Raw genomic sequence first — 115,343 nt, 5'->3', positions numbered from 1 at the left:
ATTTTGCTGCTTGAAAAATATCCTGATAAGCAGTGCTTGGATCAGCAAACCAGCCGGCAACTCGATCGGCTTTTGTCTGATCCTCTGAACCTTGAAGGAGCTGTTGGGTTACATGCTCGGGCATTGGCATTGTCATCGCGTTTGTCCATTCTGTCACTTGCTTGACAAATGGTTTCGTTCTCTTCCAATATGACTCCCCTAGCTGTGCATTCCAAGGATCATTTTTGAATTCAATCAATGTCTCATAGATTTTTTCAGCGCAATAAGAAGAAAGATTGCAGCCTTGTCCTGTAATTGGATCATTCAGAAACACGCTGTCTCCGCACCCAACTGCCAATTTATTTTTTATTAGGGTATAAGGCTTTCGAATAACGGGTGTGATCGCCGTTTGAAGGTACCCTTTTTCGTCATTCAATGCAAAGTTTGCCTTGTCCATACGGCTTGCAATTTCCGGGAAAAAGTCTTCTAAAACCGCCATCATTTTTAGAGTGAATTCATCTGATGATCGGATTGCTCTAAAAACATCTAATTTCCTGTCTTGAATGGCCATAACAAACAAGATTGTTATTGGCCCATGATTTGTTAATGCAGGTATTTCAAACATTTCGCCTTCCCCAGGCAGAATGGCTACATTTATTCCTTGAGGTGTAAGCGGCTCTATGCCTTTAAAGTATCCAACGATGCATTTTCTATGAGGTATATGAAAGGGTGATAACTCTCTTTCAACAGGAAAGGGGAAAAGGGGACCATTTTTACCAGTACAGTCAATAACCAAGTCAAACTCTTCAATTAATTCATGGATATTCTCATCATTAATTTTTTTAAATAGAATATTAACCTTACTTGATTCTAGTTCCTCCATGCAATGGGAAAAATAGAAGCGCTGATCAACAGAAAGTGCAGGTTCAGTAAGCATTCCAGCAAACAGCTTTTGCTGCCCGACGGTTATATGGATGCTTTCAATAATTGTTTGTGTACTCCATTTTGGCATGGAAAATCGACTTTCTCTTTCAAGTGTGGACCCAAAATGCACTTGTGTAGACTGAATTCTGCCATTTCTGATCTGTTCGGCTGTGCGATGAGAAATCACTGTCACATCAAAATCTTTTTTAAGAGCATAAGCCAGATGAAGACCTGCTGTACCGCTGCCAACTATACAAATCCGCCTATTCATGCCTCTCACTCCTCAAATTCACGGTTAGTATATATAGTGAATTTTACCATTTGAACAACTTTGTCACATTCTACTATAGTCGGATTTTGTACAGGGATTATTGGCTGGAGAAAAAACTGCGTACATCTATTTATCTACTAAATACAGTTCGATTATTCCATGTAAGCGCATAAAAAATGATTTACAAAAATTTCAAATCATTCTATAATTTTATAGTTAAATAGAGACTCTGATTCTGAAAGGGGGAATTAAACGGTGATTGAAGTGAGAGATTTAAAGAAGGAATATAAGCTGGTGAAACGGGATCCGGGTCTTAGAGGCGCGATGAAATCCCTTTTCAAACGGACGTATGTGACGAAGACAGCGGTAAAAGGAGTCAATTTTAAAATTGAAAAAGGGGAAATGATTGGCTATATCGGCGCTAATGGAGCAGGAAAGTCGACAACGATAAAAATGCTGACAGGCATTCTGACGCCTTCTTCCGGTGAAGTAAAGGTAGGAGGAATTGTTCCCTATAAAAACAGAAAACAAAATGCAAAGCAGATTGGCGCCGTTTTTGGCCAGAGGACCCAGCTGTTTTGGGATATTCCAGTTTCTGAGTCGTTTGATTTGCTGAAGCACATTTATGAGGTTCCGGAAGAGCAGTACCAGGAGACACTGGGGCTATTCACAGAGGTGCTTCAGCTAGAACCGCTGCTGTCCATTCCCGTGAGACAGCTGTCATTGGGGCAAAAAATGAGATGTGAGCTTGCAGCTGCATTTTTGCACAGACCTGATGTCGTTTATTTGGATGAGCCGACCATTGGTCTTGATGTTGCAGTAAAGGTGAGAATCCGCAAATTTATAAAAGAAATGAATGCGCGATTTGGAACGACTGTTCTGCTTACCACACATGACATGCAGGACATTGAAGAAATCTGCAATCGAATCATTATTATCGATAATGGTGCGATTTTATATGATGGGGATTTGCATGCCATTAAAGACAAGTTTGCAGCGAAGAGAGAAATCCATTTTGAAGTAAAAAATGTGCAATCGTTTTCATATCCCCAGTCTATAAAAGAACGGGTGGAAATGAGCATGATTGATGAAGAACAGCAGCAGAAGGTGATACTTGCTTTTTCACAAAAGCAAATCTCTGCATCAGAAGTGATTTCAGCCGTTTTTGCTGAAAATGAAATTATCGATCTTTCATTAAATGATCCAAAAATAGAGACGATTGTGGAAGAAATATATAATCGCGGACTTTAGGGGGTGTGAGAGTTGACAAAATACTTAATGTTCGCCAAATCCCAAATGCAGATCAATACAGCTTATTCTGCATGGTATTGGGCCGGAACAATCTCATCTGTCATGCGCCTGATGATTATGTTTTATTTCTGGCATGCCGTATATGCGGGCAAGGACACGATACAAAATTTGACGCTTCAGGATATGCTGACCTACATCGTTGTTGCGATGTTCATTCAAGGCTATGTATCAGGTGCAGGCAATGAGCTTGCACAAGAAATTAGACATGGAAACATTGCCATTGAACTAATGCGGCCTTATGATGTGATTTTTAAACTGATTTTTATGGACTTTGGAGGGAAAATCACTCACTTATTCAGAGAAACCCTTCCGCTGATGGTCATCGCATTTATCTTTATACATATTACAATGCCTGCTTCGCCTGAAGCTGCGATTTTATTTGTAATCAGTGCCGGTCTTGGCATTTGGATTGGAACATTTTTTGATTTGATGATCGGGATTGTCGCATTTTGGACAGTAAACGTATGGGGTCTTCGGGTTTTGAAAGAAGGGGTTATTACATTTTTCTCAGGAGCGCTCGTTCCGATTACTCTTTTTCCAGGATGGCTTGAGACAATCAGTTCTTACTTGCCGTTTCAGGCGATGGTATTCACGCCTGTATCAATATATACAGGGATTATTGATGGGCAAAATGCATATCTGGCCGTACTGATCCAGCTTGGATGGTGCCTGGGGATGTTCCTTTTCATGAAGATGATTTGGGCTCAGGCAATTAAAAAAGTAACGATTTTTGGCGGGTAAAGGGGGGCGGATTTATGCTGAAACGATACGCAAAGCTATATTATATTTTTGCTAAAAATCATATAAAAGTAATGATGGAGTACAGAGTGGATTTTTTTATCGGTGTGATCAGCGTGATGCTGCAGCAGTTTGCAAGCATCTTCTTTGTAAAAGTTGTTTTCGACCATATTGAGCAAATCAATGGCTGGACGTTTTATGAAATCTTATTTATCTATGGCATCGCAGCTGCGGGAAGATCACTTCATCATATTTTCTTTGACAATTTGTGGACCCTTGGCTGGCAGTATGTCCGCCCGGGGCAAATGGACCGTCTCCTGATCAGACCGATTAATCCGCTGTTCCATGTATGTGCTGACAGACTGCAGCAGGATGGCCTCGGGCAGCTTGCGATCGGAATCATTATCTTGGCAACTGCTTTTCCGCATTTGGACCTTGCATTCGGGGCGATGGACTGGGTCATGCTTGTTGTAATGATTATCTCAAGCGGTCTGATCTACGTCGCCATTAACTTATTCTTTGCCACGTTTTCGTTTTGGATGGTTGATAGTCTTCCTGTTGTCTATGCGGTTTTTAATTTAAGTGAATTTGCGAAATACCCGCTTACCATATATAACAAAACCATTCGCGTATTTCTGACATGGATCATTCCTTATGGTTTTACCGCCTTTTATCCGGCAGCTTGGTTTTTGGACCGAAATGGATACACATTTGTCGGTGCACTCTCTCCTCTGGTGGGAGTAGGGAGCATCGCACTTGCATATGTATTCTGGCTTTACGGTCTTCGGGCATATGCGAGTACAGGAACGTAATAGAGGATTCTGAGCTGACTTTGGGTCAGCTCTTTTTTTGCGCTGCTTTTCAGCATAGACTATTGGCTATTGCCGCAAACTAATGAGAAAAACGGAGTGGCATGAATGAACGAATACTTTCAGCACGACCCTAGGCTTGAAGATTTCCGTTTGTTTTCAGCGGAACATATATGGACATTGGCTATCATCCTTTTTTTGACTGTGCTTCTAGTTGTTTTTAAGGAAAGGGTAAAATTAATAAGAGGCCCCGTCCGTATTGCATTAGCAGTTCTTCTTTTTCTTTCCATGTTTGTGCAGCAGCTGTGGCTGATAAGCGAAAGGGCATGGACACTCAAATCTTCACTTCCGCTTCAGCTCAGTGATCTTGCTGTTCTCCTGGCCATCATTATGCTGATGGCGAAAAGCTTCAGAATGTTTCAGTTTCTGTATTTCGCGGGAATCGCAAGCTCGATTCAGGCCATCCTTACACCGGACCTTGGGCCGTTTTCTTTTCCGCATTTTCAGTATGTCGTTTTCTTTTTGTCACACGGAGGAGTGATCCTCGCATGCGTGTTTATGATAGTGGCCTATCACTTTCTTCCATCCTGGCGCTCTTTGTGGATTTCGGTGCTGATTGTCAATGCATACGCCGGCTGTATTTATCTTTTTAATAAGATTATCGGCTCAAATTATTTATATATCATGAAAAAACCTGAGAATGCCTCTCTTTTAGATTTCCTTGGGAATTGGCCGTGGTATTTGCTGTGGATGGAGGCTATTATGATTGCGAGTTTTCTCATCCTATTTAGTTTTATAAAGCTCAAAAAATCACCTTCAGTTAATTGAAGGTGATTTTTTGGGATCCTTATCTGTCTGTCGGAGCTACACAGGCGATTCCGCTTTTCGTATTACTTATTCGTCTTATTAGGCTTTTTCTTTCCCGGGTTTCCTTTGCCCTGGTGCTGTCTGTTTTGTTCGTCTTTTTGCTGTTTTTCGTGTAAGTCTTGAACGAAATCAGTTGTGTTTTCCATAATTAATTGACCTCCCTTGAATGCTTGCTTATTTTTACTGTCTCCAACTGTCGTGAAAAAATGAGTCACCCTGAGTTGAAATTGGATATTATTTTAGAAAATCCTTTGTTGATTTGCCTATTACGCATTGGTGTTGAGCGGCATATACTATTCTAACTTTTATGAATCGCGGCAGAGGAGGATCTTTTAGTGAACAAAAAAATTCCGAAGTATAAAGTCGGTGATATTGTCGTGATTGTTATGTATAGTACGGTCGGAACGGTCACAAACGTTCATCAAATCGATCAGCATTATCTATATGAAGTGAATCACAGCGAGATTTTATACTTTGAAAACGCGATCCAGCTTTACTCAGAATACAACGGAAAAGTCATTGATTCCGAAAAAATAGAAATTGAATTTCAATATCATATTGGAGATATTGTACAAGTAAAGGGCTATGATGAAGAATTGTTCAAGGTCGTCGGATTTCGGACAGAAATCTGGAGATATACAGAGGATGGCTGGGAAGATATTATCTATGAGCTCATGCGCATCAACGACGGGGAATGGCTTGAAGCATCAGAGGAAGAGCTTGTGTTCGTTATGGGGAAAAAACAGGCAGGAACATTTGTGCAGCAGCTGAGCCTGATGCATATTGTTTCTCCTGAAAGCAAAGCGATGGAACAGCTCCTTGCCAAAGAAAAGCTGCCAAAGCAAGAACCGGCGGCTCGCAAAGCAAAACGAAGCAAAAGAGATATTGTTGATGAACTTCTTGATATATATAACGATTATTTATCATTGTACGAAATATTTGGCGATGCTGAGTATAAAGAAATGATGGATTTTATCATCGATAGTTTAAATAAATATACAAAGGATCACTAAGAAAGCAAGGAAATCAGCAAATAAATAAAAAACGGCACACACCCGAAGATCATGGCCCCCTGCAGGAATTTAATCGTTTGCTCAAGCAAATGATCAAATCCTTCACCGTCTAAAAATTGAAGGAAGCTGTTTTCATTTTCTTTTTTTGAAACCGCTTGTACGTTTTTCATTTCATTCATCTCCTTTTTGGCTTGTCCATTTACTTTCATGGTATGCAGGAAGGGACAGATTATGAACAAGAAAATTTATCGAAAGCTTAGTCATTCCAGACATAGTTTTGAAAAATGGGACATATAAACAATTACTAAGGGGGCGATGTTGTGAAAGAAATTGAAGTTATTATTGATACAGAAGAAATGGCAGAATTCTTTTACAATGAGCTGACGAAAAGGGGATTCATTCCCTCAGAACTAGAACTGGATACAATAGCAGATATCGCATTCGATTATTTACTCGAAAAATGCATAATTGATGAAGATTTGGAAGACATAGAATAAACGACGAGAGTTCTCGTCGTTTTTTAAGTTTCAAGCAGGCATAACAGTTCTGTGCTTTGATGTCTGGCGCAAGCGCAGGCGATACCGCTTTTCTAATTAACAATTCATAAAATTTTTTTCGTAATCAATTGGAGTGAGCTCAGTTTAAGCAAATCCATTTTTACATTCTTTGTCATGTCCTTATAAGTGCCTGTTTGCTGAAATGCGTCAAAATCTGAGATCTGCTTTGTATTTAGCAGCCAATCGCTGTATCTTTGAAAAGAATGTGGAACATCTTCCCACGCTTCCTGCAGTTTTGGGCTCTGAATTTTAAGCTTCTCTTTATTTGGAGTGAAGAGGTGAGGCCAGTAGTCGCTTCTGGATCCTGTATGTGGCGTATGTTTTGAAAAAAACAAGGCCTCCTTAAAGACGGCTTGATGGAAGAGTGTTTGATAAAGCGTCTTGCCTATTTTGATTCTTGCTTCAGGCTTAAGAAAGTTTTCTACTTCCGTGCCTGCAAGCGAATATTTAGGATCATAAAAATGTTTTTTGTAAGGGAAGACAACCTTTGTAAGTCCGCATTTTTCCTGCACGGCATAGGGGAATGTTTTCAAGATGGAGGAGTTTGACACCAGCTGTTTCTCCACATAATTTTGTTCGTTTGTAATTAAGGCAAGGGTAAGAACGTCAGATTGTCTCTTTTTAAAAAACAGCTCCCACATTGGTTTCATAAACCGCGAAACATTTAATGCCTGCAATAAATGAAAAAGAGGCCGCCCCGATAAAAGGCTTTTTTCGTATAACAGCAGCTGTGGATAGGCATCATGGAAAATGAGGGCGTTAGCAGTTTCAAGAAATTGAAAAAGAGCGGCTATTTCTTTTTCAGGCAAAAACTGCCCGACGATGCCATTTTTCAAATCGGTCATGCTGTAGCCCCCGTTTCTTGACACCATATGTGCAAGAAATGCCCAATGAATTTCAGGGTGTTTGATATAAAAATCTAAATAAGCTTTCGTTCTTGTCACGTTGTTCCTGTTCAGCGCGGCAGTCTGTGCTTTAATCTCCTGAACAGCAAGTCTTTCCTCACCATATAGTACAAGGGGACTTTTCATTTTTAAAGACTCTGACAGAGTTTTTTCCAGGTTTACTTTTTCTGCATTGGGTAAAAGGACAGGTAATGCTTTTTTCTTAAATAGCGGGAGGATATTCATAATAGCCAGCTCCTATATCCGTGCCTCCTACTTACATATGAAAAAGCTGAAACTTTTGTTCTTATGAAACGTAGTAAATAAGGAAAGAGGGATCAATATGTTAAAAAAACTGATCAAATCATTTTTAGGAAAAAAATCACATCGCAGATACAGCAGCAGTGACCGCAGGAACAGACATTACGCAAATCCTGCTAAATATGGCCACAAGCATTATAAGCGGAAATCTGGATCAAGCCGTTTTTCAAGATCCTACAGCAGTTAATGATCAACCTGTTATTAAAATATGGGGAAAGGCCTTTAAAACCAGGCAAGACGATTAACAGCAAATATCTCATAAAAAATGTGCTGGGCAAGGGCAGCTATGGCATTACGTACCTTACAAAAGATCTTCATGATCAAAAGCATGCGGTTGTAAAGCAGCTTAGAGCGTATAAAGCCCGTACTGGCAAAGGGCTGCACTCGTTCATGCGGGAGGCAGATATTCAGTCAAGCCTGTGTCATGCTGCATTTCCCGATTTTTACGAATCCTTTCAATGGGATAAGAAACATTTTATTTCAATGGAATATGTAGAAGGCGAGACCTTCGAGGATATAATATTTATTAAGAAAGAATCATTCGGAGAGAAGGAATCCTTTCATATATTGTTGAAAGTATTAAAGGCTGTAAAGATTCTTCATGACAATGGAATTGTTCACAGGGATCTAAGAATACCGAACATTCTCATGAAAAATCAATCTGTTCATATTATTGATTTTGGATTAGCAAGAAGACTGAGTGATTCTAAAGAAGTCTGTAAATTGGAAACAAAATACTCCGAAGAAAAGGTGCTTTTCAGAGAGGTTTCCTATCAAAGCGATTTTTTTGCTTTGGGACATTTCGTGCTTTTTTTATTGTATTCAGGCTATGTTCCTTCTTCGGAAAAGAACAGAAGCTGGGAAGACGAACTTGAATTATCAGCACTCGGCAAAGAAATTATAAAACGGATGCTCAAACTTCTAAAGCCATATGATTCAATCGATGAGCTTATGGAGGAAGTATTGAAGTGTGCGGATGGGAGAGAGCAGAATGTCATTTTTCAATAAAATTCTTTCAAGTGTGGGAATAGGTGCAGCAAAGGTGGATGCACGTTTAGCTTCTGATAAAATTGTTTTGGGGGAAGAGCTGAAAGGGATCATTCACGTTCAAGGCGGAAACATCGAACAGCAAATCGATGAAATCTATCTCTCTCTTCAAACAACCTATTTAAAAGAATCAGATGATAAGAAATACCATCAGACTGCCACCATTACAAAGGTGAAAATAAATGAACCGTTTGTGATCATGGCCAATGAAATTAAAGAAATTCCTTTTGCTTTTCCATTGCCTGCTGATACACCGATCACCCTAGGCTCATCAAAGGTTTGGCTTGAAACAGGCCTTGATATTAAAGGCGCAGTTGACCCGAGTGATAAAGACTTTTTAGAGGTGGCAGCGCCGCCACTCGTGCAAACCATCTTCTCCGCACTGAGAGACCTTGGCTTTAACCTGAGAAAAGTAGAAAACGAGGCAGCTCCCTATCATTTGCGAAAAAGACTGCCATTCATTCAGGAATTTGAATTCTATCCAACCGCAGGGCCATTCCGCGGGAAGCTTGACGAACTTGAAGTCGTTATTTCTAATGTAAGCCATCAGGGCATAGAATTGCTGCTCGAAGTAGATCGCCGGGCAAGAGGACTTGGAGGCTTTTTATCAGAAGCACTCGAAATGGATGAATCACTGGTAAAAGTCATGATCACCAACCAGGATCAGGCAGCAATCAGGAGAACGCTTGAAGATGTCATTCAGCGGTATAGTTAAACAAAGTGACAGCAGTGAAGAATTTTTCACTGCTGTTTTTTATGTCTGTTTTTGAATGGATTTTTGTTTTCGATTATAAATGTTGTCCGTTGCTTTCCGAGGCGAGGATCAGGAAATACTGCTCCATTTTAAGAGAACAGACAAAAAAAGAGCAGTCCGAAACGAATAGTATAGTAAGACAATTCATTTCTGACTGAATGAAAACAATTTGTCATTAACATTAGATATTGTTAAAGCGTTACAATTTAAGGAGGATGCAGCCATGATCTACGAAATTGAAATCGGCACAGAAAAAGGAAAGTTATCTTTAGTTACTCTCGGAATAGAGAAAAAAGATGTCATTAAAAGCCTGCAGACTGACCGCTTTTTTATCGGCTACACGCATACAGGCCTTACATTTGGGTTAAATGCCAATGAAATTGTGTCATTTGATATTCAAAAAAGAGAAACGGTCTCAAGCATGCTGGCAGCAGCTCTTACAGAGGAATACGGCGTAGAAACTGCTGAAAAGTTTCCGTATTTGTCTTCGACACTATTAGAAACAGTTTAAACTCGGGCAAAAACAACCGCAGATTAATATCGACAAACTATATACATAAAGAGAATCGAAGCGAGCTCCGTGCTTCTTGTAAAAAGGGAAGGGTTGAAAGTGGATATGAGTGAGAATCTTTGGACTAGAAAGTATACAGTATTGGATAAAACGCGGGAGCAATTAATCAAGGACCTGGAAATTCAGGCTGCTTATTATCCTTATATAGATGCTGCTAAACAGCGGATTCAGGACACGGGGAAATTTGGACCGGTTCATGATGCAGCAGACCGCTTCCTTCAATATTTAGAGGAAGAATATAAGTCTGTGGAAACGCAAACAACTGAATAGACCGGCTGAAGGCGTTTCTATTTTTAGAAACGTCTTTTTCTAAGCACAAAACAAAACGCTGTCTATGTATACAGAACATAAACAGCGTCTTATCTTGAATCAAACATATTCACTTTTTTGTTCTTTCCTTTCATACTAATAACCATTCGTTGCTTTGAATCAATTGATTTCTTTCAATTAATGTCTTGCACGGATTCGATCAGTTTATTCGTATGCTTTTTTGATTTCCCCACATGCCCACATGGTGCGAAAATAGGTTTCACGGGCTATTTTCATCTGCATCATGATCTTAGCATGCTTCGCTCACCGTCGTCATTGGAATCATCCCCTCAGTCAGATTTCCGTTTCCCCGCATATCCACACATCTCAAAATCAGTTTTCACGGGCTGATTTTTTGCCAGATGTGATTCTGATATGCTTCGCTTACCGTCGTCATTGGAATCACGCCTTCCTATGAGTGAGTAAATTCATCTTAACAAAATCTTAACAATAACTAAACATTCAGAATAATCTGTATAAGGTCAAAAGAAGCGATTACAACTGGTTAATCACCCAATTTCTCTGTTTTTCGTAGTTTTTCAAGGTTTTTTATTATTTTTTAGAAAATAGTGACCTCCAAGATCGATAGGACAGAGAACATGTAATTTAAATAAATCATGTTCTAAATAATCAATTAAAGGTAAGATTCGCACACAATGAGCGAATGCATAAATACATTGCACGTTCAGTAATCAAGTAAATTGATCATCGGGGCCGGGCCCTGAACAATTCATTGCTAATACGGACAAAGGTTGATAAAATTAACTTAAAATTCAGAATACAATGGAGGTTTTCCATGCCGGCAGAAGCTGCTGTACGTCCCTTTACAGAAAGTGATATTGGAAAAACGGCTTTATCTGAAAGTTTTAAGATTGATCTTCGCACCTATACGGAGGAAGAAAAAGACGAGCTTTTTTCAGCAAACCTGGTGCGGGATTGGTCGCTCCTTACGTGGAAGGACGTTGGAAAGCCATATGAAGTCAAAACATATGCTAAAGATCGAAAGGAATGGGAAAACGAAAATCAAAAGCCGATGCCCGTTCATACATCCTGGCAGTACTTTAATAAATCGTTCCATGAATGGTTTGTAAAAGATGTACCTGAAGAAATGAATGCTTTAAACGATGAACTGAAGAAAAACTTTGCTGCATTCCGTCCGGCAGAGGTTAAGGAAGTTCTAGGTAAATCTATGAAACTCAGGCTTTGGAATTATATTCACCGCATTGAAGATGGCATCTGGGATCCGCGGGGGAAAAGAGCTTTGTTTGAGGGGCTGCATGTATCAAAGCCAAGAATTCTATTTTTAGGTGCTGCAGAAGGCTATGAGGCGATGCAGCTTGCTGCCATATATCCTGGCGGTGAAATTGTCATGGTGGACTATGATCCTTTTTGCAGGGACGGCCGGTTTGCCGAATTTCCTGAGCATTATCCTTTTTTAGGTGAAAACCCTTTGACCGGCGCACCAAAAGTTTGGTATAAGAAGGATTTTACTATCACTTATCTAGTTGAAGATATTCGCAATCTTCCATTTGGAAAGGAATTCGATATCGTTATCAGTGTTGGGATGATTGAACATTTTCCGGATGAGCAGAAACCAGAATCGATTGATTGGCACAGAAAGTTTTTGAAAGATGGAGGATATGCGATTTTAACAACTCCAAGAGCTCAGCTGAAGTCCAAATTATATTATCAAATAATGGCTGATGTCATGAACCATACGTACAGGGAGTTAATGACGATTCAACAAATGGGGCTGTATGTTTATGAAAGCGGTTTCGATATCCTGAGACACGGTTTTATTAAAGTCCATAACGGCATAATTGCCAGACCGCGTTAAAGAAAAGGGGGAAAGAGTTGCTGTACTCTTAGCTATTTGAACATCCTTTCTTGCCAGGATGACTGTTATTTTCTTGGTGGGGCTTTTATCGCTGCATGTGTGATTCTAATTTTCAGTGAATGATTGAAAGGCTGGGTCTTCAGCCTTTTTTTAGTGAAACTTATGAATATAAGAGGATCCTTGAACTAAACATTTATTCTGAAAATAAGCCATGGCCTTTTCTTTTGCAGCACCCATCGATAAAATAAGAGATGAGTTTTAAATCTGCCTTAAGGTGTGGTACTTATTTTTATTCTTTTTGTTGTTATGGGTCTGCTGATTGGGATTTTATCCGGATTTTTTGGTGTTGGCGGCGGTTTTATTTTGACGCCTGTCCTGCTCCTGATGAATACAGAGCCAATCACAGCCATAACAATCAGTTTATTATATACAATAGGAACATCGCTTTCGGGGATGTTTGCACATCTTAAAATGAAAAACGTGAGATGGAAAGAAGCTTTCATTATTGGTATGAGCGGGATGGCAGCAACACAGGCAGCCAATCCTTTCGTTTATTACTTAAATCAACATGGTTATGATGATGCTGTGATTCCTCTGGCATACATTCTCCTGTTGAGTTATTTTGGCTGGAGCCTGCTATTTAGGAAGAAAACGAAGAACAGTAATGGAAAGCCAATTAAGAAATGGGCAATTGTTCTTTTAATTTTTACCGGGGCAATAGGTGGATTTATCTCAACCCTGCTTGGTGTCGGAGGCGGGTTTATCATCGTGCCGCTGTTGATATGGTTATCCGGTTTTCATCCTAAGGATGCAATCGGGACAAGTCTTCTAAGTGTTTTATTTATTGTCAGCATAGGCTTTATTACATACTTTATAAAATCTCCGATCGATTTATCGACTGGCGCTTTTCTGATTGCAGGAGGTCTTGCAGGGGCTCAGGCCGGAGCTTATATGACAGACAAATTTGAACATGCAGAAATGAAATTGCTTCTGGGGCTGCTGTATTTTTTCACAGCAATAAGCGTAGGAATGAAACTGATTGGGTTTGAGGTATTGGGAATGGTCATTCTGTTTCTTTTTATAGGATTATTATACTTAAAAATGGCAGCGTCCATTATCACCCGCCGAAAAAAAATCCGTTCTAATTGAGCGGATTTTTTATATAAGCAAAACTGGGATTTGCATTTCTGACTGCTAATCAAACCTTTCCCTCACAACAACACCATCTACAGCTAGTCTTTTTACGTTCTTATAATCATATTTATTGTGTATGCCCCAAATATACAGAGTCAGCTTCGCCCTTTTGGCCTGCTGATAAAAATAAAGATTCAGGCACCGTTTATGCAGAGTGATAAAATCAATTTCAGCACCTAGCTCGTTTAACTGATGATAGGGAATTGGATAGGAAATGACAAGTCCTTTGTGTATTTGCGGCAGCAATGTGTTTAAAAGCATGATGCTCTTTAGTTCAGTGGATTGTATAGAGAGCGAAGAAAATTCGCGGGGAGAGTAGGCGTTTAAAATCGAATCAGTTAAGACTTTTTCAATGCCTGGATATAAAGAGGGGCGTTTTAAATCAATCAGCAGATGATGATGATTCTTATATTTTATAAAAACCTCTTCGAGCGTAGGGATTTGCTCACCTGCAAACGATTCGTTATACCACAAGCCAGCATCAAGATTCTTTAGCTCTTTCAGCGTCAGATCTGCTATTTTTTCATCAAGACCTGCTGTTCTTTTGAGGGAGAGGTCGTGCATCACGATTAAATGTTTGTCCTTGCTCATTTGAACATCAAGCTCAATCATATCAAATCCTTCACGTGCTGCCCTATCAAACGATGACATCGTATTTTCGGGGGCCTGCGATGACAGTCCTCTGTGTGCAATCAGGAGATTTGTGCCTGCGGCTTGTGAATCAGCAGCCAGGGCATAATGGACAATAAAAGAAAGAAAAAAGATGAGGGTCACGAGATATCTCAGTTAAATCACCCTTTCTGACTGGAACTGAGTCTTTTATCCTACTATATGCCATTAATGTACAAAGCGTTTATGTGAATGTTTCTGCGCCTTTTTGAAAATATAAAAGGGTGACAACTTTTTTTATAAAGGAGGAACTTCTATGGCGCATAAACATCAAAATAGTGCTGAGCAAAAGGCAAAAAAACAGCCTGCAAAGCATCAGGAAGAGTTTTCAGCTGAGATTGCTCATAAAGCAAAGCCGGCTCCTGGACATAAAGAACAAAAAAAACATAAAAAAATCTAGGGATGCAGCGGGGGAGGAGAAACATTGAAAAATATTGCCCTTTTTCTTTTTCTTTTTATATTTTTCGCTGTACTTTACCGGATGGATGGCGTACAGATGCTGGATAATTCGGTTGTAAGAGGTGCAGAAGAATTTCGCACTGACGCGTTTACTTCTTTTTTTATCACCGTCAGTGATATTGGTTCGATAAAAGTGGAATACCCCCTCATGATAATCGCATCCCTTTTTCTTTTGTTTTTCAGAAAATTTTTGCCTGTTTTCTTTTTATGGGGCACATTTTATTCCATTCGTTTTATCAATGTTGAGCTGAAAGATTTTTTTCACCGTGAAAGGCCATCGTTTGATGCCGTTATTCATGCCGCTCATTACAGCTTTCCAAGCGGTCATGCGATGAATTCAACGGCATTTTATGGCTTTCTTTGTTATTTAATCCTTGAGAGCACTTCTGCAAAGGACCGCAAAAGAAAATGGTGGATCAGTATGACTGCAGTTCTTGTCGGATTAATCGGAACAAGCAGGATTTACCTTGGCGTTCACTACTTATTTGATATATTAGCGGGGTTTTCTGCAGGAATGGTATGGCTTCTTATCCTAATAAAAATGTATGAAACGATAAATGCTAAAATTGACAAAACTAGACGAGCTTAGAGAAGGAAATTTGCTTTTTTCCCTCTAATACATATGGGTGATGACTAGAAGTGGGATTTTACATGGTGTTAAGTCTTTTGGCAGCAAAAAAAATGTGTCATATGAAGCAAGGTGTGGTCAAAGTTAATATAAGCTATTATCCGGCGGCTGGAAGAAAATGAACAGGATTCATCTCCGATGAAGAAAGGCAGCGATCTGACATCGCTGCCTTTCTTTAGTTTAAAGGTTATGGCCAGGCCCATTTTTACGTTTGGCTGAAGTTTCTTCTTTGCCGTGTGCATTTTCCTCTGCTTCAATTGCTTCTGGCGGTATATGATTGTTCTTTTTCTGTCCATTGATGCGATTGCGGTGTTTTTTGCCCAAAAGTAATCCCTCCTTGTCCATTCTATTTTTCACATAATGAGCGATTTTCACTACAGTAAATAAATTTCATGTATAGGATGCTCGATAAATCGGAAATGTAGAAGGAGAAATGATTTTTAAGCGAAGATTATGGTATATTGAAAAAGCACCTTTTTATACATATAACTGGAGGTATGAACAATGAGTGTTCACATAGGAGCAAAACCAAATGAAATCGCAGAATCCATTTTATTGCCTGGAGATCCGCTTCGTGCTAAATATATAGCAGAAACGTTTTTAGAAGATGCAGTATGCTATAACGAAGTACGCGGCATGCTCGGATTTACTGGAACTTATAAAGGCCATCGCATCTCTGTACAGGGTACAGGAATGGGTGTTCCATCCATCGCCATTTATGTTAATGAACTTATGCAAAGCTATAATGTTCAAAAATTAATCCGCGTTGGAACATGCGGTGCGATTCAGCAGGATGTTAAAGTAAGAGATGTGATTCTTGCAATGAGTGCATCAACCGATTCTCAAATGAACAGACTGACTTTCGGCGGAGTAGATTATGCACCGACAGCAGATTTTGAATTGCTGAAGCATGCATATGATGCCGGAACTGAAAAAGGGTTAAAATTAAAAGTCGGCAACGTCTTTACAGCAGATATGTTCTATAATGACAATTCCGAGCTTGAAAAATGGGCGAAATACGGTGTTCTTGCAATCGAAATGGAGTCAGCAGCACTTTATACTCTTGCAGCTAAATTCGGCCGCCAGGCATTATCCGTGCTGACAGTAAGCGATCACATTTTAACTGGCGAAGAAACAACATCTGAAGAGCGTCAAACGACGTTTAATGAGATGATGGAGATTGCTTTAGAGGCAGCTATTAAATAAAAAGACTGTGCTGGAAAGTGAAAAATCCAAAAGCTGACTTTTTCTGAAGAATGATCATAACAAAGTTTAAGAAAAGAGCACAAAAGAAGCGCGCGAAAATTTTTTCGTGCGTTTTCTCTTTTTTTCGACAAGATCTGCCACAATTGACAGATATAGTTTTTCTCATTTTAGGCAATAGTGATAAAATGAAGGTATGAAAGACATACAGGCAGGTAGGGTGAACTAATTTTGAACTTTAAAAAAGCAACTGTAACGACTATTATCCCAATGGCACTTTTCCTTTCGGCATGTTCGGGAATTCAGCTGTCAAAGGATCTTAATCCATTTAAAGAAGGGCAATCTGAAACTCAGCAGGAAAAACAGAGCCCAGTGGAAGAACCTAAAGAAGAAACTGCTCAATTTCAATTAGACGAGCAATTTTTCAACAAAATTCAAGAAGTAAATGGAAAGCCGACGATTAAGAATCCCGAGAATCGAATGGTGCTCGTGAATAAGGAATACTCTCTTCCTTCAACATATGAGCCTGCTGACCTTGTATCTCCAAAGGTTGAGTTTTCATTCGGAGATACGGATGTTCCTCAGCGATACATTCGCAAAGAAGCAGCCATTGCTCTTGAAAAGATGTTTGCACAGGCGACAAAAGAAGGCATTGAGCTATTTGCCGTTTCCGGCTATAGATCATATGAACGCCAAAGCGGGATTCTAAATGTTGAGAAAGCACGAAAAGGTGATGAAGTGGCACTTGAAACAGTCGCACTTCCGGGTCAAAGCGAGCATCAGACAGGACTTGCTATGGATGTTACAAGCAGAAGCGCAGGTATGGACATCACCGAAAAATTCGGGGATACGCCTGAAGGGAAATGGGTGAAAGAGAATGCCCATAAATTCGGCTTTATTATCCGCTATCAAAAAGGAAAAGAAGACATTACTCAGTTTGCTTACGAACCATGGCATTTGCGCTATGTAGGAGTAAATGAAGCTGCTGAAATCTATGAAAACGATCTGACGCTCGAAGAATTTTTTGATAAAGTGAAGAAAATTTAATGAATCACCCTGATCTTGATCTGTTGAGACCTGATCTGGATGTAATCTTTATCGGATTTAATCCGAGTTTATATTCGGCAGAAGTCATGCACCATTATGCTAGTAAAAGCAATCGTTTTTGGAGAATTCTTTATCAGGCAGGAATAACGGACAGGCTATATATGCCCAGTGAAGATGGGGAGCTGCTTGAAAAAGGATTTGGTTTTACAAATATCGTCCACCGGCCAACGAAAGCTGCTGCTGAAATAACAGCTGAAGAATATCAGACAGGCAAAAAAGAGCTTTTGAACAAGCTTTTGTTCTATCAGCCAAAAATAGCCTGCTTTGTCGGAAAAGGTGTTTACTTATCGTATAGCGGAAAAAAGAAAGCAGATTGGGGCCTTCAGCCTGACTCGATTGCGCGGGGCGTCATGGAATTCACAGCTCCTTCTTCAAGCGGTCTGGTGAGAATGAAGCAGGATGAAATCGTTGGCATCTACAAGGAATTAACAAAATTACTAAAAGAAAAGCAGTCTCTCAAATGAAGAGAGCCTGCTTTTTTGTCATTTAATTTTCTACCAGAAAAGCAAACCGCCTAAAACGATGCCTGTTACAAACGCAAGCCCGATTCCATATGGAGCTCCATAGCCGTATCCGCCGCCATAAAATCCTATGCCGTAACCGCCGCGTCCGCGTCCTCCTAAAGGCTGGATGAAGACCCGTTGTCTAGTAACATTCGTGATTCTGCCAACATGCTGATTTCCAAATCGGTCACTGATGCGGACAACTTTTCCATGATACTGACAGCAAAGGTTATAATAATTTTGAGACAAATGTTTTTCCTCCCTTCAACCTGCTTCTTCATAAACTATGAAAAAAAGGAGAGAAGGGTTTGTACGAATACCCCGATTGGCTCTATTTCATACACCTGAAAATGCGGAATTGAACAGTTTGTTGATAGTCTTCCCGCAATTTTTCATGCTCAGCAAGCATATCAAAGTACACGGAATCCAGATTTTCTGACATATCAAATTCTGTTGTTGGTTCATCTTCTTCTATTATATAGTCATGTTCTGTGCGGACTTCAATTTTTTGAAAGCCTGCTGTTTCAAATGCAGACTTCCACTCCTGTTCATTATATAGATGATGAAATCCGTAAAATGACTGGATCTTTTCTTTTAATTTGCGGTTTGGCTGGTCTGCTCTTGTTACTTCAATCGAAAGCAGAACGCCGTTATCCTTCAGTACACGGTTCAGTTCTCTTAATGACTCAGCAGAATTTGTAAAGCTTAATACAGATTCACAAAAAATGAAATCAAATTGTTTGTCTTTAAATGGAAGCTTCTCTAATGATCCTTGAACAAGGCACGTATCTTCTTTTAATCTGTTTTTGGCTTTTAATAGCATAATGGGATCAATATCTATACCAGTCACATCATAATTCAGCGATTTCAGAAACTGCATCGTTTGTCCAGTGCCGCAGCCAGCATCAAGAATGGATGCTGATGCAGGAATCATTTCAAGCTGGATCATTTCTTTTGTCAGCACAAAGCCTCCGGGATGGGCGCCTCCAACTCCAAGTTGTGCCAGTAAATCAAGATAGCCAGGCATTTGCATGAACTCCTTTCAAACTAAATTATGCTGATTCTGCATATCCGGTGAAGCGGGATACTCTGATTTGTCCGGAAATCTAAACAAGAAAGAGATATAATAAAAACAGGAAGAATGGTTTCCGCATAATAGTAAATACTGTTTGAGGGAACCTGTGATTCGCTGAATTCTTAGTTGCTTAGGAATTGATAAAAGCCCGGCGGTTTGATCCTCGGTCAGAACGTATCCGCCTTTGTTCTTGACGTTTTTGTGTTCGTTAATCATAATGATTACATAATGAGGGTGGTGTTAAATTGTTTAAAAATAACAATGTGAAATTTCTGTTTGCAATCCTTTTAACTGCCATCATTAGCGCAGGTATAACGTTTGCGGTCGTTCAGAAAGACAGCGGCCTGAGTCAGGCAGAGGGGAAAAGCGATGACCCCTTTGAAAAGCTTTATTCTACATACGACACGCTTAAAGGCGAATTTTATCAGGATACAAATCAGGAAAAACTAGTAGACGGTGCAATTAAAGGAATGCTTCAATCTTTGGATGATCCATATTCAACTTATATGGACCAAGAGGAAGCAAAGGGTTTCAATGAGAATATTTCATCTTCTTTTGAAGGAATTGGTGCTGAGGTTCAGGAATCTGATGGGAAAATTATGATCGTGTCTCCCATTAAAGGTTCACCGGCTGAAAAAGCTGGATTAAAGCCAAAAGACAAGATTTTGAAAGTTGATGACAAAAGCGTTGAAGGCATGACGGTAAATGAAGCTGTTATGCTGATTCGCGGAGAAAAAGGCTCAAAGGTTCAGCTTGTTATTGAACGAGACGGTGTGGGAGAGCTTGATTTTAATCTGACAAGAGATACCATTCCTCTGGAGACTGTTTATACAGAGGTTGAAAACGGTATAGGCAAGGTCCAGATTACGAAGTTTTCAGAAACGACCGGAAAAGAACTTGCTGATGCTTTAAACGAGCTGAATGAGAAGGAAGTTAAGGGGCTTGTGCTTGATTTGAGACAAAATCCCGGCGGTCTGCTTGATCAGGCGATTGCAATGAGTGATATTTTCGTCCCTAAAGGAAAAACCATCATGCAAATTGAAAACAAAGATGGCTCAAAAGAAGTTCAAAAATCTCAAAATGATTCAGCAGTGAATGTTCCGGTTGTCGTTGTTGTAGATAATGGAACCGCAAGTGCTGCTGAAATTATGGCCGGTGCTTTGCATCAATCAGCAGGTATTCCAATTGTCGGTGAAAAAACGTTTGGAAAAGGGACAATCCAAACAGCAAAAAGCTTTGAGGACGGATCCTCAATTAAATATACGATTGCGAAATGGCTGACGCCAGACGGAACATGGATTCATAAAAAAGGAATCGAGCCGCAGTATAAAGCTTCACTCCCGGCATACGCAAATCTTCCATATTTAAATCCGGAAAAAGAATTAAAACAGGGAGATTCATCGGCTGAAGTAAAAGTTGCTCAGCAAATGCTGCAGGCTTTAGGATATAAAAATGTAAAAACAGATGGATTTTATGAAGAAACAACAAAACAGGCTGTCACAGAATTCCAAACAAAAAACAGCCTGAAGACGACTGGAACAATCAGCGGAGAAACAACAATCAAAATGCTTGAAACACTCCAGGCGCAGCTGAAAGAAAATGATACTCAGATGGAAGAAGCCATCAAAAGATTGAATGAACAGATGTAGAGAATAGCTTTTAATAGGGGCTGTCCATAAAGTCATTTTACTGACTCAGTGGACAGCCCCTTCTTTTGGGATATTGCCCTATTAAAAGTATTAGCACAAAGGAGAGTGACGCCATTTTTTAAGTTTTGAATCGTAAAAAGTGGCAGCACTAAGGAGACAGACGTAAGTTTTTAAACTTTAAATCGTTAAAAGAGTCAGCACTACTAAGACTGACGCTACTTTAAACAGTCTCTCTTATGCCTTTATTTTAAAGATTTATTGGACAACTCATTTTTCCATAATAAGGAGTTTTTTCTTTTCTATGGAGGGTATAGTAATAATGGAAATTAACCTGTTATAAGTTGACATTCGATTTGGGACAACTTATAATTAATTTGAATTCGAGATATATTGATTAAAGATAGTTGTTTTCGAAAAAAGTACATTACACGAGGAGAGATCGGAATGTCAAATGTAAAATTAGCTGTCATTTACTACAGTTCTACAGGCACGAACCACAAGCTTGCAGCTTGGGCTGAAGCTGGAGCAAAAGAAGCTGGCGCCGAGGTAAAAGTTCTTAAAGTTCCTGAACTTGCCCCACAATCTGCGATTGAATCAAATCCTGCATGGAAAGCACACCTTGAAGCAACGAAAGATGTTCCTGAAGTGACATTAAATGATTTGGAATGGGCAGACGCCATCATTTTCAGCGTCCCGACTCGATTTGGCAATGTTCCTGCACAAATGAAGCAGTTTCTTGATACTACCGGAGGCTTGTGGTTCCAAGGGAAACTTGCGAATAAAGTAGTGAGTGCCATGGCTTCGGCAAGCAATCCGCACGGCGGACAGGAAGCAACTATCTTAAGCTTATACACAACGATGTATCACTGGGGAGCGATTGTAGCCGCACCAGGCTACACGGATCAATCTCTATTTGAAGCAGGAGGAAATCCTTACGGTACTTCTGTCACAGTTGATCAGGACGGAAATTTAAAAGAAAATGTTGAAGCCGCAGTCAAGCATCAGGCTAAACGGACTGTTACGATTGCAGAATCCATTAAAAAAGGCATGCAATAAAAAATAATAAAGGGGTTTGGCTTATAAGCCAAACCTTTTGATTTAAAACAGGAGCGATCAAGCATGAAACACATTTTTGAAAAAGGCAAAAACCGAAATCGTACATTACTGCTGCTGCATGGAACAGGAGGGGATGAAAATGATCTCATTCCGCTTGCTAAGCATATTGATGCAGAAGCCAATATTTTAAGTGTAAGGGGAAACGTTCTTGAACATGGAATGCCCCGCTTTTTCAAAAGATTGGCGGAGGGTGTATTTGATGAAGAAGATCTGATTTTCAGAACAGGTGAATTAAATGACTTTTTAAAGGAAGCGGCTGAAAGGTATTCCTTTGACCGCTCAGAACTGGTTGCAATTGGCTATTCTAATGGTGCAAATATCGCAGGAAGCCTGCTTTTCCATTATGAAAACTCTTTGAAAGCAGCCATTCTTCATCATCCGATGGTGCCGAGAAGAAATATTGAAATTCCCGCGTTAAGCGGAACACCCATCTTTATCGGAGCAGGCATGAACGATCCCATTTGCCAGGCTCAGGAAACGCATGATCTTGCTGATATCCTGAAAGCAGCGGGTGGGGAAGTAGTCATCCACTGGGAAAATCACGGACATCAGCTCACCTCATCAGAAGTAGAGGCTGCATCTGCCTGGTACAATGAGAAATTAAAGTGAAGTCTGCAGCAAAAAGGAGCGCCGATTAGGCGCTCCTTTTTGCTGCAGTTGGTTATGGGGTTCCGCTTTTCGTGGTATCTAGCTCCACCTCCCAGCTCCTCGGCCAGAACGGCTCCGTCTGTCGAAGCGGTCGGTTCCGCTTTTCTGATTACTGTGCAGTATACCCGCCATCTAGCAATACTGCTTGGCCTGTTACACCTTTGGCTTTTTCGCTGGCCAGGAAGACAGCGTAGTCAGCAATTTCATCAACTGAGAGAAGGCGCTTTTGCGGTACGAGAGGGTAGATGACCTCTTCGAGCACTTTTTCAAGGTCTACATTTCTTGTTTTAGCAAGATCCTGTAATTGGTTGCGCACAAGCGGTGTGTCAACGTAGCCGGGGCATAGGGCATTAACGGTAATTCCGTCAGCTGCTCCTTCAAGAGCTGAAACCTTTGTTAAGCCGATGACGCCATGTTTAGCAGAGTTATAAGCTGCTTTTCCTGCAAAACCAATAACGCCATTGATGGAAGCCATATTGATGATGCGGCCGTATTTTTGTTTTTTCATGTGAGGAAATACATGTTTTGTAGCAAGGAATGGAGCTGTCAGCATGATCTTAATTAGAAGTTCAAATTTTTCTGTCGGGAATTCTTCAATAGGAGAAACATATTGAAGGCCAGCATTATTAATCAAGATATGAAACTCTCCGAAATGAGCAATTGTATCATCAATTGCTTTTTTGATTTCTTCTTCACTTGTTACGTCGCATTTCAGTCCGAGTGTTTCATAGCCTTTTTGTGCAAGCTGGTCAGCTGCTTTTTTTACGCCTTCTTCATTTACATCAGTAAGAACAACTTTTGCTCCATTTTCTGCAAAGCGTTCACCTACTTCATAACCTATACCTTGTGCTGCTCCTGTGATAAAAACGACTTTATCTTTTAACATAATAAAATCTCCTTTTTCGTTTTAATAAATGCCAAGTGATGCGAGGACGATGGCTGCAATGACGGCGATAATCGGAATGATCAGACCGACTACAGCAACGTCTAAGTATGTTTGTTTATGCTTAAGTCCCGTTACAGCAAGAAGGGTGAGCAGTGCCCCGTTATGCGGCAGAATCGATGCCCCTGAGGCAACTGCTGCTACACGATGAAAGGCTTCAGGAGATATTCCTGTGCTTTTTGCCAGTTCCATATATTGACCTCCGAGTGCTTCTAATGCAATTCCCATACCGCCTGAAGCTGATCCAGTGATGCTTGCCAAAAGCTGAACGGCGATCGCTTCTGAGATAAGGGGATTGCCTTTTACACCCAATATTAAATCTGTAAGCTGTTCGAAGCTCGGCACAGCGGTTACAACCGCTCCAAAACCAACGGCAGCACTCGTATTGACGATTGCCATAACGGATCCTGCTGCTCCGCCGTTAATCGATTTGATGAACGTTTTAAACTTGTTAATGCTAAGCAGCATGATAGAGAGTATTCCAATAACCAGAGCCAGCAGAATATCAAGCTTAAACACATTCAAAACGACAACAACAACGATAAGAGGGATAATTGACAAATACGCATTCGGCAGAGTAGAAGGATCGATGTCCTTTACTTCATCGCCGCCTTTGGGCTCAGTGAACTTTTCACCTTTGCTATGTAATTTCTTTCCCCGCCAAGCGAGATAAAAGTAGCCTCCGACGGCCATAATCAATCCTGAGACAATTCCCATAACAGGACCGGCAGTTGGGGTCGTCCCAAAATAGTCCGTTGGAATAATATTTTGAATCTGCGGAGTACCGGGAAGTGCCGTCATTGTAAATGTAAAAGCACCCAGTACAATTGTAGCTGGAATCAGGTTTCGCGATACATCTGCAGACCTGAAAAGGGCAATCGCAAGCGGATAGATCGCAAATACAACGACGAATAGGCTTACTCCGCCATATGTAAGGACTGCCGCTCCAGCTAGAACACCCAGAACCGCACGCTTTTTCCCGATAAACTGGGTAATTTTAAATGCAACCGATTGCGCCATTCCCGTTTCTTCCATCAGTTTTCCGAAGATTGCTCCAAGAAGGAAGATCGGAAACCATTTCAGAGTGAACTCAACAAATCCTGTCATATACGTTTCTGTATAAGCCGGAAGAAGTTCAATGCCCTCAAGCGCTGCTACAATTAGAGCGATGAGAGGGGCAATCCAGATGATGGACCAGCCAAGATAGGCAAGCGCCATCAGTAAAACTAAACCGATAATGATGTTTATCATGCTGCTTAAGCTCCTTTAGTAGATTTACCTAGGCTTAATTTCCCCTAAAGAAACTAAATAAAACAAAAACCGGCAAAGTTTTTCCTTTGCCGGTTTAAAAATTATAAGAATGTGCTCAATTCATCGATGCTGATGCGAGAGCTTTGGTGTGCAGGTTTTGCCGCTTTTCCGATTGTGATAAGCATAACTGGAACAAAACGATCTTCAATTTTAAATGTTTCAGATAATTGCTGAGCATTAAAACCGCCGATAGCACAAGTATCGTAGCCTTTAGCTTTTGCTGTAAGCATTAACTGCATAGCTGCAAGAGATGCATTGCTGAAAGCAGCATCGCGTGCGTATACAGGATTTTGATAAGCGCCGTTGATTTGGCCTGCAAGAGTGTCTTTGATTTCTGCTTTCATAAAACCTGCTTCTACAAGCGGATTATAAACTTGGTCTGTATTTTTGTTTGCTTCAAGATCCCCTAAAATAGCAACTACCGCTGACGCTTCAGTAATTTGGCTTTGGTTATAAGCAATAGGGAGAAGTCTTTCTTTAGACTCGTCACTGTGGAAAACCATGAAGTTCCAGTGCTGCAGGTTCCATGCAGATGGAGCCTTGCCTGTAAACTCAAGAATTTCTTTGAGTTCACCCTTGCTTATTTTTGCAGATGGATCATATTTGCGCACAGAGCTGCGTTCAGACATAATAGATAAGATACTTTCAGAAGTAGCTGTTGACATTGTGAAAACCTCCATTGTTGAATATCGTTTACAAATAAGGTATAATATACAAAAAGTTACAGACTAACTTTTCGTAAGTTAAATGATTGACTTTTGTTATCATAAAATGATTAAGATTATATGTCAAGAAAAAGACTGTAAAGGAGATTCAGGATGGAATCTAATTTATGTCCCAAAATGGAAAAAGCATTCGGGTTTTTAGGGAAAAGATGGACGGGCTTAATCATCCATGTCATGTTAGACGGACCTAAGCGATTTAAGGATTTAACAGATACCATTCCTAGTATTAGCCAAAAAATGCTTGTGGAACGATTGAAAGAATTGGAATCAGCCGGTATTGTTCAGCGGGTTGTCATTCCTGATACACCAGTAAAGGTTACGTATCAGCTGACCGAAATGGGCCACTCATTAGAAAAAGTGATGATAGAAGTGAAAGAATGGGCAGATCGCTATTGCTTTGAGGAGGGGAAAAAGCAATGAACCGGACAGTCATTATTACAGGCGGAGCAAACGGAATCGGCGAAGAATTGGTCAGACAGTATGCTGCAGCCGGTGATGCCGTTATTTTCGCAGATATTGATGCAAAAAAGGGTAAAAGCATAGAAAGCAGCACTGAAAATGCACATTTTGTGCAAACAGATGTAAAAAATGTTCATGAAATTGAACAGTTGATAAAAGAAGCTGTACGTTTGACTGGAACCATTGATATCTTAATAAATAATGCAGGTGTATCTGGGTTTAAATCTCCTTATGAGCTAACTTTAGAAAACTGGGATCATGTCATAAACACAAATTTAAGAAGCACATTCTTTTGTTCAAAAGAGGCAGCAAAAGTGATGAGAAAGAATACTGCCGGCGGTTTTATTGTCAATATCGCTTCCACACGGGCATCGATGTCAGAACCGGGAACAGAGGCATATGCCGCAACTAAAGGCGGCATCGTTGCGCTTACCCATTCGCTTGCCGTTTCTTTAAGCGAAGACAGGATTAAGGTTAACAGCATTTCCCCTGGGTGGATCGAAACAAAGGATTACGAGAACCTCAGACAAATCGATCACGATCAGCACCTTTCAAAACGGGTCGGCAAACCGGCTGATATTGCCAAAGCATGTTTTTATTTAACAGATCCCGAAAATGATTTTGTAACAGGTACGGATATAGTTGTAGACGGCGGGATGACAAGAAAGATGATATATGAACATTAAGGAAGGACTGCTGATGAGCAGTCTTTTTTTATTTTGGCTCTTTCGTAAACATTGTGTGAAAGGCGTTTACAACATTCAGAACGTGAACAGTTACCATAGCCGACTCAAACGCTGGATTAACTGCTGCAACGGCGTAGCAACCAAGCATCTTAATTACTTGGCTTGGCTTCTCTGCTTAGACAGCAAGGAATATGAGAACAAACCGTCGAATAAGAAAAATATGTTGGTCGCCTGTTGTCTGTTTACTTTAAATGAAATAAACAGTAAAATTCGCGAACGGCTTCTTATTGATGGATTAATCGGTAAAATTATATAATTTAATGAGTTCTGGAGGGAGATGTATTATGCAAAAGGCAATCGTAATTTATTATTTGACCGATAAGAAGAATAACTTAAGTGATTTAAATCAGCTTTTGCAAGAGGGATGGAAGGTTGTCTCTCAGAGTGCTATGTCAGGTGCAGGTGGTGGTGGAGCAGTTTATTCACTTGTTATATTAGAGAAAGATTAGTAAACAACGCATCGGAATTCCTTGCCACTAACGGGAAACGATCGTTTAATTAACCGCCTTTTCAAAGGGCGGTTTTCTTTTTGGGAAACAACATTATGCGAAAACATCCTTGTTTTAAAATAAAAATACTGGGCTGGACATAGGGTTTAGAAAAGTTTTTACCATAGAAGTTGGGAGGTTTTTCTCAATTTCTAATTTATCTGCGATTCAACAACGAAAAGCCAGCAATCCGTGAACAGGCTATCACTTTATGCAAATCTCCAATCATTTCGTTTGAATACATTTCACCCGGGTAAAGAAAGAATAAATAACCCTGAAAGGAATGAGTCTGAAATGCCTTGGACAAAACAAGATTACCCAAGTTCAATGAAAAACCTTCCTGATGAAACCCGTGAAAAAGCAATTGAGATCGGCAATGCCCTGCTTGATGATGGTTATGAAGAGGGACGGGCCATTCCGATTGCGGTTTCACAGGCGGAAAAATGGGCTGACAATGATTCGGAAAAAGATGAATATCTCCTGGTGGCTGATGACGATGGATGGATGCTGAAAAAAGACGGAAACAAGCGAGCCAGTTACCGTTTTGATACGAAACAAGAGGCGCTTGAAAAAGGAAGAGAGCTTGTGAAGCAAAATAACTGTACCTTGGTCGTTCATCTGAAGGACGGGTCAGTCGAAACCAAAATAAACGGATAGGGGGAATGCTTTTTCATTAAATTGATTATCCCTGAGATATTCGCCCACTCCAAAACTTTTTAGGTGAATACCCTTATAAGGTAAGTGAAATATGGAGGAGGGGAATGCATGTACCCGCACTATGCAGCACGAGGCTACCGCAGCGCAGGAAATAGAGGACCTTTCTTTTTCGGATTTGGAGCTCCGCTTGTAGGAGGATTGTTGGGAGGGTTCCTTGGAAGTGCGCTTTTTAACTATCCAAGACCTTATTATTATCCGCCGCCACCGCCGCCGTCTCCTTTTTATGGAGGCTACCCAGGACCTGGACCGGGCGGATATCCTGGTTATCCGGGAGGACCATATCCGGGAGGGCCGTATTAAGAAGAACATTAGAGTATGCATAATCATAAAAACAATGGACCAGAGCAGGCTCTCTGGTCCATTGTTTTTATATACGAATTTGCTCATTGTTTTTTACTCGTGTGTTATTTCAATTTCCGAAATTTGCAGATCTTCATTTTTTTGCAGTTTAATTTCAAGAATCCCATTCCGGTAAGATGCTTTTGTTCCTTTTCGTTTAACAAGAGTGGGCAGAACAAGTTTTTTTTGTTCACCTATTGATGGGTAGTCTAAGATGAAAAGTTGATTGCTGCTGTGCTGTATGCGGAGATTTTTCAGCTGTTCATCTGAAGCCTGTACTTTAATGAAGATGTGGTCATTCGTTTCGAATAACTCTGTACTTGTTTGCGCCTGTTTGCTGCTTTGCACCATATTGCCGGGCATATTTCCCGGCATGCTGCCCTGAAAGGGAAACTGCTGAGGAAAGCCCTCGCCGAAAACATTTCCCATGATATTTTGAATGTAATCCTCCACATTTTTTGGATTCATATTTTTAAAAGCATCAGGCATTTGCCCGGATTGATTAAATGGAAAGTCTTTTTTCCAGGGAAACATGAATGTTCACGCCCTTTTTTACAGGTATACTTCACTATATGTAAAAGGATGGGTCATGGTTAAGTTTTTTTTCTTGTAGAAGTCCTTGTATCGGGCTTATAATGAGCATGGAGTTTTGAAAAGGAAGGTGCTGTAAAATGGAGCAAAGAAATATAGATACATATCGCACAGGCCTGATGCATACAGCACTAGCCTATTTTTTATGGGGGATCCTTCCGGTTTATTGGAAGCTTATCGATCATGTCGGGGCTGAAGAAATTCTGGCGCACCGTGTATTTTGGTCGTTTCTCTTCATGATGGGGCTGATTCAGCTCAATAAACAATGGGCGCAGCTGCTGGAAGTCTGCAAGAGAATGATAAAAAAACCTCTTCTTCTGTTTTCACTTATTCTATCATCCGTACTGATCAGCATTAACTGGTTCTTATACATTTGGGCCGTAAATAATAATCACATCCTTGAAACGAGCTTAGGGTATTATATTAACCCTTTAATCAGTGTTCTCCTTGGTATGGTGTTTTTGAAAGAACGACTTAATAAATGGCAATATGCTTCATTTATTCTTGCTGCGGCTGGTGTTCTTTTCATGACCATGCAATATGGGAAGTTTCCATTTGTAGCAATCATACTCGCACTGAGCTTTGGTTTTTACGGCTTAACGAAAAAAGTAACGAAATTAAATGCTTCAATCGGACTTACACTTGAGACCATGATGGTCATGCCTGTTGCCCTGATTTATTTAATCACGATTGCAAATAAAGGGGAGTCTGCATTTTTTGACTGGAGTTTAGGTACGAATGCATTCTTAATTGGAGCGGGAATCGTGACGGCGGTTCCATTGCTGCTCTTTGCAAAAGGAGCACAGCATATTCCACTATTCATGGTTGGCATTCTGCAATATATCGCACCAACCATCACGCTTTTACTTGGAGTTTTAATTTATGAAGAATCATTTACAAGCACTGAAATTATTACGTTTTCGTTAATTTGGAGTGCACTTGCGCTCTTTTCATTTTCACATGTAAGAGGAATGAAGGAACATGCATGGAAGCTGAAGAAGAAGAAAACAATGGAGATGTAAAACAGCCTGCCCTGTGCAAGGCTTTTTTCTTTCATTGATATGATTTTTCAGTATACAATAAGAAAGTCAGGAAAGGAATGATGACAGGAGATGACGGAGAACCGCGAGCTTTTAGAGGTATACCGGAAGCTTTGGTCAAATCGGCAGCTTGAGGTCAATGATGATGATATGCAGACACTTCTCGGCGCCATTAAAGTTGAACTGCAGGATGAAATGACCCATCCTCGCCTGCGGAAAAATACAGAGCAGAAGTTTTTTTCAGCAATAAAACGGATTTCCATGGCAAGCCTTGGCGATCAGGAAAAGCTGACCCTGATTGACCTGCATATAAAAGTGTATGAAGAAATCAGAGAATCTACATAAAAAGGAGCAGAAAGATGGTCCCCATTACGAAAGATGACATTCAAAAACATTTAGACGTTCTGGTGAACAAGGAAGTATATGTTCACCTCGAAACAACGACAGGCGCTTACTCTGCCCATATGAATGAAAATAATATGACAGTCGTGGCATTTATCAGAAATGCAAAGGTTTCTTTTGACCAGGCTAAGATCACCGGACAGGGTCCTTACCGTGTAGGTCTTAAAATTGATCATGGCTGGATTTATGCAGAAGGACTGACAGACTGGGTATACAATGAAAATAATCAGCTGCTGATGGCAGGGCATGACCGTGAAGGAAAGCTTGCCATTGCTCTTCAAATCAGCGAGACTCCGTTTGCAGAGTAGAAAGGGAGAATGAAAATGAGAGAAAATGTATTAGTCGTTTTGCCTCACCCGGATGACGAGTCATTTGGAGTCGGAGGTTTAATGTCATTAAAACGCAAAGAAGGGATTCCTGTTACATATGCCTGTGCAACACTTGGCCAAATGGGAAGAAACATGGGAAATCCGCTATTTGCAAACCGGGAGATCCTGCCTGAAATCCGCAAAAAAGAACTTAGAGATGCATGTGATGCACTTGATGTTCAGGATTTAAGAATGCTTGGCCTGCGCGACAAAACCCTTGAATTTGAAGATATCGACAGATTTGCTGATATAATAGAAGAAATTATTCAAGAAGTGAAGCCGACTCTTGTTGTTACGTTTTACCCTGGTCACGGCGTACATCCTGATCATGATGCAACAGGCGCTGCAGCCATTCGCGCATTAAGCAGAATGCCGCTTGAAGAGCGTCCTTTGACTTACTGCGTTGCTATTACGAGAAATCGTGTAGAAGTGCTTGGCGAGCATGATGTCACGATTGATATCTCAAGTGTTGCCGAAATGAAGTTAAATGCTTTGCGCGCTCATCGCAGCCAGACAGAAGGCATGCTTAAACAAATGGAAGAAAAGTTTAAGAATAAAGATCCTGAAGTCATGCATTGGGTGGAGCAGGAGATTTTCTGGACGTATAAATGGAATGATGAATAAAAAAGATGATCTCGTTACTTCGAGATCATCTTTTTCTATGTTCCGTCCTTATCCTTGTTTATCACTTAGTGTATAAACCTTATTTTGAATAATCCACAGCCTTGTAGACAATGCTGCAGCGGCAGCGGCAAGACCTGCAATTAAGCCGATCCAGTAGCCGAAAGCCATGAAAGACGTATTGTTTGCGAGCCAGTAACCCGTTGGAAGACCGATGACCCAGTATGAAACAAGCGCCATCACCAGGGTGACATTCACATCTTTGTAGCCCCGCAGTGCTCCTTGTATCGGAGCGGCTATTGCATCTGACAGCTGGAAGAAAATCGCATAGATCAAAAACTGAGCCGAGAGTTTTATGACAATGCCTTCGTTCGTATAGATCGCTGCAATTTCACTTCTTAAGAAATAGATTACCGCTGCGGTTATAAGCGACAGAATAACAGCCATGACAATTCCGAGATAACTGTACTGCTTCGCATCTCTGTACCGTTTAGCGCCCACTTCAAAACCGACGACAATTGTCAGCGCCATTGAAATGCTCAGCGGAAGCATGTACAGAAGAGAGGCAAAATTGATGGCGATTTGATGGGAGGCAATCGTGACCGTGTCATAATTGCTCATCAATAAGGTAACAGCTGCAAAAATACTGGTTTCAAAGAAAATGGCAATCCCTATTGGAATCCCGATTTTTAAGAGACTGATCCATGCTTTTGCAGAAGCACGGTACAGTTTCTTGAAAATGCCGTAGTGCACAAAAGGGTGCTTTTTCGCGATGACAAAAGCGGAAATCAGAAAAATGCTCCAGTATGTAATGGTTGAAGCAACACCAGCTCCTATACCGCCCAGAGCCGGAAAACCGAACTTTCCAAAGATAAATAGATAATTGAATACAACATTGATCGGCAGAGATAATAAAGTGATCATCATGGAGACTCTCGTAAACCCGAGCGCATCTATGAAACACCGCAATACATTATAAGCAAAGAGCGGCAGAATGCCAAAAGCCAAAGCAGCCAGATAAAGCTTAGCCGTCTCTCTGACATGATCCTCGAGTGTCATTGTGTTTAAAATAGGGTCAATGACAAAAATTCCGATTACTCCAACGATAATGGACAGTAAAACGGAAAGGTACAGACCTTGAATGACCGTAAAAGGAATTTTCTCCTTCTGTTTTGCACCCACAAATTGGGAAACAATCGGTGTTACGGCAAGCAGGATGCCGCTTAGTCCGGTATAGACAGGAACCCAGATGCTTGATCCAATTGCAACGCCTGCAAGATCTCCAGGGCTGACTTTTCCTGACATGGTCGTATCAAAGAAATTCATTGAGTAAAGTGCGAGCTGTGTAATCAAAATCGGCAAAAGGATGAGAGAAAATTGCTTGCCTTTCTCCCAAATAGTGAAGGTTTGATTCATGTTAAATATCCTCGATTTCGTAGAGTAACGAAAGAATTATAACATGAAAAATAGAACTCGTGACTATTTCGACTTCTCTTCAAGCTCTTTTTTCTCGGGTTTAAACATTTGATAATAAAAATAACTTAAGATCATTACACCCATACCAGAAAAAAGATATTGAAAGATTTTAACTGTTGTCATGACGCAAACCTCCGTTTTGTAAGCAGCTTGGTCAAGACTGCTGTTTTTTTATTTTAGTATGAACCCTAAATGGAAAATTATTGCATGGAATGCGGAGATTTTTCAAACAATAAGAAAAACGGTGAAACATGGCGGAGAGGAGCAGTACGTTTTGGAACACGAATTAATCGATCCGATAAAAAAACATATTTATGACCAGCTGGGAAACATCATTGAAGAATCTAGGCAGCTGATGAACTCTCTTCATGAGAAAGACCATTGCCTGCTTTGTGAGCTGGAAGACCTGCATAAAATTTTTCAGCAGCTTCAGTCGCAAGCATCATCCTTTTATTTGCAGTCTTATTTATCTGAATACACTCCGCATTATGCCGTGCTATCCAGAGTCATTCAGCAGCTGTCTGATCATAAACACGGCGGTTTAATAGTGATAGAAAGAAAAGATCCACTTATCTCTTTTCTTCAAAACGGCGTGCCGATAGATGCTTATTTATCGGCGTCATTGCTTGAAAGTATTTTTTATCCGGGGAATCCGCTTCATGATGGAGCCGTACTCGTATCAGGAACAAAAATCATTTCAGCAGCAAATGTACTTCCGCTTTCAACGAAGACCGCAGATGCTAAGGTAGGAACTAGACATCGGGCTGCACTTGGCATTACAGAATCAACAGATGCGATTGCGCTTGTAGTATCGGAAGAAACAGGGAAGATGTCATTTGCGATAAATGGCGGTCTGTATCCATTCAGCTCTGAATAAATGCTTTTCATATTTAAAAAAATCCTTTATAATGTAGTTTTTACTTTATGAGCTATGCCTTCATGATTTGCTTCAGCCATCAGCATGATAAGACAGCGCTCTTCTAGTTATGAGGAGGAAGAACAAATGCAAGACAAGAAAAACCTACATTCGTTTTTAAACTCGTTTTTCCGATTAGATGAACGGAAAACAACCGTAAAAACGGAATTTATTGCTGCTCTGACAACATTTATGACTGTCAGCTACATCATCCTTGTCAACCCGATTATCTTATCTGAAGCCGGGATGCCTAAGGAAGCAGCGCTTGCCGGCACCATTTTAGCCATCGTGATCACGACACTTTTAATGGGGTTATGGGCAAACCTGCCGATTGTCATTGGTCCAGGCATGGGGTTAAATGCCTTTTTTACATATACGGTTGTCCTCGGTCAGGGATTATCATGGGAAACGGCTCTCGGGGCCGTATTTATCTCGGGTTTTGTTTTCTTTCTATTATCTGTCACAGGAGTCAGTTCAAAAGTAGTCTCTGCTATTCCTAAAACATTAAAAGCATCCATTACAGCAGGAATCGGATTATTTGTAGCATTTATTGGCCTGAAAAACGGGGGCATCATTGTTCCTGATGAAGCTACATATGTGGCACTCGGAAATATTGCCGATCAGGGAACATGGCTTGCGCTTGCAGGGCTGATCCTTGCTGCGGTGCTTGTATCCAGAAATATCAGAGGCGGCCTGATCTTAAGCATCTTTGTCATTACTGCACTGTCTATGCTGATCGGCCACTCTCCTGTGCCTAAATCAGCAGGGGATATACTGTCCTTTGACTGGCCTTCTGTTGAATTAACATTTATGAAGCTTGATATTATGGCTGCCATCGGATACGGTATTTTCTCAGTTATCTTCTCATTTACGATCGTAGAATTATTCGATACATTGGCTACCTTGATCGGTTTAACAAAAAAAGCGAATTTGAATGATGAAAATGGCGAAACACCTAACATGAAACGCGCATTGACGACCGGAGCGCTAGGCACAATGATCAGTGCGGTGTTTGGAAGTACAGCGATGAATACTTACATTGAAAATGCGACCGGAATCGCAGAAGGAGGAAGGACAGGCTTAAAAGCAGTATTTGCTGCTCTGCTGTTTTTGCTCACGCTTTTGTTTACACCTCTGATTCAATTCATCCCTAACGCTGCGACAGCACCTGTCTTAATTATCATTGGAGCCTTTATGATGACAGAATTGAAGGAGGTTCATTTTGATGATTTAACCGAATTAATACCTGCCTTCTTAACACTCATTATGATGCCATTAACGTTCAGCATTGCAGAAGGGGTGGCATTTGGTTTTATCTCTTACACATTATTAAAGGTTTTTACCGGCAGAACAAAAGAACTTCATTGGATGATGTATGTCATTACAGCAGCCTTTTTGATTAATTTTTATACGATGATTTGACCGGCCCTATTAGGGCTTTTTTTGTTTAAAAAAAGTTTCGCTAGTCGAAATAAATACTGGGATGCTATAGTAGATATAGTAAAATAACAGAAAACGGAGATATCACCATGTGGAAAAATAAAAACGTCTGGATTGTGCTGAGCGGTGAATTTATTGCCGGTCTTGGTTTATGGTTTGGCATTATTGGAAACCTGGAATTTATGCAGAAAAACGTACCATCTGATTTTATGAAATCTCTTATTTTATTTATTGGGCTGCTCGCGGGGGTGCTTGTCGGGCCGCTTGCGGGGAGAATGATTGACAGCTGCTCAAAAAAAACTGTGCTTATATATTCAGGGCTTGGAAGAATGCTCAGCGTCATCTTTATGTTTATGGCGATACAATTTGATTCTCTTTTCTTTATGATCCTGTTTATGATCAGCATTCAATTATCTGCAGCCTTTTATTTTCCTGCTCTACAGGCAGTGATTCCGATTATTGTAAAAGACAATGATCTGATACAGATGAACGGGGTGCACATGAATGTTGCGACTATGGCAAGAGTCATCGGCACAGCACTTGCCGGCGCGCTTTTAGTCTTTATGAGTCTGACCTCTATTTATGCCCTGTCGATGGCTGCATACGCCGTTCTTTTTGGTGCTACTTTTCTGCTTGATTTTAAAGAAGAGAAGAGAGAGCAGTCAAAATCAGGGAAGTCCGGCAGCTTTAAAGAAGTCCTTCCCGTATTAAAAGCGACGCCTATCGCCATTACAGCTCTAGTCCTGACAATCATTCCGGTTTTGTTCATCGGAGGATTTAATCTGATGGTGATAAACATAAGCGAGCTTCAGGACAGCTCGTCCATTAAAGGGCTCCTTTATACAGTAGAAGGCATAGCGTTTATGATCGGCGCTTTTTTTGTCAAAAAAATAACCCACCGGTTTTCATCCGTTCACATGCTGTTTGCGTTTGCTCTAATCATTTCAATCGCACATCTAAGCTTATTTTTCAGTGATATCATGTGGATGTCGCTCATCTCATTTGGATTGTTCGGACTTGGGGTAGGCTGCTTTTTTCCGATTGTTTCGACCATTTTCCAAACAAAGATCCCAAAAGAATATCACGGCCGTTTCTTCTCGTTTAGAAATATGCTTGACCGGGTGATGTTCCAGGTTGTTCTCCTCGGAACGGGTCTGTTCCTTGATACAATCGGCCTGCAGTTCATGGTGCTTATCTTTGGAACATTATCGCTCTTGATGGTCGTCATCTACGGAATGAAATATTTTCAAAAAACAGAAGTAGGCAGTTTAAGTGAAAGCAAGTAAAAGAGAGGGGGAACCCTCTCTTTTTTGTATATCTATAAGGCTGTTTTCTTCCGAATCCTTATCTGTCTGCCTGCGTTAAACGGGCGATTCCACTTTTCTATTTGTCTAGCTCCACCTCCTAGCCCCTCGGCCAGAACGGATCCGCCAGCAAAGGCAAAAAGCGCCTTCACCGGCGGATCCTTATCTGTCTGTCGGGTCTGAACAGTCGGTTCCGCATTTCTACTTCTCCCTGCATTTCTTACAGACTGTAAGCTTCTTCCCATCCGCCTGCAGGTTAGGGTAGAGCAGTTTGATTCTCTCTGTTCCGCAAATTGGACAAGTGCCGCGGGCTCTTGATGCCATTTTGTATAATGTCTTTCCCCGATTTCTCTTCGCCATTTTAAACACCCTGTTTCTTTTTTATTACTATATGAAATTCAGCTTGGATATGCTATCTCAAAAATCGGCCAAAAATGACTAATGCTGTCAATTCTTGCAAGAAAATCGGGATAGTAAGAGAGAAAATTAGCTATTTTAGTAAGAATATAGTGCTATTTTTAGAAATTTGTAGTAATTAATGCCCTAATCTATTAAAATAATCATGTAAGAAAAAAGGAGGTACTTAGCGAACAATGAAACAGAAAATTATTGGGTTAACTGCTTCAGCAGTCATCGGTTCCGGCTTGCTTGGATCCAAGCTTCTGCAGACAGCATAACCGTTAAAAAAGGCGATTCGTTATGGAAGTTGTCACGCGAGTATAAAACATCAGTCCAAACTATTAAAATGACAAACAAGCTTTCTAAAGATATGATTTTTCCAGGACAAGTCCTGAAGATATCCGGAACTGCTGAAAAACCCGCATCAAGTGTTCAAAAATCTGCTGCTCCCGCTAAAACCTCTGTCTCTACATACAAAGTGAAATCAGGCGATTCCCTCTGGGTCATTGCAAGAAACCATAATGTATCAGTGAATGAGCTTAAGAGTTTAAACGGACTGAAGTCAGATTTGATCCGTCCAGGGCAGACTTTAAAAGTAAGCAAGAGTGCTGTACAAGCGCCAGCCGCAGCTGCTCCGAAACCAGCTGCCAGTAAGACTGCTTCAGCAACCTATAAAGTACAGCTTGGTGATTATCTTGGAAAGATCGCAAATCAATTCGATCTTACCGTTCCTGAATTAAAAGCAATGAACAATCTTAAATCAGATGTGATTTACGCTGGCCAGGTCCTTAAAGTGAAAGGTTCAAGCCAAGCTGCGCCTAGTAAGGTGGAAGAAACAAAGCCATCTGCAAACAGTAAAATTGACACGATGATTGCTGAAGCCAAGAAACATGTTGGAGTTCCATACCGCTGGGCTGGAAATACTCCTTCTGGATTTGACTGCAGCGGATTCATGTACTATGTACTGAACAAAGTGACGTCTGTCTCCCGTCTAAGCACTGCTGGATATTGGGACATTATGACGTCAGTCAGCTCTCCGCAAAAAGGTGACTTCGTTTATTTCACTACATACAAGGCAGGCCCGTCTCATATGGGAATTTATCTTGGCAATGGAGAATTTATTCATGCGAGTTCATCAGGTGTTACGATCTCTAAATTAGATAATTCTTATTGGAAAGCAAGATACCTTGGAGCGAAACGCTACTTAAAATAGAGGCTGGGACAAAAGGTTTTCAGCCAAAGAATAATCCGAACTATTATGTGAAATTCCAACTTGAATTTCGTTTTAGTTCGGATTTTTTCTTTGGCTTTTTTCATAAATATTGTTGCTACAGGACTAAATGTTAGAAACCTTAAGTGGATTGCAGCGGAAGGAACTTGACTCCTGCCGGAAATAGAGCAAAATGGGAGACCCCGCAGGCAAAGTGCACTGCCCCCTATAAATTGGACACTTTATTTACTAAGCAGCTTGCTCAAAACTAGTTCGATAAGACACTGGACTTTTACGTTGTAATCGTGATTTGATTCTCAAATGATTGTAGTAGTGTATATACTCTTCGAGTTCTTTCTTGAAGTGGTCTATACTCTCGAATTGTTGTAAGTACAGAAATTCTGATTTCAATATCCCGAAAAAGTTTTCTATAACGGCGTTGTCGTAACAGTTTCCTTTTCGAGACATGCTTTGAGTAATGTGATTTTCTTTTAATATGTGCTGGTATCGAGGCATTTGATAATGCCAGCCCTGGTCAGAATGAAGTAAGAGTTCGTCGTTTTCGTTCACGCGCTGTAGGCCTTCTATCAACATCGTCTCTACTAAATCAAACGTAGGCCTTGTATTGAGCGTATACGTGATAATCTCGCCATTAAACAGGTCCAGAATAGGGGACAGGTATAATTTCTGTCCAAACAATTTAAATTCCGTGATGTCTGTCACCCACTTCTGATTTGGTTTTTCGGCCTTGAATTTACGATTTAAGATGTTTGGAGCTGTTTTTCCGACCCCGCCCTTATAGGATTTGTACTTCTTCATTCGTACGATGCATTGAAGCCCTATCTCTTTCATAATACGAAGGACTTTCTTCTTGTTAATCATATACCCTTTGGCTTGAAGGACATCTGTGATACGGCGATGGCCAAGGCGTCCTTTGTGCTTACGGTAAATGAAGCGAATTCTCCTTTTCCACTTGCGGTCAGGATCCGGCTGTTTCCATAATTGAACGCGGTGATAGTAGGTGCTTTTCGGCAAATCAGCAATCTTCACCAGTTGGTTAACAGGGAATTCGTGCCTTAGTTCATAGATTACTTGCGTTTTGAGTGTTTTACTGATTCTTTCTGAACTAAGGCTCGCAGCTTTTTTAAATACGCATTCTCCATACGAAGAAGTTCGTTTTCTTTTTTCAGTTCTTCTATAGATGGGTCAGAGGAATTTTCTTTCTTATTCTTTTTCTTTTGATTATGAGATGACATGGCAGATGGCCCCTTTTCCTTTATTTTAAGGGCATCTTCACCACCAATCTCCCACTTTTTCTTCCACCTACGGAGCATACAAGGATCTGGTAGGTGGAAAATGGCCGATGCCTCTCGAATCGAGTAATTCGTTTCATTTGTAAATTGAATTACCCTCAGTTTAAAGGCTGGCGAATAGTTTGTATAGGGAAAGGAGAATGCTTGGTCACCATGATGTTTGAACAGCATCACCCAGTTTCGGAGAACGGAGTGATCGACTCCAACCTCTTTAGCTAATTCTCGATAACTTACTAAACCATTCAAATAACGTTGTACGGCTTGAATTTTTTCTTCTAATGTAAAATTACGCAATTGAAGTACACCTCCTGTTGTTAGATGTGTGTCCAACAATAGGGGTGCACTTCAAAGCCGAGGAGGCTCCCATGCTCCCCGCGGAAAGCAAATTCCTGGAGCGGAAAGGAACGGACAACATTTATCATGAAAAACAACAATCTATGCGAAAATAGCCCTTTCTTTTAAAGATTTTCGCACTATTCAATGTTCGGCTTTCATTCAGGAGATGATCGTTACGTCCCAGTCCCTTTTTTGCAAAAAAACAATGTGCCTTAAAAGGATGATTGCTCAAATCCATTCATATAATGGTATAAAAGCAACAAGGAGGCGACCAGATGACTGCATTGCCGGTCGGAGTCATAACACATAAAATAGAGGGAAAAAAGCTTTTGATATTCTATCCATCTATAATTGGTCCTCAAGCATTCAGTCAGCAGAAAATCAATGCAGACATCCTTAAGAATGTTCAGGATCAGATTCGTTTTGGAGGGTATGACGGGGGAGTGCAGACGGAGATGCAGGGAACGTATGAACTTAAGACGAATGAGCGGGACCTGTTAAGCTTAACGCTGCTGAATTATGTGTATTCCGGAGGCGCTCATGGCATGTCTTTTCTAAAAGGGCTGACATATGATACCCAGACAGGAAAGAAATATAAGCTGCAGGACCTTTTTAAAAAAGACAGCAGCTATATAGAACGATTATCCTCCATTATTGCAAAACAGCTTCAAGAAAGGGATATTACTTTACTCGATCCTCCCTTTAAATCGATTCGCCCTGATCAGGATTTTTATTTAGCTGATAAATCCCTTGTCATTTATTTTCAGCTCTATGAAATCGCAGCTTATGCCTATGGATTTCTATATTTCCCGATTTCCATTTATGATCTGGAAGATATCATCAATCCGGATGGGCCGCTGCCTAAATTGTATGGGTAATTCAAAAAACTCTTGCATTCCTCAAAGATTCACATATAATAACTCTTAATAGAAAAAAATCCCACGATGAAGAGAGTAGTCATATCAAGTTCATCTCTCAGCGATTTAGGAATGGTGAAAGCCTAAAATGAACGGAATGATGAAGCGCACTTTCTAGGAGCATGCCTGAAACTTATCCAGTAGGGCATGCCGGCCGGCTGTCCGTTAAAACGCTGCGAGTGGTTCAGAAATGAACAATCAGAGTGGTACCGCGGGGAAACGCCCGTCTCTTTTGTAAAAAAAGAGGCGGGCGTTTTTATTTTTAGGTTCTTTTCGTAAATATTGTTGCTGCCAGACTAAATGTGAAAAAACATGAGTGGATTGCAGTGGAAGGAACTTGGAAATAGAGCAAAATGGAAGACCCCACAGGCAAAGCCGTGGAGGCTCCCATGCTCCCCGCGGAAAGCAACGGACAATATTTATAATCGATAACAACAATCTATGCGAAAACAGCCTATTTTTATAAAGGAGGAAAACAAATGAAAAAGAAACTGGGATCCATTATTCATTCCTCATTACACAACGATCTTCCCCTTGAAACAATAGTGGATATTCTTGAAATTCCTAAGACCAGACAGTTTGGAGATTACAGCTTTCCTTGTTTCGCCCTTGCTTCAATCTGCAAAAAAAATCCGATTCATATTGCAAGCTGGCTTGCAGAAACAATTAAAGATGAATTTATTACAAGTGCAACAGCTGCAGGTCCCTATGTGAATTTTCATCTTAACAGAGAGATCATAAGCAAGGAATGTCTAAAAATGAAGGTTCCCTATCAGATTCCTGAAAAAACAAAGGTATTGACCATTGATTTTTCATCTCCAAATATTGCGAAGCCTTTTTCGATGGGACATCTTCGTTCAACGGTCATCGGCCAGGCCATTGCCAATCTAGGAGAAAAATGCGGATATAACGTTGTCAGAATCAATCATATTGGCGACTGGGGCACACAATTCGGCAAGCTGATTGCAGCCTATAAAAGATGGGGGAATGAACAAGCTGTCATGAAACATCCGATACAGGAGCTTTTTAGACTGTATGTTAAGTTTCATGATGAAGCTGCCTTTCTTTCTGAGCTGAATGAAGAGGGCAGAAGCTGGTTTAAACGGCTGGAGGACGGTAACGCAGAAGCATTAGAGCTGTGGCAATGGTTCAGAGAGGCATCACTTGAGGACTTTCAGAGGGTTTATGAGCTATTAGGCGTTCAATTTGATACGTATAATGGAGAAGCATTCTACAATAGCCAATTATCAAGTGTATCCGAAATGCTTGAGAAAAAAGGCCTGCTGGAACATTCTGAAGGTGCAAAAGTAGTATCTTTAGATAAGGCTAATCTGCCGCCGTGCCTGATCCGTAAAAGGGATGGAGCAACTCTATATGCAACAAGAGATTTGGCTGCCGCTCTTTACAGAAAAGAAACATATAAGTTTGATAAATCTCTTTATGTGGTAGGGATGGAACAATCGATTCATTTTAAACAGGTTTTCGCCGTATTGGAAAAAATGGGCTGCAGCTGGCATCAAGATCTTCATCATATCCCGTTTGGATTCATTTTGAAGGATGGAAAGAAAATGTCTACAAGAAAAGGCAAAGTAGTTCTTTTAGATGAAGTAATAAGAGAGACCATCTCCGCTGCAAAAGCAAATATTGAAGTGAAAAATCCTCAGCTGGAAAACAAAGAGGAGGTCGCCCAAGCGGTGGGAGTTGGGGCGATTATATTTCATGACCTGAAGAACGACCGAACAAATAATATAGAATTTTCATTGGATGAAATGCTTAAGTTTGAAGGGGAGACAGGTCCATATGTGCAATATACTCATGCACGCGGATGCTCTTTATTAAGAAAAAGCAACGGGAATAAATCAGAGAACGTCATGGCTTTAACAGATGATTACAGCTGGGAAGTGCAAAAACTCCTTGTCCAGTATGAGGAAGTCATTCAATCCGCTTTTGAAAAGTACGACCCGTCCATTCTTGCAAAATATCTTTTGCAAGTGTGCAGGGCGTTTAATTCTTATTATGCAAAAGTGAAAATACTTGAAGAAAATCAATCCCTGACATCCAGACTTTTGCTTGTTCATTCCATGTGCAGCATCCTGAAGGATGGACTGACCATACTCGGTATTCAAGCTCCTGAAAAGATGTAGGCTCTGAATCAGCCGTTTTAAAATTCTGCTTTTATGGCTATCATGCTAAAGAATTTTAAAATGGAGGGATTATCTGTATGAATAGAAAAAGCTATTACGCAGTAATAATAACAGCATTATTGAGCTTGAGCGCCTGTCAGGCTGCTGGAGAAATAGAGTCAGAAGATGAATCACTGCCTGTCAGTGAGAAGGCAGTTGCTCCGGTAAACGTTGATATCATAAACAGCGAGGGTGTTCAAACTGGAACAGCAGCTCTGACTGAGACATCCAAAGGAGTGACAATCCGATTGAAAGCTGAAGGATTAGAGCCTGGAACGAAGGCCATTCATCTCCATGAAACAGGCAAATGCGAAAAGCCGGATTTCAAATCAGCAGGAGGGCATTTCAATCCTGCCAAAAAGCAGCATGGATTTGATAATCCTAAAGGCTTTCATGCAGGAGATCTGCCGAACATTGAAATTGACGAAAATGGAACAGTGGATGTCGAACTGCATGCAGCTGAGGTCACATTAAAACAGGGTAAGAAGAATTCGCTGCTGGATGAAGACGGAAGTTCAATCATTATCCACGAAAAAGAAGATGACTACATGACAGATCCTGCAGGAAACGCAGGGGACAGGATTGCTTGCGGGGCAATAGTGAACTAGAAAAGCGAATTTCAGAATGTGATCGATCAGAATATGTGCAAATAAAAAAGCTGATGAGACAACAAGTCTCATCAGCTTTTGCTTATTTTTCTTCTGTTTCTTCAGGACCCATGTAACGGTATTTTGATGGATCTACAGGTTCAAATCCTTTAGGCGTATAGAAACGCAAGAGATCTCCGTATACAATCTGGTCTGAAAGATTCAGCTTTTTATCGACCATTTCTTCTGTTTGTTTAATGTCTTCATTTTCCTCTAACGTTTCTCCAGTAGCCGTATCATAGAATTTGCCGTCAACTGAAGTGAACTTAGGTGTTACGAAGTCACCATTTCTAAAAGGCACCACTTGCTGGTGGTCTTTTGATAATAAATCTGTACCCATTTGGACATAATCTTTTGTATCAATGCCAAGCAGGTGCATGAGAGTAGGGCGGATATCAACTTGCCCGCCGAACTGGTGCTGTTCTCCGCCTTCAAGGCCTGGTGCATGAATGAACAGTGGAGTACGCTTCGAGCTGAGCATGTTCAAACCCGTTAATCTCTTTGCCCATTACCTGAGACATTGCTTTGTTGTGATTTTCAGAAATTCCATAATGATCACCATACATAACGATCATTGTATTATCATATAAACCTGACTTTTTCAGATCATCGAAAAACTGCTTTAAAGACTCATCCATGTAACGGGCCGTCTGGAAATAACGGTCTACAGAACCATCACCAGTTGTATGAGGATCAATAGTAGCTTCTTCCTCATCAATTGGATAAGGGAAGTGATTCGTTAATGAAATGAATTTCGTATAAAAAGGCTGTTCCAGAGATTCAAGATGCGGAATCGACTCTTTAAAGAATGGTTTATCTTTAAGGCCATAGTTCACAACATCTTCATCTTTCATTGAATAATAGGCTGCATCAAAAAATTGCTCGTAGCCCAGTGACTTATACATCACATCACGATTCCAGAATGATTTATAGTTGCCGTGTAAAACAGCTGTTGAGTATCCTTTTTGATCAAGAATAGCCGGTGCTGCCTGATACGTGTTTTCTGCTTTCGTTGTAAATACAGCTCCCTGTGGAAGAGGGAATAATGAGTTTTCAACCATAAATTCAGCATCAGACGTTTTACCTTGACCTGTCTGATGGAAGAAATTATCAAAGTAGAGCGTGTTCTTATCTTTTGTCAATGAATTCAAAAACGGTGTAACTTCTTCGCCGTTAATTTTGTAATCAATAGCAAATGTCTGAAGTGATTCAAGTGAAATATAAATGACATTCATGCCTTTTGCTTTACCGAAATATTCCGGATTAGGTTCAGCATGTGTAGCTTTAGTGTAGTTTACAACTTCCGTTACATCGTTGCTGTCAGCTAAAGCGCGCTGAGCAGATGACTTTGAGCTTTGAATCGCATCATAAATCGTGTAGTTATACATGCCTAAATATTTAACAAGGTAGTTGCGGTCAAACGTTCGTGTTAATAATTGCGGGCGGTCCATTTCAGCCAAAGCAAGGTTTGCACCGAATAGCATGACCGCTGAGATCAGAACTGCCGATACTCTTTTGCCTTTCATTCTTACATTTTCCGGCTTAACGAATTTACCAAATACAAGAACCATTAAAATGATGACATCCAGGAAGTAAAGGACATCATATGGTTTAACCAAAGCACCGAGACTTTGTCCAAGGTCACCGGCATTTTTAGTCTGAGTCAAGGTTGGCACTGTAATAAAATCGTTGAAGAAACGGTAGTACACAAGATTTGCATATAATAGGAAAGAAAGAAGGAAATCAATAACGATCATCCAAATAAATGCTTTTCTTCCTTTAGCAAATAAAGCTAATCCTAAAAACAGCATTGCAGAGCTGATCGGGTTAATGAACAGCAAAAACTGCTGAATGGAATTATCAATTCCTAAATTAAGTTCGGTTTGATAAGCAGCATAGGTTTTAATCCATAGCAGTACGACTGCGAACAGAAAAAAGCCAAGATGCTTATTCAGAAAACTCTTAGCAAATACATTTTTCATTTTTTAACACCTCTAGTAATCTTTTAAATTGATAAATCTTAACTAATTATATATAGCCACTTTACCCTGTTTTGAAACAGGTAATTGTTCAGCAAAAGATAAGAGCAATAATAACGCAAACAGGAGCAAAAAGTCAACTTTTCAACTATTCAATCATTCTTAAATATATGAAATTATCTTATTCATTTTAGACTTATTTTCCATAAGAAAACCATCGGCCGATTTACATAAAAAGCTTATCCCTTATACATAGTAAAGTTGGGGGTGATTATGAATGAAATTCGTTTTAATTGGTGCCATTCTCCTGCTTTCCCAGCAAATCCAGCCTGTTGACAGCTTAACGATTACTCATAATAATCATGTAATCGAAAAAATGAATCGGAATGACGCCGCGTTATTGATCCCGGAGACATTCATGATTGATGAAACAAAATTAAATAAACTCATGAATCATTTGGATAATCAAATGTTTAAGGCGCCAGTAAATGCTGAAATTGACAAAAGCGGTAAAATCATTTCGGAAAAAACCGGCTACAGATTGCATCGTGAGAACTTCAATGAAAAATTCCACGCGTACTTTTTCGGGAGCGGAGCCGCCCGTATGGAAGCACCAAAGATGAAATTGTATCCAAGAGTAGATAAAGAATTGTTGAACAGTATTCGCACTGCAAGGATTGGGACATATGTGACTTTTTTTAATAAGAATAATATTCAGCGTACAAAAAATATCCATCTTGCTGCAGAGTCGATCAATAATAGGGTCGTTTTTCCGGGTGAGACGTTTTCCTTTAACGGGGTTGTCGGCAACCGCACAGCAGCCAGAGGCTATATGAAAGCCCCAATCATCATTAGGGGTGAACTTTCTGAAGGAATAGGAGGGGGCATTTGCCAGGTTTCTTCTACTTTATTCAATGCGATCGACAATGCAGGATTAAAAGTAATTGAGAGGTATTCCCACAGCAGGAGAGTTCCTTATGTTCCCGCAGGAAGAGATGCAACAGTAAGCTGGTACGGACCTGATTTTCGGTTCACGAATAAATACAGCGAGCCTGTGCTGATCAGGGCAGCTGTCTATGGAGCAAGTGTTATGGTCACCATCTATTCAACGAATGAAGTTGCTTATGAAAAAAGAGTAGAACCCCGAAAGCAGCCCGTCAAGAAGAGGTAAAGAGATAAGTTTGACTTGCAAGATACATAAATATCGCTCATATTACGGAAATGCCTAATGAAAATGATACTTCTGAATCCTAATGCTTGGACATATAGTTAGAAGAATCTTTTCTTAGGCAAGGTGATCATTATCACTCAAAAATTTGCAGCGATTATAATAGGAAGCTTATTGATCAGTATTGGCATCAACGGCTTTTTAGTTCCGCATCATTTGATTGATGGCGGAGTTGACGGAATAGCCTTGATCTTACATTACTATTTTGGTTATAAAACGGGATTATGCATTCTATTTTTAAGCTTGCCTCTTTGTTTTTTTTCCTGGTTTTTCAAACCGGTCTATTTTTACAGCAGTATTCACGGTTTATTGATATCTGCCTTTTTTATTGATTTGCTGGATCCATTGAGAACTCACTTTTCTTTGCCGATTTTTTTAAGTTCCCTGATAGGAGGAGGATTAATAGGAATTGGTATTGGAGTTATGCTCCGAAATGATACAAGCACAGGGGGAACGGATTTATTGGCACGGCTTATTTCAGACAGCACAAAATTAAATATAGGAATTTCGATTTTAATTATTGACGGTCTTGTAGCAGCCGCAGGGTATAAAACCCTGGGACCCAGAAGCTTTTTCTTTTCATGTGTCACAATTGCCATCATTGGATTGATCACACACATAATTATGAAACCTTCAGATCATTGAAAAAGCAGACCCCAAAAAAGGATCTGCTTGTCTGTTTTTATGGATTTGTTGACCATAATCCTGCTGTCTTCACAAATACGCGTGAATTAAGTTTTAGCTGAGCAACCATGAATTCAGCAAGATCTTCAGGCTGCATGACCGAGTCCGGATTCCCGTCAGTCAGATTCGTCTCAATGGCAAGATCTGTAGCAACTGTGCTTGGAGTTAAGGCGCTGACACGGATATTATGCTTTCTAACTTCAAGCATAAGAGATTCTGTTAGTCCGAGCACTGCAAATTTCGAAGCACTGTACGCACTTGTAACTGGAGCGCCTTTTTGACCTGCAGAAGAAGAAATATTGATGATGTCGCCAGCTTTCCTTTCTATCATGTCAGGCAGAACTGCTCTAGTAGCATTGTAAACGCCCATTAAGTTTACGCGGATGATGTTCTCCCATTCCTCTGGAGAGAGCTCCATGAAACCGCCGAATTTAGCAATTCCAGCATTGTTGATAAGAATATCAGTGTTGCCTAAAGCTGATTTGATGTTATTTACGGCCAGCTCAACTGAATGGAGATGGGCTACGTCAGCAGCAGCAACTGCTGTTTTTACACCAAATTCTTTTAATTCCTCAGCTGTTTTTTCAAGATTGGACAAAGTCAGTCCAATCAGTCCAATGTTGACACCTTCCTTTGCAAGAGCAATGGCAGCTGCCCGTCCTATGCCTCTTCCGGCACCGGTAATAATGGCTGTTTTTCCATTTAATGAACCCACATATATCACTCCTATGAAAATATAGAGACAGAAAGACCGCATTTGATCCGCGGTCTAATTGTCTATTCCCTTTATTCTAGATTAGCATGCTTGCCGTACATCGTTTCGGAATCTAACCCTTTTTTCTCCATAAATCTTAAGATAATCGCATCATAGAACAGAAGAAGAGTCTGCTCGAACAAGGAACCCATCGGCTGGATGGTTTTCTTTTCACTGTTTGATTGATCTTTAGGAGATCCAGGCAATAGAATGGTGATGTCTGCGAGTTTTCCCAAAGTCGACTCTGGTTTAATCGTGACTGTCACAATTGTTCCGCCGATGCTTTTGGCTTTTTCTGCAAGCTGGATCAAGCTTTTTGTTTCGCCGGAACCTGAACCGATAATTAAGATATCATCTTTTTCAAAGTTTCCAGTAACGGTTTCTCCGATAACATATGCATCAATTCCCATATGCATCATTCTCATTGCAAAGGATTTTCCCATAAATCCAGATCTTCCGGCCCCAGCCGTAAAGACTTTTTCAGATTTAAGAATGGCATCGACTAACTTCTCTGAATCACTGTCAGAGATTAAATCAGCGGCAGGTCCAAGCTCATTTAAAATTTTTGCAAAATAGTGAGTTGTCTGCGTCATGGTTTTATCCTTGTTTGATTAATTTTTGCATTTGGGATGCAGCCGCTTTGATATCAGCTTGGCCAGTAATGCCGCCGCCGACGATTACCAGGTCAGGCTGTGCTTTAATCACTTCAGGCAATGTTTCTAATTTGATGCCGCCTGCTACAGCTGTTTTTGCATTTTTAACAACGCTTTTAATTGCTTTTAGATCTTCAAAAGAGTTTTGTCCAACTGCCTGAAGGTCGTAGCCTGTGTGAACACAGATATAATCAACGCCAAACTCATCAAGCTCTTTCGCACGGGCAGCGATGTCTTTTACAGCGATCATATCAACAAGAATTTTCTTGCCTTGTTTTTTTGCCTCTTCGACAGCCCCTTTAATGGACATATCTTCTGCTGCTCCAAGGATTGTCACGATATCAGCACCAGCTTCAGAAGCTTTCATGACTTCATAGCCTGCTGCATCCATGATTTTAAGATCAGCTAATACCTTTAAGTCAGGAAATGCTTCTTTCATTTCCTTTACAGCGCGAAGGCCTTCGTTAATAACGACAGGTGTTCCGATCTCAACGACATCTATAAATGATTCAACTTCTTTAACCAGTTTAATTCCTTCTGGTATATCGACTAAATCTAAAGCTAATTGTAATTCCATGAATAAGTTCCTCCTATAAAAATCTAGTTTTTGCTGCACTCTAAAACGATCTTCCTGCAGCATGGAAGTTGTTCGGTAAATTATTTATTGCTGTTGCTCACCAGCACAATTGCTAGTGTAATACGTATATCATTAAAATAAAAGTACGCACTTTTAATTTACATAGTGATAAAAAGTATACTATGGGTTATACTAAGGGCGGAGGTGATCGATATGTCTCGGATGGATGGAAAACTATTTAATTGCGAAAAAGAATTGACTCTTTCTGTCATTGGCGGTAAATGGAAAATGCTGATTTTATGGCACTTAGGTAAAGAAGGAACAAAGCGCTTTGGCGAATTAAAGTCTCTTATGCCTGGAATTACCCAGCGTATGCTTGTTAATCAGCTGCGCGAGCTTGAAGAAGACTTAATCGTTGAACGCAAAGTATATCCTGTCGTTCCTCCCAAAGTGGAATACTCTTTAACTGACCAGGGCAGAACTCTGATGCCGATTCTTGACGCCATGTACGAATGGGGCAAGAATTATATGGAGAATGTTGCTGAAGAAAAACCGGAGATAAGTGAGTCGATTAAGTAATTGAACATTTATATATGAAGGCTCATTTTGTAAAGTTGCTTTTAGAAAAAATGTTGTAAACCCTAGTGGATTGCAGCCGAAGGAACTTGACTGCTGCGGGAAATAGGAGGGTAATGAGAGACTCGGCAGGATTGGCCGAAGAGGCTCTCGTCCTCCACGCGGAAAGGAACGTAACATTGTTAACAAATAACAACAAGCAATGCGAACACAGCCTATATGAAAGAGCAAGATTCCGAATGCCGGAGATCTTGCTCTTTTTTTTACGGCGGAAAGATAGAAGTTAATGAATGATGGAACGGTCTTTATGATGATGTTTTAAGAGGTTTAGCCATTTTGAAATAATATCAGGATTCATTTCTTCTCCCTATATTATATATTCACGAAAAAAACAACGAGTAAAATCAAAGCGAGAGCAATGCTGACAATATAAATAGCAGATAAATTCTTCATTCTGGCCTTCGTTGATTCACGGTAAGTCTCAACTGCTTGATTCTGTCCGATTAATATGGTTACTATTAACCCGACTAAGCTAATAATAGAGATAATAATGACACTGATCCAAATAGACAATTTATTGACTCCTTTTGTATAAAATCCCCGCTCTTAACAATCATTTTACATGTGTTCCAGGAGATGGGGCCATCCAATTTTCATATTTTAATGCCATCCACTTTTATCATTGCACCATTATGTATGTAAGGAGCTGATTATTATGACGAAAGAATGGAAGCCCGACCGTTTAAGTGAGCAGCCAATTTATAAACAGATCGTTCAGTATTTTGAAGAACAGATTCGCAACGGGGAACTGCCTCCATTTAGCAAACTGCCTTCTGAACGAATGTTAGCAGAGGACTTAGGGGTAAACCGAAGCACAGTTGCAACTGCTTATGCTGAACTCAGTGCATCAGGTTTAATTATCAGCAAAAGGGGAAGCGGTACATTGGTCGGTGAGGTAAATCAAGACTATTCTAGCGGACGTTTGCCGAACTGGAACCGCATGCTCATAGCAGGTACACTTTTGCCAAATGTGCCGATCATTCAGCGAATCTCTGAAGAGACCCATCATAAAAATCTGATTGATTTGGCTACCGGGCAGTTATCACCGGATTTGTTCCCAAACGTACAATTTCAGCACTTATTAAAGAATCAGCATTTCGACCATCCCTTAAGCTATGATCATCCGCATGGGAATATGAAATTGCGGGAAACAATAGCCGGTCATCTGAAAACCTATAAAAAAATAGATTGCACGCCATCATCCATCCTTATTACTTCAGGAGCTCAGCAGGCTCTGCACCTTATTATTCAATGTTTATTGAAACCTGGCGATGCAATTGCAATAGAAAATCCTTCATATACATATTCTTTGCCTATTTTCAAATCTCTTGGCATTAAGACAATATTGCTTGATGCGGATGAAAATGGCGTCAATCCTCAAGCTATTCATGATGCCTATATGAAGCACCGGATTCGGATGATTTTTCTAGGTTCAGCATATCAAAATCCAACTGGTGCCGTTCTTCATTCTGAACGAAGAAAAATAGTCCTCAGCACTGCATATGAGTTTGGAATTCCAATCGTTGAAGATGATCCTTACTCCTTATTGTCTTTTGAGAATGAAAGCGCAGCAACCTTAAAATCGGAAGATTCACATGGCATTGTGATCTATATCAGCTCACTGTCAAAAATGGTATCCTCAGGCATGAGAATCGGCTGGATTTTGGCTCCAAAACAAATTATTGACCGATTAGCAGATGCCAGACAGCAAATCGATTTTGGATCAAGCATTTTTTCGGATTGGCTGGCAAAAGAGTTTTTAAAATCGGATTTTTTTGATCCGCATCTTCATCAGTTGAAAATTGAATTAAAAGAAAGAAGAGATATACTGATTTCAGCTATTGAAAAGCATCTCCCCGGACTGGTGGATTATACAGTGCCGAAAGGCGGTATTCACTTATGGTGCCGAATTAAACCTGCACATCATGATGAAAAATTATTTAATCAATCAGTAGATAAAGGGATGATATATACCCCGGGAAGTGCTCTTGGTTCGAATAAGGGCTTTGTCAGATTCACATTTGGACGAGCGGCCAAACAATCAATCGACACAGCCATTGCTGCATTTTCAGAGGCTCTGTTTCATCAAAAATAAGAATTCAGCTTAAGAGGAGAAAAAGCAATGAAGCTAAGTATTCTAGATCAGTCACCTATTTCAGAAGGTTACAGTGCAAGAAATGCCCTGAAGCAGACCCTGCAATTAGCAAAAGCAGCCGAGGAGCTGGGCTACACTCGTTTTTGGGTTGCTGAGCATCATAACACAAATGGTTTAGCAAGTACGGCTCCAGAAATATTAATATCTCACATTGCCTCAAGTACAAGCCGGATCAAAGTCGGATCTGGCGGCGTGCTGCTTCCGCAATACAGTCCTTTTAAAGTTGCTGAAACGTTCAATACGCTCGAAGTTCTATTTCCAAACCGAATTGACTTAGGCATTGGACGTTCACCCGGTGGTGGTGCTGAAACCCGTCTTGCACTGACTGATGGAATACGAAAGAGCTTAAATGAATTTCCAAGGCAGCTCCAGGATCTGCAAGGGTTTTTAAGCCAGTCGCTGCCAGTGTATCATGCATATTCAAAAGTACTAGCAATGCCTGAATCGGAAACATCTCCAGAAATGTGGCTGTTAGGTGTTTCACATCGGGGAGCAAGGACTGCAGCGGAACATGGTTTGGCATTTACTTATGGACATTTTATCAATCCTGCAAGCGGGAGAAAAGCTATGAAAGATTACTTGGAACAATTTCAGCCCACACAACAATTACCATCTCCTAAATCCAATTTTTGTATTTTTGTTGTATGTGCAGAAACAGAAGAAAAGGCTGAATATTTGGCATTAAGCCAGGATGCATGGCTTTTAAATGTGGAAAAGGGAGGAAATACAAAAATCCCCTCACCTGAAGAAGTGAAAAAGATTGATTTTTCTCCTGATGAACAAGAGAAAATAAACAGAAACCGAGATTGCATGATTATTGGCACACCTCAAAAAGTAAAAGATGAATTGCTTCGTATCGGAGCAGATTATAAAACAGATGAATGCATGGTGATCTCCAATCTTTTCAGATTTGAAGACAAACTTAAATCTTATGAGCTTCTTGCAGAAGCCTTTGAGCTTAAGCAAAGATAATCCATTTTTCATTCAAGTCGTTTTGTTTTCATTCATCAATAATACTTGATACAATGTCGTTGTTTATAGATAAGGTAATTATTGAAGGAGGACAAAGAGATGTCCAATGAAAGGATAAATTTAAAAAAAGAAGTGAAATTGTCTGTTCTGGATCTTGCTCCAGTTGTTGAAGGCAGTACACCAAGTGAAGCTTTTAAAAACACACTAGACCTTGCTCAGCATACGGAAAAATGGGGCTATAACCGTTTCTGGCTTGCAGAACATCATAACATGGAGGGCATCGCAAGTTCGGCTACAGCTGTGTTAATTGGACATGTTGCCGGAGGAACGTCGAAGATCCGCGTTGGCTCAGGCGGAATCATGCTTCCAAACCATGCACCCTTAGTAATTGCCGAACAGTTTGGAACGCTTGAATCCATTTATCCGGGCAGGATTGACCTTGGACTGGGACGAGCTCCTGGTACGGATCAGCTGACAGCCCGTGCTCTTCGCAGAGAAAACATGAGCAATGGAGAAGATTTTCCAGAACAGCTTGATGAGCTAATGGAGTATTTTCAGCCAACAGAAGCATCACATGTTAGTGCTGTTCCTGGTAAAGGCCTTAACGTTCCGATCTGGCTGCTTGGATCAAGCGGATACAGTGCTCAGCTTGCAGGAAGATTAGGATTGCCATTTGCATTTGCAAGCCATTTTTCACCGGAGCATACCATTCCAGCGATGCGTCTTTACCGAAGCAGCTTTAAACCATCTGAAGTGCTTCAAGAACCCTATGCTATGGTAGGTGCGAATGTGGTAGCTGCAGACAGCGATGAGAGAGCAGCTTATCTGGCAACGACAATGCAGCAGCAATTTTTAAACCTTGTCCGCAATCGTCCAGGCAAAATGCAGCCTCCTGTTGAAAATATGGAAGAGCTTTGGACAGCATATGAAAAAGCAGCCATTCATCAGCAGCTCGGATCATCGATTGTCGGAAGTGCAAGCACTGTTAAAGGCAAATTAGAGAAGTTCTTAGATGAGACAGGTGCAGATGAAATTATGGTCAATGCTTCAATCTATGATCATCAGGAACGCTTGCGCTCATTTGAAATTGTTTCACAGCTTTTCAAGTAAATATCGGAGGAAGAGATCATGAACTGCAAAATAAATCGTAATGCTGCAAAAGAAATAAAAAAGCTGCTGAGTACGGAAGAAGCTGATGGTAAAATGATACGTGTCGTTGTGACTGAAATGCACGGCGATCACGCTCATTATGACCTAGTTCTTGATACACCGACTGAGCATGATGAAATTGTAAAGACAGATAAAGAGATTGATGTGCTGCTTGATCAGCGCGAAAACTTTTTAGACGGTGTATGGATTCAGTATTTTTATGTGCCCGATCCAGGATTTGTCATCACAAACTCACAAAAAGGCACTCATAGACATTAAATGATGAAAAGAATGAAACCGTAAAAGGTTTCATTCTTTTTCATTTTTCATATTTGTTAGAGGCTCAATATCAAGCTGATAGCTCACTTCCACTTTCATTTTATTCCATTTTCGCAGCCACTCTTTTTCAGTAGGCGGCTTAGTAAAAGGTGTCTTAATGCGTTTTCCTATTTCAATAGGATCTGCTTCTAAATCTTGCAGCTTTTTTATTAATTCTTTTGTCTGTTGTTCAAAATATGCTTCCAGTTCATTAGTAAGCGTCGTTAATTCTTTTTCATTGAAAAGGTTTTTATCTCCTCTGTACTCCTCAAGTCTTGCATGTAATTTAACATTTAATGAAAGGATATCACTGCTGGGGTTCGGATCGATCTTCACATCTGAGCGGACTTGCCCAAGTACAGCAGAGAAAGATGACAGCGGAAGGAATTTTAAATAGTAATCGTTATCAATTAGCTGAAAGATTTGATCCTCTAAATAGGTGAGGGTATAAATAAGCTTGTCATTTTTGAAAATACCTGTTCCAGCGTATACGAAATTGTCCTCCTCAATTTTAAATACAGGCAGAATAGGATCAGAGTATGGTGTATATAATTTATTTTTGTATTCATGCAAATTTGCAATTGTGATTTCCCCTTGGTCATTTTTCTCATAATGCTTTAGCATACGGTATAAATAATAGTCAATGTTTTCTTCCTGTTCCAGCTGATTTTGAAGATATTCATCAAAGTTCCCATTTACGACTACTAAATAGATGCGCTGTGAAATATCAGGATCAGCAAGCAAAGTATTAATTAAAAAGGTAATACCTTTTTTAGCAAAATCTTCAGAAATGATGAGCATTCGAACTTGTCCTGATTTTATTTCGCGGTAATAATTCAAATTAAAATTTTTGCTGCCCTGTTTTAAAAGGTCCACCTGCATCGTTATGACCCGTTTCTTTTCTTTGAGCAGGGGCGGGGTTAATGTGCTTAATATTACTTGATCATTTTCACCAGACCTGACAGACCAAAAAGTTACGGGTGCTATCTCTTCGATCGTATTGTTCTCGACAAAGGGACTGCATCCGGTTAATAGAATCATAAAGATAAGCGATAAGCCGGCAGTCCTTTTTTTTAGTTTACTCATGTCTTTTCACGTCCTTTCGTTTCATGGCTGAAAATAAGAAAGACGGAACAAGTAAATAAGTTAAAGCTCCTGACCAAATTTGAATGTTCAATAATACGCTCCGTTCCATTCCAAATTGACTAAGCCATTCATCTGAAAGATAGAGACAGATAAATATAATAATAAAACAGGCGTAAAAACCGACCTTGCTCGATTGTTTATTCAATTTTGAAGCAGCAATTTTTAAGCCGCCATAAAAATACAATAAAAACAATGCTCCCGCAAAGATGGCGTTAAATAAAAGGATCGAAATTAAAATGATATCGATTCTCTCAATGAAAGGAAATTGAAGATATCGGGCCAAATGAACAACAGGAAATTTACTGAATCTTAAATAATCTGCACCGAAGAACAGTAAGGATGCAATAAATATAAGCAAGTATTCCAGAATCGTCATGGCATTTGCAAAAGAGAGATATTTAAGGAAGTTCTGATTTGGCTTCAGCCAAGTTGCTAAACAGATTAAATATTCAGGTCCTGACAAAGATGACCAAATCAACAATAAACTTTTCCATGAACCGTCCGGCCAATCAAACGGTATGAGAGGGTAAAGGTCGTAAAGAGAAGCATTCGGAGGCAGGAAAAAAATATAAAATAAGAGAATGATCCAAGCTGTACAAAAAAAGACAATCACTGCAAAGCCAATGGTTTTTTCCATTCCCTGCGAGGCAACGTAGAAGCAAACAAGCAAAATCGTAAGGATCAGCCACTTGCTGTTCATGGAAGGGAAGATAAACTGTTCTACAATCTCTGCGTAACCTAGCACGATTACTATTAATTTTAAAAGAATGAAAAATAATCCTAGGAAAGAAAAAAATCGAACCATGCGCTTGCCGATTAATTCGATAAATCCTTGATATCCTTTTTTAGAATACTCAGATTGAAACCATTTAGACAGCAAAATCAAATTTAACTGTGAAAGAATGCCAACCCCGATAATTCCCCAGATCATATAGGGGTGAATCAAGTACATTGGCAAGATAATAAAGAAATAGAGCATCTGAAGCCTATTTGTCATAAGCATAATGTACACACCGTTAAAGGCATACGTTCGATCATATAGAGAAATAGGTTTCATTATCTCATCTCCTTTGACTGTATCTCCATTTCTGAACAGGATGCAAATGTTCAGGACGCTCTTTCATTTTTGTCAGCGGACCTCGTATGAATAGATCATTCCAATCCTTTCCATAGAAGGGGGCAACAGGTGAAAAATAGGGTTCCTTTAAAGAATTTAGTCCATTTAGGTGAGCAAATAGCAGGATCAAACCAATCGCAATGCCAAAGATTCCAAAAAAAGAAGATAAAATCAGAAAGCTAAATTGGATCAGGGAATTTGCTTTTGTCATTAGATAATTTGGGATTAAAAAAGATGCAATCGTTGATATTCCAACCATGACAATTAAAACTTTACTGGCAAAGCCTGCTTCTACGGCAGCTTGACCAATGACTATACCCCCAATTACACCAAGGGTTTGACTGGATTTTGTCGGCATTCTTAAGCTTGCCTCTTTAATAATCTCCAAGATAATCAGCATTAGAAAGGCTTCCCAGAAAGGCGAAAAGGGCAGTTTTGTTCTGGATTCTATCAGGACAAATAAAATTTGAAGGGGAATCATCTGATAATGATGTGTAGTTAGTGCAACATAAAAAGGGATTAAAGTAATTGAAATAAAAAAGCTCAAGTAACGAATGCATCTTAAAAAACTGGCAACTGGCCATCGATTTATATAATCCTCTGGTGATTGAAACAAGTGAAAAAAAGTGATCGGCGCTACAAGCACAAAAGGTGTATTGTCTAAAAGAATCGTAATTTTACCCAGACCGAGCGAATAAGCACAAACATCCGGCCGATCCGTTTGCTGAAATTGGGGGAAGATGCTATTATCATTCTCCTCCATAAAAGCGGCCAGCTGAGAAGAGTCAAAAAAAAGGTCAAAATTAATTTCTTCAATCCTCTTTTTTGCAGTTTCTATAAATTCAGGATTGGTCAAGCCTTCTATGTACATGATGACTGCGGTGGACTGACTTAAAGATCCAACAGTGAATTTTTCCGTTTTTAATCTCGGAATTGGAAGCCTATGTCGAATCAATGAAATATTATCTTCAATATTTTCACTGAAACTATCTTTAGCACCATATAAAATTGTCTCTGTTTCTGAAGTTTCTATTGATCTGCCAAGAGGGTTTTTAAGCGGAATAGCAGCCCAAACATTATTAGCAGGATCATATATCAAAACAGCCCCTGAAAAAAGCTGCTTATTTGCTTCAGCGATAGAGGTAATTTCCGTAATTTTTGATGCAGCCATCTTTTTTAATACTTGCTCTTGTGCTGATCTTTTAAGTGGTTCAATAATACTTTCATTCAAACGCTCCAGGTCAATTAATGTCCTTATATAGATCACCGTCAGCTTATGAAAGTCATTTTTTTCAGGCTCAATAATTTCAGCGTCATCCATTTTTTCGAGTGTTTTTTTTAACTCTTCTATAGATAAGGGCTGATTTTCCAGGGCCAGTGTTTGCTTCTTGCTTTCTTGCTGCACTAAACCTTTTTTTTTCTTATTCCAAAACATAAACATCCCTCACCTGTAAATCAATGAACTAGCCGCGTTTAATGGGCAGTAATGCATTTATTGTTCACTGTAATTCTTCTATTTATTCGCAATATAGTTCTGGCCAATTTTCTTTTTGTAACGGAATAAGGGCTTAATTAAGGGTCTTTTTTCTTTTCCTTTATATGTTAACTGTAAAAAAGGAGTTTAAAAATCAGCACTGTTTGCAGTTGAAAGATCAATTACATTATTCATTATCGGCATGAACGCGTTTACAGCAATCAATACCTTTGAGTAAGCATCGGATTTCTAGTATACTTGGTCAGAGAAATTGTACTAGGAAAGGGAATAAACATACGATGACTACACAATTAGAAGCTTTAAACCTCCCGAATCATATACTGTCAGACATAAAAAAAAGATCGGAAACATTTAAAAACAGCGAAGATGCGATGCTGATCGGCAAAGGCGGGTACATGCCTTCAGAAGATGCGATTTTATTTGATGCCATGATCGCTTTATCATTAGGCAAAAATGTTTTATTAAAAGGACCTACAGGATCTGGTAAAACAAAGCTTGCCGAGACACTTTCAAATCTTTTCGGCCAGCCGATGCACAGCATAAATTGCAGCGTGGATCTTGATGCGGAGGCCCTGCTTGGCTACAAAACCATCTCGCAGGAAGGTTCGAAAACGAGCATTGAATTTATTGAAGGTCCTGTCATTCATGCGATGAAAAAAGGCCATATCTTATATATAGATGAAATTAATATGGCGAAGCCCGAAACATTGCCGATTTTAAATGGAGTGCTGGACTACCGTAAAATGATTACGAATCCATTTACAGGAGAGGTAATCAAAGCAAGCAGCGGCTTTGGCGTGATTGCAGCTATTAATGAAGGATACGTAGGCACTGTTCCTTTAAATGAAGCCCTCAAAAATCGTTTCGTTGTAATTGAAGTACCATATATTCAAGGTGAACAGCTAAAGGCCGTACTGCGCTCACAATCTATGCTTACAAATGAAAAGCTGATCAGTCAGTTTGTTACTCTTTCTTCTGATCTGATTACCCAGGTGCAGAATGGACAAATTTCGGAAGAAGCTGCGTCTGTAAGAGCGCTTATCGACACATGTGACTTAGCTGTCTATATGCCGCCGCTTCGGGCTATCTCACGCGGCATCACTGAAAAACTTGAAGACGACAGGGAAAAGGCAGCGATTCAAAATATTGCAGAAACTCTTTTTGTGTAAAGGGGCCCCGTCATGAAATATATAAAATTTAATGACAAGCGTGTGGATTCCTTTTTATTTATGGAGCTCTCAGACTTGGCAAAGACTCTTACAAAAAAAGATGAGACTGAGGTTGAATTTGCCGTGCAGTCTTACTATGATCCGTTCATTCAGAAAGTGTACATCAGCCACTTCTGGGATAACCGGCCGCGCCGGGATATGGTGAATGGCTTGAAAAGCGATGTGTTTTTAAGAAGCATCGGCAGCTATAAATACACGGATTTCCTTGCTGTTGATGCCTTTTTATCACATGTGCAGAAACTAGCCGTTTCAAGCTTTGCGAAGCAGCTGTTTGTAATGCTTGAGGATTTGCGGCTTGAGGAGCACTGTAAGCATGAACGTCCCGGCACAACAAAGGTGTTTGCTGCCAGACGCTCGATGTACAGACGCTTTTTCAAAAGCCAACTAACAATAAATCTGGAAAGAAGTATTTATACGGATGCGCTCTTTAATGCTTTCTATTTAAAAGCAACATCGGAATCACCGCTTGAGGAGTTTCCGGCGCTGACAAATTCAATCGATCTCGCGGTGCCATTTATGCAGGGAGAACTGCTGAAGCTCTATGAAGCCCGCAATACGGATGACATCGGCAAGATTGTTTTGAACATATCAGAAGTCCTTGAAGACATTCTTCCGAATGACATGCTGAATATGTATTTTCATCTGCCATTATTAAACTACTCAAAAGCAGAATCAGGTTTAACCTTTGATGATCTGAAACGAAAATCAAAGCTGAAAAACGATGATATTCTTGAGCAGAAAAAAGAAGAAGATGAAGACATTCACGAGGATAAACTCCCGACCTGGCACAGGGAAACAAGTGAAGCGACAAAGAGTTTTCTTCAATTTGACCTTGAGCAGGGAAGCAAAACAGACCTTCTCGGAGAAGGTGTCAGAGAAGGCGATGACGGTGATCAGGCACTAGGAATGGTACAGGGATCTTCCAAGAAAACAGCCAGAAATGATTATTCTAAGCTTGAAGCGATGGAAAACGCTGAAAACAAACAAGTGCGCGGGGACAGTGAGGCATTCGGAAAAGAAAACAAATTTGCCTATCCTGTCTTTGTATCACCCGAAAAGCCGAATGCATCGGATCAAGCCGCTTACATGGAAAAAAAAGAAACCATCGTTCCATATCAAAAAAAGCTAAAGCAGATGATCGAAAAAACGCTTGAGCATAAAAAGATTTCACCTCGAAGCGATCTGCATACCGGACGCTTAAGCAAAAAACTGCTGAAGCTCCTTACAGACGATAATCCGCGTTTATTTTATAAAAAAAATCAGCCGTCTGCGCAAATTGATGCTGCGTTTTGCCTGCTTGTCGATTGCTCAGCATCGATGTTTGATAAAATGGAGCAGACGAAGCTCGGAATCACCTTGTTTCATGAGGCGCTGAAATCTGTTTCCGTCGTTCACCAGGTCGTCGGTTTTTGGGAAGACACGAATGAAGCAACCGAAACAAAGCAGCCAAACCATTTTAAAACGGTCATCGATTTTGGGAGCTCTCTGCAGAAGAAAAGAGGACCTGAGATTCTGCAGCTCGAACCTGAAGAAGATAATCGCGACGGCTATGCTATTCGCCATATGACAAAGCAGCTTATGAACCGCAGTGAAAATCAAAAATTTATGCTTGTCTTCTCAGACGGGGAGCCTGCGGCAACAGGCTACGAGCAAAACGGCATTATCGATACACACGAGGCCGTGCTAGAAGCAAGAAAACGCGGAATTGAAGTCATTAATATCTTCCTCGCAAATGGAGAAATTGACGAGGGGCAGCAAAAAACGATTCAAAACATTTACGGTAAATTCAGCATAGTGGTTCCCGACATTGAGAAGCTTCCAGAAGTGCTGTTTCCAATTCTGAAAAAACTGCTGCAAAAAAGCATCCATGCGTAAGAGTGTCTTTTTAAGGCACTCTTTTTGTATCGCTTTCATTCTTTTGCTACTATATAAATGCCGGTGCAGTTCATTTTATACCATGTCATTCAGGTTCTGAGTATGTTTGATGAACGGACAACACGAAAGTCTTGCGGTGACTGCTTAGGAAGTCTACAATGAATCCGCTGAGAAGGTCTAATAAATTATCATAATATACTCAAATCTAAAGAATATTCTTTCGCAAACCCGTGAATGAAGATACGCCATGGAAATCAGGTGAATTAACCTCGCACGATCCCTTTTCTAATCAGATTATTTTTTATCAAAATACATCGAATGTACAAGAAAAAGAAGAAAATTTGTCAGCTGCAAGATGAAAAGAGGCTGATTTTCGTCTTGAAAAAGAATAAATTTGGATCTTTTGATCATTGTATTCACTTTTAATTTTTGTTTTTCAGTATTATTTTAAATTTTCTTATGATACTCCTTTGATAAAACAGGCAAGGAGTGTTAAAATGGAAATGGAAGCGTTTTAATCCAAGCCTATCATTCTAAGAAAGATAGGATAGTATATTACAATAATATCCATTTGAATCTGTTTTTTAAAAAATTTAATCAGATTCACTACCATTGCTGGGGGTTATGTAAGATGTCAGGAACTACAACAAAGCGCAAGATTCGACTTGAGGATTTTCATGGACCGAACCTTGGCTATGTACTGGAACTGTTTGATCAATATCAGCAGAATCCAGAATCGGTTGATGAAGAATTAAGAGAAATGTTTGAAGGATGGGACACAGTGCCGCAGGCCCAAGTTAGCAATGAAACATCAGCGGGCACAGCAACGTCTGTTCAAAACGCAACAAGCGCGGATAAAATGAAGAAGATTGCTTATGCAGTCAAGCTTGCAGATGATATCCGCACTTATGGACATTTAAACGCTTCAATTTATCCATTTGAAAGTGTCAAACAAAAAGAGTTTCTTCAGCTGAAGGATTACGGGCTGACAGAATCTGACCTAGAAGAAATCCCTGCATCCATATTATGTGCGGATGCACCTGATGAAGTAACGAATGGTTTACAGGCCATTCAATATTTAAAAGAAGCTTATACGAAAACGATTGCTTTTGAATTCTCTCACGTACACCGTTTTGAAGAAAAATACTGGCTTAAGAAAATGGTTGAATCCGGAGAAATTTTTAAAAGTCATTCAAATGAAAAACGAGCGTCTCTTCTGCGCCGCCTCTCTGAGGTTGAAGGCTTTGAGAAATTTTTGCACCGTACGTTTGTAGGGCAAAAACGCTTTTCAATTGAAGGGTTGGACATGCTTGTTCCAATGCTGGATGAACTGATTTCAAACGCGGTTCACGCAGGAACAAACAATGTTAACATTGGTATGGCTCACAGAGGACGCTTAAATGTGCTGGCACATGTTCTTGGCAAGCCTTATGAAATTATTTTCTCTGAATTTCAGCATTCTCCAAATAAGGAGCTCGTTCCTTCTGAAGGATCTGTAGGCATTAACTACGGCTGGAGCGGAGATGTAAAATATCATCTTGGAGCTGACCGTCAAATTACAGACGAAAGCACAAAGCGTGCAAGGCTGACTCTTGCAAACAACCCAAGTCACCTTGAGTATGTGGACCCGATTGTCATGGGCTACACACGTGCTGCACAGGATGACCGCAAAACAACAGGCTATCCTAAACAGGATGAAAAAGAATCAATGGCGATCATCATTCATGGGGATGCTGCATTCCCGGGTGAGGGCATCGTAGCTGAAACATTAAACTTAAATTCATTGACAGGCTATCAGACTGGCGGTTCCATTCATATTATCGCCAACAACATGATAGGATTTACAACTGAAAGCAGAGACTCGCGCTCTACAAAATATGCAAGTGACCTTGCAAAAGGATACGAAATCCCGATCGTGCACGTAAATGCAGATGATCCAGAGGCGTGTCTTGCTGCAGTTATGATTGCCATCGAGTACCGCAAGCTCTTTAACCGCGACTTCCTGATTGATTTAATCGGCTACCGTCGCTTTGGCCACAATGAAATGGATGAGCCATCGACGACACAGCCGCAGCTCTATGAAAAAGTCCGCAAGCATCCGACAGTCCGTGCACTCTATGCTGCACAGCTTGAAGAAGCAGGATATTTAAGCAAGGATAAGATTGCTGAAATTGATCAGCAGACATTAGACAAATTTGATGCAGCTTATCAAAAAGTTCCATCGAAAAAAGTAACTCAGGTACATGATATAGAGCTTCCTGAAATCGTTATCAATGGACTGCCGAAAATCAAAACATCCGTTGAAAAAGAATCTCTCTTAAGAATTAATGATGAGCTTGTGAAATGGCCTGAAGGCTTCAATGTCTTTGATAAATTGAAGAGAATTCTTGAAAGACGCGCCAATATCTTTGTCGGTGAAGAAAAAGCGGACTGGGCATTAGCAGAAACACTGGCATTCGCGACGATCCTTGAAGACGGCACGCCAATTCGCCTGTCCGGCCAGGATTCTGAACGCGGCACATTTTCTCAAAGACACTTAATGCTTCACGATAGTGTAACAGGCAATGTTTATTCGCCGCTGCATACACTATCTAAATCAAATGTTTCGTTTGCTGTTTATAACAGTCCTTTATCTGAAGGATCTGTTCTTGGCTTTGAATATGGCTACAACGTATTTGCTCCTGAAACCCTTGTGCTTTGGGAAGCTCAATACGGTGACTTTGCAAACGCTGCACAAGTTTTCTTTGATCAGTTCATCTCCGCAGGACGAGCGAAATGGGGCCAAAAATCAGGCCTTGTGATGCTTCTGCCTCACGGTTATGAAGGACAAGGACCTGAACATTCAAGTGCAAGACTTGAGAGATACCTTCAGCTTGGAGCTGAAAACAACTGGACAGTCGCAAACTTAACTAGCGCTGCACAGTATTTCCATATCTTAAGAAGACAGGCAGCTCTGCTTAAACGTGAAGAAGTGCGTCCGCTTGTCATTATGACACCTAAGAGTCTGCTTCGAAACGCGCAAACTATTTCTTCTATTGAAGAACTGAGCGAAGGGGAATTCCGCCCGGTTGTGGAACAGCCTGGACTTGGCCTGAACTATGCGGATGTGAAGCGCATCGTTTTATGCAGCGGAAAAATCGCAACGGATTTAACAGATAAATTAAAATCTCTTGAAGAAGATGTAAAAGAAATCCACGTAGTACGAGTAGAAGAATTATACCCATTCCCTAAAAAGGAAATTACAGCGATTCTTGGCCGCTATGAGTCACTTGAAGAAATCGTCTGGGTACAAGAAGAACCTATGAACATGGGTGCATGGACATACATGGATCCAGAACTCCGTGAAGTGGCACCTGCTCAAGTAAAAGTGAACTATATTGGAAGAAAAAGAAGATCTTCGACAGCAGAGGGAGATCCAAACGTTCATAAAAAAGATCAAGAGCGTATCGTAACAGAAGCATTGACGTGGAAAAACGAAGGGAGAATTTGATCATGGCACAAGTAATCGTACCAGAATTAGCTGAATCCATCTCAGAAGGAACTATCGCACAATGGCTGAAACAACCAGGGGACTACGTTGAAAAAGGGGAATATCTGGTTGAGCTTGAAACAGATAAAGTAAACGTTGAACTGACAGCTGATTATTCTGGTGTGCTGAAGGATGTTGTCAAAGATTCAGGAGACACGGTTCAAGTCGGCGAAGTGATTGCAGTGATTGATGAAAACGGAGAGACTGCAGCTACGCAAGTTGAAGAAGTAAAAGAAGAACCGGTTAAAGAAGAGCAGCCTAAAGCTTCTGCATCAAAAGAGGAAAAGCAGGAAAAAACGGAAAGTAAATCACAGCGTCCAATTGCTTCTCCGGCAGCACGCAAGCTTGCTAGAGAAAAAGGAATTGATCTGACACAAGTTCCTTCAGGAGACCCGCTTGGAAGATTGCGCAAGCATGACGTTGAAGCTTATTCTCCAAACGAGGCACCTGCAAAGGCTGCTGCGCCTCAAAAAGCGCCTGAAGCTAAGCCTGCAAAGCAAGCTTCTGATTCTTTTGACAAACCAGTTGAGCGCGAGCGCATGTCACGACGCAGACAAACGATTGCTAAACGCCTGGTCGAGGTACAGCAAACAGCTGCAATGCTGACGACATTTAACGAAGTTGATATGACAGCGGTAATGGACGTCCGCAAACGCAGAAAAGACAAATTCTTTGAACAGCATGAAGTGCGTCTTGGCTTTATGTCATTCTTCACAAAAGCGGTTATTGCTGCACTTAAGAAATACCCATTATTAAATGCTGAAATTCAGGGTGATGAGCTGGTTATTAAGAAGTTCTATGATATCGGCATTGCCGTTTCAGCTCCAGAAGGACTGGTCGTACCAGTTGTCCGCGACGCAGACCGTAAATCATTTGCCCAAATCGAAGGCGCTATCGGTGAGCTTGCAGGAAAAGCGAAAAACAACAAATTAACAATTGGCGATCTTTCTGGCGGTACATTCACGATCACAAATGGCGGTGTGTTCGGTTCTCTTATGTCAACACCAATCTTAAACGGACCACAAGTCGGAATTTTGGGCATGCACAAAATTCAGCTTCGTCCGGTTGCCATTGACAAAGACACAATGGAAAACCGTCCAATGATGTACATCGCTCTTTCTTACGATCATCGCATCGTAGACGGCAAAGAAGCAGTAAGCTTCCTTGCAACAGTCAAAGACTTGCTTGAAGATCCAGAATCATTATTGATTGAAGGATAATTGAACTTAAAAACCTCATGTCGTTAATTATTTGAGGGAGAAAAAATACAAAAAGACGGGTACTAAATTGCACAGCAATTTGTATCCGTTTTTTGTTGTGTTAAGGTTCTTTTGGGTGTTAAAGGCTGTAGATTAACTGTACTAGATAGCTGATGTATGAGTCTCATGAATCCAGAATGGCAGCTGCAAAAAGGAACCAAATACGCTGTATGAGGACAAAAATCTAGGATGGTGGCTGCAAAATGGAATCAACCTTGCTGTATGAGGACTAAAATCCAGAAGGGTGCCTGCAAAAAGGAACCAACCACGCTGTATGAGGACAAAAATCCAGAAAGGCGGCTGCAAAAAGGAACCAACCACGCTGTACGAGGACAAATGTTCAGAGTGGCGGCTACAAAAAGGAATCAAAGCCCCTGAATGAGAATTCCATTCTGTATGAAATGAGTTCCCATAAATGTTCTTGTTCAAGGTGGAGTCAATCGATCACTGGAAATACTAAATTACTCAAAGTTTTGTTCTTTTTAGGCGTTTTGTCTTATATAAAGGCTCTTTTAGTAAATATTGTTGTTATTAGACTAAACTAAAGGTTGAAAACCGTAAGTGGATTGCAGCGGAAGGAACTTGACTCCTGCGGGAAATAGAGCAAAATGGGAGACCCCACAGGCAACGCCGAGGAGGCTTCCATGCTCCCCGCGGAAAGCAAGTTCCTGGAGCGGAAAGGAACGGACAACATTTATAATCGAAAACAACAATCTATGCGAAAACAGACTATATAAATTAAGCGAAAAACGAGCATCTGCAGCGATGCTCGTTTTCATTTTATCTTCAGTCTCTAACTGGGAACCAGCCAGGTGTGTGAATGATTGCCTGCCATAATGGATCAGGCACGACAAGACGGGACTGGGCATTTTTATCGAGTTTCGTTTCAATCTCATTTTCCCGGCCTTCGGCAATTTTCTGCGCCCAATCAGGATCGATAATCAATTCACGGCCAAGGGCAATAAGGGGAACTCCGGTACTCATTGCTTTCATAGCATCTTCTGGTGTGTAAATCGATCCAACGCCAATCAGCGGTACCTTGCCGTCAACACGTTCTTGAATAATTTCAAGGCGTGAGCGCGTATCATCAATACCCCGTCTTGGAGTTGACCAATATTGCATCAGGGAGATATGAAGATAATCCAAGTCTTTTTCAGTAAGTGCATCAACGAGCGCTAACGTATCTTCCATCGTAATTCCCGGTGTTTCCGGCTCCTCTGGAGAAAAACGGTAACCTACAAGAAATTCATTTGTGCCATATTGATCAACCGTCTTTTTCACCTCATCAACAATGGCAAGAGGGAAAGCGAGTCTTTTTTCAAGGCTTCCTCCAAACTCATCTTCGCGGCGGTTTGAATGAGGCGAGACGAATTGCTGTATTAAATAGGTATTCGCACCATGAATTTCAACACCGTCAAATCCAGCTTCAATGGCACGGCGGGCTGATTCACCGAAATCTTTGATAATACTGTTTATTTCTTCAATTGTCAGCGCGCGCGGCACCGGTGCTTCCCCAGATGGATGTCCCTGTTCAGCAGCCACTGCACTGGCACTTACAACATCACCATTTGGAACTAGTTCTGCAGGAACCATGCGTCCGCCATGGAAAATTTGGAGAATTGCTTTTGCACCTTGATCCTTTATTGCTGATGCAAGCTTTCGCAGAGAAGGAATCATCTCATCGGAATCACTTCCAAATTCGCCGGGGAATCCTTTGCCGCTCGGCGTCACATAGGCACATGCGGTAATAACCATGCCAACTCCGCTTGAACGGCGGCTATAATAAGCAGTTTCTGTTTCTGTTACGGTTCCATCATCATTTGATGAAAAATTTGTCATCGGCGCCATAACGACACGGTTCTTTAATTGAATACCGTTTTTAAATTCAAATGGCTGAAATAACGGTTGATAGTTTGAATTCATAATTCTCGACCTCCGTATTCATAAGTTCTTTTACATGATACTGTCTTGTTTTAAAAGTTGCATTAAATATGCTCATTAGAATTTGTTTAATCTTTTCAAATCATTCATTATAGAAGATATGGAGCGTGAAAACGATGGTGAAAATTGAAGCAGATGTGATACAGGGGCGCGGAAGTTATTATGACCTTGGTATCAAACAGGGAAAATACCATAAAGATTCTAAACTCTTTCAAAATCATCGGAAAAGAAGAATAAAATCAATCAAATCTTATCAATCGGAATTGAAAGCGGCTCAGAGCCTGTATGAACAGTTCGCACCAGGATTATGGAAGGAACTGGAGGGCTTGTCTGAAGGATTGGACTGGCCGCTTGAAGATGTTATCCATGAGTACAGCGGGTATCAGGCAGACTGGAAGAAGTCAGGCTGCAGTGCTCTCATGCAAAACGGCTACTATGCCAGAAACTACGACTATCATCCAAAAACATACGAAGGCCGTTTCTTGATATGGCAGCCTCAAAACGCCTACGCGAGCATCGGGTTTGCCACAAGAATGATCGGACGAATTGACGGCATGAATGAAAAAGGGCTTGTCATTGGCTACCATTTTGTGAATCGGCTAAAACCTGGAGACGGGTTTATTTGCTGCAGCATTGCAAGATTTATCCTGGATACATGCAAAACGACTGCAGAAGCCATTCTGAAGCTTAAAGAAATTCCTCATCGGCATGCGTTTAATTATTCAATTTACGATGCTGCTGGCCATGCAGCCATAGCAGAAGCATCCAGCAAGGGAGTTTCTATCACTTCAAATTCTCATATGGCGTGCACTAATCATTTTGAAACTCCTCCTAAATTGACAGAAAACCGACACCATTTAGTGGAATCTCATTCCAGAAAGACGCAGCTTTCAGAAGTCTTCCGTCCTGATTTTTCAGCATTAGATGCTTTTACTTTCTTTAACAGCACAAGCAGTGCGATTTTCAAAAAAGAATATCATAATTGGGCAGGAACCCTTCATACTGCGGTTTATATGCCAAAAACACTTCAGGTGTTGATCGGAGTTGGAGGAGACAGTCAGCCGCTAGTCTTTTCATTTAAGGAGTGGCTGAAAGGAAAAGACAGCTACGTGAAAAAAATAAGAGGAACGCTTGAAACAAATATTGAACTTCCTTTTTAAAGAAAACGTTTGATTACAGGTTCTCTTAGGGTACAGGATTAGAGAGCTAAGAAAGTTGGGGGAGTGTATATGCAGCAAGTTATAGACATGATGAACCAGAATGAACGCCTGCTATATGAAAAATGGGAGAGCGGCATCGCAAGTCCGAAATTTGTAGATTTGGAAGAAAAGCAAAAACTATTTGATATGATTTTCAGCATCATCAGCAGATCAGATGAAAAATCCGCTGATTATTTGAGAGAATGGTATGAGAGATATTTTAAGCAGGATGATTCATTAACGTATCTTGTAAAATCGGTACAGCAGTTCAGAAGATCTCTCATTGAACTTGCCCTCTCACATGAGAATTCCGCTATCGTTGTAAATGACTTATATAAGAGCGTGGACAAATGGTTTGATCCCATCATTGCAGATTTAGTGAGTGACTGTTCAAATTCATGGAACGCAGAATACCGGAAGCAGCAGCATATTGTAAAAGAACTGACAGCTCCAATGATCCCAATCTCAACAGACATATGCATCTTGCCCCTGATCGGCAACATTAATGATGAAAGGGCCCAGGTTATTAAAGAAAATCTCCTGATCGGTGTTGAACATTATAAATGCAATTATATTTTTATTGATATTACCGGCGTCCCGGTTGTGGATACATTTGTCGCAAATCATTTAATGCAGGCAGCAGAAGCCGTGCAATTGCTTGGTACAAACTGCATCATTGTAGGCATTCGGCCTGAAATCGCCCAAACCCTGATCAACCTTGGGATATCGATGGATAATATCCAAACTTTCTCTAATCTTCATACAGGGATTCAATATGTTACGATGAAGGGAAAGAAAGAACAGCGATGATGACCGCTGTTCTTTTTTCTTTTGCAGAAATAAGTTTACATAATATTATTATGATTTCATACTAGTGAAATCCTTTCTAAGCATCTGTATTCCGGCCGTCATACCTATCTTTTTTACCTATGGGAACAGGGAATTTCCTATTTCTGTAGAATAGGGTAAGAGAATCTTTTAAAAAGGGGTGGCGTTTATGATTACTTTTCAAAAGCCGGATGTCGAGCAGTTTTTAAAGGTACTGACGATCCAGGATTTTACGGTTTCTCCAGATAAAAAACAGCTGGTGTTCAGTACAAATATCGGCGGACATTTTAATTTATGGGCAATGGATTTGCCGAATCAGTATCCTTACCCGTTAACATCCATTAATCAAGCATGCGACAGTCTTTTATATAATAAACATTCAAATTTTATTCTGGCAGGCTTTGATCAGGACGGAGATGAAAATTCTCAGCTATATGCGCTTTCACCAAAAGGCGGCTCCCAGGTAGCGGTGCGGTATGAAAAAGGGGAGCGTCACATGTTCCCGTTCTTTTCAAAAAATGGTGAATCGCTTTATTATACATCCACAAAAGATGGCCACGATGCCTATCTTGCAGCCTATCGCTATAATCTTACAGATGAAACAGAAGAAATTCTAATAGAGGGGACGGATACATCAGTCTATCTGATGGCCGTTTCACCTGAAGAGAAAAGCTTTGTTTACTCTAAAAACTACGGCAATACATCTTCGTTACTGTTTGTCAAAATAGACGGGGATGATGTTCTGGCAACACCTGAAAGTGATCAGCAATTTACTCAAAGCGATCCTGTATATACGTCTGAGCATGAAATCTACTTTATTACGAACTATGAATCAGACTTTTCCTATTTGGCAAAATTTGATTTGGCCAAGCGTGAGTTTTCAAAGGTGCTGGAACTGAAAGGGAAAGATGCAAGTGCACTGAAATATGATGATGCTCTGCAAAAGATTTATGTGACAGCGGCTAAAGGGGTTAAAGATGAATTGGTTTCTTATGATTTAGTTGATCAATCTTCTGAATTCATTGAACTTCCGATTGACAGAATAAACAAAATGGAAGTAACAGAAGCTGGTGAGCTGTTCATACTCGGACAATCAGCAACTATCCCTTTAAATATTTTCAGCAGAACCCCTTCACACAGCTGGGAGCAGATCACGAATCATGGAGTTACCGGGATGAGACCGGAAGATTTAGTAGAACCGGAAACCGTTACATATGCGTCTTTTGACGGAATGGAGATTGAAGCTTCTTTGTTTAGAGCTCATGCTGAAACAAGCAACGGGCATATGATTATCTGGCCCCATGGCGGTCCGCAGGCTGCAGAAACAAACTCATTCAGAGCTCTTTTTCAGTTTTTGCTGAATTGCGGCTACAGTATTTTTACACCTAACTTCAGAGGATCTACCCGTTACGGGCTTTCATTCATGAAAATGGTTGAGGGAGAATGGGGGAATGGTCCGCGCCATGACATGACAGCGGGAATTGACTGGCTGATTGAACAAGGAATGGCGGATAAAGAGAAGATTTTCTTAATGGGCGGAAGCTTTGGAGGGTATATGGCCCTTTTACTTCACGGGCGCCATCCTGAATACTTCAAAGCGGTTGTTGATATTTTTGGACCGAGCGATCTTTTCTCGTTTATTAACAGTGTACCGGAATTTTGGAAGTCTGCTATGGATCAGTGGGTCGGAAATCCTGAACGTGACCGCGAAAAACTAATTGATTTTTCTCCGATCACGCATATAGAGGGGATGACAAAACCGATGCTTGTGATTCAGGGGGCAAACGATCCTCGTGTCGTTAAAGCAGAATCTGATAAAATTGTTGAAGCCCTGAGACAAAAGGGCCGTTCGGTAGACTATATGGTGTTAGAGGACGAGGGACACGGCTTTACAAAAAAAGAGAATGAAATTCTTGTTTATCGTGCAATAGCAGATTTTTTCAATCAGTACTTATAAGAGAAGGTGAATAGATGAACAGCAGGAAAATTGCCATCGTGACGGGAGCAAGCAGACTCAAAGGAATTGGGGCAGCAATCTGTCTTCAACTTGCTGAAGCCGGAACAGATATATTCTTTACTTACTACCGCCCATACGATGCGGAACAGCCTTGGGGATCTAAAAATGAAGAGGCTGAAATGCTTGAGTCTCAAATTGCTGCCTTAGGGGTGCGCACGGCAAGTATGGAGCTTGACTTATCGAATACGGAATCATTCCGACTCTTATTTGAAGAAGTGGAAAAGAGACTCGGAGAACCGTCCATTCTTATCAATAATGCTGCATACTCTACTGAAAACAATTTTGAAACGATCACATCTGAAAACCTTGATCTTCATTATTTTGTAAATGTCCGGGCACCGCTTATGTTAAGTGCCGAATTTGCCAAACGGTTTAAGTATGGCCGAGGAGGAAGAATTGTTCACATGACATCCGGTCAATCACAAGGACCAATGCCCGGCGAGCTTGCATATGCGGCAACAAAAGCATGTATTCCTGATATGACCAAGACGCTTGCAGCAGAAATGGGATGTAAAGGCATCACGGTAAATGCTGTGAATCCCGGTCCAACCGATACAGGGTGGATGACAGATGATTTAAAAACAGTGCTTGTTGAAAAATTCCCAATGAACCGAATCGGGCAGCCTGATGATGCTGCCCGGATTGTTTCTTTCCTTGCAAGTGATGCAGGTGAATGGATTACCGGCCAGACAATCCATTCTGAGGGCGGATTTTTAAGGTCCTGAATGAAATTGGCTTCCGGGCTGATTTATATAAAAATAACACAAAGCTGAATGGTATAAAGGGAAGGGATCTATATGACTGTAATCAGACTGACAAAAGAACGATATCGCGAAGCAATGAAACTATCAGAATATGCGTTTCAATATAAAGTCCCTGAAGAAAAGATTGAAAATAGACTGCAGACGATGGAAAAGCATCATCAGTTATTCGGAATCCTTGAAGGGGAGGAGCTTGCTGCAAAGCTACATTTGCTGCCGCTTGAAGTATACCTTGGTGAAACGAAATGGAAAATGGGCGGCATAGCGGGTGTGGCCACTTATCCTGAGTACCGCCGAAGCGGGTATGTGAAAGAAATGATTACCTTTCTCCTTGAATACATGAGAAAAGAAAGCTTCAGTGTTTCCATGCTTCACCCATTCTCTGTGCCATTTTACCGGAAGTATGGCTGGGAGCTGTTCACCAGCAGTCTGAAAGCTTCTTTAAAGTCAGAGGATCTAGTCATGAAAAAGCAAGTGCCTGGAAAAATTAAACGCTCACAAAAGGAAACACATCCTTCTGAAATCAGAGAAATATATGATGAATTTGCGATCCGATTCTCAGGCATGCTTGCTCGTGAAACATCTTGGTGGAAGGAGTCCATTTTCGATAACCAAACTGCAGCTGTTTATTATAACGAGGCAGGAGAAGCAAAGGGCTATATGCTCTATGAAGTGAAAAATGACAAAATGACAGTTGAAGAGTTTGTTCCTTTAACATCTGAAGCAAGAATCGGCTTGTGGAATTTCATCTGCCAGCATGACTCTATGATTAAAGAACTTGAGATTGCGACATACGAGAGCGACCCATTATTCTTTTCACTGAATGAACCAAGAATTAAAGCGGAAGTGAAACCTTATTTTATGGTGCGAATCGTTGATGCGGAAAGCTTTTTGAAGGATTATGAATTCCGGTGGCCGGAGGATGATTCAGAACTGGTCATTCATTTAAAAGACCAGCATGCTCCTTGGAATAATGGAACATTCAAAATGAAGAACAAAGAAGTCATCAGACTTAGCGAATCAAATTCCGGCGGGCTGTCGCTTGACATTAATACTCTGTCAGCCGCTTTGTTTGGCTATAAACGGCCTGCTGAATTATATGAAATCGGCCATATTGAAGGTGAGGAAGAAGCAGTAAATGTAATGGAAGCATTGATACCGGCAAGAAAAGCATTTTTTTACGACTTCTTTTAATGAAGAAAGAGCTGCGACATGCTAGCTTCTTTCAGAAGTGCAAAAGGTAAGACACATATTATTTTGCACACCATTGTACAGACTAAATGGTGTGCTTTTTTACATGAATAAGTCAATAAGGATTTTGGCTATTTATGTTTATAAGAAAAGAAGAGTTAGTCTGGGGCAGGACCTTGGAGGAATTGATTTTCTTTCTTTCAGTTAAAGAACCAGAACATTTTTAATAAAATTGGATCGTCGTGAAAATTGTGAAGGCTTTCACTTAAATTATGGGGCAAATTAGCATAATCAGAAATATTAAAACAAATAGAGGTTGGCTGCTAGAACCAACCTGATAATATACTAATATAAATTGTACTCTCCACTCTGCTGTTCACTTCCAGCAGGAATCGGAACTCCTATAGTTCCCAAAGATTCTTTTGCTTGATTTAAATAGTATTCTGCTTGTTCTTGCCACTTTATAATAATTTTAATGAATGGTTTAAACTCAGGACTTGAATTTTCTTCCATCGTTCTTAATCCTTCACGTACATATTTATCTTGATTTTCAGCATTTTTTATACAAGCCGCCAGTGTTTCTACAATGGATTGCTGTTGCTCGCCATTTACTAGTCTCTGGGATGAACCAACTGCTGTAACACGGTGATAGGAAGCAGGCACTAGATGATTATGCATCTCGCGATTCCCTTTTAAATCTTTGGTTTTAGGTATATGGAAAAGTTCAGAGCTCATAGCACATACCATTTCTTCAGCATATAAACTTTGGCGTAACAAATTTAATATATGTCCCCAGTTGTTAACTCGGTAAAAATAGTAAGGCTGCATATAAACATCTCCTTTTTAAAGAAAATTGGAACCCCCATCCACATAGTATGATTAAGGTTCGAAATTCATGTAAATGTGTTACCTGGCAGCAGCAAGACCTTCTTAATGTAACCGGAATCCTGAATAAGGAGGTAAGGCTTTTATTTAACGGAAGAGGCAGTTTTGCAGAAGAAAATCCCTTATAGAAAGAGCCTGTTTATTGACCGGATTTGCTTACTCACACATCTAATTAGAATTAGTAAGAATATGGACAACAACACAAATATATATTTAGACAGGAGTGAGTAAATGGGGGGGGATTTTTCTGGTTAGCTCAATCGTTGCAAGGTCGCTGGATGAAATAAAATTTTGGTCAAGAATTATGAAAGAGCACGCCTTATTTTTAAGTTTAGGGTTTACACATGAACAAAAACAATTGATTGCTGAAGCACAGCAATTTATCACTATTTTTGAAAGAATAGAGGAAAAGCTGAGCAGATTCACGGTAAACTCAGATTTACGCCAAATACAGGACTTTAATAGTGAGGTTTATCAAGCAGCTGCTTCTATATGGCAATACAAAAGAAAAGTGTTAGGTTTAACATTACGCTGCGAAATTCGTTCTAATAATTTCCCGTTACTGGTTGATCACATTAGCAGAGAAGCAGCTTACTTTGCTAATCGATTAAAAGAGCTTAATGAAGGTATACTAGCCCCAAAACCTGAAGCTATTATTGAAGAAAATGTATTCTTTCTTAAAATCATGGCTGATCATGCTAAGTTTATCGGACATCTTTTAGATCCTTCGGAACGAAAGTTAGTAGAGCAGGCGAAAGAATTTAGTCATGATTTTGATCAATTGGTTTTTCAGGCTGTTGATTTGGAATCTATGCGGCCACAATCAGAAACTAAGCCATTACTAAGCCAATTCTTAAATCAAAATAGAGTATCGGTAGCCTCGTTAAGAGATTTTAAGAAAACAGCACGGGAGTTAATAGAAGCATGTCGTATTAAGAGCAATATTCATCCCCTTTTAGCAGATCATACTTTTAGAGAAGCTGAGAGGTTTCTTGAAATCATTGATTTATTTGAAGCTAGTCTGGAATAGGCCTTCAGACCGAGAGCAGAATCGATTTATACTTTAAATAACTAAATGGGTGGCTTTATTGAACTTTTTTCAAAAAGGACAGTAATTTGTCCTTTTTTTGTTTTTATAAATTTCCCCCTGTTCTTTTGAGGAAATTCAAGATCAGGGGGCTGATGGCGGAGCTTCGGAGAATTTTACACGTGCCCGCATGGTGAGGGTTAATTTCTGAAATTGGAGGAATTACTTGTATGGATGAAAATGCGAGCTGTAAAGTAGAGAAATGAATGAATTCTCTACTATTTGTTCGATCTTATCGACAAATTGCTTTGATAGAATGAAAAAGGAAAGTAACACTATGCTGCAGGACTTTGTTTTTTAACAAAGTCCTGCTTAATGGAGATTCCTATAGTGACTCAAAGCAAGCAGCGGGAAAATCTTATTGTAGCTGTGATAATGAATATAAAACTGCTTCGGCAGCCCGATGCCGGTAGGATATGCGAAGCTTTTTTCATCGAAAGGCTTCATTAGGCGTTTTACACTTCTTTGTATCACTGCGTCCTTTTTATCCATTACACATAATAGCGCATCAAGCGCCCAGGCGGTTTGTGAGGGAGTACTGAATCTGAGCGGCATGTAGGTTTTCGCTTCTGAGCTTCTGCATGACTCTCCAAATCCGCCATCTTCATTTTGGATGCTCACCAGCCATTTCACTGCTTTTGCAATGGCAGGATGAGAGTTTGATAGACCTGCTGCTTTTAATCCGGTAATCGCAGCCCAAGTTCCATAAATATAACAAACTCCCCATCTGCCATACCATGAACCGTTTTGTTCCTGCTGATGCAGAAGCCAGGATACTGCTGCCTGAATCGAAGGATGATCTTTTGTTAAACCTGCAAAATTTCCGAAGTATTCAAGAACACGGCCAGTTAAATCAGCTGTAGAGGGGTCTACAGCTGCGTCTTTGGCATTTTCAAGCGGGATGGATGCAAAAATAGGATTGTTGACATTTTTCTCAAATGCACCAAAACCCCCGTCTCGATTTTGCATGGATAAAAGCCAGGATGAACCTTTATTCCACGGCTCAAAATAGACGGGATCTAAAGTGGAAAGCTGAGTAAGGGCACGGAGAACTGCGGCTGTGTCATCGTTGTCGGGATGATTAGTATTGATGTTTGAAAACCCCCAGCCGCCGGGAGAGGCAGAAGGGTTATGAATGCGCCAGTCCGCCTTTTTTACGTGCTGGCGTGAAAGCAAATAGGAAGTAGCGTTCATTATCATCGCATCATGATAGGGGATACCCGCTTTTTGCAGACTATAGCTGAGCAGGGCGGTATCCCAAACAGTGGAGGTTGAGTTCTCAACTGTTGTCAAGTTGTCATCTTGATTGATGATCGATTTAAGTCCTGCAACTGCCTGATTAATCTGAGCGGAGTTTTCCTTATATCCGAGAGAGAGCAGGGCATAAATCATAAAGAAAGTAGCACTTGCATAGCTGAAAAGCGTTCCGTCTGCTTCAATCCGCTTAAGCATGTATTTTTCAGCAGCGTTCTCTCCGGCTCTGTGTACATAAGCTGGGAAGCCGGCAAACGACCGAAGTGTTTCAATGAAAAAGCTGTGCTTTGTGCGATGGCTGTCAGAAAACGACAGCCAATCAGCGGACCGCGGTTTTGAAACATGTAAATGCGAAAGATCTATGGAACGATGAGTGCTGTGAATATATCGTTTATTCATCGCCAGAATCATTGGCATAAAATGAATTCTGGCGTAGGAACTCAATTGATACATACTGATCGGGGATTTAGCTGGAAGCAGCAAATAGGCAAGCGGAAAGCGGAAATACTTGGGCCAAGGATAAAGACCGTTTACTGCCAGGAACCACTTTGTCATAAAATGAACATTAGTAAGACCGCCCTGAGAGACAATGAAAGATTCTGCCCGAATCAGCAAGGCGTCTGATTTTTTATATAAACCTGTAGAGAGAAGGGCTGTATAAGCTTGAACAGTTGCAGTTAAATTGCCTTCTTTTTCATCATTGTAAAGCTTCCATGTGCCATTTTCTGTTTGCAGTTTCAGCAGGCGATTTGCAAGTTTTTTAATTAAAACTTCATCATTATCCTGAAGAGAGCGAAGAAGAATGATCATAAAGGCATCCGTCATCGGACCGCCTTCAAAACAAAAGCGCCAAGAACCGTCGTTTTTTTGCAGCTGTCTGAGCTCATCTGTCATCTTTTGGATTTGATCGTTAATAACTTTCATTGAAATCACTGAATTCACCTCATCTTTTTCAATCTATTCAAGAAAAGAGGAGGTTATGAGTTTGCAGCACAAAGTGGAAATGAGGATCTTAAGGAAGTGCGCTAAACCCGATTTTATAGCACAAAGTGCAAGTGGTGATCTTAAGGAAGTGCGCTAAACCCAAGTTTACAGCACAAGGTGCAAGTGGCGATCTTAAGGAAGTGCACTAAACCCGAGTTTACGGCACAAGGTGCAAGTGGCGATCTTAAGGAAGTGCACTAAACCCGAGTTTACGGCACAAGGTGCAAGGGGTGATCTTAAGGAAGTGCACTAAACCCGAATTTACAGCACAAGGTGCAAGTGGCGATCTTAAGGAAGTGCGCTAAACCCGAGTTTACAGCACAAAATGCAAGTGGCGATCTTAAGGAAGTGCCCTAAACCCGAGTTTACAGCACAAAATGCAAGTGTGGCTCTTCAGAAAGTGCGCTAAACCGGCGTTTACAGCACGAACTGAGAATACAGCTCTGCAGGAAGTGCGCTAAACCCCACAGTTAAGGTGTTCCGCACATGGTTTATATAGTATAATAAGGTCAAAATGCACAAAGGAGAATGCTGAAATGATTCATCAAGATTGGCTGAACAAAGAGACCATTAAAGTGGTAACATGCAAACATACAAATGCAGAAAAATACATGGTAAACCGTGTTTTAACAGCTGGGAATACATATGAAGTTAAAAACGAAACAGAAGAATTTTACTTTGTCATTGATAATAACGGCAAAGTGAGCGGCTTCTATAAGGATTATTTTGAAGAGAAATAAACGTAAAAAGCCATCTGATTAAATTCAGATGGCTTTTTTGCATGTGTTACAAGGCGGTTCCGCTTTTCTATTGTCCAGCTCCACCTCCCAACTCCTCGGCCAGAACGGCTCATCCAGTAAAGGCAAAAAGCGCCTTCACTGGATGAGCCTTATCTGTCTGTCGGAGCTAAACAGGCGCTTCCGCTTTTCTATTTACCGCTGAAGGTTAATCCAAACACTCTTCACTTCAGTGTAATTAGACAATGCATAGGATCCCATTTCGCGTCCCAGTCCGGATTGCTTGTAGCCGCCGAACGGTGAGGCAGCGTCAAATGCATTGTAGCAGTTGACCCAGACCGTTCCTGCTTTTAATTTGCTTGCTACGTAATGGGCATTGGCAATATCCCTTGTCCATAATCCTGCTGCAAGTCCAAACTCACTTTGGTTGGCGCGGTTAATCACTTCATCCAGATCGTCATACGGCATAGCAGCAATAACCGGTCCGAAAATTTCTTCTCGTGCGATGGTCATTTCATCTTTAACTGCCGCGAAAATGGTAGGCGAGACGAAATATCCGTTTTCTGATGGAGAGCCGCCGCCGGTTAAGATTTCAGCGCCTTCTTCTACACCTTTTTGAATATAATTCAGCACGCGGTTTTGCTGTTCATCTGAAACAAGGGGACCGATTTGTGTTTCGGGCTCAATACCTGCACCCTGGCGAATATTTTTCGCATGGGAGACCATGTCTGACACAACGTTATCATAATGCTTCTTTTGAATGAAAACGCGTGATCCTGCACAGCAAACCTGGCCTTGGTTGAACATAACCCCATTAAGAGCCCCAGGTACTGCTGCTGAGAGATCGGCATCAGGAAGAATGATGTTCGGCGACTTGCCGCCAAGCTCAAGTGTTACGCGCTTCAGCGTTTTTGATGCTTTTTCCATAATCATTTTGCCGACAGGCGTAGAACCTGTAAAAGCAATTTTATCCACATCAGGATGCATGACAAGCGCGTCTCCAGCTGTTTCGCCATAGCCCGGAACGATGTTGACAACTCCTTCAGGGAATCCAGCTTCTGCAATCAGCTCAGCTAAATATAAAGCTGAAAGAGGCGTTTGCTCTGCCGGCTTTAAGACAACTGTACATCCTGTTGCAAGTGCAGCGCCCAATTTCCACATCGCCATTAGAAGAGGGAAGTTCCAAGGAATAATCTGTCCGACTACACCAAGAGCTTCATGTCTTGTGTAATTGAAAAATTGCCCGCTTACCGGAATGGTTTGTCCGACAATTTTAGTTGACCAGCCTGCATAATATCTCATATGTTCAATCGCGAGCGGAACATCGGCATTTTTTGTTTCATTAATTGGCTTTCCGTTATCAAGCGTTTCAAGCTGTGCCAGCTCTTCTTTATTTGCTTCCATTAAATCAGCAAGCTTGTACATCAGTCTGCTTCGTTCAGCAGCGCTCATTTTAGACCATGGGCCCGCGTCGAACGCTTTTCTTGCAGCTTTAACAGCAAGATCAATATCAGCCTTGTCGCCTTCATAAACGGATGCAAGCGTTTCCCCTGTGGCGGGGTTTGGAGTGTTGAACGTCTTTTTAGATACACTCTCTACAAATTCCCCATTAATGAACAGCTTTTTCTTTCCCTGCAGAAATTTCTCCAGCTTTTCTCCAACTTTCAATGTAGCTTGACTCATAAATAATCAGCCTCCTAAATAATATTGGTGAAAATATATGTAGAAATCATGCTGAATACGGGCAAGCAGACTGCCCGTTATAGCGCCACATAAATGTAAGCGATTACATTAAAATGATATACTAAAAATTCTTAATTTACAATATATAAGTCTTTGTTATCTATTAAAATATGAATATCTCAGAAATGATTGGGTGGAGTGATAGAAATAAAATTATTGCTTGAGGAGCTTATTGAGTTTTTTTAAGAAGATTGCCGCTCAAAAAAATGCAAAAGAGAGAAATAGAAGGGGCTTGGGCTCAACTAAAGGCAGCATCCAGCATTTTAAGGGGCAAACACCTTTTGAGCTTTCATAAGAGTACAGAGCCTGATGACGGATTCGGTAATGATTTAGCTGTTCATCGCTCTGCAGTTGATTTTTATTAAAAACATTTACTCGCCAGAAAACAGTTCCATGGCTCAAACCGGCCAATCAGGATATGGAGCGGGCAATTAATGTCAACAGACATCCTTCAGACTAGATGTCTGTTTTTCTCTTGGATGGATAAAAATAAGGTGAGAAAATAAATGAAGTTTTCATAAGTATCACATTCAAATCTTTCGAAGAAGCTCTGCAGCTGTTTTTCACTGACTGTGTCCAATATTCCTGACATTTCAATTGGATAACGATGCTGCTCAAAAAAATTCCCAGCTCCAAATTCCTTAAAAAGATCTTCCATCATAATCATCCTTTCCTGTTACCAGTATGAAGCAGATCCACTTTTTCTAAACAGAAAGTTTATGCCGGCCTTTTTAGTGGAAAGGTGTAAGAGATTCATGCCAAAGCGTGTTAATTTTTCATCTCTCAGGAAACCATATAAATGAGTAAGTGCAGGTTCCCTGTTCTTATTTTAATATGTGAACGCCTTAGAATGGATACTCAGACTATGTAAACAGAAAGGAAATCATCATGATCGGTATACTTCTTGCATTAATTCCTGCTGTTGCCTGGGGAAGCCTTGTGCTTGTCAGTGTAAAGCTTGGAGGAAATGCCTACAGCCAAACGATGGGCATTACTATCGGAGCGTTTTTATTCTCACTTGTCATGTACTTTTTTTCAAATCCGGACCTGACTCCACTCGTCTGGTCAATCGGGATTGTCTCAGGTATCTTTTGGACCGTTGGACAGTTAAATCAGCTTGCAAGCGTCAAACACATCGGGGTCTCTAAAACCGTTCCCATTTCAACAGGAATGCAGCTGATCGGAACAACATTATTCGGTGTTTTGCTCTTTAAAGAATGGGACACAAAAATGACGGTCATTCTTGGCAGCATCGCTATTCTTTTCATTATTGGAGGTGTAGTCTTAACTTCAATCGGGCAAAAAGATGACAAAGATGCAGGCAAAAGCCTTAAAAAAGGGTTACTGATTTTATTTATTTCATCATTAGGGTACATAGGCTATGTCATTATCATCAGATATTTTAAAATTGACGGCTGGGCAGCCATTTTGCCGCAGGCGATCGGGATGGTGGCGGCAGCAGCAGCTTTAACAGCCAGACATAAGCCATTTGATAAATTTGCACTGCGCAATATCTTAACAGGGTTAATGTGGGCAGCAGGAAATTTGGGACTGCTTCTTGCTCTTCCAAAGATCGGAGTCGCTACAAGCTTTTCTCTTTCGCAGACAGGCATTATCATTTCTACGCTTGGCGGAATTTTTCTGCTGGGAGAAAAGAAAACGAAAAAACAGATTATCTTTGTCATTATCGGCTGTGTCCTGATTATTGCAGGCGGAGTCTTGCTGGGTTATACAAAACGCTAGGAGGAATTCATTATGTATCCGAGTTTAAAAGGAAAAGTGGTGGCTGTTACAGGTGCTTCTTCTGGCCTTGGAAAAGCCATTGCACAGCGCTTTGCTGCAGAAGGGGCAAAGGTAGTGGTTAATTATCTGACTGAGGATGACAAACCTGATCTTGTCATTGACGAAATAAAATCAAATGGCGGTGAGGCTTCAAAAATACAGGGAGATGTTTCACAAGAGCACGATGTAAAAAGAATTGTTCAGTTTGCTGTTGAAACTTATGGAACGCTTGATGTAATGGTGAACAACGCAGGTATTCAAGCGGAAATCCCAACAGAGGAGCTTACGCTTGAAAGCTGGAACAAAGTGATTCAGACGAATCTGACAGGGGCATTCCTTGGAAGCAGGGAAGCAGTAAGGCATATGCTCGATCATAATATTAAAGGCTCCATCATTAACATGTCATCTGTTCATCAGCAGATTCCCTGGCCTCACTTCGCACATTATGCAGCAAGCAAAGGCGGCATCAAGCTTTTGACTGAGACACTGGCTCTTGAGTATGCCTCGTCCGGAATTCGTGTAAATAATATCGCACCTGGAGCGATTGATACCCCAATTAATGCAGAAAAATTTGCAGATCCCGAAGTTAAAAAAGATGTCATTGATCTGATCCCGATGGGGTATATCGGAAAACCTGAAGAAATTGCTGCCTGTGTAGTTTGGCTTGCTTCATCTGAGGCAAGCTATGTAACGGGAATTACCCTTTATGCAGATGGGGGCATGACGAAATACCCAAGTTTTCAGGCTGGAAAAGGTTAAGTTTGCGAAAAACCCGCAGTCGCTATGGAACTGCGGGTTTCCTGTGTAATTTCTTAACTAGGTACTTTATCCTTTTCAAAAGTAAAGAAATGTTTATAATTGATATATATGTAAGAATGCTTTAGGGGGAAAACTTGATTGACAAATAAAACAACTATATTAGAAAATATGAACGTTTACGCGCTGCTGAACAGCATCGGTGAGGGTCTCATATTTGCAGATAATGATTTTAAGATCATTTGGTTCAATGATACGGCAAGACGGTTATTAGAAACAGTCGGTCCGTACGTTGGAATGGAAGATCCAGAAGATTTTATTGGCTGCAATATTCAAAAGTTTCATGGCGAACGTCAGCAAAACATCCTTGCCAACGGACCTTTTCCTCATAGCGGACAAATTAAATTATTTAACCGATACACAGCGCGAATTGTTGTTGACCGATTAAGGGATCACGAAAATCAGGAATCGGGCTTCATCTTAACATGGCGCGATGTTACAGAATATGAAAATGTGATTGAAGAAGGAAAAGCATTACTTGAAGAAATGTATACACCTATCATTGGAACGGCTCTTGATTCGACTTTATTAATAGCTCTGACCGGAACTCTGACTGAAGTAAGAATGGAAAACATGAAAGAAAAAATTCTTCAGGAAACGTCTAAACGGCATGCGGACTATATCATATTTGATTTCACCGGCATAGGAGAAACATTTGAAGAGACTATTTCCTTTCACTTAAATCAAATTGTGGAAGCTCTCCGGCTGATGGGCACTGAGTCAATATTTGTCGGACTGAATCCAAAACTAGTTCAGCATATTACTTTAAACGGCATAGCCCTTAATGTCCGCACGTTTCAATCTTTTAAACAGGGGATTCAATTTATATGGAAAGAAAAAGGATATCACCTTCAAAAAATCAACGATTAGCCACTATTGGCTTATCGTTTTTTTTTGTGAATAAAAATGCCATTTTTGCAGAAGATAAGGGCGATGAAATGAATGGAGGAATGCTGTCATGAAAAAAAGAAAGCTATTAATCGGTGCATCCATCGCTCTATCCCTTTTAATAAGTGCAGGATGCGGAATGGATAATAATGCACGTGAAAATGATAATATAATGAACAATGAGCTGAAAAATGTCACGTATGACGAACAAACAAATGAACAGAACCGATTGGCTGTTGCGGATGATGCCGCGAAAAAGGTTGCCGACTTGAAGGAAATTAAATATGCGAACGTAATTGTTACAAATAATAATGCTTATGCTGCAGTAGTTCTGGAAGGCGATCCTAAAGGGAAGCTATCAGATGACCTTAAAAACAGGGTAGCAGATCAGGTCAGATCCACAGACCGGGAACTAGACAATGTATATGTATCAGAAAATCCGGACTTCTTTGACCGTATGAAGGATTACGGGGATAAAATCCGCAGCGGAGAGCCGGTTGCCGGCCTGGCAGATGAATTTAACGAAATGATTAAGCGTGTTTTCCCTCAAGCGAAATAAAAAGAATCAAACAGACCGGAGGCAATATTATAAGGTCTGTTTTTTTCTTTTTGAAAAGGTTTTTCCACATCTTTATTAGGGCATATAAAGAAAGCTATGATCTTAATTTAGGAGGAGTCTTATTGTCACGTTTTCGTCTTATGAGGCTGAAAAACAAACGGCCGCTGCTTTTATTACTTATTATTATTATTTTAACAGGGACGGTTATTTATCAGAGCTATAAACCTCTGCCGGAAAATATCTCCTATGAAGGAGATGTTCACAAAGTTGAAGATGTGGATTTTTTGTATGACTTAACATACAAAATAGAAGGCCGGGTTGAAGCGGATCAAATGATTTTTGATGCGATTTATAAAGCGATTGATGAAGCGGAAGAATTTATTGTCATTGATTTGTTTTTGTTCAATGGCTACTATGATCGGGGAGAAATCTACCCTCAAGTCAGCAAAGAACTTTCAGAGAAACTTCTTCAGAAAAAAAAGGAAAATCCGAATTTGCCAATCGTCTTTATTACGGATGATATCAATACTTCGTATGGATCACATCCATCTAAAGAATTAGAAGCTTTTAAAAAAGCCGGTATTGACGTAGTTATGTCAGATATGAATGCCTTGCGAGATTCAAACCCGCTTTATTCAAGTGTATGGAGAACATTTTTTCAATGGTTTGGCCAGTCAGGCCCCGCATGGCTTTCTAATCCATTCGGAGAAACAGCTCCTGATATGACATTCAGATCTTATTTGAAACTATTTAATGTAAAAGCCAATCACCGAAAAGCAGTCGCAACGGAAAAAACAGCCATTGTGTCATCAGCGAACCCGCATGATGCGAGCGGTTACCATTCTAATGTAGCGTTCCAGGTAAGCGGGAATGTGATTGCGGATGTGCTCGAATCAGAGCAGGCAGTCTCAGAGTATTCCGGAGGGCCAAAACTGCCGGTATATGAGAAAAAGAACGATGAGAAGGGGAATATTAAAGTACAGGTTTTAACAGAGGGAAAAATTTATAAACGCCTGCTTGAAACGATTCGAAATGCGAAGAAGGACGATGAGATTTGGATTGGAATGTTTTATCTCGCAGACCGCCAAGTTATAGATTCTCTGGTTGCTGCTTCTAATCGCGGAGCAGAAATTAAAATGATTCTCGATCCGAATCAAAATGCGTTTGGTCAGGAGAAAATCGGCATTCCGAATCGTCCGGTCGCCGAAGAACTCTTAGAAGATACAAACAAAAAAATTGAGATTAGATGGTACAATACGACAAAAGAGCAGTATCATCCCAAAATGCTCTACATAAAAAGCAAAGAAGAAGCAACTATAATCAGCGGCTCTGCCAACTTTACTCAGCGGAACCTTGATGACCTCAATCTTGAAAATGATCTTAAAATTGCGGCTCCAGCCGATGAGCCAGTCATGAAAGAAGTAGAAGCTTATTTTAAAAAACTATGGACAAATGACGGTGCTGATTACACACTGGATTTTGAAAAATACAGAGATGACATGCCGTTTATTAAACGGGCGATTTATGCTGTTCAGAAATTTTTCAGATTTACTACCTTTTAACTCTGGCGAAAAAGCCGGAGTTTTTTTCATTTTGCGGAGGGATTTATGAAGCTGAAAGCTAATTATATAGCAGAGGTGAAATCAGATGAAACTGACAGAATACACGGATAGAAGTCTTTTTATTGAACTAGCTGAACCTTTCCTATTAAAAAATGAAGCGGAAAACAACCTTACCCTTGGACTAATAGGTGCTTTTAAACGTACCATTCCTGCTGCGAATGTCTATACCGCTGCAGTGGAAGCAGATGGAGAGCTTGCGATGACGCTGCTGATGACACCTCCGCATAATTTAATCCTGTCTTTTAATGACGATGTAATAACTGAGAACCTTCTCCATGAAACGATTCGGACACTGGTTATGAAGGATATACATATCCCTGGTGTGGTCGGGGAAAGGATATGGACAGAGGCATTTGCGAAAATATGGTCTGCCGAAACAGAAGACAGAGCTGAAATTGTAATGGAACAAAAGATCTATCTTCTTAAAGAAGTAACGGAACTAAAACGCAGTGACGGGGAATTTGTTTTGGCAGAATTAGGCCATTTGCCGCTGCTGACCGAGTGGATGATGGATTTTATGAATTATACGAACGAGCCTCCGATTACAGCGCTGCAGGCGGCAGGGAGAATGAAGCAGTTTATTGCAGAGAAATCCGTTTTTCTTTGGATGGCAGATGATAAACCGGTATCGATGGCGAAGAAATCAAGGTCCACTAAAAATGGAATTTGCGTATCGCTGGTTTATACTCCTGATGAATTCAGAGGCAAAGGGTACGCAAGCAGCTGCGTGGCTGAGCTTAGTGAGCTTCTGTTAAAAGACTTTTCCTTTTGCACACTCTATACAGACCTCGCAAACCCGACATCAAACAGCATTTATCAAAAAATAGGCTATCAGCCGATTCAAGATTCGATCATGATTTCTTTTTCTTAGGCTCTTTTCGTAAACTTTATTGCTTTTAGACTAAATGTTGTAAATCTTAGTGGATTGCCAGCGGAAGGAACGGACAACATTTATCATCAAAACAACGATCTATGCGAAAACAGCCTTATCTTAAAACGGCGCTTTCATTTGGAAAGCGTTTTTTTATTTGTCATTTTCGCACCATATTCTTGATTAGCACCCTATTATCGTGTCAGAACCGGGAATGGCACCCTAAGTCATACTAGCTTTCAAAGCCAACCTTTATAAATAGGGAATCCATCAGAGAGTTAGACGGTTTCATTCTTTAACAAAAGTGGAAATTAAAGGACAAAGGCGGTGAGAGGATGAAAACACAAGTATTGGTAATCGGCGGCGGAGTAGGCGGTTTAACAGCAGCTTTGAAACTTGCAAAATGCGGTATTGATGTGTGTGTGGTTGAGCAGACAAAAGGATCGGCTCACAAGTACAAAGGAGAATTGCTGCAGCCGAAAAGCCTTGAAATTTTTCATCAGCTTGGTCTGAATAAGCCGATTCTGGAAGCCGGACATCAAATAAATGAAATTGAAATGAATGAAATGAAACGGAAAAAAGGAACTTATGTAAAGCTTGGAACGGCCACTATGCGATACAGCATAATTGAGAGCGAATACAATTATGCCCTCATGATTCCTCATGAAAAGCTTAAAGAAATGCTGCTTGAAAAAGCGAAAGAGTATCCGGCTTTTCATTATATACAGCCTGCAAAGTTTAAAGAATTCAAAGATCAGGCGGCTGTTGTCACAAGCAATAAAGAAGAATTTATCATTGAGGCCGATTATTACATTGGAGCGGAGGGAAGGAGATCAAACGTCAGAAAAGCCATGAATGTAAAATTAAATGAACATGAATATGATCATCATTTTTTAACCGTCACGTTTGAAAGACCTGAGTCTATGACAGAGGGGAAAATTATTTCAACACCGCACGCATTTCTCGGTCTATTTCCGCTTCCGGACAATCAAGTCAGAACTGTTTATCTCATCCAGTCAGGAGAATATCAATCGTTAAAAGAACGGGGAATTGAACATTTTCATAAGAAGTATATTGATTTGTGCCCGGAACTTGATGGCTACGTGACGAAACTTAAAGAATGGAAAAACATTCAGCTGATGATTCCCATTCATTTTCATGCAGAGACCTATGTAAAAGATAACATGGCCATCATAGGAGATTCTGCACACAGTGTTCATCCCATGGCAGGTGAAGGAATGAACCTAGCCATACAGGACGGGGATGTACTGGGAGAACTCCTGTGCTGGATGTACAAACATGATGAACACCATCCTGAAAACTTAGTATGGTATGAAAAAGTCCGCAAATCCCGAGTGGATTTTATCTTAAATTTAAGCCACTTATCGGCCCTTGCTTACTCAAAGCCGTTTCGTTATTTCGGATCGCTTAGAAATAGAAGTCTCAAACAGATGACAGAAGATGAAAAGCTCCACACGAAACAAATGCTGAACATTTCAGGACTCGGCATTTGGAAAGAGTCGTTTTTTGACCGTCTTGTTCAAATTGGCATGCTGCCTCCCAGAACCCTTCAGAATATTGAACTGCTGCATACAAGGTATATGTTTACGTATGAAAATGACTATCCATGGGAAGTGAAGGGGAGGTACAGCATATGATTATCGCTGAATATGTACGCTTATTTAAAGCAAGAAACTGGATGAAGCGCAATATGCCTTTTTTGTACAGCTGGCACGCATATGTAGGGTATGAACTGGACTTGTTTGAAATCTTCAAATCACCAAAAACGATCGATGAAGTGGCAGCAATCCATTCATTAGAACTGGAACTGCTCGAGCGATGGGTTGAGGTTGGGGTATCCATCAAATACTTAAAAGAAGTTTCCAAAAATCGCTTTAAGACATCAAAGAGCTTTATGCTGCCGGACAGCAAAAAAGATCCAAAATCAGTCGGAATCCTCCTTAAAGAAATGATGGAGCTTCACATCCCTGCATTATTAACGTATCCTGCGATTATGAAAACAGATGAAAGGCAGACATTTGATCATGAACAGCACGGAACGACAGTCGCAAAGACCTCTTCCTTGCTTGAGCAGCTCGCTTATCCTAAACTGATTCAGCTCGTGAAAAAGAATCATATTCAGTCGATTGTCGACGTTGGCTGCGGACACGGAGGCTATTTACAAAAACTATCTCAAGCACTCCCTGAAATAAAGCTGACAGGGATTGAGATCAATGAAGAAGTAGCTGACGAAGCTGCGGGCAGATGCAGCGACATTCCAAACATCTCTATTACATGTATGGATGTTGAGGAATGGAGGGCAGATTCACCGGCGGATTTAATTATGATGAATAACTTGCTTCATTATATTTCTCCTGATAAAAGAGTCAGTGTGATCAAAAATCTAAGCACCTGTCTTTCTTCAAGCGGAATGATCTCAATTATTACCCCAATACGGAAACCCAAGCACGGCAAACAATTTTCAAGTGTATTTAATAGTTTCTTTACTGCTTTTGATAATCTTTATGCTCTGCCGACAAAACAGGAGCTTTCTTCCATTGCAGAACAATCCAATATGAAACTGAAAGGCTTAAAACCCATTATTCGTGAAGGCGGCTGGTATTTTGCCACTTTCGTTAAAAAGGGATGAAGGATTCAGGTTTATTTAATGAAGAAAACCGTAAAATGCAGATAGAAAACGGGTAATAAATTGCACGGCAATTTGTATCCGTTTTTTTGCTGAAAAGTGAATGCTTTTGAAACAACGGTCAAAGTCTTATTAATCTATTTATAGGAGAAAAAAGACAGAAGAGTTTAAAATTGTCTCATAAACTTAATAGAGATTATACTAAGTAGGAAATTATCCTTTAATTGTTTAGAGCTTTTTCTGGAAGAATTTTTTGACGTTTTCTCCGTTTTAGATCAGACGGTAAATAAAAGGTGTCTATTATTTCTGTTAGCCTTTTACAGCATCTCTTAATGAACAAATTAGTCAAGCTCAGGAAGCTATTCAGGAATTATTTGTTCAAATTTTTCAAATGATTGATGCTTAAAATTTATAATTGTTGATGCGAAAATCACAGCTCATTGGATTGGAGAAATCAAAATGAAACTGAAAAATAAAACGGCTTTAGTCACAGGTGCATCAAAAGGACTCGGGAAAGTGATTGCAGCGGAACTGGCGTTAATGGGGGCAGACGTTTATTTGAATTATGCGCACTCAGATGATCATGCAAAAAAAGTTCAAAAACAGATTGAACAAGCTGGCGGAAGAGCTTTTCTCGCAAAAGGAGATATCACCAGCGAGGAAGGTGTCCGCCAAGTCACAATGGACCGGACATTTGATATTCTGGTCAACAATGCAACAGGGCCTCAGCCAGAGCTTTCAATTGAAGAAGCAAACTGGGAAGACTATGAAGATCAGCTGAAATTCTTTGTAAAAGCACCATTCTTATTACTAAAAGCTGTTCTGCCCGGTATGAAAAAACAGAGAAACGGATCGATCATCAACATTGGCAGTGAAGTCATTTCACTTGGCAATCCGTCATTTTCTAATTACGTAACGGCAAAATCAGCGATGCTTGGGATGACGCGTTCCTGGGCAAATGAACTTGGAGAATATGGAATTCGCGTCAACCTTGTTAATCCGGGCTTTATTCCGGTTGAACGGCATGAGAACGTTCAAGCAGCGGATATTCAAGCGTATCAATCAACCATTCCGCTTAAACGAATGGGGACTCCGGAAGACATAGCGAGGACAGTGGCTTATCTTGCCTCTGAAGACTCAGCTTACATAACAGGCCAATCCATTTCTGTAAATGGCGGAAATACGTTTGGCATATAAACAATGGACCAGCTTATAAAAGCTGGTCCATTGTTTCTGTAATCCTTAAAAAGAAACGTTCAGTTTCAGGGGCGTCTGCGAATTTTGCCTGTGCCTGCTTTTCGCTGCCTCCGCCTTTTCCATCGAAATCAGCGAGATTGCTTTTAAATAAGGAACCGGCATGAACAGTGCCTTTTTGTGAGAAAAGGACGCAATTTTCACTGATGGAACCGAGAAGGGCATATTGCTTTCCATTTTCTAATAATCGGGAAGCAATCATTTGGAGCTCTTTAATCGTTTTGTTTTCAAACAGCTTATGACCAAAGGGGCCATCTTGTTTCATTTCCAATCTTTCAGCAGTAAAAGCGGCATTTTCTGCTCTCAGCTGTTCTGCTTCTTTTTTTAGCATCTTTGTTTCTTGATCCATTGCTGTTAATCTTGCAGAAATCTCATTTGCGGACGTCTGAAAGAACTGACCTGCAAATTGAATGGTTTCTTGAATGCTCTGATAATCGGAAAGAGCGCGTAAGCCGCATTTGAAATGAAGGCGGATCATGCCTTTTTGTTTTTCTGACTTAATCAGCTTAAGCAATCCGATTTCTCCAGTGCGTTCAACGTGTGTGCCGCAGCAGGCAGAAGTGTCAATGCCTTCTATTTGAACAATCCTGATCTTTTCTTTCACGTCTGGCCATTTTCTCAGCGGCAAATCACGAAGTTCTGTTTCTTCTGCGAAAAACGTATGTATTTTTCTATTTTCAAAGATATATTGATTCGTTTTCTCCTCTATAAACTTCATTTGCTCAGGAGTTAAATGAGGCGTCCTTAAATCAATTGTTACCGTGTCAGATCCTAAGTGGAAGCTTTCTGTATGAAAATCATATAATTCTATGCAGACAGCAGATAAGAGATGCTGACCTGAATGATGCTGCATATGATCGATTCTGCGTTTGCTGTTTATTTTGCATGTTACTTCATTTTCAGATGGAAAGGCAGAGACGATATGATAGATTTCTTCGCCATTTTCTATAAGGCCAGCGATTTCAATATGATCAATGAAGCCATGATCAGAAGGCTGTCCGCCGCCTTCTGGATAAAAAGCGGTTTCTTTTAACTTGACCAGTTTTAATCCATTGCGTTCTTCCGTTTCTGTAACCGTTGTTTTCCACTCAAATGTTTTAGGGGAGGTATAATATAACTTCTCATTCATCTTAAGCATCCTCTCAAAAATCTTCTCTTTGTTATTGTATCAAACTCTGCCTATTCACATAAGAGAGAGGATGTATTGTAAAGATTTGAGGAAAATTCGTCATGCGAACGAATATTTGTATCTAGTTGTCTAGTTATGTGTTACCCTTAAACTATAATGCCATTTACCGCATATTCTCTCTTGACAGCTGTTTTTAGGTAGATGAGAAGATGAAAACGATTGGTTGGTGATTTCTATGAATCCCGTTAGAGAGTTAAGTCAATTGTTTATCGATGGCGAACAAAGTCTTTCTTGGAACTACTTAAACAGCATGATTGAATCAGACACCACCAGTACTCAAGTGTATGCTTTTCTATCAGACACTATGGATAATGTCGGAGAAATGTGGGAAATGAATCGTGCAACTGTCGCAGATGAATATGTAGCAGCAACTGTCTGCAAATCAATGATATCCAGTTATTACCATTTAAAAGTCGAACAACTACATAAAGAACCCTATATACTCTCACCTGCTACAATGAAACCGCGTGTTATGCTGCTTTCAATGAGGAATGAAGAACATACGATAGGAATGATGATGACTTCTTTCTTATTTAAAGAATATGGCTGGGAAGCTAGCTGTATAGAGTCAACCGTTTCAATGGAGAATATTTGCCAATATGCTGAGAAGTGGAAGCCGGATGTGATTGCTTTCTCTACTAGTGTAATCACCAACATTCCTACTGTTATTCAATATATGGCTGTTTTGCAAAAGCTGAATTATTCACCCACGATTATGCTTGGAGGAAAACTGACAAGTGATTTTGATCTCGATTTTTACTGCCCGCCCAACACCGTGGTGATTCAAAACATAGACCAGCTCGGCAGCTGGATTGAAAAATCTAACTCAAGGAATGATCGCCATGGAAATGCAATTAATCGCAAGTAAATATGACAAAATACCATTTCCTTATTTTCTGGTCGATCGAAAGCTTAAGATCGTATCAGTTTCAAAATGCACGTTTAATATTTTTGATGAGGAAAGCCACTTCCTGGATATTGTGGGAATTGGAAGCAAGAAAAAAGCAGCTAAGTTCATTTTGGACACGCCGTCCATTACGAAAATTGAGCTGAATTTAAAAACGAAATCAAATCCTATGACATTATTTGACGTATATATTCAATATGAGGGCAAAAACTTTATTCATATTTTTTGCATCGATAAAGAAGAAAGTGTGGATCAGATTTATCAGGCTGTTAAAACGCTTGAAGGTGATTTGCTATATGCAAACCTTAATTTGCTTGAAAAGCAGGAGCAGCTCGAGAAATCGCTGCAGCAGATGAAGGAAATTGCCATAAAGCAGGACAGCCTGGCAACGGTCAGTCAAATTGCTGCAAGCATCGCCCATGAAATCCGCAATCCGCTTACAAGTGTGAAGGGATTTCTGCAGCTGTTAAAACCTCATTTAATCGAAATCGGAAAAGGACACTATGCTGATGTTGCATTAGAAGAATTAAACCGGGCAAACGATATCATCTATGAGTTTTTAAATAACTCAAAAGAGAAAAACGAAGACATACAGCCTATTTTGCTTCGAAAACTGATAAATGACATCATATTGATATGTAAGAGCGAAGCGATTTTGTCAAATTGCGAGCTTGCATATACTGTCAATGATCCAGACCTAATGATTACAGTTGATATAAAGCAAATGAAGCAAGTACTGCTGAACATTGTCAAAAATGCGATGGAAGCCATCCATATCAGTCATCAAAAAGATAATGGAATCATTTCGATTACAACCAGGATCGAAGATGGTCATGTCGTTATCCAAATTACTGACAACGGCATAGGAATGGGAAAGGAAACAGTAGATTCTCTTTTTAAACCATTCTTTACAACTAAGGAACAAGGAACCGGCATAGGACTTGCAGTTTGTTTTGAAATCATTAAGTCGAATAATGGCAGAATTGAAGTGGCAAGCGAAGAGGGGATCGGGTCCGCCTTCAGCATTTCTTTGCCCATTCACATATAGGTCGAAAGCTGGATTGAGTCATTCAATCCGGCTTTTTTTGTGCGACTAAATCAGTATTAATTATGGCATAAATGATCCTGAAAATGAAGCTGAAAATACTAAAAATCTCATTTATGAGCAATCATTCACGAATCAAATATCTCAGATAAGTGAAGAGATAAATTGAATGTCATAGACATGTTCTTAAAATTTTTCATTCGATTTAAAAAAAGTAAAATGACATAAATAATTTAAGTTTAAAAGCGTATACTAAATAAAAAAAGGAGTTATGCTCATGTACTTTGCTAAAAAGGGTGCTGAAGAACCCGTTACAATTATTGAAGACACAACAGTATACGCTTGTGAATCGGAAGCTTGTAATGGCTGGATGAGAAAAGATTTTTCCACGGAAGATATGTCCTGTCCAATGTGCGGAAGTCAGATGACAGAAGAAGTGCGTGAGCTGCCGCAAATAAAAATGGACTACAATCCTTTCAGTAAATAAATCAATGGCTGCCGAATTAATCGGCAGCCTTAAGACTTGTTCTGTATGTAATCCATAAAGCAAGAATGAAGATAAGTTCAAACGCGTTTGTAGCAGCTGAACTGGGTATTGGAAGAGAAATGGCACTGCCAGTGAGCATGATGACGACGCCGATCAGCATAATCGGCCATTTCGTTTTTCTCCAAATGCTGAAGCCGGCAGCAAGAAGATACACAATTAAAACCAAAACCATAATTGGGGGACCTGAGCTGTGTGCAGATGAGTAGCGCAGGACACCATATTCATAGACAGGTATTAAAGTCAGAGGAAGCGTTTCTGTCACGATTTCAATCATCATCAGCACTAAAGTAAGAACAAGAGCAAAATAATAGGAAAAGCGCGATGTGGCCCACTTCACCCCGAACCTATTTGCCATATACCAGCCAAAAAGAACAAGAGCAGGTGTGAACAGGGCATGAGTCCAAAAACGGATCAGGCTGATTGATTTTAACTGCTGACCTTCTCCAATAAATGCACCTGATGCAATAATCGCATTATCAATGATCAATCCAAGGGTAACAAGAAGTAAAATCATTCCTGGGACAGATGCCTTTCTTCTTAATAAGAAAATTCCAATTACAACTAACAGGATGTAAGCAAGCGTAAAGATTAAGTATAAAATTGTGTCCATCAATGACACCTCCTCAATCAAGCTTAATTCAAGGAGGCCGTTATCCGCAAATAGGAACATCTATTGACAAATGCAGTAAAATCATATAAAATAATCAAGCAGTATTGCATTTAAATTCACTATTTATAAAGAGTCATCACGCAAAGGGTACTTTTTATAATTGGTGAATTTTTTTCTTCCAGTTAATAACGTTTATGATTTTTCTAAAAATGTTTCATCCTATTTATTAAACAGAACCTGAGAGGAGAGTCATGAATGTATAGAAAAAAACCAGAAGATATCGTCACAGAGGAAACGAAGGTATGGATCTGCACATCTGAGGACTGCAAGGGCTGGGTTCGCGACAACTTCAAAAGCAGCGAAAGCGAAACACCGGTTTGTCCGCTCTGCAAAAGCGAAATGAAGGCTAGCACAAAAGTGCTGGAGGTTATAAATAATCATAAAAAGTACTAAAAAAACTCTATTTTAGAGTTTTTTTTATTTATACAAAACTCGATTTTAACTCGGGCTATAGCCAATCTAACTCCGCGCATGTAAAATTGGAGTACAGTCATTTTTCAGGAGGGATATCATTTTGTTAGAACAAGCGAAAGAGCATTTGCAGCACTATTTTGGATATTCATCATTCCGTCCGGGACAGGAAGAAATTATCAGCAATGTTTTAAATGGAAATCATTCAGCAGGCATAATGCCGACTGGAGGAGGGAAGTCAATATGCTATCAGATTCCTGCTCTCCTATTTTCTGGTATAACCCTTGTCATTTCTCCGCTTATTTCACTTATGAAAGATCAGGTGGACTCTCTTGATCAGGCAGGAATCCCTGCGACTTTCCTCAATAGCACACTTTCTCAAACAGAAACCAGCGCAAGACTGTTAGATTTAGAAGCAGGTAATTATCGAATTTTATATGTTGCTCCTGAAAGATTGGAATCAGCCTTATTTTTAGAGCAGCTTCAAAGAATGAATATTTCGATGGTAGCCGTTGATGAAGCTCACTGCATTTCACAATGGGGTCATGATTTTCGCCCAAGCTATTTAAGAATTAAAGATTTAAAAACAGAACTTAATTCAAATCCCGTTTTTCTTGCATTGACAGCTACAGCGACTCCAATTGTTAAAGAAGATATATGCACATCTCTTGGAATACAAGAGCAATATACTACTGTAACTGGATTTGAGCGCGGGAATTTATCATTCAATGTAAGCAAAGGTGAAAACAGATACGACTTTATTGAAAGATACATAGCTAAAAACAGCACCGAGTCCGGAATCATATACGCTGCTACAAGAAAAGAAGCAGACCACATTTATGAACGCCTTATTAAAAAAGGAATTCTGGCAGGAAGATATCACGGGGGAATGAGTGATGTGCAGCGCGGGCTGCAGCAAGACCTGTTCTTGAGGGATGATATCCTTGTAATGGTTGCTACTAATGCATTCGGGATGGGAATTGATAAATCAAATGTCAGATATGTCATTCACTATCAGCTTCCTAAAAATATGGAAAGCTACTACCAGGAGGCGGGAAGAGCGGGAAGAGATGGTTTAGACAGTGAATGTTTTCTGCTATATTCCCCGCAGGATATTCGATTGCAGCGTTATTTAATCGAACAATCCACCTTCCAGAAAGAAAGACAGCAGGCAGAGCTTGTTAAACTGCATCAAATGCGCGATTATTGTCATACGGAAGGGTGTCTTCAAGCATTTATTCTGAATTATTTTGGTGACAGTGAAGCTGAGCGGTGCGGCAAATGCAGCAATTGCATGGACGAGCGCACGCATGAGGATGTTACGAAAGAAGCGCAAATGGTGCTCTCATGTATGATCAGAATGGGGCAAAGATTCGGTAAAACCATGATCAGCCAGGTGCTGACGGGTTCTTCAAACAAAAAAGTGATCGATTTTAAATTTAATGAGCTTTCCACTTATGGCATTTTAAAACATCAGACAGCAAAAGAAGTCAGCGAATTTATTGATTTTTTGACATCTGAGCAATATATTTCAATAACTGGCGGGCAATTTCCCGTTCTTGTAGTTGAAGAAAAGGGACTCGATGTCCTGAAGGGCAATGCAGAAGTTCTCAGAAAGGAAAAAATGCGGATAGTTGAATCGGCAGCGAATGACGAGCTGTTCATGCAGCTTAAAGAGCTGAGAAAACAGCTTGCAACAGAGGAAAATGTACCTCCGTTCGTGATTTTCTCAGATAAATCTCTGCAGGATATGAGTGCCAGAATGCCGAAGACAATCGAAGAATTTCTTGCCGTTCAAGGGGTCGGAGAAGCCAAACAGCAAAGGTATGGGGAAATCTTTGTGGACAAAATAACCGCCTATATGAATGAGAACCCTACTATTGAACAGTCTGCTCAAACGATGATTCCAGTGAAAAAAGAGCGAAAAGAATCATCTCATTTGGACACGCTGAAGTTATACAAAGATGGTTTGAATGTAAAAGAAATGGCTGAAAAAAGGAATTTGTCCGTGATCACCATCGAAAATCATTTGCTGCGCTGTGCCAAAGAGGGACTGGCTATTGATTTTGCGGATTGGATTCCAGCCGAATATGAAAAGCAAATTGAAGAAGCTATCCGCACACATGGGTATGGTCTGCTGAAGCCATTAAAAGAAAGCCTTCCTGATGAGGTGACTTATTTCATGATTAAAGCGGCAATTGTAAAAAGAGAGCTTGTTCACTAAACAGGGTTAAAAATGATCAAAAATAAGAAGTCCAGCTGGAATTCCAGCTGGACTTTATTGTTAGGGGAGGTACAGAATAATTTGGCGAATTCTTATCTGTCTGTCGGAGCTAACCGGGCGATTCCGCTTTTCTCATTGTCCAGCTCCACCTCCTAGTCCCTCGGCCAGTCGGTTCCGCTTTTCTTGTTGTCCAGCTCCATCGCCCAACTCCTCGGCCAGAACGGCTCATCCAGCAAAGGCAAAAAGCGCCTTCACTGGCTGATCCTTATCTGTCTGTCGGAGCTAAACAATTTGATTCCGCATTTACACAGTGTCCAGCTCCACCTCCTAGTCCCTCGGCCAGAACGAATCCGCCAGTAAAGGCAAAAAGCGCCTTTACTGGCGGATTCTTATCTGTCTGTCGGGCCTGACCAGTCGGTTCCGCTTTTCTTGTTGTCCAGCTCCATCGCCCAACTCCTCGGCCAGAACGGCTCATCCAGCAAAGGCAAAAAGCGCCTTCACTGGCTGATCCTTATCTGTCTGTCGGAGCTAAACGGGGCGATTCCACATTTCGTATTACTCATAACTGTTCTCAAGTTCTTCCACCAGCATGCCGACGTAGGCGACGGCTTTTGAGATTGCTTCTGGATTTGTCATATCAACGCCTGCATCTTTCAATAAATCTACTGGTTTTTTTGTTCCTCCGGCTTTTAATACGCTGATCCAGCGGTCTACTGCAGGTTTTCCTTCTTCTTCAATCATTTGTGAAACTAAGGTTGAAGCGGTCAGTCCTGCTGAATAAGTGTAAGGATAGAGCCCCATATAATAATGCGGCTGTCTCATCCATGTTAATGATGCTCCCTCATCCAATGTCACCGCATCACCCCAGAAAGAGGAGAGCACACTCCCTTTAAGATCACAAAGCATTTTTGCTGTAATCGGCTGGCCCTTTTCGGCTGCTTCATATACGCGGCGCTGGAATTCGCCTTCAAGCAAATGGGTAACAAAGTTATGGTAGTACGTTCCGAGGAGCTGCAGGATGACCCAGCGTCTCATTCGTTTGTCCTGTGTTTTTTTAAGCAAATGCCTGCCAAGCAGCATTTCGTTTAATGTTGAAGGAGCTTCAACAAAGTAAGTGGACGGTCTCGTATTCATTATGCGCTGATTTTTATTTGCCAAATAGAAATGTCCGGCATGGCCAAGTTCATGCGCGAGGACAAAGGCGCCTCTCATCGTATCCTGCCATGTAATTAGAATATATGGATGCACACCGTAAGGACTAGAGCAGAAGGCACCTGTTGATTTTCCAACATTATCCGCCAGATCAACCCAGCGGTCTGCTAACGCTTTTTTCATGATTTGCAGATATTCGGGCCCCATAACTTCTAGCGCTTCGACAATAACATTCCCGGCTTCAGTGTAGGTTGTTTTAGGATTAAATTGTGTATCAAGCGGAGCCTTTAAATCACAAAAATGCATTTCATCAAGCTTCAGGACTCTTTTTTTCAAGGCAGCAAACCGCCTCATGTGGGGCGCAAGTTCCTTTTGGATAATATCCAGCTGATTATGGTACATTTCTTTTGTTACATGCTGCGGCTTCAGCAGCATGTCTGTTACTGAATCATACTTTCGTAAGCGTGATAGTGTGACCTGTTTTTTTACCTCAGTGGCATAGGCGGATGCAAAAGTATTTTTATATTTTTTTAGTGTTTCTGTAAAAGACTCGTATGCTTTTCTCCTTACAAATGTATTCGGCGTAAATTCATAGCGGTCTTCATAGAGAGCAAATGAATTTGGCAGAACATTGCCGCTTTCGTCCTCAATTGCCTCAAAATCCATATCAGCAGATTTACTAGTTTGATAGATTCGGTAAGGTGAACCGTGGACTTCCCCGAGGGCTGCTAATACTTCTTCTGTTTCTTCTGACAGCTGATGAGCTTTTGCCTGAAGCAAATCATTCAGTTTTCTGCTGAATGCCTCTAATCCGCTTTGCTCTTTTATGTATGCATCAATTGTTCCATCGGGAAGAGACAATAGTTCAGATTCTATAAAAGATAAATCTGCATTTGCTTTTGAAAGAATGGCGGCAAATCTGGAGTAATTTCCTTGATGCTCGGGATTTGTACCATCTGCAGATTGAAGAAGACTAATGTATGTTCCCGTTCTCACCAATTTTTTTGACAAATTTTCTTCAGCTTGAAGGCAATCTAATAGAGAATCCGCTCCGTCTCCGAGCTTTCCTTTGAATTTTCTTATTTGGGCTGCATCCCGTTCAATAGATGTTAGTTCTGACTCCCAATCTTGCCGAGATTCAAACAAATCTTCCAGATTCCATGTCAGTTCTTCAGGTACTTCATTTCGATTTAAACGTTTTTCAATCGTTTTTTCCAATGGACAATCCCTCCAAAACGAATATTGGTCTTTCGTGTTCCTAAGTAATTATACAACTTGAGAGAAAATATGAACAGATTATTCTAAATTATTAAAATTCATTCATACTTTTCAAATAATAGGTTTAATAAATAGAAAGAGCAGGGTATGTATGGAGTATGACATTAATCAAACAGGAGGATTTATACAATGACAATCTATAACACAAACCAAAATAATACACTGGGATCACAACCGGCACCAACAGAAATTTCTAAGACTGAGACAAGCATTGCGAAAAAAGGCGCAGATAAAAATAACAGCAAGCTGGTAAAGGGCATGTTAGTAGGAGCAGTCGTAGGCGGACTGGTTACTCTGTTTGACCGCAAAACCCGCAATCAAGTGAAAGACTCAGCTGTCAGTTTGAAAGATTCATCAGTGGATGTCTTCACACAAGTAAAAGAAAACCCAGGTGAAGTCAAAAATCAAATGGTTTCCCAATTTAAAAGTGCAGCAGATTCTTTAAAGGATGCTATTAATGAAGCAAAAAACCTGTATGACCGTTTAAATGAAGATGTGATGGATAACGTGAATGATGTTGTCCAAATTTCAAATGATACACTCTCAACAGCTAAAGATGCACAAAAGGATTTAGCCTCGATTGGGTCTAAAGTAAAAGAAGCAAGCACGGAATTAACTGGCGGAACTGATACAAATCGTTCTTCATCTAACAAAGCACCCGAAACACCAACAACTCATACATCAATTCCAGGCAGCAATGTCGGGAAATTCTAATAGAGAAGGGAGCGGACTAAATGTCTGCTCTTTTTTTGTGTTTATTTTAGGCTCTTTCCGTAAACTTTGTAGCTTTTAGATTAAATGTTTATACCCTTAAGTGGATTGCAGCGGAAGGAACTTGACTCCTGCGGGAAATAGAGCAAAATGGGAGACCCCACAGGCAACGCCGAGGAGGCTCCCATGCTCCCCGCGGAAAGCAAGTTCCTGGAGCGGAAAGGAACGGACAACATTTTTAATCGGAAACAACAATCTATACGAACACAGCCTTATTTTAAGGCTCTATTTGTAACGTTTATTGCTTTTTAGAAGAATGTTTGACTGCAGCGGAGAGCAACGGGTGAATGAATGTATAACCAACAACAATCAATGCGAAAAGAGCCTTTTTTAAAAGAATAGCAATCTTTTAATAGGGTTTAGTATATAAACAGCTTATAAAAAAGAAAAGTCGGAACTATATGATAAAATAATAGATATTTTATTGAAAGCAGGGATAAGCATGTATTTACCATCTTTTAATCTTGAAAACAAACTCGCGGTTATAACAGGTGCAGGACGGGGAATTGGAAGAGCATTGGCGATTGGTTACGCAGAAGCAGGAGCAGACGTTGTGCTGCTTTCCAGAACAGAAGCAGATCTTCTTGAGGCTGCGGACAAAGTAAAAGCACTGGGCCGAAAAGCTTATCCAATTGTAACAGATATCACGGATAAAGCCAGTATGAATCAGGCATTCGAGCAAATAAAGGACAACAATCTCTCCATGGATATATTAATCAATAATGCCGGAATGAATATCCGGTCAAAAGCGTTTGATGTAACAGAGGAAGAATGGGAAAAGATCATGAATACCAACTTGAAATCTGCTTTTTTTATGTCCCAGCTGGCAGGAGAGATGATGAAGCAGCAGGGTAGTGGCGGCAGAATCATTAATATTTCTTCTGTAGCGGGACAAACCGCATTGCGTACTGGGGTCGTCTATGCCCAGACAAAAGCGGCGATGATTCAAATGACAAAGGTGCTGGCCTTTGAATGGGGGCAGCATAATATTGCCGTCAACTCTATTGGTCCCTGGTATTTTGAAACACCGCTTACCGAAAAAATACTCAGCGATGAAAAATATGTAGCAGATATTTTAGCTGTTACTCCTTTAAAAAGAATCGGCCAGCTTCCTGAGCTAGTCGGACCGGCTGTTTTTTTAGGGTCTGATGCTGCAAGCTACATTACTGGCCAAACGTTATTTGTTGATGGAGGAATGACAATTCAGGGATTTTAAAAAGCTCTTTTCGTAAATATTTTTGCTATTAACCAAAAATTAAAACCTTAAGTTGAGCGAAAAGGAACGGACATCATTGATCATGAAAAACAACAATCTATGCAGAAACAGCCAAAAAGAGTGAAGAGATGCAATTTCTTATAAAAAGCAAGCCAGTTATTCCAAATAAGCAGAAAATGCCGAAATACATATGATTTCAAAGGATGATGACTTTATTTTAGAACCTTTGTCGACTTGCAGGAATCCGCTTATGCCCGCCTCGAATGGTATAGCAACAAAAAATTAGAAAAGGCGGGGTTTTAAATGGGGAAAACATTAAATATATCAAAGGTTGCATCATTGCTTGGGGAATCTTCTTATATCTTGAAAATGTGGGAACTGGAATTCTCAGCATTCCTTGAAATCGAGAGAGATCATAAAAATGCACGTGTGTATTCACCGGAAAATATTGAGATGCTCCGTAAAATCAAGCACTTAAAAGACAGTCAGCTTGATCATGAAACGATTGTCCAGATGCTGAATATGAACGGTAAATCAGAGGCTGCTGCTTCAAAGGCTGATCCTGACATTGACCTCTCAGCTAAGAAAAATATAAAAGTTGCGCTCGAGGAAATCTTTAATTTAATTGAAGAAAAAGGAAAACAGGATATTTCGATTTTGGAGCTGAAAATGGATCAGCTGGAGCTCACCCTGATAGATGAAATGAAAAGAACGGTTAAGCAGGAGTTAAATGTGCATTCTAAAACCCAGCTGAATACTGCGAAAGGTCAATTCACAGCGCTTCAGAATAGGATCAATGAACAATCTAAAATTCAGCTGAGTGCGGTAAAGGGACAATTTTCATCCCTGCACAATAAGATCAATGAACAATCTAACGCAGAGCGGAGTGCCGCTGAAGGACAATTCAGAGCACTTCATGATAAGCTTGATGTGATCCATGAAACGTCAAGCAGTGAAAGGGATATGTATCAAGAAGAAATCAGATACGAGCGGGAGCTTGCGAAGAAACATATTGAAATCCGCGAGCAAAAATTTCTTGCGTTTGTTCAGCAGCATCAGAAAACAAGAGATGACAGAGCTGACCGCAAATATGGCCTTTCAATGCTGAAGCAGTTCATGGGATTCGCTAAATAATAACGTGCCGGAGGCTATCCAATGAACTCAAAATTGATTAATCATTTTCTATCACACCGAGCTGTTACTTTGGAGTTGATTTCAAAAATGCAGCATGATAACCCGGAATTTAAACCTGCAGAAACATCCATGACAACAGAAAAACTAATTACTCACATGCTGACTTCGATGTACAAATTTACTGCTGTAGTAAAAGCTGGAAATGCACAGCCTCTCATGCAGGAAGCTGAAATAGCGGAGACAAACTTGCTGAAACTTGCTGAGGCTTATACTGAAAAAACGGTGCAGATCCTAGAATCTCTAACAGATGAAGATTTAAATCAAGTCATTGATCTAAAGGATGTATTTGGTTTCAGTGTTCCCGGGTCCGCTCTCATTAAAATGGGCATTGAACATGAAGTGAATCATAAAGGAAATCTTTTTGTTTATGCCCGTATACTGGGACACACGGATCTTCCTATGTATGTTAAGAAAAGCTGAAAGAAAGCCTGCTGATGATAAGTCAGCAGGCTTTTTTTGTTTTTGTAAGAAGATGCCTGGTATTGACATCCTCTTTCTTTTTAAAAAGCAAAGGTATATACTGATGATATGAAAAGGAGGTGAATGCAGCAGATGATCATTGAAATCACCCATGATTTAACCCCATATTTGTCGCTGCTTAGCTTATTCTTTACCGTAGCAGCCATGTTTGCTTTCGGCTACTTGCTGAATCAGTCCTTTAAGAAACATCCGTTATTAAAAACAGTTTTGGAAAAAGAGCAGGATAGCCAATTATCCTCTCAGCGGATGCAAAATGAAACAAATGCCATCTTTTTATGGATGACCAAACAAATGAGACGGTACGATTCAGGTGATGATGTACCATCCACAATCCTTCTTGGAAGTTTAGCTCAAAATGGAAAACACCAAGGAGGATTTATATGGAAAAGAAAAGCTGCATTCATTTCACGGAAAACATTACTTGCACTCACAGGTATTACGCTGCTGATTTTACTGAGCGGCTGTCAGCAGGCAAATGGAAACATTCAGGACATTACAGGTCAGACTCCAGGTTTTTTTAATCACTATTTTGTGTATCCTTTCTCAGTATTGCTTACAACGTTTGCAGACTGGTTTCAAGGAAGCTATGGATTCTCAATAATCCTTGTCACTCTGATGATCCGGTTTGTTTTGCTTCCGTTTGCATTAAAACAGTCAAAAGACCAAATGCAAATGAAAGGCAAGATGGCTGGTGCACAGCCGGAATTAAAAGCGCTGCAGGAAAAAATGAAAAAAGCAAAAGATGCAGAGACAAAATCAAAACTTCAACAGGAAACGATGAAGATTTATCAAAAGCATAATATTAATCCGCTGGCTGCAATTGGAGGGTGCTTGCCTCTGCTTATCCAGCTGCCTTTCTTAACAGGATTTTATTACGCTATTCAAAGAACACCTGAAATCGCGGAGCATTCATTTTTATGGTTCAATCTTGGCAGTCCTGATCTAACATTGACCCTTTTAGCTGCCGGAATCTATTATATACAGTCCAGAGTTACATTAATCGGTCTTGAAGAGTCGCAAAGAAAGCAAATGGCCATGTTCAGCTATCTGTCACCAATCATGATTGGAGTATTTTCTCTGACAGCCCCTGCAGCATTGCCGCTTTATTGGACGATCGGCGGAATCTTTGTCATCCTTCAAACCTTGCTGACAAAGAAACTGTTTCAGGCAGAATCAACTTCATTATCAGTGGCTAAATCATAACAGCCAAGGCCAATTCCAAGCGAATTGGCCTTTTTTGCTGCTTAAAAAAGGAATTGCTGTATCTCAGGCAGAATGTAATACATGACATAGATGAAAATTATTAAAGGAGTTAACCAGATGAAAGCAGATGTATTTCAACAAACAATCACAAAAATAATAGATGTTAATCTGTCCTACCTTTTAAAACTGCCAGCAGGATATGAGAATGAAACGGGAGAGGCACCGCTCGTTTTGTTTCTGCACGGAGCTGGGGAACGCGGCACAGATCCTGAGCTTGTAAAAACAATTGGTCTGCCGGATGTTGTTGAAAAAGGAACCTTTCCGTTCATTTTTCTTGCACCGCAATGTCCAATTTCCACTGCAAGGAGATCGAATTGGATTATGGAATTAGATGGAGTGGCTTCACTTCTTAAAGAGGTTATAAAAACGCATCGTGTAGATATGAAACGCATCTATTTAACAGGGATGAGCATGGGAGCTTACGGGGCTTTTGAGCTTGCATCAAGGATGCCTGATCTATTTGCTGCGCTTGCACCGATTTGCGGAGGAGGCTGCCCTGAAAAAGCAGAGCGGCTAAAGGATATTCCAACATGGATCTTTCATGGGGAAAGAGATGATGTCATCCCAATCAGAGAAAGTCTGGATATGGTGAATGCTATCGAAGCTGCGGGAGGAAATGTAAAGTTTACTTCGTATCCTGAAGCAGGACATGATTCATGGACAGATGCCTACAATGATCCTGAGTTTTTTGAATGGCTTTTAAAGCAAAAAAAATAAATAAAAAAGGAGACGCTGTAAAAACAGTCGTCTCCTTGCGTTTTGAGGCGAAAAACCACATGACCACATTCATGTGTGCGGAAAACCGCGCGTTCTTCGACTTACACAAATCAGCTCATCGCTCTAGTAATATACCATTTATATCATCTGTACACAAGCTTTTTTTATTAAAATATAGACTGATTGGAGGTAAAGCTTTATGAATTTAAAAAAATTCACGAAAGATTTTAAAGAATTCTCATTGGAACATGGCTGGAAAATTGTCATGCATAAAGACCATGAGCTTTTCAGAAGCAAGGATAAATATGCGATTATTGATGCCGAAGATGATGTGCTCTTAAAGTTTTACCTTGAAAATGAGGATGTAGTCTGTTTTAAAAAAACCATCTGGAATTTGGACTGCAAGATAAATAGCGCTACAAAAGTAATTACCGTTTTTAATGAACCGGAAGTTTTTGATGAATAGTATTTATTCAATTTTAGGTAATATTTACAGAAGCTGAAAATTCGTTGATCCTTTTTAAAAGGATCTTCTCGTATACTTTATTGCTTTTAGACTAAATGATGTAAATCTTAGTTGTGCGGAAAGAAACGGTCAACATTTTTATCAAAACAACAATCTAAGTGATAACAGTCTTATAAATACGAATTATGTTGACAAGCTCATGTCTTAGATGTTTAAATTATCTATAAATTAATGGAACGTAACGTTGATGGGAAGCATAGTAATCTTATTGTCACTGTTTTAGAGAGCTGATGGTTGGTGGAAATCAGTACATACAAAAAAGATGAATTTCGGTCCCTGAGTTTTAATTTCGACCTAATGGAAGGGATTAACGGATTGTCCCGATAAAGACTTCAGAGCCGGAGGATAGATCGTATTCTCAACTAGGGTGGTACCGCGATGAAAAGTCGCCCCTATATTTCATAGGGGCGGCTTTTTTGCGTTTTCATTAAAATTGACAGAATTTATGAGAGGTGCAAAATGAAAGAAAATCAGCAATGGTCTTCAAAACTGGGATTTATTTTGGCTGCAGCGGGATCTGCAATCGGGCTTGGAGCGATTTGGAAGTTTCCATATATCGCAGGTGTGAGCGGAGGGGGAGCATTCTTTTTTATTTTCCTGCTATTTACGCTATTGCTTGGGCTGCCTTTATTGCTGGCAGAATTTGCAATCGGCAGAAGCACCCAAAAGGATGCGATTGAATCCTACAGAGAGATTGCTCCGGGTACAAAATGGTTTTCAATTGGTTACCTGGGGATGATTACTTGTTTTATCTTGCTCTCTTTTTATAGTGTCATCGGCGGCTGGATCATTCTGTATTTAGTTAAAACGCTGACAGGAGAGTTAAACGGACTGAATCAGCAGCAGTTCGGGGAATTATTCGGAGCTACAATCTCAAACCCGATGCTGAGTGTCGGAGCTCATCTTGTATTTATGATCATTACGATTGCAGTTGTGGCAAAAGGTGTTCAAAAAGGGATTGAACGCACAAGCAAATTTATGATGCCGGTCTTGTTTCTTTTATTTATAGTGTTAATTTTCCGTTCTCTTACACTAGAAGGCGCAATGGAAGGCGTGCAATTTCTTTTTCAGCCTGATTTTTCAAAATTAACGTCTGAAACAGTTCTCGCTGCTCTGGGACAATCCTTTTTTACTCTCAGTGTAGGTGTTTCTGTTATGGTGACCTACAGCTCATACTTGCCGAAAGAATCAAATTTGCCTCAATCGGCGATATCGATTGTAGGCATGAATATTTTTATCGTCGTTCTGGCCGGATTAGCTATTTTCCCGGCAGTCTTTTCTTTCGGACTAAAGCCAGATGCGGGCCCTGTGTTATTATTCAACGTCTTGCCGACCGTATTTAATCAAATGGCATTTGGTATGGTATTCTTTGTTGCCTTCCTTCTGCTTTTCTTATTCGCATCATTAACTTCCGCATTTTCTATGCTTGAAATTATTGTATCTGTGATTTCTAAGGGAAATCCTGATAAACGAATCAAATGGTCCTGGGTCATCGGATTAATCATATTCGCAGTTGGAGTGCCATCTGCCTTATCATTTGGAATCTGGAGTGACGTAAGTATTTTCGGAAAATCAATTTTTGATGCAGCCGATTATTTAGTCAGCAACATTCTCATGCCCGTCGGCGCTCTGCTTATTTCTATCTTTGTTCCTTTAAAAATAAAAAAATCCATGCTTTACTCAGAACTTTCTAACGGTTCGTCTTTATCTAAAGGACTTTTTAACACTTGGTTCTTTTTAATGAGATATGTAGCTCCAATCGCTATTTTCCTTGTTTTGCTGGATGTGTTAGGGGTTTGGAAACTGTTGTCCCGTTAAATTAACTCTATCCGGCCGCACCCTCCATATGTTAAAATTGGTAAAATTCAGAATAAGGGGGAGTCGTCTTGGATCACTTATCATTATTTATCATCATGTCGCTGTTATTAATCTTATTGCCGGGACCTGATACAGCCGTTGCTACCAAAAACACAATCGCAAGCGGCAGAGCAGGTGGTATGAAAACTGTACTTGGTACTTTGACAGCCCTTTTAATTCATACGTTTGCAGCTGTGTTAGGGTTATCAGCACTTATTGTCAAATCAGCTTTTCTCTTTTCCATCCTGAAGTACGCGGGTGCTTGCTATCTGATTTTCTTGGGACTTAAATCTTTATGGACCATAAATAAACAGGCCAGCCTCCAAGACCATGAAGAGCAAAAGTCTGATTCAAAGCGGATCAACTGTTACAGGCAGGGATTTTTGACAAATCTCCTAAACCCTAAGGTGGCTGTTTTCTTTTTAACCTTTTTGCCGCAATTTTTGGTGCCTGGATCGAATACATTTACACAGTTTATGATCATGGGATTAACATACACAATTCTTACTTTTATTTGGTTTATTATTTATATTTACTTGATCCATCAGTTGAGTGCCTTCATGAAAAAGCCTGCTGTGCAAAAGTGGATGGAAGGCATTACTGGAGCAGTACTCATTGGATTCGGGATTAAATTAGCATTTGAGAGAAAATAATCAGATAAAAGAATAATATGTTTCTATTTAGTAGAACCCGTTTTATGCGGGTTCTTTTTTCTTTTCCATAAACTCACATAATTATTTGGTTGGAAAGGAATATTAATCCATGACTAAAACGAAATTGAGGGACGCACTATGTCTAAAGCTGCTTCTTGTGAGATAGACGAGTCACTTGAAAAAAATATGACTGCGATTAAAGAAAAGCTTGGCAACAGCACTGATTTGCAATTCAAAGAGGCCGGGAATCATGGTTTTACCTTTTTAATTGTATATATCAGCGGAATTATTGACAGTGATCAGCTGGAGGAGTCAATCCTGCCTTCCTTAGCTTCCTTTGACAGCGGTAAAGCACATTCAGAGAACCTTATTGATGTTCTTTTTAAGAATGTGCTTACAGTTAAAGAGACAAGAAAAGTGAATGAGATGAATCAAGTAATCAGTGAATTACTTATGGGAAATACCGTAATACTTGCAGAAGGGTACAGATGCTGTATCGCTGCAGGGACAAAAAAATTTCCTGAGCGAAGCATAACAAGCCCCAAAGCTCAAAGAACATTAAAAGGACCGGACATTGGATTTAATGAAGAAATTTCGTCAAATACTGCACTGATTAGAAAGATTATTAGAGATCCTTCACTCCGGATCGAAAGTCCTGAAAATTTGAACTCCACTACCAAAGTATCTATTGTTTATATGGAAGGAAAAGCTGATAAGGAAATTTTAAAAGAGCTGCAGGAAAAGCTTTCAAAAATTAAAATGGATGTCATTCTTGATTCTAATTATCTTGAAGAGACGCTGACAAGCTCATCTAGCGCTGTCTTTCCGCTGACTTTATCGACGGATCGTCCTGATGTGGCATGCAGTGAGATTTTAGAAGGCAGAATCGCTCTCATTGTTGATGGAACGCCATTTGTTGTCACGCTTCCAACTGTCTTTGTGCAGTTATTTCAATCACCGGATGATTATTACTTTCCTGCAAAAAAGATTTTCCTGAAAAGGCTCTTCAGAATTTTTGTGTATTGCTTTGCTGTTATTCTTCCAGCCTTATATATCGCTTTTACCATCTATCATCCCGGACTGATCCCGACTAATTTGCTCGTGGGGATTGTGACTCAGCGGGAGCTTGTTCCTGCACCGACAGTCGTAGAAGTGATTGCTTTTTACTTTCTCATTTTAATCATTACAGAGAGCTCCTTGAGGCTGCCGCAATCTGTCGTGTTTACCGTTACTGTTTTTGCAGCCATCGTACTTGGACAATCAGCTGTTGAAGCCTACTTGGTTCAGCCGATGACATTAATCGTATTAAGCGCTTCGTATATTTTTTCCAGCATTATTCCTATTTACACTTTGGCACCTGTTTCCCAGAGATTGACCATTATTTTTATGTTTCTTGCTTCAATACTCGGTTTTTTTGGAATTATTGCAGGCATCCTTTATTATTTGCTCCAGCTTTCTTCATCAAGGTCTTTTGGTGTTCCTTATTTTACACCTATTGCACCATTTAAGCTTGAGGATCAAAAGGATGCAGCCATCCGGATACCGATTAACGAGATTCTTGACAATAAAAAGACATTTACTAAAGAGGAAGAAGACCGCCTGAAAAATGAATGAGGGAGGGTCCCATGAAGAAAAGGCTATGGACATCTTTATTTTTTATCATTCTCACTCTTGGTGGAAGTGTGTTAGTTTCAAAAAATGTAGAAGATACTCTAGTCAAATCCATTGCAATTGTTTCGGCGGTAGGCATAGACAAAGGCGAAGATGGCTATTTTGTGACGCTTCAGGTCATTAATCCAACATCGAACCCTGATACAGCCGGGGATGAGCCTGGAACGACCATCTACCAGCATTCTGGCAAGACAATTTCACAGGCTATGCGGAATATTTCAAACACAGTATCAAGAAAAATATTTCTTGATAGCGCGGAACTTATTCTGATCGGCGAAGAACTTGCAAAAGAGGAGGGCATAAGGGAATCGCTCAGTTTTTTTCTGACAGAACCTGAAACTTCATCAAACATCAAATTATTAATCACAAAAGGCTTTCCAGCCAATACTATCTTGAAAATAGTCACTCCTGTGCAGAAGGTATCCTCCCATAGAATGAAGGAAATTCTCTACAATAATGAATTAAATCTCGGGACAGCCATTAATGAGTACCCTAACAAAGTGATGAATTCTCTGCTCAGGGATATTAAGCAGACGGTAATTCCTTATATTAGCTTCGAAGGAGATCCAGAAATTGGAACAACGAAAGAAAACACGGCAAATCCTGAACCGGCTGTAAAACTGATTATTGACGGTATGGCTTACTTTAAAAAGGATAAATTAGCTGGTTTTTTGGAAAGGGAGCAAAGCAAAACCTACAATGCTTTCACAAACAGCATCAAAAAAACAATTGTTGAAACGACTTGCGGGGAAGAAGATGATGGGTACTTTGCTGTTAATATACGGAAGGCTAAAACGAAAATAAAAACGACTTACAAAGATGGCAAGCCGGCATTTCATGTTAAGCATAAAGTAAAGGGGGAAGTATTTGAAAGTACGTGCAAACAGAATGTAATTGAAGATTTGCAGGTGGAGGCTGAAAAGAGCATTAAAAGCGAATTTAGAAAGCTGATCACTAAAAGCCAGGCGGAAAATACAGACTTTATTGGGTTTTTAAAAGAAGTGTATTTAAAAGATCCGTTCAAATTCGATGATGTCAGCAAGCAGTGGGAGCAAATATATCCTTCTGTTCCTGTAACCCTGGACATCGATATGACTATAACAAATATTGGAGATGTGAGTGAAGTTCCATAAAATTATAAATGTTTTTCAAAGGATGATAGGATGATGAAACAACAAATAACCCCCTTTCAGGTTTTTTCTCTTATGACGCTGTTTCTTCTCGGAAGTACGGTTGTTGTCGGACTTGGACTTGATGCAGAGGAAGAGGCCTGGCTTGTTAACCTTATCGCAATGATAATTGGGATCGGTATTTACTATTTCTATAATTGGATGCTTCGAATAGATGAAAAAAAACGTCCCTTTTCTGAACTTTTGAAGGTCTGTCTTGGAAAATGGGGAGGCAAAACCGTCATGGCGCTGTATTCCGTTTATTTTCTGTATATTGGCATGAGAGTCGTGAAGGACTTTGAGTTTTTTATCAGTTCCATTCTTTTTTACAACATTCATGTTTGGGTAATCGGACTTGTTTTCGTTCTTTTAGCGGGATATGCATGCATCTTGGGATTAGAGGCGATTGCGAGGACTTCCGAACTTCTGCTGTTTGGAAGTATTCTGCTGATTGCGCTTACAACTCTTATAACGGTTCTCACTCCTCTTTACGAATGGACAAATATTTTACCGCTTATAAAATCAGACTGGAAAACTGTTGTAAGCTCTATCTTTCCAGCTAGCATTACCTTTCCTTTTGGAGAGCTGGTTGTTTTTCTCATGATTTTTCCTGCCGTGAACAATCAAAGCTATCTGGTTAAAAAAGGGTGGATGGCTGTTGTCTTCAGCGGCTTGATCATTATCACAGTAACAGAGACAATTATCGGCATGCTCGGGGCCAAAATGGCCACATTCTTTTCCTTTCCGCTCATTAAATCCATTGAAATGATCAATTTGCTCGATTTTTTCCAGCACATTGAGATTCTCTCTGTCATTTTATTCTTCTTTGTCGGATTTGTAAAAGTTGTGCTGTTTTTTTATGCGGCCATTAAGGGTCTATCAGAGCTTATGCCAAAAGTAAATATAACTTATATTACATACGGATCAGTCACTGCTGGATTTATCTCATCGTTTTTCATGGCTGAAAACATTAATGAACATATCAAAATCGGACTTGAAATTGTTCCTCTGTACATCCACCTGCCATTTCAGTTTGGCATTCCTATTATCCTTATCTTCATTTTGTTAGTAAAAACTAAGGTGCTGAAAAAGAAAACGGCTGTTTAATGGTTGCAAAATCATTGCCAGAAGAGTACACTTTGAATCATAAAATAAAATAATGAAATCGGGAGCTTGTGGAATCAGGCTGAGAGTACGGCTAACTGCCGAAGACCGAATGAACCTGTTGGATAATGCCAGCGCAGGGATGTGATTCAGGGATACATATGAGCACTTTGCCGCGGCAGAGTGCTCTTTATTTTTTGGGAGGGGAAAACATGATACAAGCGAAAACGATTGCAGCGGCTTTAGAAAAACTAAGAACAGAAAAACCTCTGGTGCACAATATTACAAATGTGGTAGTAACAAATTTTACAGCAAATGGCCTTTTGGCAATCGGAGCATCCCCGGTCATGGCTTATGCAAAAGAAGAAGTGGCTGATATGGCTGAAATTGCAGGCGCACTCGTATTAAATATTGGTACTCTAAATGAAGAAAATGTAGAAGCGATGCTGATTGCAGGAAAATCTGCAAATAAGCATAAAGTGCCCGTTATTTTTGATCCGGTTGGGGCAGGGGCAACGCCGTACCGGACTGTGACGTCACAAAAAATCGTTAAGGAACTGGATATTACTGTACTTAGAGGAAATGCTGCTGAAGTTGCAAATGTAGTCGGTGAGAACTGGGCGATAAAAGGAGTCGACTCCGGTGACGGTGAGGGTGATTTAATTGCGCTTGCTGTAAAAGCTGCAAAGCAGTTAGACACGATTGCGGTGATTACAGGAAAACAGGACATTGTTTCAGATGGTGAAACAACCTTTATTTGCAAAAATGGCCATTCTCTTTTGACAAAAGTAACGGGTGCAGGGTGTTTGTTAACCTCTGTTATCGGCGCATTTTGTGCAGTTGAAAAAGACTATGTTCTTGCTTCAGCCGCAGCACTCGCGGTATATGGGATTGCAGCGGAACTTGCAGCAGAAGAAATTGAATATCAAAGCCCAGGCAGCTTTCAAATCGAGCTTTTGAATAATCTTTATCATATATCAGCAGAAGACATTAAAAAACGATCATTGCTAGAGGAGGTTAACCATGTCAATCTCTAAAGCACTTACGATTGCAGGCTCTGACAGCGGCGGTGGAGCAGGAATTCAGGCAGATTTAAAAACGTTTCAAGAATTAAATGTGTATGGAATGTCTGCCCTTACAGCGGTAACCGCACAAAACACGCTTGGTGTTCATGGGGTATTTCCGTTAACAGCGGACGCGGTTGTGCAGCAGATTGAAGCGATTGGCTCAGATCTTGGAGCTGACGCTATAAAAACAGGGATGCTCTTTAATAGTGAAATTATAGAGGCAGTCTCTGAACAAATGAAAAAATTTAATTGGAGCAGAGTGATTGTAGATCCCGTTATGATCGCAAAGGGCGGGGCATCTCTTTTGCAGGATGAAGCAGTCGAAGCAATGAAAAAACATTTACTTCCGCTTGCTTTGATTGTTACACCCAACATTCCAGAAGCTGAAGTGCTGACAGGTATGAAAATTCATACTCTCGATGATCGCCGGACTGCAGCTGAAATACTGCACTCTTTAGGCGTCAAGAATGTTGTCATTAAGGGCGGGCATGCTGAAAACGAAAACCATTTAGTGGATTTATTATATGATGGAACTGAGTTCAGTTATTTTTCAAGTAATCGCATTGAGACAAAAAATACGCACGGTACGGGATGTACATTTGCTGCAGCAATTACAGCTGAAATGGCTAAAGGAAACACAGTCTATCATTCAGTCGAAACCGCCGTGTCATTTATTCAGGAAGCGATCAAAGAAGATCTTGAAATAGGACAGGGGCACGGACCGACAAATCATTGGGCTTACCAGCAGAAAAAGAGGAGACCTTTGCATGTGGAATGAGGAATTGCGTTCAAAACTACAACTGTATTTTATCGTGGGAAGCACAAACTGTAAGGAAGATCCTGAAAAAGTCCTCCTGGAAGCCATAAATGGAGGCATTACGATGTTTCAGTTCAGGGAAAAAGGAGCAGGCGCTCTTACAGGATCTGAAAAAGTGAACCTGGCTCAGAAACTGCAGAATCTATGCAAAGAGCATGCCATTCCATTTATCGTAAACGATGACATAGAACTCGCTCTTGCTTTGAACGCGGATGGGGTTCATATCGGACAGAATGATGAAGATGCAAGTACAGTCAGAA

The 115,343-nt window shown here is 40.4% G+C and carries 113 protein-coding genes, 3 pseudogenes and 2 other annotated features (2 of these 118 cut by a window edge); of the genes and pseudogenes, 85 read left to right on the top strand and 31 right to left on the bottom strand.

Annotated elements, in window-relative coordinates; translation table 11 throughout:
- Window positions 1-1,174 carry the 5' portion of a styrene monooxygenase/indole monooxygenase family protein gene (locus AC3ISE_RS11900; RefSeq protein WP_489221125.1) on the bottom strand. It extends 11 nt beyond the left edge of the window, so 1,174 of the gene's 1,185 nt are visible here — the first part of the coding sequence; its start codon is at window positions 1,172-1,174; the stop codon falls past the left edge of the window.
- Between the two features lie 255 nt (window positions 1,175-1,429).
- Here AC3ISE_RS11900 and AC3ISE_RS11895 point away from each other — a divergent pair, with 255 nt between their 5' ends.
- The 4 genes from AC3ISE_RS11895 to AC3ISE_RS11880 all read left to right on the top strand — a co-directional run bounded on the left by AC3ISE_RS11895 (window position 1,430) and on the right by AC3ISE_RS11880 (window position 4,860).
- Entirely contained in the window at window positions 1,430-2,425 is a 996-nt protein-coding gene (locus tag AC3ISE_RS11895) for an ABC transporter ATP-binding protein (protein ID WP_489221124.1), read from the top strand.
- A 12-nt stretch (window positions 2,426-2,437) separates the two neighbouring features.
- On the top strand, window positions 2,438-3,226 hold the full coding sequence (locus AC3ISE_RS11890; RefSeq protein WP_489221123.1) for an ABC transporter permease: 789 nt from the start codon (window positions 2,438-2,440) through the stop codon (window positions 3,224-3,226).
- Between the two features lie 14 nt (window positions 3,227-3,240).
- Entirely contained in the window at window positions 3,241-4,035 is a 795-nt protein-coding gene (locus AC3ISE_RS11885; RefSeq protein WP_489221122.1) for an ABC transporter permease, read from the top strand.
- A 105-nt stretch (window positions 4,036-4,140) separates the two neighbouring features.
- Window positions 4,141-4,860 (top strand): YwaF family protein, encoded by a 720-nt coding sequence (locus AC3ISE_RS11880; protein WP_489221121.1) that lies wholly within the window; start codon window positions 4,141-4,143, stop codon window positions 4,858-4,860.
- Between the two features lie 62 nt (window positions 4,861-4,922).
- Here the strand turns inward: AC3ISE_RS11880 and AC3ISE_RS11875 are convergent, their stop codons facing one another.
- Window positions 4,923-5,045, bottom strand: a complete 123-nt coding sequence (locus tag AC3ISE_RS11875; RefSeq protein WP_489221120.1) for a DUF4023 domain-containing protein — start codon at window positions 5,043-5,045, stop codon at window positions 4,923-4,925.
- 189 nt (window positions 5,046-5,234) lie between these two features.
- Here AC3ISE_RS11875 and AC3ISE_RS11870 point away from each other — a divergent pair, with 189 nt between their 5' ends.
- Complete coding sequence (locus AC3ISE_RS11870) at window positions 5,235-5,912, top strand: hypothetical protein (protein ID WP_489221119.1); 678 nt, start codon at window positions 5,235-5,237, stop codon at window positions 5,910-5,912.
- Here AC3ISE_RS11870 and AC3ISE_RS11865 read toward each other — a convergent pair.
- Window positions 5,909-6,082, bottom strand: a complete 174-nt coding sequence (locus tag AC3ISE_RS11865; RefSeq protein WP_489221118.1) for a hypothetical protein — start codon at window positions 6,080-6,082, stop codon at window positions 5,909-5,911. The two genes, AC3ISE_RS11870 and AC3ISE_RS11865, sit on opposite strands and share 4 nt — an antisense overlap.
- 150 nt (window positions 6,083-6,232) lie before the next feature.
- On the opposite strand from AC3ISE_RS11865, the gene AC3ISE_RS11860 reads away from it, so the two are divergent.
- Window positions 6,233-6,409, top strand: a complete 177-nt coding sequence (locus tag AC3ISE_RS11860; protein ID WP_070875964.1) for a YozD family protein — start codon at window positions 6,233-6,235, stop codon at window positions 6,407-6,409.
- Window positions 6,410-6,513: 104 nt separating this feature from the next.
- Here AC3ISE_RS11860 and AC3ISE_RS11855 read toward each other — a convergent pair whose 3' ends face one another.
- Complete coding sequence (locus AC3ISE_RS11855) at window positions 6,514-7,599, bottom strand: DUF2515 family protein (protein WP_489221117.1); 1,086 nt, start codon at window positions 7,597-7,599, stop codon at window positions 6,514-6,516.
- 97 nt (window positions 7,600-7,696) lie between these two features.
- Between AC3ISE_RS11855 and AC3ISE_RS11850 the strand changes: the two genes are divergently transcribed.
- From AC3ISE_RS11850 to AC3ISE_RS11820, 7 genes are all read left to right on the top strand, one after another.
- On the top strand, window positions 7,697-7,861 hold the full coding sequence (locus tag AC3ISE_RS11850; protein WP_165970897.1) for a hypothetical protein: 165 nt from the start codon (window positions 7,697-7,699) through the stop codon (window positions 7,859-7,861).
- Entirely contained in the window at window positions 7,861-8,682 is an 822-nt protein-coding gene (locus AC3ISE_RS11845) for a serine/threonine protein kinase (RefSeq protein ID WP_489221116.1), read from the top strand. Before AC3ISE_RS11850 ends, AC3ISE_RS11845 begins: the two co-directional genes overlap by 1 nt.
- Window positions 8,666-9,436, top strand: coding sequence for a sporulation protein (locus AC3ISE_RS11840; protein WP_489221115.1), 771 nt, complete (start codon window positions 8,666-8,668; stop codon window positions 9,434-9,436). Before AC3ISE_RS11845 ends, AC3ISE_RS11840 begins: the two co-directional genes overlap by 17 nt.
- 262 nt (window positions 9,437-9,698) lie before the next feature.
- Window positions 9,699-9,986, top strand: a complete 288-nt coding sequence (locus AC3ISE_RS11835; protein WP_489221114.1) for a hypothetical protein — start codon at window positions 9,699-9,701, stop codon at window positions 9,984-9,986.
- 105 nt (window positions 9,987-10,091) lie between these two features.
- Window positions 10,092-10,316 (top strand): hypothetical protein, encoded by a 225-nt coding sequence (locus AC3ISE_RS11830; RefSeq protein WP_489221113.1) that lies wholly within the window; start codon window positions 10,092-10,094, stop codon window positions 10,314-10,316.
- 835 nt (window positions 10,317-11,151) lie between these two features.
- Window positions 11,152-12,192 (top strand): class I SAM-dependent methyltransferase, encoded by a 1,041-nt coding sequence (locus AC3ISE_RS11825; RefSeq protein WP_489221112.1) that lies wholly within the window; start codon window positions 11,152-11,154, stop codon window positions 12,190-12,192.
- A 276-nt stretch (window positions 12,193-12,468) separates the two neighbouring features.
- Window positions 12,469-13,341, top strand: coding sequence for a sulfite exporter TauE/SafE family protein (locus tag AC3ISE_RS11820; RefSeq protein ID WP_489221111.1), 873 nt, complete (start codon window positions 12,469-12,471; stop codon window positions 13,339-13,341).
- A gap of 45 nt (window positions 13,342-13,386) precedes the next feature.
- On the opposite strand, the gene AC3ISE_RS11815 is transcribed toward AC3ISE_RS11820, so the two are convergent.
- Complete coding sequence (locus tag AC3ISE_RS11815) at window positions 13,387-14,160, bottom strand: glycerophosphodiester phosphodiesterase (RefSeq protein WP_489221110.1); 774 nt, start codon at window positions 14,158-14,160, stop codon at window positions 13,387-13,389.
- A 151-nt stretch (window positions 14,161-14,311) separates the two neighbouring features.
- Between AC3ISE_RS11815 and AC3ISE_RS11810 the strand changes: the two genes are divergently transcribed.
- Complete coding sequence (locus AC3ISE_RS11810; RefSeq protein WP_154319387.1) at window positions 14,312-14,455, top strand: hypothetical protein; 144 nt, start codon at window positions 14,312-14,314, stop codon at window positions 14,453-14,455.
- A 24-nt stretch (window positions 14,456-14,479) separates the two neighbouring features.
- On the top strand, window positions 14,480-15,103 hold the full coding sequence (locus AC3ISE_RS11805) for a phosphatase PAP2 family protein (protein WP_489221109.1): 624 nt from the start codon (window positions 14,480-14,482) through the stop codon (window positions 15,101-15,103).
- A gap of 219 nt (window positions 15,104-15,322) precedes the next feature.
- Here AC3ISE_RS11805 and AC3ISE_RS11800 read toward each other — a convergent pair whose 3' ends face one another.
- Entirely contained in the window at window positions 15,323-15,466 is a 144-nt protein-coding gene (locus AC3ISE_RS11800; protein WP_165970898.1) for a hypothetical protein, read from the bottom strand.
- 180 nt (window positions 15,467-15,646) lie between these two features.
- Between AC3ISE_RS11800 and deoD the strand changes: the two genes are divergently transcribed.
- The 3 genes from deoD to AC3ISE_RS11785 all read left to right on the top strand — a co-directional run bounded on the left by deoD (window position 15,647) and on the right by AC3ISE_RS11785 (window position 17,916).
- Window positions 15,647-16,348 (top strand): purine-nucleoside phosphorylase, encoded by a 702-nt coding sequence (deoD, locus tag AC3ISE_RS11795; RefSeq protein WP_070875955.1) that lies wholly within the window; start codon window positions 15,647-15,649, stop codon window positions 16,346-16,348.
- Between the two features lie 267 nt (window positions 16,349-16,615).
- The gene (locus AC3ISE_RS11790) at window positions 16,616-17,392 is read left to right on the top strand and encodes a M15 family metallopeptidase (RefSeq protein ID WP_489224325.1); all 777 of its coding nucleotides are present in this window, start codon (window positions 16,616-16,618) and stop codon (window positions 17,390-17,392) included.
- Window positions 17,392-17,916 (top strand): mismatch-specific DNA-glycosylase, encoded by a 525-nt coding sequence (locus AC3ISE_RS11785; RefSeq protein ID WP_489221108.1) that lies wholly within the window; start codon window positions 17,392-17,394, stop codon window positions 17,914-17,916. Before AC3ISE_RS11790 ends, AC3ISE_RS11785 begins: the two co-directional genes overlap by 1 nt.
- Before the next feature lie 30 nt (window positions 17,917-17,946).
- Here AC3ISE_RS11785 and AC3ISE_RS11780 read toward each other — a convergent pair whose 3' ends face one another.
- Together AC3ISE_RS11780 and AC3ISE_RS11775 are read right to left on the bottom strand one after the other, a co-directional pair.
- Complete coding sequence (locus AC3ISE_RS11780; RefSeq protein ID WP_489221107.1) at window positions 17,947-18,204, bottom strand: hypothetical protein; 258 nt, start codon at window positions 18,202-18,204, stop codon at window positions 17,947-17,949.
- Between the two features lie 82 nt (window positions 18,205-18,286).
- Window positions 18,287-18,982: a class I SAM-dependent methyltransferase gene (locus AC3ISE_RS11775; protein WP_489221106.1), complete on the bottom strand. Its 696-nt coding sequence runs from the start codon at window positions 18,980-18,982 to the stop codon at window positions 18,287-18,289.
- 293 nt (window positions 18,983-19,275) lie between these two features.
- Between AC3ISE_RS11775 and AC3ISE_RS11770 the strand changes: the two genes are divergently transcribed.
- The 3 genes from AC3ISE_RS11770 to AC3ISE_RS11760 all read left to right on the top strand — a co-directional run bounded on the left by AC3ISE_RS11770 (window position 19,276) and on the right by AC3ISE_RS11760 (window position 22,404).
- A complete protein-coding gene (locus AC3ISE_RS11770; RefSeq protein WP_489221105.1) occupies window positions 19,276-20,679 on the top strand; it encodes a S41 family peptidase in 1,404 nt (467 codons plus the stop codon).
- 444 nt (window positions 20,680-21,123) lie between these two features.
- Window positions 21,124-21,735 carry an NAD(P)H:quinone oxidoreductase gene (gene wrbA, locus AC3ISE_RS11765; protein ID WP_489221104.1) on the top strand — a complete coding sequence of 204 codons (612 nt, stop codon included), beginning with the start codon at window positions 21,124-21,126 and terminating at the stop codon, window positions 21,733-21,735.
- A 63-nt stretch (window positions 21,736-21,798) separates the two neighbouring features.
- The gene (locus tag AC3ISE_RS11760; protein ID WP_489221103.1) at window positions 21,799-22,404 is read left to right on the top strand and encodes an alpha/beta hydrolase; all 606 of its coding nucleotides are present in this window, start codon (window positions 21,799-21,801) and stop codon (window positions 22,402-22,404) included.
- A 148-nt stretch (window positions 22,405-22,552) separates the two neighbouring features.
- On the opposite strand, the gene AC3ISE_RS11755 is transcribed toward AC3ISE_RS11760, so the two are convergent.
- From AC3ISE_RS11755 to AC3ISE_RS11745, 3 genes are all read right to left on the bottom strand, one after another.
- A complete protein-coding gene (locus AC3ISE_RS11755; RefSeq protein WP_070875947.1) occupies window positions 22,553-23,329 on the bottom strand; it encodes a 3-hydroxybutyrate dehydrogenase in 777 nt (258 codons plus the stop codon).
- A 21-nt stretch (window positions 23,330-23,350) separates the two neighbouring features.
- Window positions 23,351-24,637: a GntP family permease gene (locus tag AC3ISE_RS11750; RefSeq protein WP_489221102.1), complete on the bottom strand. Its 1,287-nt coding sequence runs from the start codon at window positions 24,635-24,637 to the stop codon at window positions 23,351-23,353.
- Between the two features lie 101 nt (window positions 24,638-24,738).
- Window positions 24,739-25,362, bottom strand: coding sequence for a nitroreductase family protein (locus AC3ISE_RS11745; protein WP_489221101.1), 624 nt, complete (start codon window positions 25,360-25,362; stop codon window positions 24,739-24,741).
- A 153-nt stretch (window positions 25,363-25,515) separates the two neighbouring features.
- Here AC3ISE_RS11745 and AC3ISE_RS11740 point away from each other — a divergent pair, with 153 nt between their 5' ends.
- The 6 genes and pseudogenes from AC3ISE_RS11740 to AC3ISE_RS11715 all read left to right on the top strand — a co-directional run bounded on the left by AC3ISE_RS11740 (window position 25,516) and on the right by AC3ISE_RS11715 (window position 28,132).
- Window positions 25,516-25,842, top strand: a complete 327-nt coding sequence (locus AC3ISE_RS11740; RefSeq protein ID WP_489221100.1) for a winged helix-turn-helix transcriptional regulator — start codon at window positions 25,516-25,518, stop codon at window positions 25,840-25,842.
- On the top strand, window positions 25,839-26,567 hold the full coding sequence (locus AC3ISE_RS11735; protein WP_489221099.1) for an SDR family NAD(P)-dependent oxidoreductase: 729 nt from the start codon (window positions 25,839-25,841) through the stop codon (window positions 26,565-26,567). Before AC3ISE_RS11740 ends, AC3ISE_RS11735 begins: the two co-directional genes overlap by 4 nt.
- A 46-nt stretch (window positions 26,568-26,613) precedes the next feature.
- Window positions 26,614-26,883, top strand: a pseudogene (locus AC3ISE_RS11730) (hypothetical protein); the annotation flags it as partial.
- Window positions 26,884-26,911: 28 nt separating this feature from the next.
- A complete protein-coding gene (locus AC3ISE_RS11725) occupies window positions 26,912-27,076 on the top strand; it encodes a hypothetical protein (protein ID WP_489221098.1) in 165 nt (54 codons plus the stop codon).
- A gap of 333 nt (window positions 27,077-27,409) precedes the next feature.
- Entirely contained in the window at window positions 27,410-27,772 is a 363-nt protein-coding gene (locus AC3ISE_RS11720; RefSeq protein WP_489221097.1) for a DUF2188 domain-containing protein, read from the top strand.
- Between the two features lie 108 nt (window positions 27,773-27,880).
- Complete coding sequence (locus AC3ISE_RS11715) at window positions 27,881-28,132, top strand: hypothetical protein (RefSeq protein WP_489221096.1); 252 nt, start codon at window positions 27,881-27,883, stop codon at window positions 28,130-28,132.
- A 93-nt stretch (window positions 28,133-28,225) separates the two neighbouring features.
- On the opposite strand, the gene AC3ISE_RS11710 is transcribed toward AC3ISE_RS11715, so the two are convergent.
- Window positions 28,226-28,705 (bottom strand): spore gernimation protein GerT, encoded by a 480-nt coding sequence (locus AC3ISE_RS11710; RefSeq protein ID WP_489221094.1) that lies wholly within the window; start codon window positions 28,703-28,705, stop codon window positions 28,226-28,228.
- A gap of 137 nt (window positions 28,706-28,842) precedes the next feature.
- Here AC3ISE_RS11710 and rarD point away from each other — a divergent pair, with 137 nt between their 5' ends.
- The 4 genes from rarD to bshB2 all read left to right on the top strand — a co-directional run bounded on the left by rarD (window position 28,843) and on the right by bshB2 (window position 31,196).
- Window positions 28,843-29,784: an EamA family transporter RarD gene (rarD, locus tag AC3ISE_RS11705; RefSeq protein WP_489221093.1), complete on the top strand. Its 942-nt coding sequence runs from the start codon at window positions 28,843-28,845 to the stop codon at window positions 29,782-29,784.
- Between the two features lie 90 nt (window positions 29,785-29,874).
- Window positions 29,875-30,147, top strand: coding sequence for a hypothetical protein (locus AC3ISE_RS11700; protein WP_489221092.1), 273 nt, complete (start codon window positions 29,875-29,877; stop codon window positions 30,145-30,147).
- Between the two features lie 14 nt (window positions 30,148-30,161).
- Window positions 30,162-30,512, top strand: coding sequence for a YojF family protein (locus tag AC3ISE_RS11695; protein WP_070875938.1), 351 nt, complete (start codon window positions 30,162-30,164; stop codon window positions 30,510-30,512).
- Between the two features lie 15 nt (window positions 30,513-30,527).
- On the top strand, window positions 30,528-31,196 hold the full coding sequence (bshB2, locus tag AC3ISE_RS11690; RefSeq protein WP_489221091.1) for a bacillithiol biosynthesis deacetylase BshB2: 669 nt from the start codon (window positions 30,528-30,530) through the stop codon (window positions 31,194-31,196).
- 48 nt (window positions 31,197-31,244) lie between these two features.
- On the opposite strand, the gene AC3ISE_RS11685 is transcribed toward bshB2, so the two are convergent.
- On the bottom strand, window positions 31,245-32,609 hold the full coding sequence (locus AC3ISE_RS11685; protein WP_489221090.1) for an MATE family efflux transporter: 1,365 nt from the start codon (window positions 32,607-32,609) through the stop codon (window positions 31,245-31,247).
- A gap of 334 nt (window positions 32,610-32,943) precedes the next feature.
- On the opposite strand from AC3ISE_RS11685, the gene cdaS reads away from it, so the two are divergent.
- The 3 genes from cdaS to AC3ISE_RS11670 all read left to right on the top strand — a co-directional run bounded on the left by cdaS (window position 32,944) and on the right by AC3ISE_RS11670 (window position 36,311).
- Entirely contained in the window at window positions 32,944-33,546 is a 603-nt protein-coding gene (gene cdaS / locus AC3ISE_RS11680; RefSeq protein WP_489221089.1) for a sporulation-specific diadenylate cyclase CdaS, read from the top strand.
- A 126-nt stretch (window positions 33,547-33,672) separates the two neighbouring features.
- Entirely contained in the window at window positions 33,673-35,007 is a 1,335-nt protein-coding gene (locus AC3ISE_RS11675) for an NCS2 family permease (protein WP_489221088.1), read from the top strand.
- Between the two features lie 107 nt (window positions 35,008-35,114).
- Complete coding sequence (locus tag AC3ISE_RS11670) at window positions 35,115-36,311, top strand: MFS transporter (protein ID WP_489221086.1); 1,197 nt, start codon at window positions 35,115-35,117, stop codon at window positions 36,309-36,311.
- Between the two features lie 219 nt (window positions 36,312-36,530).
- On the opposite strand, the gene AC3ISE_RS11665 is transcribed toward AC3ISE_RS11670, so the two are convergent.
- Window positions 36,531-36,653, bottom strand: a complete 123-nt coding sequence (locus AC3ISE_RS11665; RefSeq protein ID WP_489224324.1) for a hypothetical protein — start codon at window positions 36,651-36,653, stop codon at window positions 36,531-36,533.
- 269 nt (window positions 36,654-36,922) lie between these two features.
- Between AC3ISE_RS11665 and AC3ISE_RS11660 the strand changes: the two are divergent.
- Window positions 36,923-37,941, top strand: a pseudogene (locus AC3ISE_RS11660) (C40 family peptidase).
- A gap of 246 nt (window positions 37,942-38,187) precedes the next feature.
- On the opposite strand, the gene AC3ISE_RS11655 reads toward AC3ISE_RS11660, so the two are convergent.
- Window positions 38,188-39,545, bottom strand: a protein-coding gene (locus AC3ISE_RS11655) for an IS3 family transposase (protein ID WP_489221085.1) whose coding sequence is annotated in 2 segments (ribosomal slippage) — window positions 38,188-39,074 and window positions 39,074-39,545 — 1,359 coding nt in all. Because the reading frame shifts where the segments join, the coding sequence is not laid out codon by codon here.
- Window positions 39,546-39,862: 317 nt separating this feature from the next.
- Here AC3ISE_RS11655 and AC3ISE_RS11650 point away from each other — a divergent pair.
- From AC3ISE_RS11650 to AC3ISE_RS11640, 3 genes are all read left to right on the top strand, one after another.
- Complete coding sequence (locus AC3ISE_RS11650) at window positions 39,863-40,465, top strand: DUF3298 and DUF4163 domain-containing protein (protein WP_489221084.1); 603 nt, start codon at window positions 39,863-39,865, stop codon at window positions 40,463-40,465.
- Window positions 40,466-40,519: 54 nt separating this feature from the next.
- Window positions 40,520-40,738, top strand: a binding site (T-box leader).
- Between the two features lie 245 nt (window positions 40,739-40,983).
- The gene (gene argS / locus AC3ISE_RS11645; protein WP_489221083.1) at window positions 40,984-42,648 is read left to right on the top strand and encodes an arginine--tRNA ligase; all 1,665 of its coding nucleotides are present in this window, start codon (window positions 40,984-40,986) and stop codon (window positions 42,646-42,648) included.
- 77 nt (window positions 42,649-42,725) lie between these two features.
- A complete protein-coding gene (locus AC3ISE_RS11640; RefSeq protein ID WP_489221082.1) occupies window positions 42,726-43,295 on the top strand; it encodes a superoxide dismutase family protein in 570 nt (189 codons plus the stop codon).
- Between the two features lie 82 nt (window positions 43,296-43,377).
- On the opposite strand, the pseudogene ltaS reads toward AC3ISE_RS11640, so the two are convergent.
- Window positions 43,378-45,316: pseudogene (gene ltaS / locus AC3ISE_RS11635) on the bottom strand (lipoteichoic acid synthase).
- A gap of 274 nt (window positions 45,317-45,590) precedes the next feature.
- Here ltaS and AC3ISE_RS11630 point away from each other — a divergent pair.
- Window positions 45,591-46,484 (top strand): VanW family protein, encoded by an 894-nt coding sequence (locus tag AC3ISE_RS11630; protein ID WP_489221081.1) that lies wholly within the window; start codon window positions 45,591-45,593, stop codon window positions 46,482-46,484.
- 132 nt (window positions 46,485-46,616) lie between these two features.
- Complete coding sequence (locus tag AC3ISE_RS11625) at window positions 46,617-47,186, top strand: YitT family protein (protein WP_489224323.1); 570 nt, start codon at window positions 46,617-46,619, stop codon at window positions 47,184-47,186.
- Window positions 47,187-47,223: 37 nt separating this feature from the next.
- Here the strand turns inward: AC3ISE_RS11625 and AC3ISE_RS11620 are convergent, their stop codons facing one another.
- From AC3ISE_RS11620 to hxlA, 3 genes are all read right to left on the bottom strand, one after another.
- The gene (locus tag AC3ISE_RS11620; RefSeq protein WP_489221080.1) at window positions 47,224-47,940 is read right to left on the bottom strand and encodes a 3-ketoacyl-ACP reductase; all 717 of its coding nucleotides are present in this window, start codon (window positions 47,938-47,940) and stop codon (window positions 47,224-47,226) included.
- Window positions 47,941-48,011: 71 nt separating this feature from the next.
- On the bottom strand, window positions 48,012-48,572 hold the full coding sequence (gene hxlB / locus AC3ISE_RS11615; protein ID WP_489221079.1) for a 6-phospho-3-hexuloisomerase: 561 nt from the start codon (window positions 48,570-48,572) through the stop codon (window positions 48,012-48,014).
- A 4-nt stretch (window positions 48,573-48,576) separates the two neighbouring features.
- Entirely contained in the window at window positions 48,577-49,209 is a 633-nt protein-coding gene (gene hxlA / locus AC3ISE_RS11610; RefSeq protein ID WP_070875924.1) for a 3-hexulose-6-phosphate synthase, read from the bottom strand.
- A 213-nt stretch (window positions 49,210-49,422) separates the two neighbouring features.
- Here hxlA and hxlR point away from each other — a divergent pair, with 213 nt between their 5' ends.
- A complete protein-coding gene (hxlR, locus tag AC3ISE_RS11605; RefSeq protein WP_070875923.1) occupies window positions 49,423-49,788 on the top strand; it encodes a transcriptional activator HxlR in 366 nt (121 codons plus the stop codon).
- Between the two features lie 369 nt (window positions 49,789-50,157).
- Here the strand turns inward: hxlR and AC3ISE_RS11600 are convergent, their stop codons facing one another.
- On the bottom strand, window positions 50,158-50,358 hold the full coding sequence (locus AC3ISE_RS11600; RefSeq protein ID WP_070875922.1) for a hypothetical protein: 201 nt from the start codon (window positions 50,356-50,358) through the stop codon (window positions 50,158-50,160).
- Window positions 50,359-50,500: 142 nt separating this feature from the next.
- On the opposite strand from AC3ISE_RS11600, the gene pdxR reads away from it, so the two are divergent.
- The 4 genes from pdxR (at window position 50,501) to AC3ISE_RS11580 (ending at window position 54,400) form a co-directional block, all read left to right on the top strand.
- Window positions 50,501-51,940: a MocR-like pyridoxine biosynthesis transcription factor PdxR gene (gene pdxR, locus AC3ISE_RS11595; protein WP_489221078.1), complete on the top strand. Its 1,440-nt coding sequence runs from the start codon at window positions 50,501-50,503 to the stop codon at window positions 51,938-51,940.
- Between the two features lie 27 nt (window positions 51,941-51,967).
- On the top strand, window positions 51,968-52,972 hold the full coding sequence (locus AC3ISE_RS11590) for an LLM class flavin-dependent oxidoreductase (RefSeq protein WP_489221077.1): 1,005 nt from the start codon (window positions 51,968-51,970) through the stop codon (window positions 52,970-52,972).
- A gap of 99 nt (window positions 52,973-53,071) precedes the next feature.
- Window positions 53,072-54,082 carry an LLM class flavin-dependent oxidoreductase gene (locus AC3ISE_RS11585; RefSeq protein WP_489221076.1) on the top strand — a complete coding sequence of 337 codons (1,011 nt, stop codon included), beginning with the start codon at window positions 53,072-53,074 and terminating at the stop codon, window positions 54,080-54,082.
- Window positions 54,083-54,100: 18 nt separating this feature from the next.
- Window positions 54,101-54,400: an iron-sulfur cluster assembly accessory protein gene (locus AC3ISE_RS11580; RefSeq protein ID WP_489221075.1), complete on the top strand. Its 300-nt coding sequence runs from the start codon at window positions 54,101-54,103 to the stop codon at window positions 54,398-54,400.
- 30 nt (window positions 54,401-54,430) lie between these two features.
- Here AC3ISE_RS11580 and AC3ISE_RS11575 read toward each other — a convergent pair whose 3' ends face one another.
- The 3 genes from AC3ISE_RS11575 to AC3ISE_RS11565 are packed head-to-tail and all read right to left on the bottom strand — an operon-like array spanning window position 54,431 to window position 58,137.
- A complete protein-coding gene (locus tag AC3ISE_RS11575; protein WP_489221074.1) occupies window positions 54,431-55,525 on the bottom strand; it encodes a Ger(x)C family spore germination protein in 1,095 nt (364 codons plus the stop codon).
- Window positions 55,518-56,642 (bottom strand): GerAB/ArcD/ProY family transporter, encoded by a 1,125-nt coding sequence (locus tag AC3ISE_RS11570; RefSeq protein ID WP_489221073.1) that lies wholly within the window; start codon window positions 56,640-56,642, stop codon window positions 55,518-55,520. Before AC3ISE_RS11570 ends, AC3ISE_RS11575 begins: the two co-directional genes overlap by 8 nt.
- Before the next feature lie 4 nt (window positions 56,643-56,646).
- On the bottom strand, window positions 56,647-58,137 hold the full coding sequence (locus tag AC3ISE_RS11565; protein ID WP_489221072.1) for a spore germination protein: 1,491 nt from the start codon (window positions 58,135-58,137) through the stop codon (window positions 56,647-56,649).
- Between the two features lie 338 nt (window positions 58,138-58,475).
- Here AC3ISE_RS11565 and AC3ISE_RS11560 point away from each other — a divergent pair, with 338 nt between their 5' ends.
- The 4 genes from AC3ISE_RS11560 to odhB all read left to right on the top strand — a co-directional run bounded on the left by AC3ISE_RS11560 (window position 58,476) and on the right by odhB (window position 66,050).
- On the top strand, window positions 58,476-59,366 hold the full coding sequence (locus AC3ISE_RS11560) for an ATP-binding protein (RefSeq protein ID WP_489221071.1): 891 nt from the start codon (window positions 58,476-58,478) through the stop codon (window positions 59,364-59,366).
- 12 nt (window positions 59,367-59,378) lie between these two features.
- Window positions 59,379-61,301 carry a vWA domain-containing protein gene (locus AC3ISE_RS11555; protein ID WP_489221070.1) on the top strand — a complete coding sequence of 641 codons (1,923 nt, stop codon included), beginning with the start codon at window positions 59,379-59,381 and terminating at the stop codon, window positions 61,299-61,301.
- Between the two features lie 631 nt (window positions 61,302-61,932).
- Complete coding sequence (sucA, locus tag AC3ISE_RS11550) at window positions 61,933-64,791, top strand: 2-oxoglutarate dehydrogenase E1 component (RefSeq protein WP_489221069.1); 2,859 nt, start codon at window positions 61,933-61,935, stop codon at window positions 64,789-64,791.
- Window positions 64,792-64,793: 2 nt separating this feature from the next.
- Window positions 64,794-66,050 (top strand): 2-oxoglutarate dehydrogenase complex dihydrolipoyllysine-residue succinyltransferase, encoded by a 1,257-nt coding sequence (gene odhB, locus AC3ISE_RS11545; RefSeq protein ID WP_489221068.1) that lies wholly within the window; start codon window positions 64,794-64,796, stop codon window positions 66,048-66,050.
- Between the two features lie 825 nt (window positions 66,051-66,875).
- Here the strand turns inward: odhB and AC3ISE_RS11540 are convergent.
- Window positions 66,876-68,012 (bottom strand): NADH-dependent flavin oxidoreductase, encoded by a 1,137-nt coding sequence (locus AC3ISE_RS11540; protein WP_489221067.1) that lies wholly within the window; start codon window positions 68,010-68,012, stop codon window positions 66,876-66,878.
- 134 nt (window positions 68,013-68,146) lie between these two features.
- Between AC3ISE_RS11540 and AC3ISE_RS11535 the strand changes: the two genes are divergently transcribed.
- The 5 genes from AC3ISE_RS11535 to AC3ISE_RS11515 all read left to right on the top strand — a co-directional run bounded on the left by AC3ISE_RS11535 (window position 68,147) and on the right by AC3ISE_RS11515 (window position 74,029).
- Window positions 68,147-69,190, top strand: coding sequence for a C45 family autoproteolytic acyltransferase/hydrolase (locus AC3ISE_RS11535; protein ID WP_489221066.1), 1,044 nt, complete (start codon window positions 68,147-68,149; stop codon window positions 69,188-69,190).
- A gap of 69 nt (window positions 69,191-69,259) precedes the next feature.
- Entirely contained in the window at window positions 69,260-70,039 is a 780-nt protein-coding gene (locus AC3ISE_RS11530; RefSeq protein WP_489221065.1) for an STAS domain-containing protein, read from the top strand.
- 187 nt (window positions 70,040-70,226) lie between these two features.
- On the top strand, window positions 70,227-72,014 hold the full coding sequence (locus tag AC3ISE_RS11525; protein ID WP_489221064.1) for a S9 family peptidase: 1,788 nt from the start codon (window positions 70,227-70,229) through the stop codon (window positions 72,012-72,014).
- A gap of 14 nt (window positions 72,015-72,028) precedes the next feature.
- Window positions 72,029-72,799 (top strand): SDR family oxidoreductase, encoded by a 771-nt coding sequence (locus tag AC3ISE_RS11520; protein ID WP_489221063.1) that lies wholly within the window; start codon window positions 72,029-72,031, stop codon window positions 72,797-72,799.
- Window positions 72,800-72,871: 72 nt separating this feature from the next.
- Window positions 72,872-74,029 carry a GNAT family N-acetyltransferase gene (locus tag AC3ISE_RS11515; RefSeq protein WP_489221062.1) on the top strand — a complete coding sequence of 386 codons (1,158 nt, stop codon included), beginning with the start codon at window positions 72,872-72,874 and terminating at the stop codon, window positions 74,027-74,029.
- Window positions 74,030-74,371: 342 nt separating this feature from the next.
- Here the strand turns inward: AC3ISE_RS11515 and AC3ISE_RS11510 are convergent, their stop codons facing one another.
- On the bottom strand, window positions 74,372-74,854 hold the full coding sequence (locus tag AC3ISE_RS11510) for a hypothetical protein (protein WP_489221061.1): 483 nt from the start codon (window positions 74,852-74,854) through the stop codon (window positions 74,372-74,374).
- Window positions 74,855-75,158: 304 nt separating this feature from the next.
- On the opposite strand from AC3ISE_RS11510, the gene AC3ISE_RS11505 reads away from it, so the two are divergent.
- On the top strand, window positions 75,159-75,941 hold the full coding sequence (locus AC3ISE_RS11505; protein WP_489224322.1) for a DUF2935 domain-containing protein: 783 nt from the start codon (window positions 75,159-75,161) through the stop codon (window positions 75,939-75,941).
- Between the two features lie 369 nt (window positions 75,942-76,310).
- On the opposite strand, the gene shc is transcribed toward AC3ISE_RS11505, so the two are convergent.
- Window positions 76,311-78,176, bottom strand: a complete 1,866-nt coding sequence (shc, locus tag AC3ISE_RS11500) for a squalene--hopene cyclase (RefSeq protein ID WP_489224321.1) — start codon at window positions 78,174-78,176, stop codon at window positions 76,311-76,313.
- Window positions 78,177-78,772: 596 nt separating this feature from the next.
- Between shc and AC3ISE_RS11495 the strand changes: the two genes are divergently transcribed.
- Window positions 78,773-78,976, top strand: coding sequence for a DUF6501 family protein (locus AC3ISE_RS11495; protein WP_070875904.1), 204 nt, complete (start codon window positions 78,773-78,775; stop codon window positions 78,974-78,976).
- A 192-nt stretch (window positions 78,977-79,168) separates the two neighbouring features.
- Here AC3ISE_RS11495 and AC3ISE_RS11490 read toward each other — a convergent pair whose 3' ends face one another.
- Entirely contained in the window at window positions 79,169-80,656 is a 1,488-nt protein-coding gene (locus AC3ISE_RS11490; protein ID WP_489221060.1) for an aldehyde dehydrogenase family protein, read from the bottom strand.
- A 511-nt stretch (window positions 80,657-81,167) separates the two neighbouring features.
- Window positions 81,168-81,377, bottom strand: a complete 210-nt coding sequence (locus AC3ISE_RS11485) for a hypothetical protein (protein ID WP_489221059.1) — start codon at window positions 81,375-81,377, stop codon at window positions 81,168-81,170.
- Window positions 81,378-81,607: 230 nt separating this feature from the next.
- Between AC3ISE_RS11485 and AC3ISE_RS11480 the strand changes: the two genes are divergently transcribed.
- From AC3ISE_RS11480 to AC3ISE_RS11440, 9 genes are all read left to right on the top strand, one after another.
- Window positions 81,608-82,459: a GRP family sugar transporter gene (locus AC3ISE_RS11480; RefSeq protein ID WP_489224320.1), complete on the top strand. Its 852-nt coding sequence runs from the start codon at window positions 81,608-81,610 to the stop codon at window positions 82,457-82,459.
- Between the two features lie 12 nt (window positions 82,460-82,471).
- Complete coding sequence (locus tag AC3ISE_RS11475; protein ID WP_489221058.1) at window positions 82,472-83,257, top strand: glucose-1-dehydrogenase; 786 nt, start codon at window positions 82,472-82,474, stop codon at window positions 83,255-83,257.
- A 138-nt stretch (window positions 83,258-83,395) separates the two neighbouring features.
- Window positions 83,396-84,184, top strand: a complete 789-nt coding sequence (locus tag AC3ISE_RS11470) for an STAS domain-containing protein (RefSeq protein WP_489221057.1) — start codon at window positions 83,396-83,398, stop codon at window positions 84,182-84,184.
- An 88-nt stretch (window positions 84,185-84,272) separates the two neighbouring features.
- A complete protein-coding gene (locus AC3ISE_RS11465; RefSeq protein ID WP_489221056.1) occupies window positions 84,273-84,761 on the top strand; it encodes a YhcN/YlaJ family sporulation lipoprotein in 489 nt (162 codons plus the stop codon).
- 122 nt (window positions 84,762-84,883) lie between these two features.
- On the top strand, window positions 84,884-86,323 hold the full coding sequence (locus AC3ISE_RS11460) for a phospholipase D family protein (RefSeq protein WP_489221055.1): 1,440 nt from the start codon (window positions 84,884-84,886) through the stop codon (window positions 86,321-86,323).
- Window positions 86,324-86,408: 85 nt separating this feature from the next.
- Window positions 86,409-87,254, top strand: a complete 846-nt coding sequence (locus tag AC3ISE_RS11455) for a GNAT family N-acetyltransferase (protein ID WP_489221054.1) — start codon at window positions 86,409-86,411, stop codon at window positions 87,252-87,254.
- A 335-nt stretch (window positions 87,255-87,589) separates the two neighbouring features.
- Complete coding sequence (locus AC3ISE_RS11450; RefSeq protein ID WP_489221053.1) at window positions 87,590-88,912, top strand: FAD-dependent oxidoreductase; 1,323 nt, start codon at window positions 87,590-87,592, stop codon at window positions 88,910-88,912.
- The gene (locus AC3ISE_RS11445) at window positions 88,909-89,904 is read left to right on the top strand and encodes a class I SAM-dependent methyltransferase (RefSeq protein WP_489221052.1); all 996 of its coding nucleotides are present in this window, start codon (window positions 88,909-88,911) and stop codon (window positions 89,902-89,904) included. The genes AC3ISE_RS11450 and AC3ISE_RS11445 overlap by 4 nt, the downstream gene beginning before the upstream one ends.
- A gap of 456 nt (window positions 89,905-90,360) precedes the next feature.
- Window positions 90,361-91,098: an SDR family NAD(P)-dependent oxidoreductase gene (locus AC3ISE_RS11440; protein ID WP_489221051.1), complete on the top strand. Its 738-nt coding sequence runs from the start codon at window positions 90,361-90,363 to the stop codon at window positions 91,096-91,098.
- Window positions 91,099-91,111: 13 nt separating this feature from the next.
- Here the strand turns inward: AC3ISE_RS11440 and AC3ISE_RS11435 are convergent, their stop codons facing one another.
- Window positions 91,112-92,284: an alanyl-tRNA editing protein gene (locus AC3ISE_RS11435; protein WP_489221050.1), complete on the bottom strand. Its 1,173-nt coding sequence runs from the start codon at window positions 92,282-92,284 to the stop codon at window positions 91,112-91,114.
- Window positions 92,285-92,519: 235 nt separating this feature from the next.
- On the opposite strand from AC3ISE_RS11435, the gene AC3ISE_RS11430 reads away from it, so the two are divergent.
- From AC3ISE_RS11430 to AC3ISE_RS11420, 3 genes are all read left to right on the top strand, one after another.
- On the top strand, window positions 92,520-93,212 hold the full coding sequence (locus AC3ISE_RS11430) for a cobalamin B12-binding domain-containing protein (RefSeq protein WP_489221049.1): 693 nt from the start codon (window positions 92,520-92,522) through the stop codon (window positions 93,210-93,212).
- Window positions 93,187-94,299: an ATP-binding protein gene (locus AC3ISE_RS11425; RefSeq protein WP_489221048.1), complete on the top strand. Its 1,113-nt coding sequence runs from the start codon at window positions 93,187-93,189 to the stop codon at window positions 94,297-94,299. The genes AC3ISE_RS11430 and AC3ISE_RS11425 overlap by 26 nt, the downstream gene beginning before the upstream one ends.
- A gap of 274 nt (window positions 94,300-94,573) precedes the next feature.
- A complete protein-coding gene (locus AC3ISE_RS11420; RefSeq protein WP_133310782.1) occupies window positions 94,574-94,783 on the top strand; it encodes a cold-inducible protein YdjO-related protein in 210 nt (69 codons plus the stop codon).
- Between the two features lie 16 nt (window positions 94,784-94,799).
- Here the strand turns inward: AC3ISE_RS11420 and AC3ISE_RS11415 are convergent, their stop codons facing one another.
- Window positions 94,800-95,453 (bottom strand): hypothetical protein, encoded by a 654-nt coding sequence (locus AC3ISE_RS11415; protein ID WP_489221047.1) that lies wholly within the window; start codon window positions 95,451-95,453, stop codon window positions 94,800-94,802.
- Between the two features lie 255 nt (window positions 95,454-95,708).
- Between AC3ISE_RS11415 and AC3ISE_RS11410 the strand changes: the two genes are divergently transcribed.
- Both AC3ISE_RS11410 and recQ read left to right on the top strand, forming a co-directional pair.
- Window positions 95,709-95,906, top strand: coding sequence for a cold-inducible protein YdjO-related protein (locus tag AC3ISE_RS11410; RefSeq protein ID WP_070875891.1), 198 nt, complete (start codon window positions 95,709-95,711; stop codon window positions 95,904-95,906).
- Window positions 95,907-96,027: 121 nt separating this feature from the next.
- On the top strand, window positions 96,028-98,148 hold the full coding sequence (recQ, locus tag AC3ISE_RS11405; protein WP_489221046.1) for a DNA helicase RecQ: 2,121 nt from the start codon (window positions 96,028-96,030) through the stop codon (window positions 98,146-98,148).
- Between the two features lie 555 nt (window positions 98,149-98,703).
- Here the strand turns inward: recQ and pepF are convergent.
- Window positions 98,704-100,518 carry an oligoendopeptidase F gene (gene pepF, locus AC3ISE_RS11400; RefSeq protein WP_489221045.1) on the bottom strand — a complete coding sequence of 605 codons (1,815 nt, stop codon included), beginning with the start codon at window positions 100,516-100,518 and terminating at the stop codon, window positions 98,704-98,706.
- Between the two features lie 189 nt (window positions 100,519-100,707).
- On the opposite strand from pepF, the gene AC3ISE_RS11395 reads away from it, so the two are divergent.
- From AC3ISE_RS11395 to thiE, 15 genes are all read left to right on the top strand, one after another.
- A complete protein-coding gene (locus tag AC3ISE_RS11395; RefSeq protein WP_489221044.1) occupies window positions 100,708-101,292 on the top strand; it encodes a YtxH domain-containing protein in 585 nt (194 codons plus the stop codon).
- A 499-nt stretch (window positions 101,293-101,791) separates the two neighbouring features.
- Entirely contained in the window at window positions 101,792-102,565 is a 774-nt protein-coding gene (locus AC3ISE_RS11390) for an SDR family NAD(P)-dependent oxidoreductase (RefSeq protein WP_489221043.1), read from the top strand.
- 303 nt (window positions 102,566-102,868) lie between these two features.
- On the top strand, window positions 102,869-103,699 hold the full coding sequence (locus tag AC3ISE_RS11385; protein WP_489221042.1) for a helix-turn-helix domain-containing protein: 831 nt from the start codon (window positions 102,869-102,871) through the stop codon (window positions 103,697-103,699).
- 21 nt (window positions 103,700-103,720) lie between these two features.
- Window positions 103,721-104,179, top strand: coding sequence for a DinB family protein (locus AC3ISE_RS11380; protein WP_489221041.1), 459 nt, complete (start codon window positions 103,721-103,723; stop codon window positions 104,177-104,179).
- A gap of 123 nt (window positions 104,180-104,302) precedes the next feature.
- Entirely contained in the window at window positions 104,303-105,442 is a 1,140-nt protein-coding gene (gene yidC / locus AC3ISE_RS11375; RefSeq protein WP_489221040.1) for a membrane protein insertase YidC, read from the top strand.
- A gap of 117 nt (window positions 105,443-105,559) precedes the next feature.
- Complete coding sequence (locus AC3ISE_RS11370; protein ID WP_489221039.1) at window positions 105,560-106,219, top strand: carboxylesterase family protein; 660 nt, start codon at window positions 105,560-105,562, stop codon at window positions 106,217-106,219.
- A gap of 199 nt (window positions 106,220-106,418) precedes the next feature.
- Complete coding sequence (locus tag AC3ISE_RS11365) at window positions 106,419-106,685, top strand: hypothetical protein (RefSeq protein WP_070877517.1); 267 nt, start codon at window positions 106,419-106,421, stop codon at window positions 106,683-106,685.
- Window positions 106,686-106,920: 235 nt separating this feature from the next.
- Window positions 106,921-107,142 (top strand) — a binding site (T-box leader).
- 62 nt (window positions 107,143-107,204) lie between these two features.
- Window positions 107,205-108,563, top strand: a complete 1,359-nt coding sequence (locus AC3ISE_RS11360) for a sodium-dependent transporter (protein WP_489221038.1) — start codon at window positions 107,205-107,207, stop codon at window positions 108,561-108,563.
- Window positions 108,564-108,658: 95 nt separating this feature from the next.
- Window positions 108,659-109,255, top strand: coding sequence for a LysE family translocator (locus tag AC3ISE_RS11355; RefSeq protein WP_489224319.1), 597 nt, complete (start codon window positions 108,659-108,661; stop codon window positions 109,253-109,255).
- 138 nt (window positions 109,256-109,393) lie between these two features.
- The gene (locus tag AC3ISE_RS11350; RefSeq protein ID WP_489221037.1) at window positions 109,394-110,869 is read left to right on the top strand and encodes a spore germination protein; all 1,476 of its coding nucleotides are present in this window, start codon (window positions 109,394-109,396) and stop codon (window positions 110,867-110,869) included.
- Window positions 110,870-110,880: 11 nt separating this feature from the next.
- Window positions 110,881-112,059, top strand: a complete 1,179-nt coding sequence (locus AC3ISE_RS11345) for a Ger(x)C family spore germination protein (protein WP_489221036.1) — start codon at window positions 110,881-110,883, stop codon at window positions 112,057-112,059.
- Window positions 112,060-112,089: 30 nt separating this feature from the next.
- Entirely contained in the window at window positions 112,090-113,202 is a 1,113-nt protein-coding gene (locus AC3ISE_RS11340; protein ID WP_489221035.1) for a GerAB/ArcD/ProY family transporter, read from the top strand.
- A 209-nt stretch (window positions 113,203-113,411) separates the two neighbouring features.
- Window positions 113,412-114,236: a hydroxyethylthiazole kinase gene (gene thiM / locus AC3ISE_RS11335; protein ID WP_489221034.1), complete on the top strand. Its 825-nt coding sequence runs from the start codon at window positions 113,412-113,414 to the stop codon at window positions 114,234-114,236.
- The gene (thiD, locus tag AC3ISE_RS11330; RefSeq protein WP_489221033.1) at window positions 114,223-115,044 is read left to right on the top strand and encodes a bifunctional hydroxymethylpyrimidine kinase/phosphomethylpyrimidine kinase; all 822 of its coding nucleotides are present in this window, start codon (window positions 114,223-114,225) and stop codon (window positions 115,042-115,044) included. The genes thiM and thiD overlap by 14 nt, the downstream gene beginning before the upstream one ends.
- On the top strand, window positions 115,034-115,343 hold the 5' portion of the coding sequence (gene thiE / locus AC3ISE_RS11325; RefSeq protein ID WP_489221032.1) for a thiamine phosphate synthase. 347 nt of this gene lie beyond the right edge of the window; only the first 310 of its 657 coding nucleotides appear in the window; the start codon lies at window positions 115,034-115,036; its stop codon lies off the right edge, out of view. Before thiD ends, thiE begins: the two co-directional genes overlap by 11 nt.

Source organism: Metabacillus sp. KH_069 (assembly GCF_057838075.1).
Note: the sequence above shows the minus strand (reverse complement) of the source record. Positions and strands in the feature narration are given on the sequence as shown.

What these genes read in the sequence shown, in the direction of transcription:
- AC3ISE_RS11420 (WP_133310782.1), top strand. Translation starts at nt 94,574, where the DNA reads ATGTACTTTGCTAAAAAGGGTGCTGAAGAACCCGTTACAATTATTGAA.
- AC3ISE_RS11490 (WP_489221060.1), bottom strand. Translation starts at nt 80,656, where the DNA reads ATGAGTCAAGCTACATTGAAAGTTGGAGAAAAGCTGGAGAAATTTCTG.
- AC3ISE_RS11855 (WP_489221117.1), bottom strand. Translation starts at nt 7,599, where the DNA reads ATGAATATCCTCCCGCTATTTAAGAAAAAAGCATTACCTGTCCTTTTA.
- AC3ISE_RS11340 (WP_489221035.1), top strand. Translation starts at nt 112,090, where the DNA reads ATGATGAAACAACAAATAACCCCCTTTCAGGTTTTTTCTCTTATGACG.
- AC3ISE_RS11590 (WP_489221077.1), top strand. Translation starts at nt 51,968, where the DNA reads ATGAAGCTAAGTATTCTAGATCAGTCACCTATTTCAGAAGGTTACAGT.
- AC3ISE_RS11685 (WP_489221090.1), bottom strand. Translation starts at nt 32,609, where the DNA reads ATGAATCAAACCTTCACTATTTGGGAGAAAGGCAAGCAATTTTCTCTC.
- argS (WP_489221083.1), top strand. Translation starts at nt 40,984, where the DNA reads ATGAAAAAGAAACTGGGATCCATTATTCATTCCTCATTACACAACGAT.
- AC3ISE_RS11555 (WP_489221070.1), top strand. Translation starts at nt 59,379, where the DNA reads ATGAAATATATAAAATTTAATGACAAGCGTGTGGATTCCTTTTTATTT.
- AC3ISE_RS11700 (WP_489221092.1), top strand. Translation starts at nt 29,875, where the DNA reads ATGACGGAGAACCGCGAGCTTTTAGAGGTATACCGGAAGCTTTGGTCA.
- AC3ISE_RS11665 (WP_489224324.1), bottom strand. Translation starts at nt 36,653, where the DNA reads ATGGCATCAAGAGCCCGCGGCACTTGTCCAATTTGCGGAACAGAGAGA.
- AC3ISE_RS11360 (WP_489221038.1), top strand. Translation starts at nt 107,205, where the DNA reads ATGAAAGAAAATCAGCAATGGTCTTCAAAACTGGGATTTATTTTGGCT.
- AC3ISE_RS11785 (WP_489221108.1), top strand. Translation starts at nt 17,392, where the DNA reads ATGAATCACCCTGATCTTGATCTGTTGAGACCTGATCTGGATGTAATC.
- AC3ISE_RS11865 (WP_489221118.1), bottom strand. Translation starts at nt 6,082, where the DNA reads ATGAAAAACGTACAAGCGGTTTCAAAAAAAGAAAATGAAAACAGCTTC.
- AC3ISE_RS11840 (WP_489221115.1), top strand. Translation starts at nt 8,666, where the DNA reads ATGTCATTTTTCAATAAAATTCTTTCAAGTGTGGGAATAGGTGCAGCA.
- AC3ISE_RS11525 (WP_489221064.1), top strand. Translation starts at nt 70,227, where the DNA reads ATGATTACTTTTCAAAAGCCGGATGTCGAGCAGTTTTTAAAGGTACTG.
- AC3ISE_RS11650 (WP_489221084.1), top strand. Translation starts at nt 39,863, where the DNA reads ATGACTGCATTGCCGGTCGGAGTCATAACACATAAAATAGAGGGAAAA.
- AC3ISE_RS11530 (WP_489221065.1), top strand. Translation starts at nt 69,260, where the DNA reads ATGCAGCAAGTTATAGACATGATGAACCAGAATGAACGCCTGCTATAT.
- odhB (WP_489221068.1), top strand. Translation starts at nt 64,794, where the DNA reads ATGGCACAAGTAATCGTACCAGAATTAGCTGAATCCATCTCAGAAGGA.
- AC3ISE_RS11450 (WP_489221053.1), top strand. Translation starts at nt 87,590, where the DNA reads ATGAAAACACAAGTATTGGTAATCGGCGGCGGAGTAGGCGGTTTAACA.
- AC3ISE_RS11720 (WP_489221097.1), top strand. Translation starts at nt 27,410, where the DNA reads ATGCCTTGGACAAAACAAGATTACCCAAGTTCAATGAAAAACCTTCCT.
- thiD (WP_489221033.1), top strand. Translation starts at nt 114,223, where the DNA reads ATGTCAATCTCTAAAGCACTTACGATTGCAGGCTCTGACAGCGGCGGT.
- yidC (WP_489221040.1), top strand. Translation starts at nt 104,303, where the DNA reads ATGCAGCAGATGATCATTGAAATCACCCATGATTTAACCCCATATTTG.
- hxlR (WP_070875923.1), top strand. Translation starts at nt 49,423, where the DNA reads ATGTCTCGGATGGATGGAAAACTATTTAATTGCGAAAAAGAATTGACT.
- AC3ISE_RS11710 (WP_489221094.1), bottom strand. Translation starts at nt 28,705, where the DNA reads ATGTTTCCCTGGAAAAAAGACTTTCCATTTAATCAATCCGGGCAAATG.
- AC3ISE_RS11425 (WP_489221048.1), top strand. Translation starts at nt 93,187, where the DNA reads ATGGAAATGCAATTAATCGCAAGTAAATATGACAAAATACCATTTCCT.
- pdxR (WP_489221078.1), top strand. Translation starts at nt 50,501, where the DNA reads ATGACGAAAGAATGGAAGCCCGACCGTTTAAGTGAGCAGCCAATTTAT.
- AC3ISE_RS11365 (WP_070877517.1), top strand. Translation starts at nt 106,419, where the DNA reads ATGAATTTAAAAAAATTCACGAAAGATTTTAAAGAATTCTCATTGGAA.
- AC3ISE_RS11640 (WP_489221082.1), top strand. Translation starts at nt 42,726, where the DNA reads ATGAATAGAAAAAGCTATTACGCAGTAATAATAACAGCATTATTGAGC.
- AC3ISE_RS11445 (WP_489221052.1), top strand. Translation starts at nt 88,909, where the DNA reads ATGATTATCGCTGAATATGTACGCTTATTTAAAGCAAGAAACTGGATG.
- AC3ISE_RS11775 (WP_489221106.1), bottom strand. Translation starts at nt 18,982, where the DNA reads ATGCCTGGCTATCTTGATTTACTGGCACAACTTGGAGTTGGAGGCGCC.
- bshB2 (WP_489221091.1), top strand. Translation starts at nt 30,528, where the DNA reads ATGAGAGAAAATGTATTAGTCGTTTTGCCTCACCCGGATGACGAGTCA.
- sucA (WP_489221069.1), top strand. Translation starts at nt 61,933, where the DNA reads ATGTCAGGAACTACAACAAAGCGCAAGATTCGACTTGAGGATTTTCAT.
- AC3ISE_RS11875 (WP_489221120.1), bottom strand. Translation starts at nt 5,045, where the DNA reads ATGGAAAACACAACTGATTTCGTTCAAGACTTACACGAAAAACAGCAA.
- AC3ISE_RS11585 (WP_489221076.1), top strand. Translation starts at nt 53,072, where the DNA reads ATGTCCAATGAAAGGATAAATTTAAAAAAAGAAGTGAAATTGTCTGTT.
- AC3ISE_RS11535 (WP_489221066.1), top strand. Translation starts at nt 68,147, where the DNA reads ATGGTGAAAATTGAAGCAGATGTGATACAGGGGCGCGGAAGTTATTAT.
- AC3ISE_RS11495 (WP_070875904.1), top strand. Translation starts at nt 78,773, where the DNA reads ATGATTCATCAAGATTGGCTGAACAAAGAGACCATTAAAGTGGTAACA.
- AC3ISE_RS11760 (WP_489221103.1), top strand. Translation starts at nt 21,799, where the DNA reads ATGAAACACATTTTTGAAAAAGGCAAAAACCGAAATCGTACATTACTG.
- AC3ISE_RS11810 (WP_154319387.1), top strand. Translation starts at nt 14,312, where the DNA reads ATGGCGCATAAACATCAAAATAGTGCTGAGCAAAAGGCAAAAAAACAG.
- AC3ISE_RS11515 (WP_489221062.1), top strand. Translation starts at nt 72,872, where the DNA reads ATGACTGTAATCAGACTGACAAAAGAACGATATCGCGAAGCAATGAAA.
- AC3ISE_RS11790 (WP_489224325.1), top strand. Translation starts at nt 16,616, where the DNA reads ATGGCACTTTTCCTTTCGGCATGTTCGGGAATTCAGCTGTCAAAGGAT.
- AC3ISE_RS11880 (WP_489221121.1), top strand. Translation starts at nt 4,141, where the DNA reads ATGAACGAATACTTTCAGCACGACCCTAGGCTTGAAGATTTCCGTTTG.
- AC3ISE_RS11520 (WP_489221063.1), top strand. Translation starts at nt 72,029, where the DNA reads ATGAACAGCAGGAAAATTGCCATCGTGACGGGAGCAAGCAGACTCAAA.
- AC3ISE_RS11580 (WP_489221075.1), top strand. Translation starts at nt 54,101, where the DNA reads ATGAACTGCAAAATAAATCGTAATGCTGCAAAAGAAATAAAAAAGCTG.
- AC3ISE_RS11345 (WP_489221036.1), top strand. Translation starts at nt 110,881, where the DNA reads ATGAAGAAAAGGCTATGGACATCTTTATTTTTTATCATTCTCACTCTT.
- hxlB (WP_489221079.1), bottom strand. Translation starts at nt 48,572, where the DNA reads ATGACGCAGACAACTCACTATTTTGCAAAAATTTTAAATGAGCTTGGA.
- AC3ISE_RS11455 (WP_489221054.1), top strand. Translation starts at nt 86,409, where the DNA reads ATGAAACTGACAGAATACACGGATAGAAGTCTTTTTATTGAACTAGCT.
- AC3ISE_RS11390 (WP_489221043.1), top strand. Translation starts at nt 101,792, where the DNA reads ATGTATTTACCATCTTTTAATCTTGAAAACAAACTCGCGGTTATAACA.
- AC3ISE_RS11725 (WP_489221098.1), top strand. Translation starts at nt 26,912, where the DNA reads ATGCAAAAGGCAATCGTAATTTATTATTTGACCGATAAGAAGAATAAC.
- AC3ISE_RS11440 (WP_489221051.1), top strand. Translation starts at nt 90,361, where the DNA reads ATGAAACTGAAAAATAAAACGGCTTTAGTCACAGGTGCATCAAAAGGA.
- rarD (WP_489221093.1), top strand. Translation starts at nt 28,843, where the DNA reads ATGGAGCAAAGAAATATAGATACATATCGCACAGGCCTGATGCATACA.
- hxlA (WP_070875924.1), bottom strand. Translation starts at nt 49,209, where the DNA reads ATGGAATTACAATTAGCTTTAGATTTAGTCGATATACCAGAAGGAATT.
- AC3ISE_RS11410 (WP_070875891.1), top strand. Translation starts at nt 95,709, where the DNA reads ATGTATAGAAAAAAACCAGAAGATATCGTCACAGAGGAAACGAAGGTA.
- AC3ISE_RS11565 (WP_489221072.1), bottom strand. Translation starts at nt 58,137, where the DNA reads ATGTTTTGGAATAAGAAAAAAAAAGGTTTAGTGCAGCAAGAAAGCAAG.
- AC3ISE_RS11715 (WP_489221096.1), top strand. Translation starts at nt 27,881, where the DNA reads ATGTACCCGCACTATGCAGCACGAGGCTACCGCAGCGCAGGAAATAGA.
- AC3ISE_RS11540 (WP_489221067.1), bottom strand. Translation starts at nt 68,012, where the DNA reads ATGAATTCAAACTATCAACCGTTATTTCAGCCATTTGAATTTAAAAAC.
- AC3ISE_RS11560 (WP_489221071.1), top strand. Translation starts at nt 58,476, where the DNA reads ATGACTACACAATTAGAAGCTTTAAACCTCCCGAATCATATACTGTCA.
- AC3ISE_RS11755 (WP_070875947.1), bottom strand. Translation starts at nt 23,329, where the DNA reads ATGTTAAAAGATAAAGTCGTTTTTATCACAGGAGCAGCACAAGGTATA.
- AC3ISE_RS11745 (WP_489221101.1), bottom strand. Translation starts at nt 25,362, where the DNA reads ATGTCAACAGCTACTTCTGAAAGTATCTTATCTATTATGTCTGAACGC.
- AC3ISE_RS11750 (WP_489221102.1), bottom strand. Translation starts at nt 24,637, where the DNA reads ATGATAAACATCATTATCGGTTTAGTTTTACTGATGGCGCTTGCCTAT.
- AC3ISE_RS11570 (WP_489221073.1), bottom strand. Translation starts at nt 56,642, where the DNA reads ATGAAACCTATTTCTCTATATGATCGAACGTATGCCTTTAACGGTGTG.
- AC3ISE_RS11675 (WP_489221088.1), top strand. Translation starts at nt 33,673, where the DNA reads ATGCAAGACAAGAAAAACCTACATTCGTTTTTAAACTCGTTTTTCCGA.
- AC3ISE_RS11630 (WP_489221081.1), top strand. Translation starts at nt 45,591, where the DNA reads ATGAAATTCGTTTTAATTGGTGCCATTCTCCTGCTTTCCCAGCAAATC.
- shc (WP_489224321.1), bottom strand. Translation starts at nt 78,176, where the DNA reads ATGAAAGTTATTAACGATCAAATCCAAAAGATGACAGATGAGCTCAGA.
- AC3ISE_RS11475 (WP_489221058.1), top strand. Translation starts at nt 82,472, where the DNA reads ATGTATCCGAGTTTAAAAGGAAAAGTGGTGGCTGTTACAGGTGCTTCT.
- AC3ISE_RS11835 (WP_489221114.1), top strand. Translation starts at nt 9,699, where the DNA reads ATGATCTACGAAATTGAAATCGGCACAGAAAAAGGAAAGTTATCTTTA.
- AC3ISE_RS11830 (WP_489221113.1), top strand. Translation starts at nt 10,092, where the DNA reads ATGAGTGAGAATCTTTGGACTAGAAAGTATACAGTATTGGATAAAACG.
- AC3ISE_RS11370 (WP_489221039.1), top strand. Translation starts at nt 105,560, where the DNA reads ATGAAAGCAGATGTATTTCAACAAACAATCACAAAAATAATAGATGTT.
- deoD (WP_070875955.1), top strand. Translation starts at nt 15,647, where the DNA reads ATGAGTGTTCACATAGGAGCAAAACCAAATGAAATCGCAGAATCCATT.
- AC3ISE_RS11825 (WP_489221112.1), top strand. Translation starts at nt 11,152, where the DNA reads ATGCCGGCAGAAGCTGCTGTACGTCCCTTTACAGAAAGTGATATTGGA.
- AC3ISE_RS11465 (WP_489221056.1), top strand. Translation starts at nt 84,273, where the DNA reads ATGAAAAAAAGAAAGCTATTAATCGGTGCATCCATCGCTCTATCCCTT.
- AC3ISE_RS11385 (WP_489221042.1), top strand. Translation starts at nt 102,869, where the DNA reads ATGGGGAAAACATTAAATATATCAAAGGTTGCATCATTGCTTGGGGAA.
- AC3ISE_RS11485 (WP_489221059.1), bottom strand. Translation starts at nt 81,377, where the DNA reads ATGATGGAAGATCTTTTTAAGGAATTTGGAGCTGGGAATTTTTTTGAG.
- AC3ISE_RS11510 (WP_489221061.1), bottom strand. Translation starts at nt 74,854, where the DNA reads ATGCAGCCTTACTATTTTTACCGAGTTAACAACTGGGGACATATATTA.
- AC3ISE_RS11415 (WP_489221047.1), bottom strand. Translation starts at nt 95,453, where the DNA reads ATGGACACAATTTTATACTTAATCTTTACGCTTGCTTACATCCTGTTA.
- AC3ISE_RS11670 (WP_489221086.1), top strand. Translation starts at nt 35,115, where the DNA reads ATGTGGAAAAATAAAAACGTCTGGATTGTGCTGAGCGGTGAATTTATT.
- wrbA (WP_489221104.1), top strand. Translation starts at nt 21,124, where the DNA reads ATGTCAAATGTAAAATTAGCTGTCATTTACTACAGTTCTACAGGCACG.
- AC3ISE_RS11380 (WP_489221041.1), top strand. Translation starts at nt 103,721, where the DNA reads ATGAACTCAAAATTGATTAATCATTTTCTATCACACCGAGCTGTTACT.
- AC3ISE_RS11355 (WP_489224319.1), top strand. Translation starts at nt 108,659, where the DNA reads ATGTCGCTGTTATTAATCTTATTGCCGGGACCTGATACAGCCGTTGCT.
- AC3ISE_RS11435 (WP_489221050.1), bottom strand. Translation starts at nt 92,284, where the DNA reads ATGAATGAGAAGTTATATTATACCTCCCCTAAAACATTTGAGTGGAAA.
- AC3ISE_RS11575 (WP_489221074.1), bottom strand. Translation starts at nt 55,525, where the DNA reads ATGAGTAAACTAAAAAAAAGGACTGCCGGCTTATCGCTTATCTTTATG.
- AC3ISE_RS11350 (WP_489221037.1), top strand. Translation starts at nt 109,394, where the DNA reads ATGTCTAAAGCTGCTTCTTGTGAGATAGACGAGTCACTTGAAAAAAAT.
- AC3ISE_RS11845 (WP_489221116.1), top strand. Translation starts at nt 7,861, where the DNA reads ATGATCAACCTGTTATTAAAATATGGGGAAAGGCCTTTAAAACCAGGC.
- AC3ISE_RS11740 (WP_489221100.1), top strand. Translation starts at nt 25,516, where the DNA reads ATGGAATCTAATTTATGTCCCAAAATGGAAAAAGCATTCGGGTTTTTA.
- AC3ISE_RS11395 (WP_489221044.1), top strand. Translation starts at nt 100,708, where the DNA reads ATGACAATCTATAACACAAACCAAAATAATACACTGGGATCACAACCG.
- AC3ISE_RS11850 (WP_165970897.1), top strand. Translation starts at nt 7,697, where the DNA reads ATGTTAAAAAAACTGATCAAATCATTTTTAGGAAAAAAATCACATCGC.
- AC3ISE_RS11695 (WP_070875938.1), top strand. Translation starts at nt 30,162, where the DNA reads ATGGTCCCCATTACGAAAGATGACATTCAAAAACATTTAGACGTTCTG.
- AC3ISE_RS11430 (WP_489221049.1), top strand. Translation starts at nt 92,520, where the DNA reads ATGAATCCCGTTAGAGAGTTAAGTCAATTGTTTATCGATGGCGAACAA.
- AC3ISE_RS11735 (WP_489221099.1), top strand. Translation starts at nt 25,839, where the DNA reads ATGAACCGGACAGTCATTATTACAGGCGGAGCAAACGGAATCGGCGAA.
- thiM (WP_489221034.1), top strand. Translation starts at nt 113,412, where the DNA reads ATGATACAAGCGAAAACGATTGCAGCGGCTTTAGAAAAACTAAGAACA.
- AC3ISE_RS11885 (WP_489221122.1), top strand. Translation starts at nt 3,241, where the DNA reads ATGCTGAAACGATACGCAAAGCTATATTATATTTTTGCTAAAAATCAT.